Consider the following 114,366-nt stretch of genomic DNA (forward strand, 5'->3'; position numbering starts at 1 on the left):
CAGATGGCAGGCTATCAAGAAATGCTGAAGAAACATCATATTAGACAAAGTATGTCGAGAAAAGGGAATTGCTTGGATAATGGAGCAATGGAAAGTTTCTTTGGGCGGCTGAAGACGGAATGTTACTTTGATAAGCGATTTGAAACCTTCGAACAGCTTGAAAAGTGATTCATGAGTACATTCATTATTACAACAATGAGCGTATTCAAGTTAAATTAAAAGGACTCAGTCCTGTACAATACAGAGAACTCAGTCCTTAAATTAAACCGTCTAACTTTTTGGGGTCAGATCATAATGCGTCCTTTTACTTTTATTGCCAGCCTAACGCTTTATTCGCAATATTTTCTCGCAATAACTTGCTATGAGAAATAGCAAATAATCCTAAATTTCTGACCGCTAGTAGCGGTAATAAATCGCAAGAAAACAGTGAAATCAAACCGCTTGTTAGAGAAATAATCTCTGCTTGATCTTGCTTTCTCAATTGTTCAAATTGATTAAGCAATACGAACTCGCCTAAATCTTTACCTTGCGCAAAGGCTTTGGCTAATAGTTGTGTGAGGGTAAACAGATCTCGCATTCCAAGATTAAAGCCCTGTCCCGCAACCGGGTGCAACAACTGCGCGGCATTACCTACAATCGCCAAGCGATGATGAATATGCGACTGTGCTTTTTGCGAAGTGAGCGGGTAAACAAATCGCTTGCTGACTCGCAAAAATCGTCCTAATTTCCAACCGAATTGCTGCTGTAATTGTGAAAGAAATTCATCATCGGAAAGCTCCATCAAATCTTCAACTTGTTTCACGCACCACACTAATGACATTCGATTATCACTTAACGGCAATAATGCTAATGGACCTTGTGTCGTAAAACGTTCAAAAGCCTGTCCTTGATGCGGTTCGCTGATTTCGACATTCGCAATCAATGCAGATTGTTGATAATCCTTCAATAGCTCTGTTTCAACACCACACTGCTGAGCAATGTGGGATTGAATCCCATCTGCAGCAATTATCAGCTGTGTTCTAATATGTTCGCCGTTTTGTAACGTGAGCAAAACCTCAGTTTGTGAACGTTCGAAATGAGCAATTTGATTCGGGCAAAAGCAACGGATATTCGGCTGTCGCTCAATACAAGCGGTCAGATTTTTGCCTAATTTGGCAAGCTCAACCACTACGCCTAATTGTGCTAAATTCAGTTCGCTCGCTTTTAATGTCGTTTTACCGAAATGTCCGAGATCCGACACCTGAATCTGCTGGATTGGCGTTGCAATTTGCTGAATTTGTTCGGCAAGTTCCCCACCAACAAGCGGTCGAATTTGGGCAAATTTTTGCAAACTGCCTTGTGCTAATGCAATGCTACGTGCATCAAAACCGCCTTGTTGCGTATAATCATGCAACTGTTTTTCAACGATCGCAATCCGCATTTTATGCTGCGACAAGCTGCTTAACGCCAATGCCAACACAGAACCGGTCACCGCCCCACCGACAATAACCACATCAAATTGAAATTGCTCGACCATCCCCACCTCTTATTCGAACACACGCAACACATCAAGCGGATAGCTTTCACCGCTCAAATAATCTTCGATTGACTGGCTAACTAACGGATTACGTTCACATTGACCTTCTTGCTGAATAAAATACTTAAATTCCTCTAAACTCAACCAAAAGCCTTGAGTAATATCGCTATCTTGCGGCGAAATCGGCACAAAATCATCCAACTCAACTGCAAATACAAAACGTAAATAATCGGCTTGCGAACGAGGAGCGTGCCATTGATAAATTTTGATTAAACGTTGAATCTCAGCACGAATCCCTGTTTCTTCAAATAACTCTCTACTTGCCCCTTCCAACAATGTTTCATTTGCTTCTAAATGTCCTGCCGGTTGGTTTAAGGTACGCTTACCGTATTCAATTTCTTCCACAAATAAGAATTTACCTTTGCAATGCACCACACAGGCTAAGGTGATATTTGGTTTATGCATATTCACTCCTCGCTTTTCCGCTTAAATAACCTCAATTAACGACTTTGTATTGTCCGCATCAAGTAAACACCCAACCCTAAATAAAGGCACATCTGCCTGTTTTGCAATTTGTCGCACATTTTCGACCGCTTGCGGACGCACCGCAATCAACAAACCGCCGGAAGTTTGTGGATCACATAAAATTGCTTTTTGCTCATCGGTCATCGTAGAAATCAAATGTCCATAGCTATCAAAGTTACGGTTCGTTCCGCCCGGTACAGCACCTTGAGCAATATACTCTTTCACACCGTCAAGCGTATGGATTTCAGCAAAATTCACTTCGGCACGTACATTCGAACCTTGGCAGATTTCACTTAAATGCCCCAATAAGCCAAAGCCGGTTACATCCGTCATTGCCGTCACATCTGCTAATTGTGAAAATTGTGCGCCAATCAAATTGATCTGACACATCACATCACGCGCTAAATTCTGATGTTCCACTTTTAATAAACCTTTTTTCTCAGCAGTTGTCAGCACACCGATACCGAGTGGTTTAGTTAAAAACAGCTCGCAACCGACTTCTGCCGAAGCATTCTTTTTCACCTGTTCGGTACTCACCATACCGGTCACCGCTAGCCCGAAAATCGGCTCAGGCGAATCAATCGAATGACCGCCGGCTAAAGCAATACCGGCCTGCTGACAAGCAAAACGTCCGCCTTCCACAATTTTTTGTGCGACTTCTGCCGGTAATTTATTTATCGGGAAACCCAAAATCGCAATCGCCATAATCGGCTTACCGCCCATCGCAAACACATCACTCAACGCATTTGCTGCGGCAATACGTCCAAAATCAAACGGTTCGTCCACAATCGGCATAAAAAAGTCTGTGGTACTGATAATACCAACGCCATTACCGATGTCATACACAGCGGCATCATCGGCGGTCTCATTACCCACTAATAAATTCGGATCAACAAATTTTTCCAGCTGACTTTGTAAAATTGTCCCTAACACCTTAGGAGAAATTTTACAGCCTCAACCCGCACCGTGACTGTATTGCGTCAAACGAATCGGTTCTTCCGCCATGTTATACCTCGTAATCTATCTCAGGATGTCGCTATTGTACGCCAACAAGCGGTCAGATTTGAGCAATTTTTTGCAAAAATCTAAAAGAGAAGGCAGATATTCAGCCAAAGTGAATAATTGCCCTCTCCTGTTCCCGTGCCAATTTTTTGTAAATCTTCGATCTACATCGCAAAACTGCTCGAATATTTCTCCTCTTATTCCGCTAAGGTAATTAAATCAATAAAAAGGAGAAAATTATGACTAACCCCATAGAAATTTACCAAGCAAAAGACGGTTCAACTCAAGTTGAAGTTTATTTTGAAAATGAAACCGTTTGGCTTTCGCAAGCTCAAATGGCGAAGATTTTTGAAACAACTATCAATAACATAAATATTCACTTATAGAACATTTTTGAAGAAAGAGAACTTAATGAAAATCGAACTATTAAGGATTTCTTAATAGTTCGACAAGAAGGGAAAAGACAAGTTAAACGCCAAGTTAAACATTACAATTTAGATGCCATAATCTCTGTTGGCTATCGAATTAAGTCCCGAGCTGCTACTCAATTTCGCATTTGGGCGACCACTCGTTTAACAGATTATTTAACGAAAGACTACGCCATTAATCAAAAACGTTTGCGACAAAATGCCTATGAATTAGAACAAGCCTTAGCTTTAATTCAAAAAACAGCAAATTCTTCAGAACTAACAATCGAAAGCGGGCGAGGTTTGGTTGATATTGTCAGCCGTTATACTCATACGTTTTTATGGTTGCAACAATATAATGAGGGTTTGCTAATCGAACCCAAAGTTCAAGCCGGAGGGCAATTACCGACTATTCAACAAGCGAAGCTAGCATTAAGAGAATTAAAACGACAATTAATGGTTTGAGGTGAAGCGTCAAATTTATTCGGGCTTGAGCGTGATAACGGGCTATCCTCCATTTTAGGCAATCTTGAACAAACTGTATTCGGTGAACCAGCTTATCCGAGTACGAAGCAAAAGCGGCTCATTTACTCTATTTCATTGTAAAAAATCACCCGTTTGCAGATGGCAATAAACGAAGTGGTGCTTTCTTATTCGTCGATTTTCTGCATAGAAATCAACGTCTGTCTAAGCAAAATAATATCCCGATTATTAATGATACCGGACTTGCTGCTCTCACGTTATTAGTTGCCGAATCCGATCCGAAACAGAAAGAAACTTTAATTAGATTGATTATGCATATGTTGAAGAAAGAATAACAAGCGGCCAAATCTGCGCAATTTTTTGCAAAAATCCCCAAAAAAATGACCGCTTGCGCTATAATTCTCGGTCAATTTTAAAAGAGGGAAAAATAATGTTTGAACTGAATCCAATTAAAACTCAATTAGCCGATTTAACCGAGCGTACTAACGTACTTCGGGGGTATCTTTGACTTTGATGCCAAAGTCGAGCGTTTAGAAGAAGTCAATGCCGAATTAGAACAACCGGAAATTTGGAATACGCCGGAAAAAGCCCAAGCGTTAGGTAAAGAACGCTCGGCGTTAGAAATGGTGGTCAATACCATTCGTACGCTAGATCAAGGTGTGGAAGATGTTGAAGGCTTAATCGAATTAGCCGTAGAAGCGGAAGACGAGGATACATTTAACGAAGCACAAGCTGAAGCAAACGAATTAGAAGAAAAATTAGCGAAACTTGAATTCCAACGAATGTTTAGCGGTCAGCACGATGCGGCTGATTGTTATGTCGATTTACAAGCCGGCTCAGGCGGTACGGAAGCACAAGACTGGACGGAAATGTTACTGCGTATGTATTTACGTTGGGCGGAAAGCAAAGGCTTTAAAACCGAGTTAATCGAGGTGTCGGATGGTGATGTTGCCGGTTTAAAATCAGCTACCGTGAAAATCACCGGTGAATATGCGTTCGGTTGGCTACGTACTGAAACCGGTATTCACCGTTTGGTGCGTAAATCGCCATTTGATTCGAATAACCGCCGCCATACTTCATTTGCGGCTGCCTTCGTTTATCCGGAAATTGATGACGATATTGATATCGAGATCAATCCGGCGGATTTACGTATTGATGTATACCGTGCGTCCGGTGCGGGTGGTCAGCACGTCAATAAAACCGAATCGGCGGTGCGTATTACTCATATTCCATCCGGTATTGTGGTGCAATGTCAGAACGGTCGTTCGCAACACCAAAACAAAGATCAATGTATGAAGCAGCTGAAAGCGAAATTATACGAGATGGAAATGATGAAGAAGAATGCGGAAAAACAAGCGATGGAAGAAAGTAAATCGGATATCGGCTGGGGCAGCCAAATTCGTTCATACGTATTAGATGACTCTCGTATCAAAGATTTGCGTACCGGCGTTGAAAATCGCAATACCCAAGCGGTACTTGACGGTGACTTAGACAAATTTATTGAAGCCAGTCTTAAAGCAGGGCTTTAATTGCAAAGCGGTTAAATTTGTAAAAAATTTTGCAAATTTAACCGCTTGTTTGTTTTAGCGAGGAATCTCTATGTTCTTAGAAGCTCTTCAATTCAGTGTTAGCACGACTTTGCCGACCATTCTATTAATGTTTGCCGGTATATTGTTGCGCCGCAAAAAATATATTGATGATCATTTTTGTAATATGGCATCGAAAAGTCTGTTTAATTTTGCGATTCCTACCTTGCTCTTTTTGAATATGCAAAAAGGCGAATTAAATTATGCGGCAAATATTCCGCTAATTCTGACCGCGATTATCGGCACACTGACAATCTACCTTGTTGCCGAATGGTGGGTTGGGAAATATATTGCAGACAAACCGTTTCGTGCCGTTTTCACTCAAGGGACATTCCGTAGCAACATTGCAATTCTTGGTTTGGCATTGATTATGAATGCTTATGGCAACGAGGCGGTGGCCTCTGCTTCGATTTACGTGGCTGTCTCTGTGATTTTATTCAATACATTAGCAGTTATCACTCTGACTAAAGCATTTAGTGACGGCAAACCTAAGCTCTGCAAATTATTTATTTCCATTTTGAAAAATCCATTGATTATTGGTTTGGTACTTGGGCTTATCTTCAACGAACTCAAACTGGAATTACCTACCCCATTACTTAAAACCGGGCAAGCTATTGGCGGGCTCACCTTGCCACTTGCGCTCATTTGTACCGGCGCAAGTATTGATTTTAAACAGCTACGCAAATTTAAAAAGGGCGAAGACAGTACAACTAACCGTTTAGTTTTACTTTCTGCGAGCATTCGCTTATTCGTCGCCCCTGTTTTCCTATTCAGTTTAGGTAAATGGGTATTTGACTTATCACCAATGGAACTCGGTATCGTCTTTCTTAGCACTTCGGCACCGACTGCCGCCGCCACTTATGCGATGATTCGTAATTACGGCGGCGATGCTGTTTCTACGGCTAATTTAATCGGTATTACCACTGTTGGCTCAATGTTTACTTCTAGTTTTGGTTTGCTGATCTTACGCCAGCTTGGCTGGGTATAACTTGCAAAAAAATCATAAAAAATGACCGCTTGCATATCTAACAAGCGGCCATTTTTACTTAAAAAGTTGCAAATAAAGAATTAATCTTCGCCCCACACTTCTTTCGCAATTTCTTCCACGTGACGTACTTTCGCCCATTGCTGCGCTTCAGTCATCACATTGCCCTCTTCAGTTGAAGCGAAACCACATTGCGGACTTAAACAAAGTTGCTCAAGCGGTACATATTTCGCCGCTTCGGCAATACGTGCCTTAATCGCTTCTTTGTCTTCTAATTCCGGGAATTTTGAGCTCACTAAACCTAACACTACACGGCCTTTATTGTTCGCAAAATGTTTTAATGGTTCAAAACCACCTGAACGTTCATCATCATACTCTAAGAAGTAACCGTCATAATTGGTTTGACCGAATAAGCCGTCTGCGATTGGGTCATAAGCGCCTTCTAATAAATAAGACGATTTATAGTTACCACGGCAAACGTGAGTGGTAACAGTTAAATCTGCCGGTTTATCCGCTAAAATCGCTTGAATATTCGCAACCGCTTGCGCTTTATCCGCTTCAAAGGTCGGTTGTTGATAGTTGTTGCAGAGCGATCCCCAATACACGTCATCAATTTGTAAATAACGGCAACCTGCATCATAGAATGCCTTAATCGCCTCTTTATAAGCTTGCTGAACATCTTTAGCAAATTCTTCACGGGTTGCGTAGATACCGTGATCCCATTGTGCCGGATACATTAATTGGTTCGGACTTGGAATGGTGAATTTTGCTACTGCTCTGCCTGCGACAATCGCATTAAATTTTTTGAAATGTTCAAGGAATGGGTGGTTTGGATTCCAAGATACTTTACCGCAACAACGAGTGTTATAAGGACGCACTTCTACACCTTTAAATGCGTAAGCTTTTTCAGGCACATAACCTTCAATACCGTTTAAGTTCTCTAAGAAATCAATATGCCACCAAGAGCGATGGAATTCGCCGTCTGTTACCACTTGAATGCCCGCGTCTAACTGCTCTTGGACTAATTTTTTTACTTCTTCTTCAACAATTGCGTCACGCGCTTCAAGCGAAATTTTGCTGGCTTTGTAATCCGCATGTGCTTTTTTCCACGCATCCGTTCTTAAGTATGAACCTACTGTATCTGCATGAAAAGGCAAATTTTTTGCTATCATAATTAGGGTACTCCATTAATGTTGTGCTTTGCCATTATCCTAAGCGAACGACATATGTTACTCAAGGAAAATGACTCAAATTAATGTGAAAATTTTTCGATTTTTCATGAAATTAATTCATAATTAATTTCAACATTTACACACCATACTGCTTGCGATAAGCGCACATCGAAGTTAAATATGGCGCATATTGTTCAGATTTTTCAATAAATTGAATTAAATCATCAAAATCAACAATTGAAAAAACTTGGCAACCATAATCACGCTCCACCTCCTGAATCGCAGAAAGCTCGCCTTTGCCTTTTTCTTTACGATTTAAGGCAATCAATACACCGGCTAATTCCGCCTTGTTGGCATTGATGATTTCCATTGATTCACGAATTGCCGTGCCGGCGGTAATCACATCATCAACTAATAAAATTCTGCCTTTCAGTGGCGAACCGATAAGATTACCGCCCTCGCCGTGATCTTTCGCTTCTTTACGGTTAAAGCAGCAAGGTTTATCCACATTAAATTGATTTACTAACGCAACTGCAACCGTGGTTGCAATTGGGATACCTTTATAAGCGGGTCCGAAAAGTACATCAAAATTCAGACCGCTTGTTTGGATCGCTTGCGCGTAAAACTCACCGAGTTTGGCAAGATCTCTGCCAGTGTTGAATAAGCCCGCATTAAAAAAGTAAGGGCTTTTTCTACCTGATTTCAGAGTAAATTCACCGAATTTTAAAACATTACGGCCTAATGCAAATTCAATAAAATCGTGTTTATATTGTTCCATGTTGTTTCCTTATATAAAAAAACCACAGATAACACGGATTTTCACGGAAACTTCCGTTTATTTATGTTATCTGTGGCTACTCAAATTATTCCGGCGTGATCCAACTCACTGTCCACGAAGCAGTTCTTTCAGGAACTAAAACTTCTGCAAGATACGGCAGCACTTTTTTCATCTGACTTTCTAATTGCCAAGGCGGGTTAATTACAATCATACCGCTTGCGGTCATACCACGTTGATCCGAATCCGGACGCACTGCTAATTCAATTTGTAAAATTTTGCGGATACCGGTATCAGCTAAACCACGCATAATACGTTTAGTATGCTGACGTAATACAACTGGATACCAAATCGCATAAATACCTGTTACAAAACGTTTATAGCCTTCCTCAATCGCTTTCACTACCAACTCATAATCTTCTTTTAATTCATATGGCGGATCGATTAAGACAAAACCGCGACGTTCTTTCGGCGGTAATGCCGATTTTAATTGCTGAAACCCGTTTTCACGCTTAGCCACTACATTCTCTTTCTTAGCAAATTCTTGACGTAACAACGGAAAATCGTTCGGATGTAACTCAGTTAAAATTGCACGATCCTGCGGACGTAACTGGTTAACCGCCAATAACGGCGAACCAGCGTAGTAACGTAATTTATCGCCTTTATTAATTTTTTTCAGTTCGTTAATGTATAAAGCCACTTCTTCCGGTAAATCTGTACGCTCCCATAAACGGGCTACGCCCTCTAAGTACTCTCCGGTTTTCTCCGACTCTGCACTCAATAAACTATAACGCCCAACACCGGAATGAGTATCAAGATAAAGAAAGCCTTTATCTTTCTGTTTTAATGATTGTAAAATCAAAAGTTGAACAATATGTTTCACTACATCGGCGTGGTTACCTGCGTGGAAACTATGTCGATAACTAAGCATAATTCTCTCTTTATTTCAATAAGTTAATTCATCAATTTTAACACGGAATAACATAGAAACACAGAAATGTCATCGTAATTTTACATTACGTTGCGTAACATTTTATGTGAAAACAATATTTTCATGAACTATTGTTCAATAATTTTTTCACGCTTCCATTTCATCACGCTTAACACCAGAATAAACATAAGGCAGAATATGAATCTTACTATTCAAAACGGAAAATTAATTCACCAACGACAAGTTCCATCCCCTCATTTTAATCAAAGACCTAAAGAAAATGATATTTCACTCCTCGTGATTCATTATATTAGTCTACCACCGGAAGAATTCGGTAGTAATTTTATCGACCAATTTTTTCAAGGAAATCTAGATCCGACCATTCATCCTTATTTTGAAGAAATAAAAGATCTACGTGTTTCTGCACATTGTTTAATTAATCGCAAGGGGGGAATTACCCAATATGTGAATTTTAATGATATGGCATGGCATGCAGGATTATCCGAATTTAACGGACGAGATAAATGTAATGAATATTCAATAGGTATTGAATTAGAAGGGAGTAACAACCAGCCTTTTACAGAACAGCAGTATCAATCACTCGCAGGTCTAACCAAGGAAATTATAGCGGCGTATCCGGCCATCACACCTGAGCGTATTGTCGGTCATAATGACGTTTCCCCCGGCAGAAAAATCGACCCTGGTCAATATTTCAATTGGGAATATTATATAACATTAATAACTAGATAAAATTTATATAATATATTTTAATATAAATTTGAAATATTTTAATAATTATTTATTAATAATAGAATTTAAAATAAAAAAAGGGCTAGGTGATTAGCCTAGCCAATAAGATAATATAATGAATAAAATTTTCTTAGTTATTTAACGACTGTCCCCTCTGCAATTATGTGGTATTGCCGAAGTTACGAAATATATTTTATTCCAAATAAAATAAATTACAAGCTATTTTTAAACGAAAGATAAATTATTTTTCATCTTTCGTTTAAAAACTTATTTTCTTAAACAAAATGTATAACTGAACAATGTTCAGTTTAAAAACACTTTCTTACATTCCTATATTAAAAAATAAAAACATACACTAACTTAATATTCAGCATTAAAAGCAAAAAAGCTAGTTCCGAAGAACTAGCCAATATTAGGAATGAATAAAATTTTCTAAGCCATCTGATGATAGCCTGTTTCATGACAAGGGCTAACTTGCCTAAAACAGTTACATAATAACGTTAATTTACACTAAAGCAAAGTTATTTAAATAAAAACTTACTTAAAATTCTGCAGTAGCACTAAAAATCATCACTTCGCCGGTAATCGGGTGCGTAATGGTTAAACTTTCTGCATGTAAACACAATCTAGGCGCTAAACTTTTAGCTAACGGGTTAGCATAAAATTTATCACCGAGAATTGGATGTCCTAACGCAAGCGAATGCACTCTTAGCTGATGTGAACGACCGGTAATCGGGGTAAGCTTCACTCGAGTGGTATTATTCGGTAAATGTGCCAATACTTCATAATGCGTAATCGCCTTTTTGCCTCGTTCGTAGCAAATTTTCTGACGAGGGCGATTTTCCCAGTCACAAATCAGTGGAAAATTCATTTCGCCGGTATCACCGACTTTTTCGCCTAATTTGCCCCAAAGCAAAGCGATATAATGCTTTTTCGGCTCTCGTTCACGAAATTGACGCTTTAACTCTTTCTCCGCCGCTTTACTGAGAGCGAATAACAGAATGCCGCTGGTTGCCATATCCAAACGGTGTGCAGGTTCGGTAAAGCCGTATTTCTGCTGTATACGAGTCATTGCACTGTCATAATACTCCGGACGATTGCCCGGTACGGAAAGCAAACCGCTTGGTTTATTAATCACTAAAATATGATTATCACGATAAACCTCCGTTAAAAACGGTTCAAGCGGAGGATGATATTCAATTAATGCCATTTTTGTTACCATAAAAAACACGGAATGGACGAATATAAGAAACAAGCGGTGAATTTTGAAGCTTTTTCTGCAAATTCACGCTTGCCGTGTTTCCGTCTATTCCGTGATAAATACTCTATTCTTTATTACTTACAATGACACGTAAGCTGTCTAAACGCCAATTCGCTAATGCAATTTGATTAAGCGATTCGACACGTTGTTTTTCCAGTGCATCAATTTCATCAGCACGAATATTTTTATTCACCGCTTGTAACGAGGTCAAACGGTGCAATTCCGCACTTAAGGTACTATCCGCTTCTTGGCTGGCTTTTTCAATTAATTCCGGTAATTTGGCTGCAATTTTTTGCTCGCTGATACTAATTAATTTCTTAATATCCGCTTGCGCCATTTTCGCAATTTTATTTGCCATTTGTTTATTCACCGGTTTTAACTGCTTCTCAAGCCCTGCAAACGACACCTGAGCCGCCATATCGTTACCTTTATTATCTAATAAGATACGCACTGGTGTCGGCGGCAGGAAACGCGTTAAATTTAAGCCTTTCGGCGCTTGTGTTTCCACCATATAGATTGCTTCAAGCAATAAAGTACCTGCCGGTAAGTTTTTATTAATCAGTAACGAAATTGCCGATTTACCGATATCGCCGGAAGTAATCAAGTCAATACCGTTACGAATCATTGGGTGATCCCAAGTTAAAAACTCAACGTCTTCTCGCATTAGTGCAAGCTGACGATCAAAGGTCACTGTCGTACCGTCTTCTGCAATACCCGGAAAATCCGGCACAAGCATATGACCGGTCGGACTAATCACGATAGATTGCTCGCCTAAATCTTCCTGTTCTAAGCCGATAACATCAAATAAGCTCAACGCAAAATTAACTAAGTGCGGATTATTATCTTCTTTCGCAATCGCTTCAGCGAGTTCCTGTGCTGCTTCACCGCCATTTGAATTTAGCTCAAGCAAACGATCTCGACCTTGCTCTAATTCCACTTTCAACTGTTGCTGGCGCTTAAAGGTTTTTGCAAGAAACTCGTCCAATCCGACCGCTTGCGGGTTCTTCAGGAAAGTTTCCAACTCTTCACCAAATTCACGGAATAATGCAGCGCCCATCGGACAAGTTTCTTCAAACGCATTCAAACCTTGATGATACCAAGTCGCTAATACCATTTGCATTGAATTTTCAAAACATGGTACGTAAATCTGAATGTCATTTTTCTGACCGATGCGGTCTAAACGTCCGATACTTTGTTCCAATAAGTCCGGATTATCCGGTAAATTGAACAGCACTAAATTGCTCGCAAATTGGAAGTTACGTCCTTCCGAGCCGATATTTGAACTAATCAAGACCTGAGCGCCCTCTTCCATTTGTGCAAAATAAGCGGAAGCTCTGTCTCGTTCTACAATCGACATTTTTTCATGGAACACCGCTGAGCGAATAGCCTCACGTTCACGTAGAATTTGCTCAAGCGCAATTGCCGTATCCGCTTGCTTACAAATTACTAAGATTTTCTCGTCACGGTGATTTTTCAGGAAAGTAATCAACCATTCGATACGAGGGTCAAAATCCGCCCATTTTGCCGCTGGATTCATACGTTGGAATAAACGTTCCGGATAAAGCTGATCATCTTTGGTTACACCGCCCATCATACCCATCATTTTTAACGCATTGGTATATTGGCTCGGCATTTCCAAGGTAATTTGATGATAAACACGATGTGGGAAACCTTTCACGCCCTGACGCGTATTACGGAATAACACTCGGCTTGTACCGTGGCGGTCAATCAGTTCACGAATCAATTCTTGACGCACTTGCAAGCGGTCATTTTCTTTCGATTTTTCGCTATTGATCACTTTAAACATCGGTTCGGTATCTTGCTCACTGAGTAATTCTGCAATGCTATTTTGCTCGTCATCGCTCAACGGCTTGTCATTCAATAAGCTTGCTACTGCATCCGCTACCGGTTTGTAATCTTTTTGTTCGGCAACAAAGCGGTTGTAATCATAGAAACGATCCACATCCAATAATGCCAAACGGGCAAAGTGACTTTCTTGCCCTAATTGCTCCGGCGTTGCAGTTAGAAGTAATACAGCCGGGGTTTGTTTTGATAAACGCTCAACAAATTGATAGCCGACACTTAGATCGTTTTCCGACCATTCTAAGTGGTGTGCTTCATCCACGATGAGCATATCCCAATTGCTTGCCAATACTTGTTTAGCTCGATTCGGTGAACTTTCTAACCAGTTGATTGAAGCTATCACTAACGCTTCACTATCAAACGGATTTTCGCTGACATCATTGCCGTCTTCATCCGCTTTATCAAAATCGGTACAACGTTCTTCATCAAATAATGAGAATTTCAGGTTGAAACGACGTAACATTTCAACCAACCACTGATGTTGCAAGCTTTCCGGTACAAGCACTAATACACGTTCCACTCTGCCGGAGAAAAATTGTTGCTGTAAAATCATCCCCGCTTCAATGGTTTTACCTAAACCGACTTCATCTGCTAATAACACACGAGGCGCAACACGCTGTCCGACTTCTTTAGCGATATGTAATTGGTGCGGAATTAAGCTCGCACGAATACCTCGCATTCCTCGTAATGGCGATTGAAATTGAGCTTGTTGGTGCTGTAATGCTCGATAACGTAAAGCAAAACGGTCGGAACGGTCAATTTGTGCTGAAAATAAGCGGTCTTGCGGCTTGCTGAAGTTTACTTTATGGTCTAACTGCATTTCAGGCAATACCGCTTCTTCACCGGAATCCGCTCGCTTACCTAAATAGATAATAAAGCCTTGGTTTTCAACAACCTCTTCAACATCTAACTGCCATCCCTCTACACTATTGATACGATCGCCTTTTTGAAATTGCACACGTGTTAAAGGCGCAACTGAAAGCGCATAAATACGCTCTTCCTCAGCGGCAGGGAATTGAATAGTGACAGTACGATTATCACTTGCTGTAACGATACCTAAACCTAAATTATTTTCTGACTCGCTGATCCAGCGCTGACCTACTACGAACATTTTGGGGTTATTTCTCCTATCTATAAATTCCTATTTATTCTACCAAATTTAACGACTCAAAGCGGTCTGATTTATAAAGAATTTTACAAATTTTGGGCATAAAAAAACCGCTTGCAACTAGCAAACGGTTTCTTTAAAAACATACCGGATTAGTTTTTATCTAAGTCTAAATCCGCTTTATATTCAATACGGTTATGATCTTTAATTTGAATATCAAGCTCTTGATCGCCACGCTCAAATTTAAGATCCGCATCATCTCTTTCAATTTCAGCTTCTGTTACTCGGAAATCATGACGTTTTGCATGTGAAATCGCATTTTTAGCAATTACACGCACATCGTTACCACGTAAGCGATATTCCACTTCATATTCGCCATTACCTTGGCGATCCGCTTTTACTAATTTACCATTCGGGCGATAAATTTCACGGGGAATATCTGTGGCAAATGCCGTTGCAGTAAATAAGCCTAATGTCATTGCTAATAAAGTTGCTTTCGATAACATTTTCATAATTGTCCTTCCGTAATAAAGATGAAAAATTGTAATACTCCATTTTGGATGCACATAAGACGAATAAATAGCCGCTTAGTTCTTCAAGTTTTTATAAACTTTGGTAAAGTTTGAACGCTTGTCCATCCGACATACTAGCTAGATAATCGCAAATCACACGAGGGCGTTTTGCCACTTCAGCCTGTTGCCAACGTAAAGCGACATTTTGTGGCAATAAACGCTCCGGATCGGTACTTAGCATATCGTACAACGCCATTAAAATACGCTGACCTTTATACTCCACCCTTTGCGTTTTTACATCACAAATCACATATTGATACACAAAGCATTTTAAAATTTCTAACACACATTTCACATCATCCGGTAAATAAGCATTAAAACGTAATAATGGCTCATCAAAGCCCGCTTGCTCACGCCATTGGACGTTAGTCACAAAATAATTAACTAAAGCACCGATTACATCTTTCCGTTCATAACGATGTTGTGAAAATAATTTCTGGCTAAGGGTCGGTAAAATCGTTTGAATCCAACCGGAAGCACACTGTTCCAGCTGTTGCTGTGCCTGCTGCCACGATTGTGGCGTGACCATACCGCCGGCAATCGCATCTTCCAAATCGTGTACGCCGTATGCAATATCATCGGCAAGTTCCATAATGCTGCAATCCAGCGATTTATATTTAGTTTTATGCGGTTCAAGCGGATCCTTACTGAAACTTATCATACGCAATAATTTACGATCTTGCTCGCTTAACGGTGCTAACACCCAATCGAAAAAGGTTTGATCATCGCTAAATATGCCCTTACAGGTTTTGAATTGATGTAAGTTGATATAAGGTGACTCGGCAAATTGCGGACGAGCTTGCGGTTCGGTTTCTTCAAGCAGTGCAGGATATTTAATAATACCTAACAAGGTTCTGCGAGTGAGATTCATACCGTGTTGCGGCGTATAGGGTTCAAGTTGAGTCACAATCCGAAACGACTGGGCATTGCCTTCAAAACCGCCATATTCACGCATTTTATAATTGAGTGCCATTTCGCCGCCGTGTCCGAATGGTGGGTGTCCAATGTCATGTGCAAAACAAAGTGATTCAATCAAACTGCGAGACGGCAATAAAGCGGTCAAATTTTCGGCTAAATTTGCAAATTTTTGATCAGAAACGACCGTTTGAAAGGCTTGTTTCTCTCGTAATAATTTGGCACGGATACTACTACCGATCTGCGCGACTTCAAGCGAGTGAGTCAGACGTGTACGATAAAAATCATCTTCACCAACTGCGTGAATCTGTGTTTTAGCTTGTAGGCAACGAAAGGCTTCGGAATGCAAAATTCTCGCACGATCTCGCTGAAACGGTGAACGGTGGTCTTGTTCCCGTTTTTTATCCTCCAAAAAGCGTTCGGTCCAAACATTCGAAATCATCTTTCCCTCTTTTTCATATATAATAACTGACTTTACGAATTTGATTTTACACTAAAAATGGCACTGTTCTACTCTGAAAAAGCTGCAAAACAGCAAGCAAAAAAATCAGCGAAAATAACCGCTTATCCGCCGGTTAGTATTCAATCTTTGGACTACCAAGGTTTAGGCGTGGCGAAAATAGGCGGTAAAACTTGGTTTATCGAAAACGCCTTACCTAACGAACAAGTTGAAATCCAAGTGTTGGAAGAAAAACGTCAATACGGACGGGCGAAAGCGGTTAAAATTTTAAAGCAATCCGCCGAACGCCAACAGCCGAGTTGTACTCTCTACGGCAAATGTGGTGGCTGCCAAATGCAGCACATTCCGCTAGATTTACAGCGTGAATCAAAACAGCAGGCACTCTTTCAACGCTTACAAAAACTGCAATCACAGCCGATTAATTTTCAACCGATGATCGTCGGTAACGATAAGGGCTATCGTCGCCGAGCAAAACTCAGTATTGCGTTACAAAATAATCAGTTAGTGATTGGTTTTAAAATGCAAAATTCAAACCAAATCATACCGCTTGAACAGTGTGAAGTGTTGGTGGAATCGCTTTCTCAGCTTATCAAACCGCTACAAGTTCTATTTAGCACGTGGAAGAATAAAAAAACACTTGGACATATTGAACTGGTTCAAGCGAATAATACGATTGCGATGTTGGTACGTAACGTAGGACAATTCCATCCGCAAGATAGCCAAAATTTGCAACAATTTGCCGAAAAATATTCACTTTCATTGTTTGTTATGGCCGCTGAAAATGATATCGTTCAACTAAATGGCGAAGCACCGTACTACCAAATTCATGGTATAAAATTGGGCTTTTCGATTCGTGATTTTATTCAAGTGAATGGCAACCTAAATGAAAAAATGGTGGATAAAGCGCTGGAATGGCTCAATCTTTCTGCGCAAGATAGAGTATTGGATTTATTCTGTGGTATGGGCAACTTCACCTTGCCAATTGCCAAACACGCCGGCTTTGTTGTGGGTGTAGAAGGCGTTGAAACGATGGTTGAACAAGCCAAGCAGAATCAAGCTACAAGCGGTCTAAAAAACGTAGAATTTTACCAAACCAACCTAGGCGAACCTTTTGCCGATAAAGCGTGGGCAAGTGAGCCGTTTAACAAAGTTTTATTAGATCCGGCGCGTAACGGCGCATTTTTCTGCTTGGATCACTTAGCCGCATTGAATCCCGAAACGATTGTCTATGTTTCCTGCAACCCCGCCACATTAGTGCGAGATGCGGAAAAACTAATTCAAGCCGGTTATAAACTGCAAAAAGCGGCAATGATCGATATGTTCCCACATACCGGACATTTGGAATCTATCTCGTTATTTACTAAATAATGAACACATTATCACAGCATAAACCGAAATTAGGTTGATTTATACTTAGGATATTCTGTGATGATAATCTTGAAGAAATAGGAATTGTTTTGACAAGATATAGAAAAAAAGAAACCCCATAGAAAACCTACGGGGCAAATTCTTTTGTTCTAATTCTGGAGGTATGAATCACTGTTTTATAAAAGGAGACAAATAAAACAAGAACAAAAGCAAAACTAAAGGAAATTAGTTGGCTCCTCCTGCGGGACTCGAACCTGCGACATATGGATTAACAGTCCACCGTTCTACCGACTGAACTAAGGAGGAACATTTCGGTAAAAAATAATAGCGCTAAACCGTTTTAGCGTCAAACGCTATAACCTAACTTGTCAATTCTTTGCAATTCTTGAATTTTAGCGACCTATTCACAACAAATTTCACAATTTTTAAGTTTCGGTAGCTTCATTTCTCTTACCGAAAAATGTAAGCCATCAATCATCAATAATCTTCCAGCTAAACTTTTACCGATGTTCAGCAATAATTTTATTGCCTCCAATGCTTGTAAGCTCCCAACCACACCAACGATCGGCGCAATCACACCGGCTTCTACACAACTTAAAGTGCTGTCACCAAATAATTGACTTAAACAATTGTAACAAGGCTCATCTTCCGCATAAGTAAATACCGAAATTTGACCTTCAAAGCGAATTGCCGAGCCGGAAACAAGCGGTCGTTTTTGGGCAAAACATTGCAAATTAAGCTGATTTCGAACCGTAACGTTATCGGTGCAGTCCACAACTAAATCCACTCGCTCAATCAACTCGGCAAATTCGGCATCGCTACATTGTTTATTAATCGCCTCAAGCTGAATATGCGGATTGATTTGGCTTAAACGCGCTTTTGCCGACTCTACTTTCGGCTGACCGATATTGGCATCCGTATGCAAAATTTGACGCTGTAAATTGGATAATGAGACCTCATCAAAATCAACCAAGATCAAATGCCCGACACCGGCAGAAGCCAAATATTGCGCAGCACTACAGCCCAAACCGCCAAGCCCGACAATCAATACGCAGCTTACTTTTAACTTTTCTTGTCCGTCAAAATCAACTCTTTTTAAAATAATTTGACGGTTATAGCGCAACATTTCCTGATCGCTAAGTTCCATATTCACTCACTATCTCAATAAACTATTAAACGGCTGAATCGTCACTTTTTCACCGGCATTTACATTGCCTCGTTCTGTTTCTAATACAATAAAGCAATTACTTTCATAAAAAGCACTGAAAATATGCGAGCCTTGCGGGCCGACCGAACGCACTGCTACTTCGCCCTGTCCATTCACATAATAGAAACCACGTTGGAAATCTTGGCGACCCACCGCTTTCTTCAAATTCGTATCTACAATAGCGGTTAAATTTTGGGTAAGATTTGCAATACGCTCCGCATTCACACCGGCTAATTTGGCTAACGCCGGTTGCACTAATTGGTAAAAGGTGACTAAAGCGGAAACCGGATTACCCGGTAAACCGAAGAACCAAGCGTGTTGCAATTTACCGAAAGCGAACGATTTGCCCGGTTTCATCGCAATTTTCCAAAAGCAGATTTCGCCCAGTTTTTCTAACACATCTTTGGTGAAATCCGCTTCACCAACTGACACACCGCCGCTGGTAATTAATACGTCCGCTTGCTGTTGCGCTTGATTGAACATTTGTTCGAATATGGCCGGATCGTCCGCTAAAATGCCAAAATCTAAAATCTCACAATTTAACTTTTCTAACATTAAACGCACCGCAAAACGGTTCGTATCATAAATTTTGCCTTGTTCTAGCGGCTGACCGACCGAAGTTAATTCATCACCTGTGGAAAGAATCGCGACTTTTAAACGGCTAAATACCGACACTTGCGCAATACCTAACGAAGCTAATAACGGCAAAGTGGTTACGTTTAATAAACTGCCTTTCGCTAACACCAATGCGCCTTGTTTTACGTCTTCACCGATTCGGCGAATGTTTTGCCCAAGCTTCGGCGTTTTGCAAAATTTCACTAAAATTTGACCGCTTGCTAGGGTTTCTGCTTCCGTTTCTTCTTGCATCACCACCACATCACAATCTGCCGGCACCACCGCACCAGTCATAATGCGAACACATTCACCGGCTTTTACTTCTCCGGTAAACGGATTGCCAGCAAAAGATTTACCAGCAACGGTTAAACGTTCGAATTGTGCAAGATCCGCTAAACGAAACGCGTAGCCGTCCATTGCCGAATTATCGAAACTTGGTACATTAATCGGGGAAAAAATATCTTCTGCTAAAATACGATTCGCACACTCTGCCAGTGTTAATGTTTCTGTTTTTGATGCTGTCGGTAAGCGGTTTAGCATCTCTTGTAATGCTTCCGACAAAGTACGTAATGCCATAAAATCCTCAGTTATTTAACTCACTTGAATAAAGAAATCTCGCACACCGACTAATAAATTATTAATCGCAACTGACGCTAAAATTAAGCCCATTACACGGCTAATGATCGCCGCTCCCGCATTACCAATAAAGTGTTGAATGCGATTTGCCGCCAGTAAAAATAAGTAGGTAATCGCCAATACCGACAGCATAATACCTGCCGTAACCACTTGATCAGTAATACTAAAACGGTGGTTATCCGTAAGTAATACAATTGCCATCATCGCTCCCGGCGAAGCAATAGATGGCACTGCTAAAGGGTAAACCGCCAGCTCACTAATACGGGCTTTTATTTTCATTTCTTGTTCCGGTTTACTCTCACCAAAAATCATTGTTAACGCAAACAGTAATAATACTAAGCCACCGGCGGCTTGGAATGCCGATAGCGGAATCTGCATTGCTTCCAGCAACATCTGTCCGCCGACTAAGAAAAACATTAAAATACCAGCAGAAATCACCACCGCATTACGTGCAATTTTACGGCGATCTTCGATTGGTAAACCGATCGTTTTCGCCAAATACACTGGAATTGAACCGATAGGGTCAATTACCGCCCACAATACAACAAATTGCACGGCTAATGAATCAAACATAGCTTCCTCTATTTATGTTAGAATATCGGTAAAATTTTAACATAAACCAAGCATTTATAATGATTTTTTTCACCGATCTTATCTTAAAACGTGGACAATCCGTCCTTTTAGAAAATACCTCCGTCACCATTCATACCGGTCAAAAAGTTGGACTGGTCGGTAAAAACGGTTGTGGTAAATCTTCACTTTTCGCTTTAGTGAAAGGCGAATTACAACTGGAAGGCGGCGATGTTTCTCTGCCGAAAAACTGGGCGATTTCTTGGGTAAATCAAGAAACACCGGCGCTTGAAATTTCCGCATTGGATTATGTGATCCAAGGCGATCGCGAATATACCGGTTTAATGAGCCAACTAGAAAAAGCCAATCAAGAAAATAACGGCAATCAAATTGCTCTCATTCACACTCAACTGGATACAATTGACGCATGGACAATTCAAGCCCGAGCAGCAACGTTGTTAAACGGTTTGGGCTTCGCTAACGAACAACTTGCTTTACCGGTAAAATCATTCTCGGGCGGTTGGCGTATGCGTTTGAATTTAGCGCAAGCGCTGATCTGCCGTTCTGATTTGCTGTTACTTGATGAACCAACTAACCACTTGGATTTAGATGCGGTGATCTGGCTGGAAAAATGGCTGACCAATTATCGTGGTACGCTATTGCTAATTTCCCATGACCGAGATTTTCTTGATCCGATAATTGATCGCGTGATTCATATCGAAAATCAGCAATTGAATGATTACACCGGTAACTACACCTCGTTTGAAATTCAGCGTGCGACCAAAATCTCGCAACAAAATGCCGCTTACGCACAGCAACAGCGTAAAGTTGCTCATTTACAAAGCTTTATCGACCGTTTTAAAGCCAAAGCAACCAAAGCGAAGCAGGCACAAAGCCGTATCAAAGCATTGGAAAAAATGGAACTGATTGCGCCGGCTTATGCGGATAGCCCGTTTGAATTTGAATTCCGTCCGCCGCTTGCATTACCAAGCCCGTTATTAATGATGGAAAAAGCCAGCGCAGGTTACGGTGACAAGACCATTTTAGAATCGGTTAAACTGAATTTAGTGCCCGGCTCACGTATCGGTTTACTCGGTCGCAACGGCGCGGGTAAATCAACGCTAATTAAATTACTCGCCGGCGAATTAGCACCGCAAACCGGACATATTCAATTAGCCAAAGGTGTGCAATTAGGTTATTTCGCACAATATCAAATGGATACGTTACGCTTTGATGAAAGCCCGTTATGGCATTTGCAGAAAATTGCACCGGAACTAACCGAACAAGAAGTACGTAATTATTTAGGCGGTTTTGATTTTAAAGGCGATAAAGTGAAACAAAACGTCGGCTCGTTTTCCGGCGGGGAAAAAGCCCGTTTGGTGTTAGCGTTAATCGTATGGCAACGCCCAAATTTACTGTTGTTGGACGAACCGACCAACCATTTAGATCTGGAAATGCGTCAAGCGCTAACCGATGCGCTCACTTATTATGAAGGCTCACTAGTGGTGGTGTCACACGATCGCCATTTATTGCGTAGTACGGTGAATGAATTTTATCTGGTGCATGATAAAAAAGTGGAAGAATTCAAAGGCGATCTGAATGATTACCAAAAATGGCTAAACGAACAAAATGCGCTTGAAGCTGCAAAAAATTCAGGAAATTCGACCGCTTGTGCAGAGGAAAAAGCAGATAATAGCGCCGCAAATCGTAAGGAACAGAAGCGTTTAGAAGCAGAATTACGCCAACAAACCGCACCATTACGCAAAAAGATCACACAGTTAGAGAAAGATCTTGAAAAAGCGAGTGAAAAGCTAAATCAGCTCGAAGCACTACTGGCTTCAAGCGAGATCTATGAAGCGGAAAATAAAGCGCAACTTACCGAAGCACTCGCGAAGCAAATCGAAGCGAAAAAAGCCGTTGAAGAAATTGAAATGGAATGGCTGGACTGCCAAGAACAGCTTGAGGAATTGCTCAGCTAATTCTGCTTCCTTGGCGCATTGCTGAAATCCTAGCACGGCAAAGCCTTGCTAGGTTAAACAGAATTCAGTTTGTAGGGGCGGACCGAGGTGTCCGCCCGTGATATACAAATCTCATTGATTTTTTTGGGCGAACACATCGATTCGCCCCTACGTTTCATTTATCAACAATTTTATGCAACTGCCACATTATACCGGCTTTTTTAAAAATCCCACCGCTTGTTTTCTTTTCTGTGTTCTCCGTGTATTCCGTGGCGATTAAAACACTAAGCCACGAAATATCTATACCTTCTCACTCACTTTTTCTTCTGCTTTCGCAAAAATCGTGTTTTTAACCGAAGTTAATAATTGTTGGCGAATTGCAGAAAGTTTCGGTTTTTCGCCCGCTTGGAAAGCAACCGGACGACAAAATTCCATCGCTTTAATGCCTAATCTTGCAGTGAGCAAACCTACACCAATGCCCTGTGCGGCACGCAGTGAAAGTTTAGCAGTTAAATTCTGTGAGAAGAATTCCATACCAACATCGCTCACCACTTCAGTTGCACCGGCAAATACCATGTTAGTTAATACCATTTTGAATAATTTCAAACGGCTGAAATAACCTAATTGCATACCGTAGGTTTTGCTAATTTTATTGACCAATGCAATATTTCGCCAAGCGACCATCAACACATCCACAACGGCTAACGGGCTAACCGCCACAATCACCGCATTTTCAGTCGCACTTTTTGAAATCATTTTTTTCACTTGCTTATCAAGCGGTGTGAGCACCGTTTCACTAAATAGGTAAAGCACTTCTTTTGCATTGTAAGCCTCATTTAATTGGCTTTGCCAACGTTGTTGCGAATGTTGTACGCTTGGCACATTTTTTAAATTCGCCACAACCTCATTGCAAAAATTCACCGCTTTTTCACCGCTTGTCGTTGAAAGTTCTTCTAAAAGTAATTGTTCGCTTACTTGCTGTTGTTGCTGATGATGACGTAAAAAAACTAACTTCCGCCATTCGCCGATAATCGCAACCACACCGGTTAAACTGATTAAGGCGAACACAATGGCAAAAGCAAAATAAATCCATTGACGAGCTTGGAAGGTGTCAATCAACCATTGTACACTTTGTGCAATCACGGCAATGCTAAATACCCCCAACGCAAACAGTAATACTCTTACCCAAAAACGCGACGGCTTTAGGCTTTCTTCAACAATTAATTTCGCTTCAACCTCTTGATATTCCTCTTCAATTTGAACATCTTCCGAAGCCTCAAACTCCTGTTTCGCCACAAATTGCTGTTCTGTTGTGACTTCTTGCTCACTAAATATTTGTTTCTTCATTGTTTTCTCTTTTCAATTAACCACAGAATACACTCACAGCCTTTTCCGTGTATTCTGTGGTTTCCGTGGTTAAAACCCTATTGTTAAATCTCTTGATTTACCACTCGTTCAATATGCCCTTTTAGACCGTCATAGCCGTGCTCCGTTTTGAGTATTTGGAACAAATCTTTGGCTTCCGGATATTCCTTATCTAAATAATGTAGCCACTGTTTGATTCGTGCAACATGATAAAAGCCCGAGTCATGCTCATTTTCCATATTTACATATTGAAACAGTAATTGCAGCACCTCGTGCCATGACATTTTAGGCTGATTAAATTTCACCACTCGGCTAAGGTTCGGCGTGTTTAATGCGCCTCGCCCGATCATTAAACTCGAACAAGCGGTCGTATTTTGACAATTTTTTGCAGATTCAAAATCCCAAATTTCACCATTAGCAATCACAGGAATCGAAAGACGTTTTCGAATTTCGCCGATTGCCTGCCAATTAATGCGTTCCGCTCGATAACCATCTTGTTTGGTACGACCGTGTACGGTAATTTCATTTGCACTACCTTGTGCCACCGCATCGGCAATTTCAAAACATTGATCCGCTGAATCCCAACCTAAACGCACTTTTACCGAGACGATTTGATTTTGTGGAACAGCTTCTCGCATTGCTTTGGTTGCACGGTAAATCAAATCCGGATCTTTTAGCAATGATGCCCCGCCATTACTGCCGTTTACCGTTTTAGACGGACAACCGCAATTCAAATCCACCCCATGCGATCCCAACTCAATCGCCAACTGTGCATTTTCTGCCAACCATTGCGGATGTTGTCCTAATAACTGCACTCGCACAGGCGTACCAGAATCGGTTAAACCTCCCTGCAACAATTCAGGTGCAAGACGATAAAATGCTTTCTTCGGCAATTTTTGATCCACCACTCGCACAAATTCTGAAATGCACAGATCGTAATCATTTACTGCCGTCAGTAATTTGCGAACAAAGGGATCTAATACGCCTTGCATCGGCGCTAAAATAACTTTGGGTATCGTATTCATCATTCAATTTTTTGCTTATTCGATTCAAAAAGAAAGCGGTCAATTTTTGCAAAATTTTTACCAAAAATGACCGCTTGAAATGGTTAATGCTATTCGTAAAAATGGGAACGAATCCGCAGGTCTGGACGGGCAATCAGATAAATAATAAGCGCGGTAATTGCCCCTAAAGTATCGGCTAACATATCTTTTTGTGCGTCCCAAATGTCGCCTTGCGAGCCCAAAAACTCGATGCCTGCATTACCGCCTTCAACTACCGCATATTGCCATTCGATAATCTCATAACTTGCGGCAACCGCCATAATAAAGAATAACGAAAAGAATATTGCAACACCTAATCCGCATTTACGGCGACGTAATAACCATTCCGCCATCGGGAAACTATAAAAGCCGATAATGTAGTGTGCCACTCTATCAAAATGATTACGATCTTCGCCTAAAATCGGAGTGAGAAACTGATTCGCCCAGTCAAAAGGCACATTGGCAAAGGTATATTTGGCACCGATTAAGTGCATAATCATCCATAAGGACATTAAGATATAGGCTAAACCGCTAAATTGAAATTTAGAGTATGTAAAAATCAGTAGCCCAAATACCACAAAAATTGGTATCACTTCCGCATAGCAGACCGCCCGATCTGACGGAGTGATCCCTGACCATATCGCAATTGCAGTAATCACAATCACTAAAAACAGCGGAATAATATGTGAGCGCTGTTCCATTATTTCCATCCTTTTACTTTACAGATTAAATCGTAAGCGGCTTGAATTTGTTGAGCTTTCTCTTTCGCTAATTCCATCATCTCATCCGGTAGACCTTTTGCCGCCAGCTTATCCGGATGATGTTCGTTCATCAATTTACGGTAAGCACGTTTTACAGCAGTTTGATCATCATTTGCGGTAACACCTAAAACTTTATAAGCAGCATCAATGCTCGGCGCACTACTATTCGTTTGTCGATAGCCACCATATCCGCCTTGCGATTGCTGATAATCACCACCTTGCTGATATTGCTCTTGATAAAAGCCACCGTTTCTAAATTGCTGTGCAGCCATAACCATCGCAATCATACGCTCAAATTGGAAACGACTCATTCCCATAGTTTCGGCAATCGTAAATAGAATTTGCTGTTCATTGGCATCCAATTGTCCATCATGTAGGGCCGCCTGCATCTGAACTTCTACAAAAAAGCGTAATAAATCTGCACGCTGACCACAAGCTTCTCTGAATTCCTGAATAACTTGGCGTAACGGGAAATCAGCCTCTTTACCTAAGGTAAACGCTTGTTGTGCAAGTTGTTGGGCATTAGCATCTAATTTTAGGCGACTCATTAACTGACGAGCCAAATGAATATCATCTTCCGTTACACGCCCTTTTGCTTTCGCAATATGTCCTAATACGGCAAATGTCGTCTGAGTGAAAAGTGATTGACGTGTTAAGTTTTTGCCAAAAATGGTTGAGCGAACCGAACCTAATTCATAAAGCTTCTTATCCGCAAGATGACCGATAAAAGCCCCTAATAGTCCACCAAAAAAGCTATGAAAGATTTGATAGCCGAAGAAGAATCCAATAATTTTTCCGATAAATTGCATTTGTTGTCCTTGTTTAATTCCCAGACGAATATCGTTAAGCAGTTATTTTAGCTTAAAATACTTAAAATAGAATTAAATCTTTATCTTACAGAACTAATTATCTTTCGAGAGAATATTATTCATATACGGATAATTATTTCAGAGTGAAAAGTAATTATGGGGATTAAATCTAAAAAAACAAAGAGGAAGGGCTAAATAATAAGTTACAAAAACTTTCAGTTTTGTAAAAAAGAAATGAAATAAGACCGCTTGTCATCGCATGATGAATAAAGCCCTGAAAAATCAGGGCCTTATTTTTGTCTTTAGTAATTAGGCTACAAATCAGTATTCTAATACTGCACGACGGTTTTTAGCGTAGTCAGCTTCAGTGTGACCTAACACAGCTGGTTTTTCTTCACCGTAAGAAACAGTTGAAACTTGGTTAGCACCTTTAGTTGCTAAGTAGTTTTTAACTGCGTCTGCACGACGTTGACCTAACGCGATGTTGTACTCTGGAGTACCACGTTCGTCAGCGTGACCAGCAACTGTTACTTTACCGTTTGCTGATGTTAAGTATGCAGCATGTGCATCTAAAAGTTGTTGGTACTCACCTTCAACTGCATAGCTGTCGAAACCGAAGTATACAGTGTTGTAACGAGTTTGTAAGTCTTCAGCAGTCATACCGCCGAATTGACCTGCGTTTGCGTTAGCATTTGCGTTAGCGTTGTCTGATGAGCTGCTGCAAGCTGCTAATACGAATGCTGGTGCCGCAATCATCAATACTTTAGCTAGTTTTTTCATTTGTTGCTCCTAAAAAGAATTTTATTATTTAGTCAAATACGGTGACCAAGCAGGAAACTTAAATTGTCCACCTGCTCCCGGCAAGTTAGCTTTGAAACGGCCATCTGCGGACACCAATTGTAGCACTTTGCTCGTACCTTTGGTAGAGCTATAAATAACCATAATACCATTTGGCGAAATACTTGGACTCTCATCTAAGAAAGTTGAACTCAATACTTCCGTGCCACCCGAAGTGAGATCGCGTTTCACAACCTTATCACCAGCAATCATGATTAAATTCTTACCATCAGATGAAACTTTAGCGTTATAGCTACCGCTTCCACCCATTGGGCTCGCGCCGCCACCTGATGAACTCATTCTATACACTTGCGGAGAACCAGCACGGTCTGAAGTGAAGTAAATCGTACTTCCATCCGGAGACCAACTTGGTTCTGTATTATTACCTGCATTAGCAGTTAATTTTGATGGTTTACCACCATTTGCACTAACAACATAAATGTCTAACTCACCGTCTTGGTTCGATGCGAATGCAATACGAGAACCATCCGGAGAAAATGCCGGTGCACCGTTATGCCCACGTAATGCCGCTACAACACGACGAGAACCTGAACGTAAATCATGCACAACAACCTGTGCTTTTTTATTTTCAAACGTTACATAAGCTAAACGGCTACCGTCCGGAGACCATTCCGGCGACATTAACGGTTCTCTACTTTTCACAACAGTGAAGGCATTATAACCGTCATAATCTGAAACACGTAATTCGTAAGACGATACACCACGTTGTACAACGTACGCAATTTTTGTTCTGAAAGCACCACGAATTTGCGTAATTTTTTCAAATACCTGGTCACTTACCGTATGCGCACCTTGACGAATTTGTGCTGCCGGTACATTAAATGAACCTTGCGCTAAAACTGCTGCCGGATTACTTAATGTATCAACTAATTGATAAGCAACGTTATAACCACCACCGGTAGGTGTCACTTGCCCTACAACCACGCTATCAACACCAATATCCGTCCATTGTTGCGAATTAACTTCTGCAACTGAACCCGGTTGAGCCGGTAACTTCGCTTGTTCAATCGGTGTAAACTTACCGCTATTACGTAAATCGTCCGAAATGATTTGTCCTATATCCGCAGGTACACCACCATTCGCTTTAAATGGAACAACTGCAATAGGTTGCGCCATACTTACACCTTCATCAACAGAAATCACCACATCTGATTCAGCCGTTACTGCATTGCTAAAAAAGAGGGCGATGACAGTGATAACACTCGTAAAACGAGATTTTAATTTCATTGTTAACCTCTTGGTTGTTATAAAACTTTTAAACCAAACTTAATAATTGGAGATTTATATTTATTATAAATCTCTTCATTTGGAGCTCTCGGAACATTTCTTGCCGAGGTAATTGCAGCTACTGCCGCTCGACAAATATCATCCGGACCGGATAATACCTGATGGCTTGTGATATTACCTGCCGGATCAATCGAAATTTTCACTTGGCATTCTCGCCCACTAAAGCTTGGATCAACACGATAGGTTCGCGCCAATTTTTTCTTAATTAGCTGTTCATAACCTGTATCAGCTACGCCTTTTCCATCACTGATACCTTTCGAGTTACCATTACCTTGTGAACCCGCAGTATTTTTATTACCGCCTTTACTCGAACCACCACCAATATCTCCACCACTTAAGAAATCATCAAGGGCTTTATTATTTTTGGCTTGAGCTGCTTTGGCTGCTACATCCGCTTTAACCTTCGCTTCTGCGGCTGCTTTCGCTTTAGCTTCTTTTTCTGCTTTAGCCTTAGCTTCTTTCTCCGCTTTTAGTTTCGCTTCCTTTTCAGCTTTTTCTTTAGCTTCTTTCTCTGCTTTAACTTTGGCTTCTTTTTCCGCTTTTAGTTTCGCCTCTTTTTCCGCTTTTAATTTTGCTTCTTTCTCGGCCTGTTTTTGCTCTTCAAGTTTTTTCTGCTGTTCAGCTTTTTTCTGAGCTTCTTTTGCTTTCTTCTCTTCCTCAGCTGCTTTTGCTGCCGCTTCTAAGTTTCTAGCCTCTGCTTCAGCTCTTAAGCGAGCAGCCTCCGCTGCTTTTTTACGAGTAGCTTCTTCCGCTTGCTCTTTTTTAAGCTGCTCTTGCTGACGTTGCTGCTCAGCTTTTTGGCGCTGTTCCTCTTCACGTTGCTCTTCTTGTTTTTTGCGTTCTTCAATCATTGCAACACGTTGCTGCTCTTTTGCCTGTTCTTCAGCAATTTCTTGAGGCGTCGGTTCTTCTACTACTTCTTCATGTTTTGGTTTTTCTTGTTCCGCCACCTTCGGCTGTGCACTGCCTTTTTTGTCTGATTTTAAGAGTCCGTACTCGGCAGCAACCTGCCCAGTATCAACCATAACAGCTTCAAACTCTTCACCTGTACCACCGCTACCGCCGGCTGCTTCTTCTAGCGTAGTCTTGGTAAAAAATGAACCAAGTAGAAGCAATCCAATCAACAATGCATGTAATAGGACTGAAACTATAACCGCCAGTTCTAGTCTGTCGTCTTTAGATTTCACACGTTATCCTTATTACTATTTGCCTTGGGTCATTAACCCAGCATTTTTAATACCCGCATCTTTTAAAAGAACAATTCCTTTAATAACTTCTTCATAAGGAATATCTTTCTCTGCCGCCACAAGGAAAAGAGTATTCGGATCTTTCTGGAATGCTTCACCGGCATACGCAACAACTTCTTGCTCACCTAACGCTTCCTGTCCGCTACTCCCTTGTACAAAGTTACCGTCAATTTTTAATTTATATAGACCGACATCCGCAACTTGCAAAATGACGGGAGTTTTATCTTCATTAGATACCGATTGACTATGTTTATCTTCTGGTAAATTAACCTCAACGCTTTGGCTGATAACCGGTGCGGTTGCCATAAAGATAAGTAATAGTACAAGCAATACGTCCAAAAATGGCACAATATTGATTTCAGATTTAATGTCATTACGTTTACGACGGTAAGACATATTTTCCTCTTATACATTAGTGAATAAAAGATCTGACCATATTAAGCGGTCAGATCTCGTGAATTTTTTACTACTCGCTTATTTTTTAGAAAACGCTTGGCGATGTAAAATAGTAGTAAATTCATCAATAAAATTAGCATAATCTTGTTCTAGTTTATTTACACGTAAACTTAAACGATTGTATGCCATAACTGCTGGAATTGCAGCGAATAATCCGATTGCTGTTGCAATCAAAGCTTCCGCAATACCCGGAGCAACTGATTGTAAGGTTGCCTGTTTTACTGCACTTAAGCCCATAAATGAGTGCATAATCCCCCATACCGTACCGAATAAACCGATATAAGGACTGATTGAACCTACTGTTCCTAAAAATGGAATGTAGCTTTCTAAATTTTCAATTTCACGGTTTAACGCTAAGTTCATCGCTCGGCTAGAACCTTTCATGGTCGCTTCAGGCGCATCCGAGTTTACTTGCTGTAAACGCATATACTCTTTAAAACCAGCATAGAAAATTTGCTCTGAACCGGTCAAGCCATTACGACGATTTTCTAAACCTTCATGTAAGCGATGTAAATCTTCACCTGACCAGAATTTATTTTCAAACGCTAACGCATCTTTCTTTGCCGCTGTTAAAATACGGCTACGTTGAATAATGACAGCCCAAGATAAAATTGAGAACATGATTAAGATTAAAATAACAATCTTAACAACGATACTTGCCTGCATAAACAGCGAAACAAGGTTAAAATCAGTTTCCATTTAATAGAACTCCGAATAAGTAATTTGTTTAAAAAATTAGACCGCTTGTAGTGCCTGACGTATATCATCAGGGATCCCCACAGGCTTCATTTTTGTTAAATCAACACTTGCAACGGTGACTTTTGCTTCACTTAAACAAATATCATCACGCCATAATTGTTGTTGAAATACAATCGTTGCTTTTTTTAACTCAGTTACGACTGTTTCGACCCTGAGTAAATCATCTAAACGAGCAGGAATTTTATAATCAATTTCTAATTTTTTTACGACAAAAGCAAATGAGCCGGCCAATAATTGTTGCTGAGAGAAACCTACTTGGCGTAAATACTCTGTGCGTGCACGCTCAAAAAAACAGATGTAATTTGCATGGTAAACCACGCCTCCGGCATCCGTATCTTCATAATAAACTCTAATCGGGAAATTCATTTGCATTCCAATATTCGTCAAAATGAAAAACGCCCAAAAATTAGGCGTAAATTGCGTGCTATTTTAGAGAGAGAAAAATGGTTGTGCAATAGGGAAATGAAAATATTTTTTTATAAAAAAATTAATAAAAAAGCGTAAGAAATCTTACGCCTATCTTAATGAAATTAAATAACTCAATGAACTAATGACAATTAAATAGCCTGTTATAGGTAAAAAGACTAGACGCCAAATCGCACTTTGAATTTCAAAGCCAATTCCATGAATCCACAAAATGGCCATGCCATAGAAGGCTAATATCGCTAAATAAGGGATATGCCCACCAAAATGCTGGGCAAATAGATTAGCATTCAGCAATATCATTGCAAATAGCACACCGGCAAGAATAAAAGAAAGGGCCTTTAGCCAGCCCTTTCTTGTTAAATTATAGAGCGAATGAATCATTCACTATAATCCTATTCGTCAAATTTGCCTGTTTTCTCAATGCTAACAGTAATTACCGTTGCAAAAAGAATCGCAAGTAAAACGCCTAATACCCAAGTTACATAAAACATCTGTTTATCTCCTTAGTATGCACTTGCTTTGTTATCTTCTAAGTATTTAGCATCTAAGCGACCATACATTTTGATGTATGACCAAATAGTATAAGCTAATACTAAAGGCACAAAGATACACGCAACAACTAACATTACTGTTAATGTATATTGACTTGCTGTTGAATCCCAAACCGTTAAGCTCATTTCTGGGTGAGAAATTGACGGCATAATAAATGGGAACATAGATACAGCTGCAGTAACAATAACCCCAACAAGCATAATTGATGATGAGAAGAATGCTAAGCCGGAACGATTCACTTTAGAAGTAACAATCGTTAACAATGCACCTAATACCGCTAATGCAGGAACAACCCATAATACCGGCATCTCAGCAAAATTTCTGAACCATGCTGCACTTTCAACCGCTACAGTTTTATTAGTTAAGAATGATTGTGCATTGTGGTCTAAATCGCTTGTGATCACAAAGCCATCTTTAAACGATAACCAAACACCTGCTAATACAAACGCAACTAATACGACTGCCGCAGTAACTTGAGCGGTTGCTCTCGCACGGTTACGTAAATCACCGGTCGTTTTCATTTGTAACCATGTCGCACCTTGTGTAGTTAACATCATTAAGCTTACTACACCACATAATAATGCGAACGGATTTAATAAACCGAAGAATGAACCTGTATATACTACTTGGTTAAGGTTATTAAATTCGAATGGTGCGCCTTGTAATAAATTACCGAATGCGACACCGAAAATTAATGACGGAACAAAACCACCGACAAATAAACCCCAGTCCCAAGCATTACGCCATTTCTGGCTATCTACTTTAGCACGATATTCAAAACCTACCGGACGGAAAAATAACGCCGCTAGCACTAGAATCATCGCTAAATAGAAACCGGAGAATGATGTCGCATAAACCGTAGGCCATGCCGCAAAGATCGCACCACCGGCTGTTAATAACCATACTTGGTTACCATCCCAGTGAGGAGCAATAGTATTAATCATTACTCGACGTTCAACATTACTTTTACCAACCACCGGTAATAATGTTAATACGCCCATATCAAAACCGTCTGTAATCGCAAAGCCGATTAGCAATACGACAATCAGAATCCACCAAATAAAGCGGAGAATTTCATAATCGATCATTGTACACTCCTATTATTTTGTAGATTGTTCAAAATGATAACGACCAGTCTTTAATGCACTTGGACCAAGTCTGCTATATTTAAACATTAAATACATCTCAACCACGAGGAAGATAGTATATAAGCCGCAAAGTAAACCGATTGAGATCCAAAGATCTGTCGTCGTTAATGCAGAATTAGATACGCCTGTCGGTAATACTTCATAAATTGCCCAAGGTTGACGACCATACTCTGCTAAGAACCAACCGGACTCAATTGCAATCCATGGAAGAGGAATACTCCATAACATTGCTCTTAAGAATAAACGGTTTTTGCCAACGGTACCACGTACGTTTTGGAAGAATGCGAAACCAATTAATAGAAGCATCAAACCACCAGAAACCATCATTACTCGGAATGCCCAGAATGTTGGACCAACATTAGGAATGGTGCTCGCCGCAGCTTTTTGGATTTGCTCTTCAGTTGCATCAACTACATTCGGTGTATATTGTTTAAGTAATAAACCGAAACCTAAGTCTTTTTGTACTGCTTTGAATGCTTCTTTTTCTTCTGCAGTATAGTTACCCGCACGTAATTTTTCGAGTAACGCATATGCTTGAATACCGGTACGAACACGTTGTTCGTTGATTGCACGAATATCTTTTAAACCTTTAATTTCAGTATCAAAAGAACGTGTTGCAATAATACCTGCCATATATGGAATATGAATTGAGAATTCATTTTTCATTTCAGCAGTATTAGGAATTACAAATGCATTCCATGCCGCTGGGGCAGGTTGAGTTTCAAACTCACCTTCCATTGCCGCTAATTTAGTAGGTTGTGCTTTACCGATTTCGTAACCTGATTCATCACCCATAATTAATACGGCAAGAATCGCCATTAAACCAAAGCTTGCGCCTACTGAGAATGAACGTTTTGCAAAACCGAGATCCTGACCTTTTAAGATATAGTAAGCACTAATACCTAATACAAATACCGCACCACAAGTATAACCTGCTGTTACCGTATGTAAGAATTTAGATTGTGTCACAGGGTTTAATACGAGATCAGAGAAACTTACAAGTTCCATTCGCATTGTTTCGAAGTTAAATTCAGAACCAACCGGATTCTGCATCCAACCATTCGCAACAAGGATCCATAACGCTGAGAAGTTAGAACCGAACGCAACCGCATAAGTCGCAAGTAAATGTTTACCTTTTGATAAACGATCCCAACCGAAGAAGAATAAACCAATGAAAGTTGACTCTAAGAAGAACGCCATTAAGCCTTCAATTGCTAATGGAGCACCAAAGATATCGCCCACATAGTGAGAATAATATGACCAGTTCATACCAAACTGGAATTCCATCGTAATACCAGTTGTTACGCCAAGGGCAAAGTTAATACCGAATAACTTACCCCAGAATTTAGTCATATCTTTATAGACTTCTTTTCCTGTCGTTACATAAAGTGTTTCCATTACAACGAGAACGAAAGAAAGACCTAATGTTAACGGCACAAATAAGAAGTGATAGAGTGCAGTTAAAGCAAACTGCAAGCGCGAGAGTTCAACAACGTCTAACATCTCAGACCTCTTATAAAGTATAATAAAATTTATTTATAGATTATTCTGAATACGAATAATCACCCCAACAAAATTTTGACCTAAAACAACCATATAACCACAAATAGGTATATGCTTTTTTAAAATCTACATTCCATTCTACCTTGAATTTAATAAATTAAAAATAGTCGATTTGTTACATCGATCACATTTCTAGCCAAAACTTTGAAACAATGTTAAAAGTTAGATTATTTTCACTCATATTTTTATAACTTTTCCTTAGCATCCCTACCTTTTATGGAGTATGTCTTTCTACACTTTTATGATTAGTTTTGATATTGGTCAAATAAAATGATCGAAAAGATCCAAAAAATTTGCTATTTAATAATGACTTTTATTTCTTGTTTGTTATAATCGAAAAAATCCGAACTATGCGCCAAACGATAGTTTTTAACTATAATTGAAAAAGGTAAAACCATAATGTTAAAAAAAGTTCTTATTTCAACTTTCGCTAGCTTCATACTGGCATTCACAGCACAAACAGCGATGGCAGAGGTGAAAACTTCTTCACTTTCTATGGCAAGACCTTCTGTCAATCAAAGATTGCCAACACAATGCCAAAGAATGTTTAGTGTTGCAGATAAACTTGTTTCCGATGCGGAAAAACAACCCGGTACACATACCCAAGTTGCTAAAATGAAAAGTAAGTTATCTTCTACAAGACAACAAATCCTAAAAATGGAAACTGAAATGCAACAAAAAAGTTGTAATAAAGGTTTAACTGCTTTAAACACACTGAAACAAAAACATTAATCGTTTAGCCCTGAATTATTTACCCGAGCATTGATTACTAAAAAGATGCTCGGTTTTTTATTGCTTTTAATTTGTAAAAAAATCAGAAAATTTGACCGCTTGTAAGGCGTAAAAAAACTCTGGGAAAATTTCCCAGAGTTTTTTTATGTCAGCTGGAGGGATGAATTACATCATTCCGCCCATACCGCCCATGCCGCCCATTGCAGCTGCCGGATCTAACTTTTCATCTTTCGGCAAATCGGTGATCATACATTCTGTAGTAATCATTAAACCTGCGATAGACGCTGCGAATTGTAATGCTGAACGAGTTACTTTAGTCGGATCTAAAATACCCATTTCAAGCATATCGCCGTATTGTTCCGTACCGGCATTGTAACCGTAGTTACCGTTACCGTCTTTCACATTACGAGCAACAACTGACGCTTCTTCGCCTGCGTTAGTAACGATTTGGCGAAGTGGCGCTTCCATCGCACGAAGCGCAAGTTTAATACCGACATTTTGCTCTTCGTTATCTCCTGTTAAGGTTGCAGCCACTTTAGAAGCAGCACGCACTAATGCAACACCACCTCCCGGTACGATACCTTCTTCAACTGCCGCACGAGTTGCGTGTAACGCATCATCAACACGATCTTTTTTCTCTTTCATCGCAACTTCGGTTGCCGCACCTACTTTAATTACCGCAACACCGCCGGCTAATTTTGCAACACGCTCTTGAAGTTTCTCTTTATCGTAATCTGATGTTGAATCTTCAATTTGTTGGCGAATTTGTGCTACACGTGCTTTGATTTGTGCTTCATCACCGATACCGTCAATAATGGTTGTATTATCTTTGGTGATCACAACACGTTTTGCCTGACCTAATTCTTCAAGTGTCGCTTTCTCAAGTTCCATACCGATTTCTTCTGAAATCACAGTACCTGCGGTTAAGATTGCAATATCTTGTAACATTGCTTTACGACGATCGCCAAAGCCCGGTGCTTTTACTGCAGCCACTTTCACGATACCACGCATTGTATTTACAACTAATGTTGCTAACGCTTCACCTTCAATATCTTCCGCAACAATTAATAACGGTTTACCTGCTTTTGCGACTGCTTCTAATACCGGTAAGATTTCACGAATGTTGCTGATTTTTTTATCAACTAAAATGATATATGGGTTTTCTAATTCAACCGTACCTGCTTCCGGTTTGTTGATAAAGTATGGAGAAAGGTAACCACGGTCAAATTGCATACCTTCTACCACATCTAACGCATCATCTAAACCTGTGCCGTCTTCAACAGTGATAACGCCTTCTTTACCCACTTTTTCCATTGCTTGTGCAATTAATTTGCCCACGGTTTCATCAGAGTTGGCCGAAATAGTACCTACTTGCTCAATCTCTTTTGAAGTTTCGCACGGTTTAGAAATGGCTTTTAGTTCTTCCACTACAGCAACAACTGCTTTATCGATACCACGTTTTAAATCCATCGGATTCATACCTGCCGCTACTGCTTTTAAGCCTTCGTTTACGATTGCTTGCGCAAGAACAGTCGCGGTTGTCGTACCGTCACCGGCTGCATCATTTGCTTTTGACGCCACTTCTTTTACCATTTGTGCGCCCATATTTTCGAATTTATCTTCTAATTCGATCTCACGTGCTACTGACACACCGTCTTTAGTGATTGTCGGCGCACCGTATGCTTTATCTAACACAACGTTACGGCCTTTAGGACCTAAAGTTACTTTTACCGCATCTGCTAAAATATTCACGCCTTTAAGCATTTTAATGCGTGCGTCATTACCGAATTTAACGTCTTTTGCTGCCATTTTTTCTTCCTATAAATTATTTATTCAATTTGCAAAAAATTAGTGAAAACTGACCGCTTATCACTACTCTACGATTGCTAAAATATCGTTTTCAGAAAGAATTAACACTTCTTCACCGTCAATTTTTTCTGATTTCACACCATAACCTTCGTTGAAGATAACAACATCACCAACTTTTACCGCTAATGCTTGTACAGAACCATTATCTAACAAACGACCTGTACCAACTGCAATTACTTTACCGCGAGTAGATTTTGTTGCCGCTGAGCCGGTTAAAACGATACCGCCTGCCGAACGTGTTTCTACTTCTTCACGTTTTAAAATTACTTTATCGTGTAATGGACGAAGAGCCATTGTCTGTTTCCTTCTATTAATCTGTAAAAATTTCACACGCAGAATTGCGTGCAGCGATAACTAACATTGGGACAAATTCTCCGCTTTCAAGTTACTTTTACAAAATTTTATGCAAAAATAACTACTTTCGGCTGATTTTTAAGCAAAAAAAGAGCCTCTCGAATGAAATGCTCTTTTTCATTAGCTTTCTAATTTTAAGCGTTGAACTAAACGGTTATTTGCCAGCGGAAATTCGCTCTCATCCAAATCCGCCTGAGCGACCCAAAATCCTTCTTGCCCTTCACGCCCAAACGGTTCACCAACCCATTCTTCCACTAAATAGAAGAAAAACTCAATCACTTTGGTCGGATAATCAAAACGGAACGATTCATAAGGGAAAGCACTTAATACGTGAATCCCAATTTCTTCTTCCAACTCACGTTTTAATGCCTCTTCCGGCGTTTCTCCCATATCCACTTTACCGCCGGGAAATTCCAACGCTTGCGCAAAATCTTGCCCTTCGAGCCTTTGGGTTAAATAAATCTGTCCAAATTCATTGCGGATAATGCCTGCAGCGACTTGGATTGTGGGCTTATTCATGTATTTTCCTTGAGAACTTGTTGTAATTGTTGTTGGATATTTTTTATCACAGATTGCCAAGTAAGACTAGCCTCTTGGCGAAAAAGTTTCACACTGTCATACCATGGGCTATCTTGTCGTGCCAACAACCAGCGAAAATCAGGGTGATAACTCAGCATAATCCACGTCGGTTTGCCCATTGCAGCAGCCAAATGGGCGACAGACGTATCAACGCTGATCACAAGATCCATTTGGGCGATTAGCGCCGCAGTATCAGAGAAATCGTCAATATCTCGCTGCCAAATATGCAAATTTTCGAATAAATCAGACCGCTTATTATCCGCTTCGTTTAGCTCTTTTTGCAAACAATGGAAATCAGCATCTAACGCAAATAACTGTGAAAACAGCTCAAAAGGCAAACTGCGAGAAGCGTTTCGATTATGTTTTGTCGATCCTGACCAAACCACACCGATTTTCAAGCGTTTTAGCGTACTACAAGCGGTTATTTTTGTATGCCATTTTGCAAGAAACTCCGGTTGCGCTTGTAAGTAACCGCTTGAATAAGGAATATTTTCAAGCGTGCTACCAAGCACTAAAGGCGCACTTAACATCGGTAAGTGGTATGCCAGCCCCGTAATTTGTCCGCCGTTTTGCATTGTTTCAATACCGTATTGCGCCAAATTATAATTGAGTAAATTTTCAATGCCACTATGATTAAGTACCACCACATTTAAGCCTTGACGTTTCATTTCCAAGGCATAACGCACAAACTGAATGTTATCGCCAAATCCCTGCTCCACGTGAAACAGGATTTTAGCATCACCGATATTTTCTCCTCGCCATTGCGGAATATTAATTTCCAGCGGTTCAAAAGCAGGCAAACCGGTTTGCCAACGCCATTCGTAAGCTTGCCAGCCTTGCGGATAATCACCTAACAAGTTATGTAACATCGCTTTATTACACCAAGCAATAGCATAATTTGGCGCAAGTTCGACTGCTTTATTCGCATCTTTTAACGCTAATTGGTAAAGTCCCAAGTTTTGTAAGACCGTGCAACGATTGTGATATAGCACCGCTTTATCCGACAATAAACGGATAATCTCATCGTATTTTCTTAAAATCACCAGCCATTCAAATGGTGTCGCAGCACTGTCCTGCTCTTCTACCAATAAAGCGAGATATTGTTCAAACGTCATTTCAGCCATATTGTTGTTCCAATTGCTGTTGTACTCTAATGATCACCGGTTGCCAGTCAAAATCAAAGCCCTGACGGAATAGACGTACACTCTGATACCACGGACTATCCTCTCTTGCCAATAACCAACGAAAATCGGGATGATAGCTGATTAAAATCCAAGTCGGTTTGCCCATCGCCGCCGCTAAATGTGCCACTGAAGTATCTACACTAATCACTAAATCAAGTTGAGCAATCAATGCCGCCGTATCGGAAAAATCCGTTAAATCATCTTGCCAAAAATGCAAATTTTTGAGCTTTTCCGACCGCTTGTAATCGGCCTCATTCACTACTTTTTGCAAGCAATGAAATTCCGCATCAAATTCAAATAACGGTAAGAACTGTTCAAATTGCAAACTTCGTATCGCATTGCGGTGATGTTTAGGCGAGCCTGCCCATACCACGCCAATTTTAAGTCTTTTAGCGGAATCGCAAGCACTTATTTTCTGTTGCCATTTTATAAAGTGATCGGTTTCGGGCAATAGATAACCTTCCGTATAAGGAATATTATCCAATCTTGTACCGAAATAATGCGGTAGGCTCATCATTGAAACATAATATTTCAGTCCGCCAATCGCCTCACCATTTTTTGATGTGGCAATTCCATATTGCGCTAAATTGGCATTCAGCAAATTTTCTAACGGCTGATGATTGACCACCACAATATTCAAGCCTCGTTTTTTCGCTTCTAAGGCATAACGCACAAATTGAATATTATCGCCAAAGCCTTGTTCTGCATAAACTAGAAGCTTGGCTTGACCAATATCCTCACCTTGCCAACGAGGAATCGGCCACCCTGTGTCTTGAAAGGTTTCCACATCGGTTTTCCAGCGCCATTCATAAGCTTTCCAACCTTCTTCATAACGCCCTAAAGTATTTAAAATAAACGCTTTATTACACCATGCCATAGCAAAATCCGGTGCAAGCTCAAGTGTTTTCTCCGCATCTTTGAGTGCTAAATCATAAAAGCCTAAGTGCTTTAATACATCGGAACGATTGTGGTAAGCGAGAATGGACTGAGGGAAATCTCCTAAAAAATCATCGTACAACTTTAACACGGCAAGTAATTCTAAAGGATTGCTCGCCTGTTGCTGTTGTTGATAAATATAAGAGAAACGTTCTTGTTCAGAACCTTGCTGAATAGAAATTAAGTCTGAATTCATAAAAAAGACAAAGAAAAAAGCGGTCATTTTTTCAGAAAATTTTGCAAAAATTTAGAAAAAACGACCGCTTATATTAATTATGCATATCTTGCTTTACTGCCGTGACAATGTTTGTATTTTTTGCCAGAACCGCAAGGGCAAGGATCATTTCGACCGATATTCAAATTCGCTAATTGCTCATCTGTCAGCGATTCTGCAGCAGCACCTACTTGAGCATTTTGCATTTGTTCTTCGGTCGCCGCTTGATAATGCGCAGCTTCCGCTTCAGCTATTGCGTCTTGCTGGCGTTGAGCCTCTTCAATCTCTTCTTGACTACGCACTTGAATACGGCTTAACACGCTAATCACATTAGATTTCAACAAATCGAGCATATTAGTAAACATTTCAAATGATTCTTTTTTATACTCTTGTTTCGGATCTTTTTGTGCATAGCCACGTAAGTGAATACCTTTGCGTAAGTAGTCCATTGCCGAAAGATGCTCTTTCCAAAGCTCATCTAAGTTTTGTAACATTACTCCTTTTTCGAAGTTACGCATCACTTCCGAGCCAACTTTCTCTTCTTTCGTTTGGTACTCTTGTTTCGCAATATCAATAATGCGCTCACGCAATGTCTCTTCGTGTAAGTCATTTTCTTGCTCTAACCAATGTTGGATAGGCAATTCCATACCGAATTGACGTTTTAACGCTTCTTCTAAGCCGGCAACATCCCACATTTCTTCAATGGATTGCGGTGGAATATATTGGCTAATCACATTATTGAACACGTCTTCACGAACAGTGTTGATCATTGCTGAAATATCATCGGTTTCAAGCAAGTAATTACGTTGTTCGTAAATCGCTTTACGTTGTTCGTTCGCAACATCATCGTACTGTAATAAGTTTTTACGACCGTCGAAGTTATGCGCTTCCACTTTCGCTTGTGCCGATGCGATCACTTTAGTCAGTAATTTTGACTCCATCGCCTCACCATCTTCGGAGAAGGCTTTACGCATCATATTTAATTTACCTTCATTCAGGTAAATACGCATTAGCGCATCGTCTAAAGACAGATAGAAACGCGATGAACCTGGGTCACCCTGACGACCGGAACGACCACGTAACTGGTTATCGATACGGCGAGATTCGTGACGTTCAGTACCGATAATATGTAAACCGCCCGCTTTCATTACGATGTCATAGCGCTCTTTCCAAGCCGCTTTAATCGCTTCGATTTGCTCTTCGGTCGGATTTTCTAACTTCGCCACTTCCGCTTTCCAGTTACCGCCTAACACGATATCCGTACCACGACCCGCCATATTGGTTGCAATGGTCACTGCACCCGGTGCCCCAGCTTCCGCCACGATTTCCGCTTCTTGGGCATGGAATTTTGCATTTAATACGTTATGAGCAATACCGGCTTTGGTTAATTCTGCCGACAAAAGTTCTGATTTTTCAACAGATGCCGTACCGACTAACACCGGTTGTTGGCGAGCCATACAGTCTTTAATATCATTGATAATTGCCGCAAATTTCTCCGGTTCGCTCTTAAACATTAAGTCGGTACGGTCATCACGAATAACCGGTTTATTGGTTGGAATAACTACCGTATCCAAACCGTAAATTTGTTGGAATTCAAATGCTTCCGTATCCGCCGTACCGGTCATACCGGCTAATTTTTCGTATAAACGGAAATAGTTTTGGTAAGTGATAGACGCAACAGTTTGGTTTTCACCTTGGATATTGACTTTTTCTTTTGCTTCAATCGCCTGGTGCAAACCATCAGACCAACGGCGTCCCGCCATTGTACGACCGGTGTGTTCGTCAATAATCACAACTTCACCATCTTTTACGATGTAATCTACATCTAATTCAAATAATTTATGCGCACGTAATGCTGCATAAACATGATGTAATAAAGAGATACGAGCCGGATGATAAAGTGTTTCGCCTTCTTGCATTAAGCCCATTTCGGTCAAAATGCCTTCTACTTTCACCATACCACGCTCAGTTAAATACGCCTGTTTATTTTTCAGATCTAAGGTGAAATCACCTTCACCGGTATATTCTTCAGTGTCTTCTTTATCTTGCTGAATCAAATGCGGAATAATCGTATCAATCGCTTGATAGATTTGGGTCGCATCTTCCGCCGGACCTGAAATAATTAACGGCGTACGTGCTTCATCAATTAAGATTGAGTCCACTTCATCCACTAACGCATAGTGTAATTCACGTTGGAAACGGTCTTCTTTTGCGTGCGCAAGGTTATCACGTAAGTAGTCGAAACCTAACTCACTATTAGTTGAGTAGGTAATATCCGCTTTATACGCTTCACGTTTTACTTCATTCGGAAGACCCGGCACATTCACTGCAACGGTTAAACCTAAAAATTCAAATAACGGGCGATTTGTTTCCGCATCACGGCGTGCAAGATAATCGTTCACGGTTACAACGTGTACGCCTTTACCGGTTAACGCATTTAAGTAACAAGGTAGTGTTGCGGTTAACGTTTTACCTTCACCGGTACGCATCTCTGCGATATTACGGTTAGTTAATACCATACCGCCGATTAATTGCACATCAAAATGACGCATTCCCATCACACGGCGGCTTGCCTCACGCACAGTTGCAAACGCTTCGTGCAATAAGCTGTCAAGGCTTGCACCATCAGCTAAACGTTGTTTAAATTCCGCGGTTTTAGCTTGTAATTCCGCATCAGTTAATTTTTCAAATGCCGGTTCAAGTTTATTAATTTGCGCAACACGTTTTCTTAAACGTTTTAACGTGCGATCGTTGCTTGAACCGAAAATTGAAGTGATAATTTTTGAAATCATTGTGTTGTCCTAATCTAATTATATTGATACGAAAAGTGGCATAGCTTTACGGAAGCAATCTTTGACTCCGTCCACTTATGATGAATTAATTTTATAGATTAGACGATTGGGCCGGCTCGAATAGGATGGTTATCATCACCATCAAAGCGGTAAGATTTGGTAAAAAATTCACAAAAAACAACCGCTTGTGTCGGAATGTCCACAAGCTCTTGTTTAAGATCTGCGATAAATAAAGACTGTGACTCTTGTTCGTCAGAACAAGCAACACAAGGAGAAAAATACTGATTGATAACCGTTTCTTGCTCGCTTTCACTTTTTACCATTACATGAATTTCAGGTAACGCAAAAATCGCAACCAGCCCAAAAACTAATTGCGACCAAAAAGGCGTCTTGTGAAAATGCTTAAATAAACTCATCAACATTTGTTTTAAATACTAAAAATTATATTAATTATACGATAAATTCCAGTAGAATGGGCAGTTAATTGGGTCAAATAACGTAAAATCAAGGGGGTAATAGTCCGGAAAGATGAAAAATTCAGCAATAAAAAATATCACTGAAATTTTGCAGAACTCAAGCCTTAGTCGGATTGTCCAACGAGCCAATCAATTAAATGATTTGCATCAAAAAGTACAAAAATTATTACCAGAACAGTACCATGGGCTTTACCGTATTGTGAATTTAGTTGATAATCAACTTGTATTCGAAGTGCAAAATGCGACTGTACGACAAGGCTTACAGTTACAAAGTTCACATTTATTACAATTAATTCACTCTGATTTTCCAAATGTAACTGAGCTTCAGTTTAAAGTGAATCCGAGTTTTAGACACATTTAAATAGAAGGAAACTGGAATGAAAAAAATTGCGTTAGTTGCATTCAGTGCAGTATTAGGAGCTTGTTCACTCTTACCACAACAATCCGTTACGGGCACATTCCAAGGTGAATTACCTTGTGCAGATTGTGAGAAAATTCAAGCAGAGCTTATCTTAGACGCTAACAATAGCTACCAATACAATACCGTTTACGTAAAAGCCGGCAAAGAATATCCATTCAAAGATAAAGGTACCTATACTTGGGAACAAGGTAAACGTGACGTAATTCGTTTAGAAAAAGATTCCGGCTCATTAGCTTTTAAAGTCAGCAAAACACAAGTTGAAGTATGTGATGCCAATGGCAATCCGGCTAAAACCGCAAATCATCCCTACACCTTACACAAGGTGAAATAATTTGATGCAAATTAATTCTAAACGCCCGCTCACCAAGCGGGCTTTTATTTTGGGTTAAATTTAAGGCAATAATATAAAAAAATCCCCACAACGTTAGTTATGGGGATTGAACCTAAATAAGGAAAAAAGTAATTATTACTTACTTTAACTTAACCAAGGAAATATCTATGAAAACAGTAAGGAATCTTTCGCATTAGTAATGGCGGTGAGAGGGGGATTCGAACCCCCGATACACTTTCGCATATACACGCTTTCCAGGCGTGCTCCTTCAACCACTCGGACATCTCACCGATTCACTAAAATGCACAAAAAGTACATATGAAAGATGTTAGGAACTATACCGATTTTTCGAACTCCAATCAAGTATTTTCTTTATGAAATGAAATAATTACCAATTCCTCATTATACTTATTGTCCGACTCCTAAACAGTTCGGCGATTTAGGCACTACCCCGTTAGCATTCGCCCATTCTTGCGGCGTAAAAAGATGTAATGCTAATGCGTGAACACCATTTTCCAACTCATACGCTAAACAACTATAAACCGCTCGATGACGAGCCACAACCCGTTGTGCCGCAAAATGTTCCGACACTAACGTTACTTTAAAATGAGACTCCGCCCCACGTCCTGAGTTATGCATATAGCTTTCATTTTCAATCTGTAAGAATTGTGGTGAAAATTGTTCCGTTAATTTTTGCTGAATCGTTCGTTCAACCGACATTTTTATTCCTTATGAATTGATAATTAGTATTTGATAATGGATAATTAAAAAACTTATTTGTAGGTAAATTGCCTAATAAATGCTTTTACCTCATTATCTATTATCAAATACTAATCATCAATTAAAAGGATTTCTTATGACATTATCTAAAAAAGCATTACTTATCGTCACTACACTTGCAGCAGCAGTACTTACCGGCTGCCAATCTCAATCAAGCGTATTAAATTTCACCACGCCTAGCCCAACGGCGACCTTTAACACGAATAACCAAACTGCTGCGGTGAGTGTGATGACACAAGATTTACGTACTTCTCGTGAAGTGGCAAGCTATACCAAAAACGGCCAAGTAACTCGTTTAACTTCAAGCCCGGAAGTTGGATTAATGTTCCAACAAGCCATGCAACAAGACTTAAATGCAAAAGGTTTCCAATTGGTACAAGGTGCGGCAAATGCAAATGTTATCGTGAACATTCGAAAATTCTTTGCTACGGTAGAACAAGGCAACTTATTGTATAAAGTGAATGCAGAGGTGGGGGTCGAAGTAGCTGTACAAGGTGCAAAAGGTAACTTTAGCAAAAACTTTAATGCAACACGTGGCTATGAAGGTGCGGCACTAACTACAGATAACGATGACATCAAAAAAGTGCTAGGCCAAGCGTATGATGATGTGATCAAAGCGATCTACAACGATAACGAAATTGCTAACGCAATTCACCAATTTAAATAATTGATTTTATTCAAATAGCAAGCGGTCGAATTTAGCAAATTTTTTGAAGTTCTGTAGCAACTACACAAAACCTAAAAAGTAATTTCAATCGCTGTAAGATTTCTGATGTCCTTAATCCTAAAATCAAGGTTAAGGGCATTTTTTATTTATTACACAAAATATTCAATTGCAGGCACAGGTGAAACTAATCCACTTTGCCTTATAAAAGGTAAAGCAACTGTTCCCGAAAAGATCCACGTTTACCACACCTTTAGCTTCTATAACCAAATTGACTTCCGTCCATTTATCGAATCTGCCAATAAATCTCAAATACTAAACGCTCCTCCATCGTTTGATGGATTTTTCCTTTCAGCTCTTTCAACAGTTGCAATTCTTGTCTGGCAATTTCATCTTGCACATCGTCCAATTCATTACGGGCTTTGCGAAGCTGTTTGCGGAGTTTTACAATATCTTCTTGTAACTGAATTTGCTGTTCAATATCATCTGCCAGCACCAATTCTTTTTCTTTGTTACGCATTGCCTCTTTGAATTCGCTAATTAACTCTTCAGCTACTTGCATTTGATCTTTTGCCCAAGCGTTAATCCGCACACTCTCGGCTTTTAACAACGCATCATTTTCCGACTTAATACGAGCTTTTTCCTTGTCAATCTGCTCTTTCACTAAATCTGCAAAAACAAGCGGTGATTTTTTAATAGCATTTTGCAAATCGGCTGAAAGAGAAAAGAGTTTTTGTGCAAATTCTTTATCTAGCACATTACCTTGCTCATCGCACACGGTAAAAACTAACGACTCTTGATTTTCCGCATTTGATTCCACGCTAATTTTATCTAAGCGTAACCAGCCAGATTTGCCTTGATACTGTTCCAACAAACTGATTTTTTCTGGAAAATTCGCATAATCAAAAACCAATGTGGCATTTGGCGTATAAGCATTGAGCGCTTCATTGATACACCATTGTCCAAGTGGTTGATTTAAGCGATATTCATAGCCTTGCAAAGTCGTTGTGCGTGTTTTGCGTGGTAATAAATATCGTCCGAGTGGCACGCCACCAAGCGGTGCTTTTTCGAGTAAAAAATACCAATCTGTTTGATTAAACTGCGCCTGACCGTTTAAAGCAAATTGCGTTACGCCCCAAAACCACTGTTCCATTGCGTTTAAACGGTCTTCAGTCATCACTTTCAGACGTTCTAGTACCGATTGGTCAAAGCTCGTCACCAACGCATTTTTAGTTTCTTGCACCCGTCCTTCAATTTCCTCGGCAAATTGTGCTTGTAACAGATCAAATGCTGTCTGGATTTCGTTCTCCGTCCGACAAGTGGCATAAATATTCGCAATTTGATTTTCAATATCTACGCCAGACTCAATCCGTCCCAACACTTCATCAGATGCGCCTAACACCCCTTGGAATAGCTTAAATTTTTCCGTGAGCAGTTCTAAGACACGTTGATCAGCAAGATTGCGTTTGTTTAGGAAATTGATCACCACCACATCAAATTTTTGCCCATAACGGTGGCAACGTCCGATCCGTTGCTCCACGCGTTGCGGATTCCAAGGTAAATCATAGTTAATCAACAGCGAGCAAAATTGCAGGTTTACCCCTTCGCTAGCCGCTTCGGTGGCAATCATAATTTGAGCCTTTTCTTTGAAATGCTCAATCAATGCCGAACGTTTATCCACTTCTACCGAGCCTGTGATTTTCGCCGTACCTTGATAGCGAGCAAGCCAATCTTGATAAATTGCCACGGAGTTTGGATCATTATTCGTGCCACTAAACAGCACCACATTATCGGCATAGCCATTTTGGGTTAAAAAATCAAACAGATATTTTTGTGTGCGGACGGATTCAGTGAAAATAATCGCTTTTTAGCTTGCCCCCAATTTGTCCATCTCGGCAAAACCCGTTTGAAGCGCGGTCAATAAAGCGAGAATTTTGCTATCTTGTTGCAAGCCTTCTGCCAAACGAATAAAGCCTTCAATTTCGGTGATTTCCGCCTGTAACGCGGATTGATTTAATTCATCGTCAGCAAACGTTTCTGTTTCTTCTGCTTCATCGGCTTCAATATCTTCTTCGGTCAATTCTTCGCCATCAAATAATGCTTCAATTTCGCTTAATGGCTCATCTTGATTTTGCCCTGATTGTTGTAAATGTTGAAGTCTTGTCAAAATCGCCTTTAACGTACCCAGCACTGCTTGCGGACTAGAAGCTAATAGTTTCCGCAAAATCAAAGCCGTTAAATGTTTATGCCGTTTGGGTAAGGCATAACTGCTTTCTTTGCGTAAAAATTCAGAGATTTTTTCATAGAGAGCAAACTCGGCTATTGTTGGCATAAATTCTTGGGTAATGGTCTTACGTTCAGTATAACGCACATATTCCAACACGTTTTTGCGTAGCGTACGTTTGACAAAACTCGCCATTCTCGCTTTAAGTTCAGCGATATTGCCTCGGCGAACAAATTCTTTTTGGAAAAATTTACGATCACCAAAAATATGCTCATCGAGCAAAGTGGATAACCCATACAACTCCATCAGGCTATTTTGCAAAGGCGTTGCGGTTAGTAGTAATTTTTTCCTACCGCCAAAGGCTTTCCGCATCGCTTGCCCCATTTTATTATCAGCTTTGTGAGTATTACGCATTTTGTGAGCTTCATCAATCACCACAAAATCCCAATCAAACTGTTTGAAAGTGGCTTGTTCCTTTGTGGCAAATTGGTGCGAAACAATCAGCACTCTGTTGCCGATTTGTTCCTTGCAAAAATTAAACAATTTTCCACCGCTTGTCTTTTTCATCGCTTGATTAACAACGGTTTTATCCACCACCATCGTTGGCAAACCAAACTTCTCCGCCAGCTCATTCGCCCACTGTTTACGCAAAATCGCAGGACAGACAATCAGCAAATTGCGTTTGCGTTCTGCCCATTTTTGACAAAGCACCAAACCGGCTTCAATGGTTTTACCCAAGCCCACTTCATCGGCAAGCATTACGCCCTCTTGCAACGGATTTTTTAACGCAAACAATGCCGCATCAATTTGATGTGGGTTTAAATCCACTTTGGCATCAAACAACGATTGAGACAAACGGTTGTCGTCCGTGCGGCGGCAAGTGATTTCATTGGCAAAATAACGGGCGTGATAAGGGGTCATATTCATCATTGCATTTTCTCGAACATCTGCTGTAAATAGTGATTTTCCATAAACAAAATATGTCGCTCGGCAAGTTCTTCTGCCGTTAAGGTCATATTCACCCAATCTTGCAATTTCGTAATCGACAGAATAAAGCTATTGAGCACCAAATTCGGATCAGCAATTTTCGCTTCTAATTCTTTCACTTCTTGGTAAAGTCCAAATTTTGGATCGTGCAAATCCATCTGACGAACACCTTTCGGATCAACAAAATTCAGCCATTGCTTACCGTTTTGGTGATCTACCACCCACAGCAGAAAATCAGGATAGAAATTGCCTGCCAAAGCAAAGCCCAAACCTTTATCTTTTCGGTCGGCATTTCGTATTAAGTAGAGCGATTTACCATCTAGCCATTTTGCCAATTCACCTGATTTTTCCGCTTGCATTAAATCATCAATGAACCGCATTTCACTTTCTACGGCAAGGGGAAGCGGTGAAATTTTTATCGGCAAACCAGTGGATTTATCAAAGGAAAATAATGGATAAAACAAGTGGCTGTTAAAACAAATCGCCTTAAATTCAGAGAGTGGTGATTGCCAATTCATCGCCTGTTCAATTTTTTCTCTCGAATCAGATCCGCTAATTCTTCGATTTTTTTGACCGCTTGTTCACGCTCATAAGGTACATTTTCATCTTCGCCAAACAGCATTTTGTATTCATCAAAGAACGAACCGTTTTCTTCGGTAACTATCGCGGTTTCCATAAATTGCTGCTCATAGGCGGTTTTCAAACGACGATAAAATTGGTCGGTATATTCTTTTAATAGCTGAAACAAAATATCCTGCTGATTTTTTACATCAGCAAATGAACGAATTTCCATCGCTGAATCTGGCACATAGAGCAAATACCAATCATCTCGACTTTCCACAAATTTACGCAACCCATCACGACTAACACGTAAATTCGACCAAGTGCGTTCCATTTTGTATTGCTGTAAATCTAAATAGAGTTTGTCCCAATCGAATAAAGCAAAAATCTCTCGCTTAAATTTATTGCTTTGACGTTCGTCATTCACACTTTGACGAACCGCTTTGGAACTCAACGCTTCCAATCTCGGATACAGATCCAACACCGCTAAAATCGGCTTGATTTTTCCTTGGGCAAATACAGGCAATTCATAAAGTTGCACCATTTCTTGGCGTTTAAAACCCATTTTTTGATTGTCTTTATAGCCATCTTTTAAACGCAAAGTTTTCAACGCCACATTGGTCGGCAATTTTTTCTGCACGGGGAAATCCAACTGCAACACTTCATCTGGCGATTGAATGCCTTCATCTTCCAAGTATTCACGGAATTTCGCCATATAATCAGCTTTAATCCCGAAAATATTGAGCGTTTCTAATTTATCCAGCCCCAAGCCTTTTGGCATTTGCTTGACTGGCGTTCTGCGTAGCGAAAAATCACGCCCTTTCAAACGCACGCCACGCCCGAAAAGCTGGATAATTTGTGAGCCTTCGCCCTTGCCCATATTCAGCAAGCCCATTGTCGAAACTCGCCAACTTGACCAACCTTCGGTAAATTTGCGAGAACCAATCAGCAAATTGAGCGTTGAACGGTCTTGATTGATGGAGCCAAACAAGCTGTCTGAAAATTCGTCTTGTTGCACTGAAACATTGTCTAATTCCACCGCACTTTTGAGTAGTTCGCTGCTGTCGCCCACGTTAATCAAGGCAAAATAATCACTATTGCCGACTTTTAATGCCACTTCGCCTGAGGCTTTTTTAAGGTTATGCAAATAGAGATGAGCCGCACTTTCAGTGTTAAATAAGGTTTTCAGAATATCAGCGTAAAGGGCATTTAAATCACCTTTAAAACTTGCCAATGGCAAAAAGCGATGGCGGAAAATGGCGTTACCTTTACTGTCCAAAAGCAACGGTTTATCACATAGCAAATCATTAAGCCACGCTAAAATTTGCGGACGATTTTTGCCATCTAAGAAATAGGCTAACTGCTCCACCACCGTCCAAATATCGCTGTTTTCGGCATTTACCGTATTACCGACAAACACCCATAGCGGTTTATGCAGATTGTAAGCGATCAATTTTTTCTGATTTTTTGCAAAAAGATGTAACTGCTGATAAAACGACAGCAAACTTGCCACAAAATACTTGCGGTCATTATCGGCAACGCCATAATCTTCCGCTTTCATATTTAAAATAGAAAACTCTTTACCATAACCATCGGCATAGAAGAATTTATAGGAATAGTCAAACAGCACACACTTGGCGTAGGTTTCAAACACCGCTTTTTGCTTGGCTTCTTGTTTATCCGCAAAACTGGTCGGAATTTTTTGTTGCTCGGCTTTTTTGGTAATACCGTTTGCTTTACCGATTTTTTTCTGAATATCAAACAGACAATCTTTCGCTGTTTTGCCATCTTTCACGGCTTGTCCAAAGGTGGCGGAATACTCAAACGCAAAGCCATCGCCAATCAATTTTTGGCGGCGAGCCAGCCACTGATCGCCCGATGAACCGCGATGTCCTTCGTCCACCAAGACCAATTTGTTTAACTCCAAAAAGCGATCAACCGCTACCGTCAGTTCTCCCTCTTTATCCGCCAGTTTGTTGATGTCTATAATCTGAATATCGTTAAACAAACCTGTATCTTCGAACCGTTTATTTTTATCAAACAGATTGGCAGGCAAATTTGAAGCGGTAAATTCCGCCAAGTGCTGCTGCGAAAGCCCCTCATTTGGGGTAATCACAAATACGATCAAATCGCTATTTTTTTGATAATGCTGATATTGCAAAATATTGACGTGCATTAACAAGGTTTTACCGCTACCAGTGGCATTCCAAAACGCCAATTTATTTAAATCGCTTAATTCATACAAATCAAAATCAGGAAAATTGCTATCATTCTCTTTCAGTAAAACAAGCTGTTCATTTAATTGATTTAATAATTCATTCGGGCGATTAAAATAAAAATCCAAATAAATTTCGGTAAACAATAGTGAAAGATATTGGAAGTATTTTAGTTTTAAAATATGCCCTTCATCTTTATTACGATTTTCAGTGATTTGTTGCCAATGTTTGACGATATTTAAATCATAACGGCGTAAATCATTTACTGAAATAAAATCGGTTTGAAATAATTGCCCACCTGTCAGTTCGTGGAAAAATTTTGTCTGCCCATCATTATCAATGCCTTCAAAGCGGCCATCACCTAAGCGTTGTTTAAAATTTTCAAAGTTGTCTTGATGAAATAGCGACAATAAATAGCGGTTTAAAATTAAATTATCATGGAAAGTGCGTTTCATTTTTATCATTCCCCAAACATTCTGCTCAAAAATTCCGCTTCAATCGACCGCACCTTAAGCGTTTTCACACTCTCATCGCTGTCGGCAAAGACGGTTGGCACATTGTGATCGCCATTGATATAGACCACCTTAAAGGTTTCCGAGCTATATTCAGCTTTATCTTCCAGTCCGTAAGCATTTTTTCGGATAAAATCATTCAACGCTTCGTAGCCGACTTTCTCGCAATCACGCCAAATAATTAAAGCATTGTCGCCGTTTGCTAACTGACCTTTGACGGTAACCCAACCACGTTTTTCACGCTGATCATCAATTTCGTCCACCCTCAACCCAATCAAATAGTTAAAGGTTTCCACCAAATCAATGGTTTTCGCCTCATACGCTCCCGCAGACGTGGTGGCAATGTTGAGCTGATAATCAAACGGTTTGGCGAAATGTTGCGTATTGAGCAACGAACCTCGGCTTTCCACGTCAAGCATATAATTCAGCAAATAGTCATTTTGAACCGTCTCTGATAAGCCCATATCCGCCAAATCTTGCGCAGGTTTACGCAATGCCAAATTGTTGAGCGTGTCTTCGTAGCTTTCCAGTTTTAACACTTTGACAATTTGCGATACGCCACCAAACGCCCCATTCTCCACTTGCGGTTTGCCGTCTTTCCATTCTTTGGCGAAAATCACTTTTTGTACTCGTGGTTTTAGCACGCTATCAAAATACTCGCCCTGCTCCACCAAGATATATTTGCGATTACCGCCATCTTCACGGTTTAGGTTAATCACAGCGTGGGCGGTTGTGCCAGAGCCTGCGAAGTAGTCTAGGATTAAAGAGCTTTTCGGTCTGGCGGTAATAGATAAAAAATATTTACTCGCTTGAATTGGTTTTGGATTGTCAAATTCAAAATTCATATGCTTAAATAATTCATCATCACTACTCCCCATATAATAAAGTGATGATACATTTTCTGTTAGATTTTCCTTTAAAAGATATTTTCTTCTTGGTTGAGTGGTTTCATCTTCTCCAAATAATATTAAATCTTTTTCTAATAGTTTTTTCATGGTTTCAGGCGGGTTACGCCAGCCACGAGCAGGTACAGGACAAGGATTTTGAGTAATAGGGTGTATCAATGGGATAAAGTATTCATCGGGGGCTTTTTTCTTATTTGGCCAAGCCATAGAAACCGATTGAAAAATATCGCCATTTTCATCAATTTGATTATAAGCCTTTTCTCCACCTGATAATTTATCTTTATTTTCTTTTAACCATTCCTTATACTCTTTTCTTGCTTTTTCGGTAATTCCATGTTTTTTAATTAGTTTTTCTACTTTATCAAGCATGGCTTCTGCATTTGCTTTATTTCTAACAAAAGCCTCTTCTTCGTTTAGATAATTGGTGTTTTTTACTGCAAAATGAATATATTCGTGTTGAGCAGATAAACCTTTGGCATCGCCTTTTGGATTTCGTTTATCCCAAACCAGTTTACCCATATCGCCATCGGAAAATTCCTGCTGAATTAAGTATTCCAAAGATAAATGTTCGTGTTCGTCCATATGGCAAGCAAGCAAACCTTCTTGACTTAAAAGCGGTTTACCTAACATTAAACGATTTTCAAACATAGCAATCCAAGTTGATTTTTCAAAACTATCTTTATATAAAAAATCGCCTTTTTCACGGTCATCTTCCGTATTATACGGCGGATCAATATAAATACATTTCACCTGTTCTTTATATCTTTCCTGCAATAAATTCAGGGCTTGGAAGTTATCGGAATGGATTAGCAAGCCGTTAGTTTTGTCGTCCAAATGCTCAATTTCACCCAATACTTCGGCTTGGAATTTCGGTTCAAATAAAGAGGTATCCACCACCAAGTGCGGGTAATTTTTGCAAATTTCTGCCACATTTAGACCGCTTGTCTCCACGTTAACTAGAGCTTGCCATTGGGCGGTTTGTTTTGGATTATTTAATGCCGTCTGCACTTGTTCTTCATTTAAGTGATCGAGCGTGATCAAATAATGGCAACCTGCGACAAATTTCTTTTTCAGCCACAATTTCTTTTGGAAATCTTCTAATTGGGCTAAAAAGGCGATGATTTCTTTTGCTACTGTTTTTAGAGTTTTGATGGTTTGTAAGTTTTGCTCAATATGCGAAAAATCGGTGCTGTCTTGAATATTATCCAAGTTCATCACTTCATTTTTAATATAAAAATCCAACTCTTGATTTAAAAACTTGCCGAGATTTTTGTGAATAAAATAATCGGCGGTATTTTTAGTAGTGTAGTCGGTAAGGTATTTTTCTAACAACGTACGATTTTTATTTTTCTCTGTTGGCATTGGGTCAAAAATACCTTTAAATTCGTCAGAAATCGCAATATTTTGGATTTTTTCCACCGCTTGCGTGATGTAATCCGCTTGCTTTTCTTTTTTATTTACCGCTTTGTATTCAAAACGAATCGTGAGTAAATCGCCATTCTCTTCAATCGGCAGAATATCCATTTGAATTTCATCGCCATTTTCGTCTAATTCAGTGTTGATTTTCGGCTCAATTAAGGCAAATACTCGGGTTTGATCGTTATCTTTGCGATTATCTTTTGCCGTATCAGCTTCCACTAGGCGGAATTGCACTTTTTTGCCATTTTCCAATGCAAAAGCGTAATTACTAAAATTTTCGCTCGATTTGGTGTAATACTGGTCCTTATTCGCCCAGTGCAAAATCACTTCTTCGCCTGCGTAGGGAATGGCGTAGGTGTCGCCTTTGTAACGGCGTTGGCTAATAAAATCGCCTTGGTCGTAATAGCGTGAAAAGAAAGTGTAGAGATGGTTGTAAACGCTGTTTGCTTGTTCAAAATTGCCGTTCAATGCAGCATTGATTTTGGCTGGTAACGTTTTTTGTAGAAATTCGTTAATTTGCGTTTGGCGAGAATTGAGGATACGGTAAATACCGAAATCTAAATCAGGTTGATTGATTTGAAAAATGTCTTGCAATTTAGTAATAAGTTGTGCAAGGCTGTGCTGTGCTGTGCTGTGCTGTGCTGTGCTGTCATTATGATGATCCTTTGAAAATAAATGTCAAACAAATTCTACTAAAATCAACACCGCTTATAAATAAAAAATCCTTGTAATGAGTAGAAATTACAAGGATTTTAGTTAAGTGAACTTTGTGAAACTGCTACATAATGCCAAATTTTTGGCAAAATCCGACCGCTTATTTCTTTATGTTAGCACGATTCTCTCACAATGAGCGGACAATCAATCGGCTGAACTTTATTGGTTTTTCGCCCTTCGATTAAGTGCAGTGCCGCTTGTTCCCCCATCTGGTAATGAGGTAATTGTACCGTGGTGAGCGATGGTAAAAACAGATGAGCCACTCCGACCATATTGTCATAGCCGACAACCGCAACATCTTGCGGAATACGTAATCCACGCGCGAGTAATAGCTGATAAGCAAGCATCGCAATCCGATCATTTCCACACACAATCACATCATAGTCAAAATGTTCGGAATCTGATGCCAAAATATCTTTAAGTCGATCCGCACCTTCTAAATAGTCATCGCTTTCATTCATAAAAAATTCGGTCGGTACATTTGCATTTTTTTGTGAAAACCAGACCGCTTGAAAGCCCTTTTGTCGCTCTTTCGCTGCAATCGCATTATGCGGAATATATAAACAAAGCGGCTTTTTATAACCTTTCTCTAGCAATAAACGCGTCACATCGGCTTGCCCTTGAAAATCATTGGGAATATAGCTCGCTACTTGCAAATCATCCGTTACACAGTTTGCCAGTACAATCGGTAATGATGCCAAACGTTTCGGAATCTTAATTTTTTTTAGCCCGTGACGGGTAATGATAATGGCTGTCGGACGATGAGAAAGCAATAACTCAACGGCTTTTTCAACATCTTGCTCATCATCTTCAAAGGTATTGATCACAAACGAATTCCAACCGTACTGACGTACGGTTTTTTCAATCGCAAGTAAAATCTCGACCGAAAACGGCGTTGTTGCGGTGCTAAACGATAAAACACCTATTGTATTTTCACTCACACCACGAATTTTCTGCGCAGCAATATTCGGAACATAATTTAATTGCTCAATCGCATTTTGTACTGCTTTGCGTGTTTTTTCAGAAAGTTGTTCGGGGTTATTAATCGCTCTAGAAACCGTCATTAGCGATACGCCCGCCAACCTTGCCACATCTTTTAGGGAAGCCATAAAAATATTAATAGTAAACAAAAAAGAGAAATAGATAATTAAAATGCATTTATCAGTCACTATGCACTTTACCCCGTATCTTTTAGCGAATCAATTCTCCCTAAAGAATTATTCAAAAATAGCTGTGATCTTGCTCACAAATTTAAAATGTTAACGTTAAAAATTGTGATTTAAATCACAATTTCAAATATTCTCCTCTTGCAAAACAAAATGATAACGTTAACATTTTTGCATATCAAATCAACAATAGAAGGTGTTTTATTATGCAAGCACAATCACAAAATAAAGCTTATTACTGGGGAAACCGTAACTATTTCGTATTCAGCGGTTACTTCTTTACCTATTTCTTTATTATGGCGACCTGCTATCCATTCTTAGGAATTTGGCTAGGTGATATAAACGGATTAACCGGTGAAGAACGAGGTATCGTATTCGCTGCAATGTCATTCTTTGCTCTCTGTTTCCAACCGATTTTCGGCTATGTGACCGACAAACTCGGCGTCAAAAAACATATGCTTTGGGCAGTTGCGATTGCCCTTCTCTTCTATGCGCCATTCTTTATTTATATCTTCGCTCCAATGCTTAAAACTAATATTTGGATGGGCGCTATCGTTGGCGGTATTTATATGGGATTTGTATTCTCCGGTGGTGCCGGCGCATCCGAAGCTTATGTAGAACGTGTCAGCCGTCAAAGTAACTTTGAATACGGACGTGCACGTATGTTCGGTATGATGGGCTGGGGGATCTGTGCTTCGATTGCAGGTATTTTATATAGTAAAGATCCGGATTCCGTTTTCTGGCTCGGCTCAGCCGGTGCGGTCGTGTTACTCGTGTTAGTGGCACTTGCAAAACCGGAGCAAAATTCGACTGCTTCCGTAATGGCACAACTTGGGGCAAACACAAACCCAGTAAGTCTTAAACAAGCATTCAAACTCTTTAAACTTCCTCGCTTCTGGGCATTACTTGCTTATGTTGTCGGTGTAGCTTGTACCTATGATATTTTCGACCAACAATTCGGTAACTTCTTTAATACGTTCTTCAATTCTAAAGAAGAAGGGATTGAGGTATTTGGTTATGTCACCACTATGGGCGAATTTTTAAATGCAGCAATCATGTTCTTTGTACCACTGGTTATCAACCGTATGGGGGCTAAAAATGCCCTATTGGTTGCCGGTTTTATTATGACAATTCGTATTATCGGTTCTTCATACGCAACGGAAGCATGGCACGTTGTGGTACTCAAAATGCTACATATGTTTGAAGTACCGTTCTATCTAGTTGGCTTATTCAAATATATCAGTAACGTGTTTGAAGTTCACTTCTCTGCCACTATCTATATGGTCGCCTGCCAATTCATCAAACAAGTCGGAAATATGCTTGCTTCTTCTGCCGTTGGAGGTTGGTATGACAAATTCGGTTATCAAGATACTTACTTTATTTTAGGCTGTGTGGCATTAGGCTTTACCCTTCTCTCCATTTTCACCTTAACCGGCAAAATGAATATGCAAGAACGCTATCAATTACACAAACGCAATACCAGAGGCGCTTAACAAGCGGTTACAAAAAGCAGAGCTTTTTGAACATTGGTTTTGCCAACGGCAGTGAATAAATGTCTCTCAAATTTTGCAAATAAGGAATTTAATATGAACAACATCATTCGATTATCCAGCAACCAAAACGATCTGATCATTAATGCTTCAGATAATCCTCAAATTCTCTATTGGGGAGAAAAATTAGCGCAATTTGAGCCGACCAATGCTTGGCTCAGCTATTCAGGTGTAACAAACGGTGGTTTAGATATTGACGTGCCGGTTTCACTTGTGGCGGAAAACGGACGTGGCTATTTTGAATCGTCTTCCGTTGAAGGTCATCGCAATGGTTTAGACTCAATGCCGGTGTTCAAATTAAGTAAAATTGAACAACAAAATGACTACTTGATTATCCACCAAACGGATGAAATTGCCGGTTTAGAATTTAGTAGCGAATTTGTATTAGACAAAGCGACTTCCGTATTAAAAACACGGAATAAATTACGTAATTTAAAAGCCGTTCCTTATAACGTAAACCGCCTTGCCGTGACACTTCCATTGCCTGAATTTGCCGATGAAGTCTGTACGTTCTACGGTCGCTGGGTAAGAGAATTCCAACCGAATCGCCAAGGCCTCAAACATGGCGGTTTTATTCAGGAAAATCGTGTAGGTCGAACTTCTCACGAATATCCGCCAATTTTGATTGTCGGTAAAGAAGGCTATAAAGAACAAAAAGGCGATGTGTGGGGCTTCCATTTGGCTTGGAGCGGAAACCACCGTATTCGTGCCGATATTGATATTCGAGGCAGACGTAGCGTGCAATTGGAAGCTTTGTACTTTCCGGGGGAAATCACACTAGCACAAGATGAAGAGATTGCGACCCCTTGGGTTTATGCAACCGCCTCTAACCAAGGCTTAAACGGTATGAGCCAGCAATTCCACCAATACGTACGTGAAAATATTCTGCATTTCCCTCAAGGTAAAACTCGTCCGGTACACCTCAATATTTGGGAAGGCGTTTACTTCGACCACAAACCGGAACATATTATCGCCATGGCAAAAGCTGCCGCAGAAATGGGCGTAGAACGTTTTATTATTGATGACGGTTGGTTTATTGGACGTGATGATGATTTCGGCGGTTTAGGCGATTGGTATTTAGACGAACGCAAATATCCAAACGGTTTAACACCAGTGGTCAAAGCGGTAAAAGCTCTCGGTATGCAATTCGGGATTTGGGTTGAGTTAGAAATGATCAACAAACCAACCAAACTTTACCAACAACACCCCGATTGGTTATTAGCGGTCGAAGGTTACGATCAGCCTGCCGAACGCAATCAATTTATACTAGACCTTTGCAATCCGGAAGTGTTTGACTATTTAGTAGAACGAATGGATTGGTTGCTCGGTAATCACGATATTGATTACGTAAAATGGGATATGAACCGTCGTATCGTACAAGGCGCTCACCAAGGCAAAGCCGCGGTAACCAAACAAACCGAAGCCTTCTATCGCTTGTGCGATGTGCTTTGTGAAAAATATCCGAATGTTGAATTTGAAGCTTGCTCTTCCGGCGGCGGTCGTATCGATTACGAGGTGTTAAAACGCTCACAACGTTTTTGGACTTCCGATGATAACGATGCACTCGAACGCCAAACAATCCAACGTGGTTTTAGTTACTTCTATCCGCCTGAAATTATGGGCGCACATATCGGCGGCTTCCATTGCCACACCACATACCGCAAATTAGATGCAAATTTCCGCGGTTTAACCGCCTTATTCGGTCATATGGGCGTGGAGTTAGATCCAGTGAAAGAAGGCGAAGAAGAACGCAAAAATTTTGCCAAATATATCGCGTTACATAAATCCTTGCGAGAGATATTACATAGCGGCACAGCATTCCGTCTAGACCGCCAAGATCCGGCTTGTTTAGTTAACGGTGTTGTGGCTCAAGATAGCTCACAAGCGGTGATTTTAATCAGCCAACTTGCAATGCTCGATTACTTACGTCAAGAATCGCTACGTCTGCCATATCTCAAACAAGGCAATTATCAAGTAGAAATTCTGGATTTACCTCGTAACTTTGCCGAAGGAAAGTTTGGTCATTTGATGAAAAAATTACCGGAATGGATGGTAAAAGCATTAAACGGTGAAAAAGTTGTCATTAACAGTGAATGGCTGGCAAAAGTCGGTTTAGGCTTACCGATTATTGACCCAGCTTCCGCAATGCTATTGAAATTTACCCGTATCGCTTAAACATCATAAACAAGCGGTTAAATTTCCTAAGTTTTTTGCAAAATTTTCCAGTATTATGTAGCTGTTGCACAAAATTATTGATAAATGAAACGTAGGGGCGAACCGATGTGTTCGCCCAAGAAAAATCAATAAGGAATATTGTCTATCAAGGGCGGACACATCGATCCACTCCTACAAACTGATTTGTGCATTTGCTACATAATACCGAAATTTTCAGGAAATTTAACCGCTTGTATTATCTCTCTAGCCAGCCTAGGCTAAATGAGAAGCTTCAATTAAACGTTGCGTGTAAGCATGTTTTGGTTGCTCAAAAATTTGTTGAGCGCTGCCGCTTTCCACCACTTCACCTTTACTCATCACGATTACTTTGTCACTTAACGCTCGTACGACCGCAAGATCATGGCTGATAAATAGGTAACTTAAACCATATTTTTGTTGTAAACGATTAAGCAATTCAACCACGGTTAACTGTGTAGAACGATCCAGTGCGGAAGTCGGTTCATCTAATAACACGAATTTAGGTTCTAAAATAATCGCGCGGGCAATTGCGATGCGTTGCCGCTGTCCCCCTGAGAATTCATGAGGGTAACGATTGATCATCGCGGGGCTTAAATTCACCTCTTCTAACATTTTTTGCACTTTTTCTCTGCGTTCCGCTTTCGTCATCTGCGGATAATGAACCGCTAACCCTTCTCCGATAATTTCACCTACCGTTAAGCGTGGAGAAAGAGAATTAAATGGATCTTGGAACACCATTTGCATATTTCGTTTTAAAGATTGGCGATCACTTTTTGATAAGGCAGAAATCACTTGACCGTCAAATTCAACTTTGCCCTGATAATCCAGAATTTGCATGATCGCTCGCCCTAATGTAGATTTTCCCGAGCCGGATTCTCCGACAATGCCAAGCGTTTCTCCCACATTTAGCTGGAACGAAATATCTTTTACCGCATTAAACACTTTCTTCGTTTTTCCCCAGAAAGAGCGCTGTAACACATAATCGACTTCGATATTTTTTGCATTAATCAACAATTTAGCCGGTTCACTTTGCGTGTTTTTGAAATGACTCGGAATAGGCGTTAAAAGCTCCATCGTATAAGGATGCTTTGGTTGTGCAAAAACATCGGCGGTTTTACCACGTTCCACAATTTCACCGGATTTCATTACACAAACATCATCACTGTATTTTTGCACTAAACGCAAATCGTGCGAAATGAGGATAATCGCCATGCCCATTTCGGCTTGTAATTCCAGCATTAAATCCAAAATTTCCGCCTGTGTCGTGACATCCAATGCAGTAGTCGGCTCATCAGCAATCAATAAATCCGGTTTATTAATAATTGCCATCGCAATCATAATGCGTTGTAACTGCCCACCGGAAAACTCGTGCGGATAACACTTTAATTTCTTTTCCGCATTTGGAATTTTTACTTTCTGTAATGCCGCCAAGGTCAACGCTTCCGCCTTTTGTTTGATCATATTCGGCGTATGTGTCATCACCGCTTCTGCAACTTGTTCACCAATCGGCATATAGGGATTTAAAGAAGTCATTGGCTCTTGGAAAATCATCCCGATACGATCGCCTCGTATTGCTTGCATTTCGGCTTCCGTAAGCGTCAAAATATCCTTATCTTCAAATATAATTTGAGAATGTTTGCCATATTGCACAATATTTTTCGGCAATAATTGCATAATTGACATCGAGGTGACCGATTTACCGGAACCAGACTCACCGACAATGGCAAGAGTCTGCCCTTTTTCCAGCGAAAAAGACACGGAACGCACCGTATGTGAAAAACGATCTTCCGCTTTTAAATATACGTCTAAATTTTTAACTTCTAATAATTTCATCCTTCACTCCTGTTTTTATTTATCTTTTGGATCTAATGCGTCACGCAGACCATCGCCAATAAAATTGAAACAAAATAACGTTAAGCAAAGGAAAAAAGCCGGAAATCCGAGCAACCAAGGAGAAGTTTCCATCTGAGCGGCTCCATCGCTTAGCAATGAGCCCCAACTACTCATTGGTTCTTGAGTACCCAGCCCTAAGAAACTTAAAAATGATTCGAATAAAATCAGTGAAGGCACTTCCAGCGAAGCGTACACCACCACTAAGCCAAGTACATTCGGAATAATGTGACGCCAAATAATCTGACGGCGAGAAACACCGCACACAATTGCCGCTTCAATAAATTCTTTATTTTTAAGCGCTAATGTTTGCCCTCGTACGATACGAGCTAGCCCTAGCCAAGCAATCATACCGATTGCCACAAAAATTAAGAAAATATTTTGCCCAAATAAAGTCACCAATAAAATGACGAAGAACATAAACGGAAATGAGCTTAAAATTTCAAGAAAACGCATCATTACGCTATCTACTTTGCCGCCTACATAGCCTGAAATAGCGCCGTAAATAGTACCGATAATTACAGCCACCAAAGCGCCGGCAATGCCGACCATCAACGATATTCTGCCGCCCATAGCGACACGCACCATCAGATCTCGCCCTGAAGCGTCTGTGCCAAAATAATGCAAGGATTTAACATCCGGTGCGGTACTCATCATATTCCAATCGGTATCTTCGTAACTAAACGGCATTAGCATTGGTACAAAAGTGATAAATAGCACGATTAACAGCAACATAAATAAGCTAGCAACTGCTGCCTTATTACGAAAAAAACGGCGACGAGCATCTTGCCATAAGCTGCGCCCTTCCAATACCATTGCTGTATTAACTGAAGCGAGATTTTCCGAAAAGTTTTGGTTTTTATCTATTTGCATATTTCCTTCCTAGCTATCACGAATTTTCGGGTCAATCACCGCATATAAAATATCTACGATCGCATTAAATAAAATGGTTAAAGTGCCAACCAATATGGTTAAGCTCAACACTAAAGAATAGTCTCGATTTAAAGCTCCATTTACAAATAGCTGACCTAATCCCGGCAAGCCGAAGACACTTTCAATCACCATTGAACCGGTAATAATGCCGATAAAGGCGGGCGCAAGATAAGTAATGACAGGAATTAATGCGGGTTTTAAGGCGTGTTTAAAAATGATTTTCCACATTGGCACGCCTTTGGCTTTTGCCGTGCGAATATAATTTGAATGGAGAATTTCTATCATTGAACCACGAGTAATACGGGCAAGTCCGGCAACATAGCCAATGGTAAGCGAAAGTACCGGTAGCACCATATAATAGAGTTGACCGCCGTTCCAGCCACCTGCCGGAAGCCATTGTAAGTGAATCGCAAAAAATAAAACCAGCAGCGGCGCAAATACGAAACTCGGCATAATTACCCCGGTCATGGCAAATCCCATCACGATGTAATCCCATTTACTATTTTGCTTTAATGCCGCCACAATACCGGCAGTTAAGCCGATAATCACCGCAAAAATAAATGCGACTACGCCTAATTTAATCGAAACGGGAAATGCTGAAGCAATTAAATCATTAACCGACTGATCTTTATATTTAAAAGAGGGACCAAAATCGCCATGGGCAAGATTATCCATATAGATAAAATATTGTCTATAAAGCGGTTCATTCAGGTGATATTTCGCTTCAATATTAGCCATCACTTCAGGCGGGTAAGCTTTTTCAGAAGTAAACGGACTTCCCGGAGCAAGCCGCATAAGAAAGAATGAGAAGGTAATTAGAATGAAAAGTGTTGGAATGGCTTCCAATATGCGCCTAATAATAAATTTCAGCATTAGCAATCCTCCCTTTTAATTAAGAATAGCTAATTAGTAACTGAAATAGTACATTTTGTAAATACGGATGAAGCATAAATAAACAACAAGCGGTCAAATTTTCCGAAAAAATTGCAAAAACATTTTGCAAAATCTTGGTGAAATTCGACCGCTTGTCTAAATTTAATTTAATCAAGCTTAGCGATACCTAAATGCGCATAAGTTCGGCTGGTGGCAATACGCCCTCTCGGCGTTCGCTGTAAAAAACCTTGCTGAATTAAATAAGGCTCCAGTACGTCTTCAATCGTATCTCGCTCTTCACCTATCGCTGCAGCTAAATTATCTAAGCCGACCGGGCCTCCGTCAAAGCGCTCGACAATCGCTTGTAGTAATTTGATGTCCATAAAGTCAAAGCCTTCGGAATCTACATCAAGCATCGCCAACGCTTGTTTGGCGATATCGGAAGTAATCACACCATTATTACGCACATCGGCATAATCTCGCACACGGCGTAATAAACGGTTGGCAATTCGAGGTGTACCACGTGAACGGCGAGCCACTTCATAAGCGCCGTCCGGTGATAAATTTAAGTTTAAGTAATCAGCACTACGTTTTACGATTGAGGTTAAATCATCCACCGAGTAAAACTCTAAACGCTGTACAATTCCAAAACGGTCGCGTAACGGAGATGTTAGCGAGCCGGCACGGGTGGTTGCCCCCACTAAGGTAAACGGCGGTAAATCCAGCTTAATCGAACGCGCTGCCGGCCCTTCGCCAATCATAATATCTAACTGATAATCTTCCATTGCCGGATAAAGCACTTCTTCAATTGCCGGCGATAAGCGGTGGATCTCATCAATAAATAATACGTCATAAGGTTCTAAATTGGTCAACATTGCCGCCAAATCGCCCGCTTTCTCTAGCACCGGCCCGGAAGTTGTGCGGATATTCACCCCCATTTCATTGGCAACGATATTGGCTAAGGTGGTTTTACCCAACCCCGGCGGACCAAAAATCAACAAATGATCTAACGCCTCATCACGCAATTTTGCCGCTTTAATAAAGATCTCCATCTGCTCTCGTACAGACGGCTGACCGACATAATCCGCCAATAATTTAGGGCGAATCGCACGATCGATGACTTCTTCCTCACGCCTCGGCGAGGCACTAATTATTCTATCTGCTTCAATCATTTAAGGTATTTTTACTTTTTAAAGAGAGGCTTTTAAAGCCTCACGAATTAATTGTTCGCTGGTTGCGCCCACTTTATTCACTTTCTTAATCATCTTCTCGGCATCAGCAAGTTTATAGCCTAACGCCACTAAAGCATCACGGGCTTCATCTGCAGGAGCATGCGAATGTGTTGCAACAATCGTTTCAACCGAATGTTCTTCAAAGAAATCACTTTGCGCCACACCTTTGAATTTGCCTTTGAGCTCTACTAATAGACGCTCGGCTGTCTTACGCCCAATGCCAGGAATTTTGGTTAACTTGGCTAATTCTTCATGCTCTACCGCATTCGCAAATTGTGAAACCGACATTGCTGATAAAATTGCAAGTGCTAATTTAGGTCCAACACCGTTGGTTTTAATCAATTCACGAAATAAAGTTCTATCTTGCTTTTGTGCAAAGCCAAATAATAAATGCGCATCTTCACGTACCACTAAATGCGTAAAGATTGCGGCTTCTTCACCTACTTGTGGCAAGCTGTAAAAGCTCGTCATCGGCAATAGCACTTCATATCCAACACCCTGCACGTCAATTACCATTTCAGGCGGTTGTTTTTCAATAATTTTTCCCTGTAATCTTCCGATCATTGATTTTATTCCAAACTAAAAAATTTGCCTTAGCATAACAGAAAACTGTATAGAATAACAGGCTAACAAGCGGTCTATTTTGGCTAATTTTTTGCAAAAAAATAGCCCGCTAATCAGCGAGCCATTTTTAATCAAATTAAATTACGCTTTTTTTCTTACCACTAATTGGCTTAATACCACCAATGTCAGTGAGAAAATAATCATAATCGTTGCTAATGCATTTACTTCCGGCGTCACACCGGTTTTCACCAGCGAGAAGATTTTTAACGGTAATACTTCATAGCTTGGGCTGGTAACGAATGATGAAACCACTACGTCATCTAACGAAATAGTAAAGCTTAATAACCAACCGGAAATAATAGACGGTAATGCAAGCGGTAAAATAATTTTACGCAAAATCGTTACTTCACTTGCGCCTAAATCCTTCGCAGCTTCCAACATCTTACCGTCAAAATCACTTAAACGAGATGAAATAGTAATCACCACATAAGGCAAACAGAAAGTAATATGCGCAATTAATAACGAAATAAAACCAAGCTGCACACCTAAAATCATAAATAGCACTAATAATGAAACTGCCATTACGATATCCGGTGACATCATGACGATAAACAGCAAACCGCCGACCATTTGCTTACCACGGAATTTATAGCGGTATAGCGCAATAGAAGTTAACGCACCTAAAATAGTTGAAAACGTTGCGGCAAAAAATGCAATCGTCAATGAATTCATAGTTGCGTGAACCAACGTATCATTTGCAAATAAACGCTCATACCAGTTCCAACTGAATCCTTTCCATTGTAATCCGTAACGGTCTGCATTAAATGAGTTTACTACCAAAATAATAATCGGAATATAAAGGTAGGCAAACACCACGAACATAAAAAAGTTTCTTAATGTCTTTTTCATTATTCAAGCTCCACCTTTTTATTTAATAATTTATTTGCACGATAATAAACATATAGCATTAATGCCATTAACACGGTAAGTGCAATACTTACTGCCGAACCTAATGCGAACTGATTGGTATTTAAGAATAAGCTCTTAATAATGTTACCGATTAATGGTGTTTTACCGCCACCTAATAAGTCGGCAACATAGAACATTCCCATTGCAGGTAATAATACTAATAAACAACCTGCTACAATCCCCGGCATTGTCAGCGGAATCGTTACACGCACAAAACGTTGGAACGCATTCGCACCTAAATCTTTTGCCGCTTCTAATAAACGACCGTCAATTTTCTCAATTGAAGAATAAAGCGGTAAAATCATAAACGGTAACAAGATATACACTAAACCGATAATAATCGCCAATTCAGAGTTTAATAAACGAAGCGGTTCGTCAATTAAACCGATTGCCAATAATATTTCGTTTAATACGCCCTTCACGCCTAAGAAAATTTTAATACCGTAGATACGGATCAGCGAGTTTGTCCAGAATGGCAATACAACTAAAAACAATAGAATTGGACGCAACTTCGCTGGCATCTTCGCGATAATAAACGCAAACGGATAACCGATAATTAAACAGAAAAATGTTGCAATCGCAGACATTTTAAATGAGTTCCACAATACCGTTGCATAAGTATCATTGAACAACTGTTTATATGCATCCAGACTAAATACGAAATCAACAAAGTATGCACTTTGGCGATTTTCAGTAAGAAAACTGATTAACAGAACCAATAAGTTCGGTACAAGTACAAAAAGTAACAACCAACCGAAGATAACTGAAACTGTTCCAGCTTGGAATTTGTTACTAGCAATCTTCATTATTGAGTACAACCTCCCAGCCTTCGTGCCATGTTAATGCCACTTTCTGACCGACTTCGTGATCGATATTTGGATCATCTTCATTGAAGAATTCGCTTACTAATACGTTCATGCCGTTGTGATCTAACTGTACGCTTGACTCTAGCGTCATACCTTTATAGTTACGATCAATAATATGACCGATAATCGCTTTTGAGCTTTCGTCTTCGTCTAATTCTTCAATAACGATATCTTCCGGACGTAAAAGCACTTTTAATTGTTGATTTGGCATCACATCCATATCTTCAACTTTAATATTACAAATACGACCTTCTACATTTGCTTTAACATTGCGAGCGTCAACACGCTCAATTACGGTTGCGTCAAATACGTTGATTTCACCGATAAAACGAGCCACGAATAAATTGCTCGGCTCTTCGTAGATTTCACGAGGCGTACCGTCCTGCGCAATCTTACCGCCATTCATTACGATAATACGATCAGACATCGTTAATGCTTCTTCTTGATCGTGTGTAACGAAAATAAAGGTAATGCCTAATTGGCGTTGTAATGCTTTTAGCTCGTTCTGCATTTCTTTACGCAGTTTATAGTCAAGTGCAGAAAGCGATTCATCCAACAATAAAACTTTCGGCTTATTCACTACCGCACGCGCGATGGCAATACGTTGTTGCTGACCGCCTGAAAGCTGAGCTGGTTTTTGCTCCGCACGGTCTTCCAAACGTACCATACGTAATGCTTCCATTACACGCGGTTTGATTTGGTCATTTGGCACTTTTTGCATACGTAAACCGAAAGCAACGTTTTCAAAAATCGTCATATGCGGGAATAACGCATAGCTTTGGAAAACCGTATTTACAGGGCGTTGTTCAGCAGGAACGTTAGACACATCTTGACCATCAAGAATGATCGAACCTTCAGTCAAGTCTTCAAAGCCCGCTATTAAACGTAATGCTGTTGTCTTACCACAACCTGAAGGACCTAAAATAGTCAAAAATTCACCATCATTAATGGTTAAATTTAAATCTTTAAGAATCGTTTTGCTACCGTAGCTTTTCGTAACATTGCGTAGTTCGATGATTGGTTTTTGTTCTAACTTTTCCATCTACTTTTGTATTCCCCCTAGGGCATAAAATTAAAATGCAAAATCTGAATTATTTTCAGGGCGAGTGTGCGTAACTATACGCTAAAAACTAACTGTTAATGATATAGCGAACAGCTCAATTTTAAAAGCAAAAATTTGATTTTTAAGGAATTTATTTTGGACAAAAAACGCTTAACAAGCGGTCAAATTTCAAAATTTTTTTGCAAACGGTTGCTTCAGAAAATTTCGCTAAATATTGTGGTTTCAATTTATCAGTTCACGGGGTTAACTACTGCACAAAACACCACCTTATTGCCAATAATTTTCTTGCCGCACCATTAGCTACTCGTCTGCAGATTTAATAAAATTTTAAAGAAATTCGACCGCTTGTTGTCTTTCGGCTAGAATATTGCGGTTTAAAAAATGGCTGAAAATAAAGTAGATAAAAGTAGATAAAATGAAATTAAATGATCAACAACAACAAGCGGTGGAATATGTAACAGGTGCTTGCCTTGTGTTAGCCGGTGCAGGCTCGGGCAAAACGCGTGTCATTATTAATAAAATCGCCTATCTGATTGCTCACTGCGGTTACTCGCCAAAAAAAATCGCGGCGGTAACCTTTACCAACAAAGCGGCACGAGAAATGCGTGAGCGTGTTGCCCATTCCATTGGTAAAGAAAACAGCAAAGGGCTAACCATTTCAACCTTCCACACCCTCGGTTTTGAAATTTTAAAACGTGAGTACAAATTACTGGGTTTCAAATCAGGTATGACGTTGTTTGACGAACATGACCAACTTGCTTTACTCAAACATTTATTACCGGAAAATGTCGCAGAAGATAAAGATTTACTTAAAGCGTTAATTTCTACCATTTCCAACTGGAAAAACGATCTCCTTTCGCCCGAAATGGTATTAACGCGCGTGCGAGATGAGCGTGAACGTGTGTTTTCACATTTTTATCAGCTCTACCAAAATCAGTTAAAAGCCTACAATGCACTTGATTTTGATGATTTGATTATGCAGCCAGTATTACTGTTCCACCAATTTCCAGAGGCAAAAGCCCGTTGGCAGCAGAAAGTCCGTTATTTACTGGTGGATGAATACCAAGATACCAATACTAGCCAATACGAGTTGATCAAATTATTAGTAGGTAATGAAGCAAATTTCACTGTTGTAGGTGATGATGACCAATCGATCTATTCGTGGCGTGGCGCAAAACCGGAAAATATGCAACGTTTACGTGAAGATTTTGATTTGAAAGTAATTAAACTGGAACAAAATTACCGTTCCAGCCAACGCATTTTGCACTGCGCCAATATTTTGATTGATAACAACGATCATATTTTCCAAAAACGCTTATTTTCGAATTTAGGCGAAGGCGAAAAATTAAATGTTATCGAAGCCAAAAATGAAGAGCACGAAGCGGAACGTATTGTCGGGGAATTGATTGCCCATCGTTTTTCCAACAAAACTAAATACAAAGATTATGCGATTTTATATCGTGGTAATCATCAATCTCGCTTGTTGGAAAAATCGCTGATGCAAAACCGTATCCCCTACAAAATTTCCGGCGGAATGTCATTTTTCGCCCGTGCCGAAATTAAAGATATGATGGCTTACTTGCGTTTAGTGGTTAATCAAGACGATGATGCGGCGTTTTTACGTATCGTTAATACGCCAAAACGAGAAATTGGTGCGGTAACGCTGGAAAAATTGGGTTTACTTGCCAATGAGAAACAGGTAAGTTTGTTTGAAGCGATTTTTGATTTTGAACTGATTCAACGTCTGACACCCAAGCCCTATCAAGCACTGCAGGATTTTGCCCGTTGGATTGTCGAAATTGCCGACCAAGCGGAACGTTCTGATCCGATTGAAGCGGTAAAAGATTTATTGGCAAAAATTCAATACGAAGCCTATTTGTATGAAGCAGCTACTTCGCCGAAAGCGGCGGAAATGCAAAGCCGTAACGTGCAAACATTATTTGAATGGGTGCAAGGTATGCTGGAAGGCGATGAAATCGAAGAGCCGATGACGCTGGTGCAAGTAGTAAACCGCCTGACGTTGCGCGATATGTTAGAACGTGGTGAAGACGATGATGAAGCGGATCAAGTGCAACTAATGACGCTACACGCTTCAAAAGGCTTGGAATTTCCGAACGTTTTCTTAGTCGGTATGGAAGAAGGTATTCTGCCGCATCAAACTAGTCTGGATGAGGATAATGTCGAGGAAGAACGCCGTCTTGCCTATGTAGGCATTACTCGAGCCCAACAAACGCTAACGTTTTCACTCTGTAAAGAACGTCGCCAGTACGGTGAAATTATCAAACCAGAACCAAGCCGCTTCTTACTTGAATTACCACAAGATGATTTAGTTTGGGAAAGTGAAAAACCGAAAATGACTGAGGAACAAAAAGTCGAAAAAACCTCAGCCAATATCGCCAACCTAATGGCGATGCTAAAGGCAAATAAAAAGTAAGGTTTACTCAAAGCTAATAAAAACGGAGCATTTTAAATTTATAAAATGCTCCGTTTTTACTTTATTTATTTTTTACTCTTGCACAGCCAAACTTTTGCTCTATTTCTATTAGTACTTCTACCGGATCTAACTCTAACCCTTTGCAATAAGCTATAAACTCAAAAATATCTAATCTACGATCGCCCGTTTCTACTTTTCCAATAAATGAGTAAAGAACGCCCATTTTTTCGCCTAATGTTCGTTGAGTTAATCCAAGCTCTTGACAGCATTTTAGGAATAATTCCCTAAGCCATAAATGCTCTTCAGAATGAATTGATAATCTTAAATTTCCCATGTACCCATTTTTTGCAAAAACTGCACCGTTTTTCTGTACTGTATATATTACGTTTTCTTATACTACCCCATATAACCTCTGATAATTCCGCCTAATTTGAGAGCGAATCATACATTCTGACTCTGCTCTTAATTTCGCTAATTGCGTCAATATTGCTTTTAATTGCTGTGAAATACTCGCATTTTCTAAACTTTCGTGTTGCCATGGGCCATCGGTTTCAATCAGTAAGCGATCAAGCGGTAATTTTTTTGCAATTTTTTGCGTTTTCGGATTCCATAAAATATCCGGTGTAACACTGGCGAAATAAGGGGTACGAAGAAAACGTTCAAGTGAATCATCATCGGTTTTAAACCAATGGAAATGAGCATGTTGAATTTGGTATTTTTCCAGCAAATCCAGCATTATCGCCACATCATCATGTATGATATGCAAATTTAACGGTAAATTTAACTGCTTGCTTAATGCAATAAATTGTTCCAATAAGGCAAGATAGGGCCGATAATCCAGCTTAGGATTCTGTCGTTTTAGATAATGCGGTAATCCCACTTCACCGATAGCGGTCAAATTTGCTCGATTTTTTACGATCCAATCAAATAACGCTTGTTGCTGTTTATCATCAATTAATACCTGTTCAGGATGAAATCCTGCCGCAATTTGGATGTTCGGAAACTTTTGTTTTAATGCTAATAACGTTTCCGCACTCATCAAATCGGTACTGACCGCCAATACGACTTGCAGCAAAGGATCACTAACTATCTGTTCTATTTGGTTTGCTTCAAGTTGGTCTAAATGAATATGGCTATCGAACATTCCGCCGCCCCCTTTTCCACTACTTATAAATAATAAAAAAGCGGTGTAATTTTACAAAATTTTTGCCGAATCGCACCGCTTGTTTTTTCCTTTTGAACTTTGGTAAAATTTCCCTGTCTTGATTGTGGTTATTGATTTAAGAGGAACACCAATGAAACGTAACATTTTGACGACTTTTTTACTTTCCGCCCTTGCGGTGCCGGCGTTTTCTGCTCCGCCAAGTGGCAAAAATCCGTTGGCGGATCTGCCTTTTGCCAATCAAATCAGCAATAATGGTGCTGCAAGCGGTCAGTTTGATCTTAATTTTAACGGCAAAAACTACCGTGAATTGACCGCTGATTTCAACGGGCAAACCATCAAATTCCGTGCCTTTGAGAAGATCGTTTATGTGAAAAATCCAGTTGAGGCAGAATACCAAACCCTCAATTTCTATGTGCCAGAGGCTTATTTCAATCAAGGCGAAATCAACGGCTACACCGCGGAAACCGCTCCGATTTTCCTGCCAAATGCGGTCGGGGGCTATATGCCTGCGATGGCCGCCGTGCCACAAGTGGGACGAGACGGCAAGCCGAATGCGATTATCCACGCCCTCGCCAAAGGTTATGTGGTCGCCAGTGTGGGGGCTAGGGGGCGAACGCTCGGCACGGACGGCAACTACACCGGCAAAGCTCCCGCGGTGATTGTCGATCTGAAATCGGCGGTGCGTTATCTGCACGCCAATGATGCGTTGATGGCAGGCGATGCCAACAAAATTATCTCAAACGGCACTAGCGCGGGTGGGGCGGTCTCGGCGTTATTGGGGGCGAGCGGCGATCACGCCGACTATGCAGACGAACTCAACGCCCTTGGGGCGGCGGACGCCAGCGATGCGATTTTTGCTGTGTCGTCCTACTGCCCCATCGCCAACCTTGAAAATGCCGATACCGCCTACGAGTGGGAATTTAACGGCTTGAACGAGTATCGCCGTATGGATATGAGCCAGCTCAACGCACGCACCTTCAACGAGCGTTCCCCGGCAATGCCGATGTTGGAAGGTTCGCTCACCGCCGAGCAAATCCGCCTTTCCGACCAGCTCAAACAGGCGTTCCCTGCCTATCTCAACAGCCTCAATCTGAAAGATGAACAAGGCAACGCCCTCACCCTTGACGCCAACGGCGACGGCTCTTTTAAAACCTATATGGCGAGCCTGATCGCCCAATCCGCCAATCAAGCGGTAAAAAATGGCACGGATCTGACCGCTTACCCTTGGCTCAAATTCAAAGATGGCAAGGTGGATCAAGTCGATTGGCAGGGCTATATCCATTCAGCAAAACGAATGAAATCGCCCCCTGCGTTTGATGCCCTTGATTTGAGCGCTGGCGAGAACAATCTCTTTGGCGATAAAACCACCAACAACAAGCACTTCACCCCGTTCTCAATGCAGAACAGCCAAGTGGCAAACGCCCAAATGGCAGAGGCAAAGATCATCAAAATGCTCAACCCGATGAGCTACCTCAACAACCCGAAAATGGCGCAACATTGGCGGATTCGCGTAGGATCAGCCGACCGCGACACCTCGCACGCCATTTCAGCGATCTTAGCGACCAAGCTCAAAATGCAGGGGAAAAATGTCGATTACGCCATTCCGTGGGGCGTACCACATTCCGGCGATTACGATTTAGACGAATTGTTTGAATGGACAGACGCTATCGTGAAAGGAAAAAAATAATCCTAGCCCCTCGTATGATGTACGAGGGGTTTTTTTAATAAAAGATGGCGATCAAAATGGCGATCAGCACGCCTAAGCCGACATAGTGGTTGTTGAGGAAGGCTTTGAAACAATCTTCTCGGCGGCGATCTTTGACCAGTTTGCACTGATAGATAAAGAGGGTGGCAGTGAGGGCGAGGGTGCAAAAGTAGCCGAGATGATAACCGCTTGTAATGCCTAAAATCACTAATAAAATCAAGGCGATAAGTTGTAGCAAGGCGATGATTTTGTTGTCGTATTGGGCGAACAAGATAGCGGTGGATTTGACCCCGACCCGCAGATCGTCATCACGATCAACCATCACATATTGGGTATCGTAGGCGACCGTCCACGCGAGATTGGCGAAGAAAAGTAGCCACGCCTCTGTGGGTAAACTTTGCGAAATCGCGCCGAATGCCATTGGGCTCAACCAGCCGAACGCCATGCCGAGTACCACTTGTGGCAGGTGGGTAAAGCGTTTCATAAAAGGGTAAACTACCGCCAAGCCAACGGCGATAAAGGATAAGCCGATGGTGTAGGCGTTGAGTTGTAGCACCAGCACAAAGGCGATCAAAATCAGCACCGCAAACAGGGCTTTCGCCTCGTTGGGGGTGGCTCGCCCCGTGGCAAGCGGTCGGTTTGCGGTGCGTTTTACGTTGCCGTCAATGTGGCGATCGGCGTAGTCGTTAATCACGCAACCTGCCGAACGCATAACAATCACGCCCAGCACAAACACGATGAGAATCGGCAACGGTGGTAAGCCTTTCGCCGCCACAAACAACGCCCAGAGGGTCGGGTGCAGTAGCAGTAGCGTGCCGATCGGCTTGTCCAGTCGCATTAGTTGGGCGTAGGCGAGCAGTTTCGGCTTGGAAAAATGGCGTTGAAAAAAAGTGGTCATCAATTATGCACAAATATGTAAATTCACGTTAGACGTGGCTAAATGTTGTTGTAATTCTAACGGCAAAGGGCTATCCGTAAATAGATCATCGACCTCTCGAATGTCGCCTAAACGTACAATCGCACGGCGGCTAAATTTGGAATGATCGGTCACTAAACAGACGCGTCTGGCACTTTCCATTAACGCTCGTTTGACTTGCACCTCGTGATAATCGTAGTCAAGCATTGAGCCGTCTTGGTCGATGGCACTAATGCCAAGAATGCTGAAATCAAGGCGGAACTGACTGATAAAATTGACAGTCGCCTCGCCGATAATCCCCCCGTCCGTGCGTAAATTTCCACCAGCGATGGTGCGTTGCTTGAAGTGGTTAAGGGCGATTAGCCCCACAAATCACGGTCGAAGTCGATCAAAATCGTATTGAAACGGGCAACACAATCGAAAAATTCGGCGATGTAGTCGTACGATTCTATTTGGGTGGTAAACGGATTCCAATTCACGCCCAACGAAGTCACAAATTCTTGGCTAAATGTGTGCCAGTCGATCTCTGGGTAAGCTGAAAAATGGGCGTTATAATTGCCTACCGCTCCGTTAATTTTGCCAAGAATTTCAAGCTGTTGCAGTTGTTGATATTGGCGTTTTAAGCGATACGCCACGTTCGCCATTTCTTTGCCGAGCGTAGCCGAGTTTGCCGGCTGACCGTGAGTGCGAGAGAGTAACACCTACTCGACAAAGACGATTTCAAACCCGTGGTGGTCGAAATTGCGGAGAGGAAGCGATAAGCTAAACAAACGGTAGAAGGGTAAATGTTTTGCAAGGACAGCCATAAAAAACGATCCTCAAGAGGATCGTTTTTTATGGCAAGGGGTTAGAGGCTGACTCTCAATGCTTCGGCTTTGTCGGTTTTTTCCCACGGGAAATATTCACGTCCGAAGTGACCGTAAGCCGCCGTTTCACGGTAGATTGGGCGGATTAAATCTAACATTTGGATCAAGCCGTAAGGACGGAGGTCGAAATGTTCACGCACCAAACGCACCAACACTTCATTGCTCACTTTGCCGGTGCCGAAAGTTTCCACCATAATGGAGGTTGGATCGGCGACCCCGATGGCGTACGAGAGCTGGATTTCACAACGATCCGCCAAGCCTGCCGCCACGATATTTTTCGCCACATAGCGCGCCGCATAAGCCGCCGAGCGATCTACTTTGGACGGATCTTTACCCGAGAACGCCCCTCCGCCGTGACGAGCCGCACCACCGTAGGTATCCACGATGATTTTACGCCCCGTCAAACCGCAGTCGCCCATTGGCCCACCGATCACAAAACGCCCCGTTGGGTTGATGAAGTATTTGGTGTTTTGGCTCAACCATTCGCTTGGTAAAATCGGCTTGATGATCTCTTCCATCACACCCTCAAACACGGTTTTTTGATCCACGTGTTCGGCGTGCTGGGTGGAAAGCACTACCGCATCAATGCCCTTGATTTTGTTATCTTCATAGATGAAAGTGAGCTGGCTTTTCGCATCAGGGCGTAGCCAGTCGAGTTTGCCCGATTTACGCACTTTCGCTTGCTGTTCCATTAGGCGGTGAGCGTAGGTGATCGGTGCTGGCATTAGCACGTCCGTTTCGTTGGTCGCATAGCCGAACATAATCCCTTGGTCGCCCGCCCCTTGCTCTAACGGATCCGCACGGTCAACACCTTGGTTAATATCCGGCGATTGTTTACCAATCGCATTTAATACCGCACAAGAATGCGCATCAAAGCCCATATCAGAATGGGTATAGCCGATGTCGCAGATCACTTGACGGGTTAAGTTTTCGATATCCACCCATGCAGACGTAGTGATTTCACCGCCAACTAACGCCATACCGGTTTTTACATAAGTTTCACAAGCCACACGTGCTTTCGGGTCTTGTTTTAAAATTTCATCTAACACCGCATCCGAGATTTGGTCTGCAATTTTATCCGGATGTCCTTCTGATACTGATTCTGAAGTAAATAAATTAATCGCCATTGTAATTATCCTTTGGTCATACCTTTATATAGGCAGGAGCTTTGCTCCCTCACTAAAATTTACAAGCGGTCAAAAATCACAAAATATTTGCAAAATCCGACCGCTTATATTAAATTCTTTTGGAAGTTTTTCCATCTAGACGTCTATAATATATTTTTTAAACATCTAAGGCAAACTATTTTTCAACTTTACTTCTAAATGATTTTATAAGGCAAAATATGGCAACCACAATTTTAGACGGCGGTATGAGCCGTGAGTTAATGCGTTTAAACGCACCTTTTAAACAGCCGGAATGGTCGGCTTTATCCCTTTATGAAAAACCGTCTGCCGTGCAACAAGTCCACGAAGATTTTATCGCAAACGGCGCAGAAGTGATTACGACCAACAGCTATGCGGTTGTGCCATTCCATATTGGCGAACAACGCTTTAGTGCAGACGGTAAAATGCTTGCCGATTTAGCCGGTCGTTTGGCAAAACAAGCGGTTAAAAATAGCGGAAAATCTGCAAAAATTGCCGGTTCATTGCCGCCGATGTTCGGCTCTTACCGTGCTGACTTGATTCAAGCGGATCGTTTTGCGGAAATTGCTCAACCGATTATTGACGGGCTTTCACCTTATGTTGATATTTGGTTATGCGAAACGCAAAGTGCGATTATTGAACCGACTTCAATTAAGCCGTTATTGCCAAAAGATGAGCGCCCGCTTTGGGTTTCGTTTACCTTAACTGATGATGAGCCGACACCGGAGCCTCAGCTACGTTCCGGCGAGCCAGTAGCTCTTGCGATTGAAAAAATGGTGGAATTAGGCGTTGATGCGATTTTATTTAACTGCTGCCAGCCGGAAGTGATTGAGCAAGCACTAGCAATAACCCAATCTATTCTAAAAGAAAAAAATGCGACACATATCCAAACCGGTGCATATGCAAATGCGTTTGCGCCACAACCGAAAGATGCAACCGCCAATGATAGTTTAGACGAAGTACGTAAAGATTTAGACCCTCAAGCCTATCTTGCGTGGGCGCAAAAATGGACAGCACAAGGCGCAACCATTGTCGGTGGCTGTTGCGGTATTGGGATCGAATACATCAACACACTAGCGAAACATTTAAAATAACAGGATAAGCGGTCAAAATTGGCAATTTTTTTGCAAAAAATCCGCAAAATTTAACCGCTTGTATCAAACACAACATCAAAATAAGGGCAATTATGTCAAACAAAAAAATTGGGTTACTTTCTTTAACCGCACTGGTTCTCAGTTCGATGATTGGTTCCGGGATTTTCAGCCTACCGAAAAATATGGCGGCAGTCGCCGGCGGTGAGGCGTTAATTCTCGGCTGGATCATTACCGGTATCGGAATTATTTTCCTTGGGCTTTCTTTCTTCTTTATTTCTCGTTTGCGTCCGGATTTAGACGACGGTATTTATACTTATGCACGTGAAGGCTTTGGCGATTTAGTCGGTTTTCTCTCCGCTTGGGGTTACTGGTTGTGTGCAACGATCGGGATTGTCGGCTATTTAGTGGTGGCATTTGAAGGGATTGGTTCATTTACCGATACGGAATCCAATATTATTTTCGGACAAGGTAACACGCTTACTTCTTTTATTGGCGCTTCAATTATCGTGTGGTTAGTTCACGCTTTGGTAGCTAGTGGTGTTAAAGAAGCGGCAACAGTAAACTTGATTGCAACTTTTGTTAAAGTGTTCCCGCTCGTGCTATTTATCGGTTTAGCGATTTGGTATTTCAGAGGCGAAACCTTTAACCAAGATCTGCAAGGCGCAACATTGAATAATAGTGTGTCGGAGCAGGTTAAAAACACGATGTTAATTACCCTTTGGGTATTTACCGGTGTGGAAGGTGCGTCGGTATTGTCCGCACATGCGAAAAAGAAAAGTGATGTCGGTTTAGCCACTGTTTTCGGTATTTTAATTGCCTTAGTTTTATACATTGCGATTACCGTGCTTTCACTGGGTACTTTACCGCGTGAAACCATTGCAGCGATGTCTAATCCGTCAATGGCAGGTTTATTAGAAACGATGATCGGTTCAAGCGGTAAGATTTTAATTACTTTTTGCTTAATTGTGTCGGTGCTTGCTTCTTATGTAAGCTGGACAATGTATTCAGCAGAAGTGCCTTATCGTGGTGCTAAAAACGGCGCATTCCCGAAAATTTTAGATAAATTGAATGCGAATGAAGTGCCGATTAACTCACTTTGGTTTACCGGTTTTGTGGTGCAATTCTGTTTGTTCCTTGTGTTATTAACCGGTAAAAGTTACAACGCTTTATTACTTATTTCTACTTCAATGATCCTTGTACCTTATTTTCTAATCGGTGCATATTTATTGAAACTGTCATTCCAACAAAATTCAGCGTGGTATATAAAACTGACCGGTTTTATCGCATCAATTTACGGTTTATGGATTGTCTATGCGGCGGGTCTAGACTACTTATTATTATCAGTATTACTTTATACGCCCGGCATTGGCTTATTCCTTTACTCACGCTATCAACATCAAGGAAAAACATTAAATCTCTCGACTTTTGAGAAAATTTTATTAGTGCTTATCGGCTTCTTGTTTATTTGGGCGGTTTATAACAGTTTCACAAACGTTGATTGGGGCTAAAAAGATAACATCCTCTAATGTTTCAATATTAGGGGATTTTTTATTTTTATGATAAATTATGCAATTTGTGTGAATAACAATTATAAGGACATTGCATGTCAAAAGGCAAAATCGGTCTCTTTTCTTTAACCGCATTAGTACTTAGCTCGATGATCGGTTCCGGTATTTTTAGCCTTCCGCAAAATATGGCGGAAGTTGCCGGTGCGCAAGCGCTATTGATCGGCTGGTTAATTACCGGTATCGGTATCATTTTTTTAGGCTTATCTTTCTTCTTCCTTTCTCGTATTAAACATGAGTTAGAAGGTGGCATTTACACCTACGCTCGCGAAGGGTTTGGCGATTTTGTCGGTGGCGTATCGGCTTGGGGTTACTGGCTCTGTACTGCGATAGGCAGCGTAGGCTACTTAGTCGTCGCTTTTGAAGGACTTGGGACTTTTGTTGACAGTGAAAATCATACCATTTTTGGACAAGGCAATACTGTTGCTTCCATTTTAGGTGCTTCGGCAATTGTTTGGTTAGTCCATCATCTGATTGCACGAGGCATCCGAGAAGCTGCATTTGTGAATTTAGTTGCGACAATTGTTAAAACTTTACCGCTATTCTTATTTATCGGCTTAGCGATTTGGTTCTTTTCACCTGACCAATTTGTACAAGATTTCAACGGCAGTAAATTGGGCGAAAACACCTTAGAACAAGTAAAAGGTACGATGCTGATCACCCTTTGGGTGTTTGTCGGGGTGGAAGGTGCTTCGGTACTTTCCGCACACGCGAAAAAGAAAAGTGATATCGGCTTAGCTACCATTCTAGGTATTTTGATTACCTTGGTTCTCTATGTGTCAATTACGGTATTATCGCTTGGTATCTTACCTCGTGAAGTAATTGCCGAAATGCCGAACCCGTCTATGGCAGGTTTAATGGAACAAATGATGGGTGCTGGCGGTAAGATCATTATCACTTTCTGCTTGATTGTGTCGGTATTAGCTTCTTATATGAGCTGGACGATGTTTTCATCGGAAATTCCTTACCAAGCGGCAAAAACCAAAGTATTCTCGAAATTATTAAACCGTACTAATATTAACGGTACACCGATTGCCAGCTTATGGTTAACCAATATTACGATTCAAATTAGTCTGTTACTTGTTTTGTTTACCGGCAAAGGCTACAGTATGCTAATTCAGCTTTCGACCACCATGATTTTGGTGCCTTATTTTTTAGTCGGCGCTTATTTATTCAAAGTGGCAATGAAACAAAACGAAGCATGGTATATCAAACTGACCGGTGCGATGGCGTCAATTTACGGTTTATGGATTGTCTATGCTGCGGGGTTAGACTACTTATTATTATCAGTTGTGTTATATATGCCGGGCGTTCTTTTATTTTTCCACGCACGTTATAAAAATACCGGTAAATTACAGCTGACTAAGTCGGAACTGTTATTGCTCGCTATTATTTTACTGCTATTTGTTGGAGCGATTTACACGCTTATCACTCAATAATTCAGGAACAGACATGAAAACAGACTTTGCAGGAAAAGCGGTCGCTTTTCTTCGAATTTTTGCAAAAAAAATCGTTGAAATTTCACGTCAATTACAGGAATTCTTTCATAACGGATCATTTGGGGTTGCCGTTTATCCATTTTTTATGCACCCACTCATTCGTGGTAGTGGTCGTTTTGTCGTTATTTTATTAGCCGCTCTGCTTTCATTTATGGGCGTGTTCTACCTGTTTGCCGAGTTTGTAGTTAACCTCTTTAGCGAATCATCACTCATCAGTTATATTCGACATACAGTGTTAGAGTTACTGATTCCTTTCGGTACGATTATTGACGGAAAAACCAATACCTTTTCACCGTTATCGCAAGTAATGAATGCGATTTTTAGCTTGCAGGGATTAGCTTTTGTAATTGCATATCTTACCGTGATCGTGCAGCTATCTCGTCGTAAATATTGGTTATTAGCGCTTATTTTTGCGGCTTTCTTTAGTATTGGAATGAGTTTAATACCTTCATCACAAGCTAAAATCACTGCCGGAGGGTTACAAAATTTAGGGGCAAGTCTAACCTATTTATTCGGAAATTTGGCAATTCTTATAGCAGGTATTGATATTGTAAAACCCCAACTGTTATGGTTACGCAGATTTGCCCTACAAGCCGGTACAATCGGAATACTATGTATTTTGATAACGATTTTCCTCCCGAATATCCTTACCCCAATACTTGAACGAGTGGCCATCTATGCGATTATGATTTGGGAAATCCTCGCCGGTATTGCAATGTTAAAACGCAAATAAAAAAGAGAAAAAGATTATGGCAAACACAAAATTCATCGAACGTTACCGCAATTTAATTACGATTCCGACTATTTCCAGTTTAGAAGCGGCGGAAGATCAATCTAATAAGCGACTTATCGAATTACTAGCAACTTGGCTTGCCGATTTTGGCTTTAAAACAGAGATTATCCGAGTAGAAGGCAGCCGTAATAAATATAATTTATTAGCCACTTACGGTGAGGGCGAAGGCGGTTTATTATTAGCCGGACATACCGATACCGTGCCGTTTGACGAAGGGAAATGGACATTTAACCCGTTTGTCTTAACCGAACAAAACGGCAAATTCTACGGCTTAGGCACGGCTGATATGAAAGGCTTTTTTGCGTTTATTGTCGATGTAGTCAGCCAAATTGATTTAAGTAAATTGACTAAACCGTTACGCATCTTAGCCACAGCCGATGAAGAAACCACTATGCTTGGAGCCAGAACCTTCGCTCAACATACGCATATTTGCCCTGATTGTGCGATTATCGGCGAACCGACCTCTTTAAAACCGATTCGAGCGCATAAAGGTCACGTTGGCGAAGCGGTGAGAATTACCGGCAAAAGCGGTCATTCAAGCGATCCGGATCGTGGCATTAATGCAATTGAATTAATGCATCAAGCGACCGGTTATCTGATGAATATGCGTAATCAGCTACGTGAAAAATATCATAATGATCTGTTTAAAGTGCCATATCCGACGATGAACTTCGGCAATATTCACGGTGGCGATGCGATTAACCGTATTTGTGCCTGCTGTGAATTACAATTCGACATGCGCCCGTTACCAAACCTACCGGTGGAAGATTTATATGCAATGGTCAATGAAAATCTGAAACCAATGTTGGAACAATACGGCGATCTAATTGAAATTCGCCATTTACATGACGGCATTCCCGGCTATGAATGTGAACATTCAGCACAAGTAGTACAAGTGGTTGAAAAACTGTTAGGCGAAAAATGCGATGCGGTAAACTATTGTACCGAAGCGCCATTTATCCAACAGCTTTGCCCTACCTTGGTTTTAGGCCCGGGTTCGATTGAGCAAGCTCACCAACCTGATGAATTTTTAGAAACCAAATTTATCGAACCGACCCGAGAGTTACTTAGCAAACTGATTCATCATTTCTGCTTATGAAGCATAAAGAGAATGACCGCTATCCAATTTGGTAAGCGGTCATTTTTGATTAAAATTTTGCATATTTATTCAAATATATCTATGCACTCCCTATGCAGACATATCAATGCAAAATTTGAGAGCTTCCTTGCCTCCTCCCAAGAATAGGGCAAACAACTATTACGTAGAGAGATGACTAAATAGCCGTTTGCTCACATTCTTATTAGAAGTTGATTCCAAAACCTGCAAATAATACTACCGGATCAAGTTTTAATTTCACTTCGTGTTTTGCACCTAACGCATCAAATTTTGCAGTCGTTTTAATACGTGTGTACCATGCAGCCGCATTAAAAGAAAGTTTATCGGTTAATTTCACATCCACACCAAGGTTTGCAACCGGCGCAAATGAGTGTTTTTTCACTTCTAAATTGGTTACTGCTGCATGAGTTGATTTTGCATTAAAGAAACGTGTGTAATTTAAACCCGCCCCAACATACGGACGCACAGTCGAATCTGCATTAAAAAAATAGTATTGTGCATATAAACTTGGCGGTAATTGTTTAACAATCGCTACACGACCTAAACCTAAATTTAAAGCCGGCACGTTTGCATTAATTTTATGCGAGAACGGAGTTGCACCTAATAATTCTATCGCCACGTTATCCGTAAACATATAAGTTGCGGTTAAACCTAATTGTTGGTTATTTTTCACTTTTAAATCTACTTGAATCGGCGTTTTAGTCGTTGATTCTGAATTTGCATTTACTCTTACCACACCGGCACGAACAACAACATCACCCGCTTGATGCGCCACTGCTGAACCAGCTAATAACGTCCCACTTAACATCACTGCCAACGCTACTTTTTTCATTTTGACCTCTAATTTGTTGTGATTGAAAATAAAAAGGTAACCAATCTGTTACCTTGATAACATTTTAAGAACAGTTCCGATAAATTTTATTGACGAAAATCAAAAAAAACACAAAGTAATACCTATAACTGGGTATTTATTCCTTTTTTGTGATCTTTTTCACATTTTAACTTGAAATAAATTCGACTAGCTCCATTTATTAAAGCGTTGAAGCAAGTATAAATCTTGCTCGATATAGATTAATGAAATTTAGGAGTAAAAATATGAATTTCGAAAAATTTACTACCAAACTGCAAGAAGCCCTTGCAGAAGCACAATCGTTAGCTATCGGAAAAGACAATAACTATATTGAACCGGCACATTTACTTTATGCGTTAGTAAAACAGCAAGACGGTTCCATCGCCCCATTATTCACCGCACTCAATGTGCAACCGCAACGAATATTGAGTGAATTAGAGACGATTTTAAACCGTTTACCGACCGTATCCGGCGGTACAACTCAACCGTCAAAACAGCTGATTCACCTGTTAAATCAATGTGATAAATTGGCACAACAATTCGGCGACAGCTTTATTTCCTCGGAATTATTCGTGCTTGCCGCACTAGATGATAATGGTGATTTAGGTAAATTATTAAAACAATTTGGCTTAACTAAAGAGAAAGTAAACAACGCAATCAGCCAAATTCGAGGAGGAGAAACCGTGAATAATCAAAACGCAGAAGAAACCAGACAAGCACTTCAAAAATATACGATTGATCTGACCGAGCGTGCCAAAGCCGGGAAATTAGATCCAGTCATCGGGCGTGATGAAGAAATCCGCCGTGCGGTACAAGTTTTACAACGTCGTACTAAAAATAACCCTGTATTAATCGGTGAACCGGGCGTTGGTAAAACTGCGATCGTAGAAGGCTTGGCACAGCGTATTGTAAACGGTGAAGTGCCGGAAGGTTTAAAAAATAAACGTGTGCTTTCTCTTGATATGGGCGCATTGATTGCTGGTGCAAAATATCGTGGTGAATTTGAAGAACGTTTAAAAGCGGTACTGAATGAATTAGCTAAAGAAGAAGGTCAGGTTATCTTATTTATTGATGAAATTCATACTATGGTCGGTGCGGGTAAAACAGACGGCGCAATGGATGCAGGTAACTTGCTCAAACCGTCTCTTGCTCGTGGCGAATTGCATTGCGTTGGCGCAACTACGCTAGATGAATACCGTCAATATATCGAAAAAGATGCGGCGCTTGAACGTCGTTTTCAAAAAGTGTTAGTTGATGAGCCGACAGTGGAAGATACGATTGCGATTTTACGTGGTTTAAAAGAACGTTACGAAATCCACCACCACGTACAAATTACCGATCCGGCAATCGTGGCAGCGGCAACGCTTTCACATCGCTATATTTCTGATCGTCAGTTACCGGATAAAGCGATCGATTTAATTGATGAAGCGGCGTCCAGTTTACGTATGGAAATTGACTCTAAACCTGAGCCGTTAGACAAACTTGAACGCCGTATCATTCAGCTTAAATTGGAACGCCAAGCGTTACAAAAAGAGGAAGATGAAGCAAGCCGTCAACGTCTTGCAAAATTAGATGAAGAATTGACCGCTCGTGAGCGTGAATATTCTGAATTGGAAGAAGTGTGGAAAGCGGAAAAATCTGCTCTTCTCGGCACGCAACATATCAAAACTGAGTTAGAAAATGCCCGTATTGAAATGGATCAAGCTCGCCGTGAAAGTAACTTCGAGAAAATGTCCGAATTGCAATACGGCAAAATCCCAGCATTGGAAAAACAACTTGCAGAAGCGGTAAAACGTGAGGAAGAAGGCGGAGAGAATCAGCTACTTCGTACCAAAGTTACCGATGAAGAAATTGCAGAAGTACTTTCTAAAGCGACTGGTATTCCGGTTTCCAAAATGATGGAAGGCGAGAAAGAAAAACTGTTGCGTATGGAAGAAGTGTTACACAGCCGTGTCATCGGGCAAAATGAAGCGGTGGAAGCGGTGGCAAATGCGATTCGCCGTAGTCGTGCCGGATTGTCGGATCCGAATCGCCCGATCGGTTCGTTCTTATTCCTTGGTCCGACCGGGGTCGGTAAAACCGAACTTTGCAAAACTCTAGCAAATTTCTTGTTTGATGATCCTGATGCGATGGTACGTATCGACATGTCAGAATTTATGGAAAAACACAGCGTTTCTCGTTTAGTCGGCGCCCCTCCGGGCTATGTCGGTTATGAAGAGGGTGGTTACTTAACCGAAGCGGTTCGTCGCCGTCCATATTCGGTCGTACTACTTGATGAAGTGGAAAAAGCACACCCTGATGTGTTTAATATCTTGCTTCAAGTGTTGGATGATGGTCGTTTAACCGATGGTCAAGGTCGTACGGTAGATTTCCGCAATACGGTAGTGATTATGACATCAAACTTAGGTTCGCATTTAATCCAAGAAAATGCTTATAAAGGATATGATGTTGTTAAAACGATGGTGATGGAAGTTGTCGGTCAGCATTTCCGTCCAGAGTTTATTAACCGTATTGATGAAACCGTTATGTTCCATTCATTAGGTCAAGAACATATTCGTGCGATTGCTCGTATTCAATTACAACGTTTAATCGCTCGCCTTGCGGAACGCGGTTACGAAGTAACGGTTACTGATGCGGCATTAGACCATATCGGCAAAGCCGGTTTTGACCCATTATTCGGCGCAAGACCGCTCAAACGTGCAATTCAGCAAGAGCTTGAAAATCCACTTGCACAACAGATCTTAAGCGGCAAATTATTACCGAACAGCCCTGTTGTGGTGGACTATCAAAATGACCAATTAAGCATTAGTAACAACTAATCTTCCATAAACAAGCGGTCGAATTTGCAGAAAATTTTGCAAATTCGACCGCTTATCTATTTATACCACTAAACTCTACTCTTCTTCCGTAAATTTCGCCGCTTTATAAGTCGGGTTCATTAAGTTTTCAACTGAAAGAATATCATCTAATTGCGCTTCAGTGAGTAAAGCGCGTTCTAATACCACTTCGCGTACGCCTCTGCCGGTTGTTGCACAGATTTTACCGACAACATCACCGTTATGGTGACCGATAAACGGATTGAGGTAAGTCACAATACCGATTGAGTTAAACACGAAGTTTTCACAGATTTCTTTATTTACCGTGATACCATCAATACATTTATCACGTAAATTCACACAAGCGTTGGCAAGAATCTCGATAGATTCAAACATGGCTTGACCGATTACCGGTTCCATTACGTTTAATTGTAACTGTCCCGCTTCTGCAGCAAAGGTAATTGTTGTATCGTTACCAATCACTTTAAAGCACACTTGGTTAACTACTTCCGGCACAACTGGGTTTACTTTCGCCGGCATAATTGAAGAACCTGCTTGTAATTCCGGTAAATTGATTTCATTTAAACCGGCACGTGGACCTGATGAAAGTAAACGTAAGTCGTTACATACTTTTGAAAGTTTCACTGCAGTACGTTTTAATGCACCGTGAACCATCACATAAGCACCACAGTCTGAAGTCGCTTCAATTAAGTTGTCCGATAATACACAAGGTAAACCTGCTACTTCTGCTAAATATTTAACCGCTAATTCAGGATAACCTTCCGGTGTATTTAAACCGGTACCGATTGCTGTAGCACCTAAATTCACTTCTAACAATAATTTAGCGGTACGTTTTAAATTACGTACTTCTTCTTCCAATAATACTGCAAAGGCTTTAAATTCTTGACCAACTGTCATCGGCACGGCGTCTTGTAATTGGGTACGCCCCATTTTTAGCACATCTTTAAATTCTTCCGCTTTCGCTTCGAAGCCTTTTTGTAGGTAACGTACTTTTTTAATTAAATGTAAGATACTGTTATAGACCGCAATACGGAAACCAGTTGGATAAGCATCATTAGTTGATTGGCTCGCGTTCACGTGATCCATTGGATTAATCACGTTATATTCGCCTTTTTTATGTCCGAGTAATTCTAACGCTAAATTCGCCACTACTTCATTGGTATTCATATTTACCGATGTACCTGCTCCGCCTTGATATACATCAGAAGGGAACTGATCCATACAGCGGCCTTTTACTAAGATCTCATCACAAGCTTCTATAATTGCTCTCGCGACTTTTTTCGGAATAGCTCCAAGCTCACCATTTGCTAATGCGGTTGCTTTTTTTACCATCACCATACCGCGCACAAATTCCGGTACATCTGAAATGGTATTTTTTGAAATATTAAAATTCTCAACAGCTCTTAGTGTGTGGATTCCCCAATAAGCATCGGCAGGCACTTCTCTTTCACCTAATAAATCCACTTCAACACGTACGTTATTCATATACTCACCTCAAAAATAAAAAATAATAGGTATTAAATCCGGTGGAGATCATAACGATTTAGCATAAAAAGAAATGTGATCTAAGTCACATTTCATCTAATAGAGTGTAGGATATAAATTAAGGTTTCGGATTAGAAATTCTAATGATTAAAAATGAGGAAGTAGTAACATGCCGGTAACACAATCAGCCAAAACAAAGTGGAAACAATCACTGCCGCATGAAACTGCCAATGTTTAGTTTTATGGCGAATATATTTCATTGCGAGAAAAGTCCCGATAAATCCTCCGGAGAAACAGAGAAAAAATAAATTGGACTCGGGAATACGCCACGCTTTGTTAACCGATTTTTGCTTATCGGCATACATCAGATAAAAGCTGAGTAAATTAATAACGATAAAATAAATTGAGAGAAAGATAAGCATTGTAAAAATTTCCGAAAAAAAGACCGCTTGTAGTATAGCCCACAAGCGGTCCGATTTTTTAGTTTTTTTAAAAATTACTTCTTATTTGCTATATATAAACCGATAAGAACAATAAAAACACCGATAATTTCTTTTACAGAAAGATTTTCATTAAAAATAAAGTAAGCATATATCGCAGAAATAATCGGCTGAGTTAATACTAACAACGATGCGTAACTCGCCTGAATCTTTCCTAAACAATAGCTCAGCCCTCCTTGTCCTAAAATCTGGGATAATAATGCTAAACCGATTAAGGGGTAAAAATCGCTAAATGTATAGGGAATATAAATGCCTTCTAATAATAAAGACACGGGTAAAAGTACAATTAGACATCCTATACTTGCATAACTCATTAAATGAATTGTAGAAATTTTACTTCTAAGTTTATATACAGTAACAATAAACAACCCATAAAATATAGATGTTAATATTGCTAGTCCATCACCCTTGAAATTTTCAGGCGTCGGATTAATTTTTCCACTCATCAATACAAAAATACCGACCAAAATAATTCCACCACCTATTAAAAAATCTTTTGATACTTTCTCTTTATAAATAAAATATAAAACAGGCACGACTGTAAATGGAACTAAATTTGCTAACAAGTTTGCATTTGCTACCGTTGTATATGAAAAAGAAATATTCCATAAAATGAGGTCTAGTGCTAAAAAAGCCCCCGCAAAAATAGCAATAATTTTTTCTGATAAGCACATTTTATATTCATTACTACTATATTGAGATAACATAAAAAATATAGGTAGTGAAAATAATACTCTGTACATTCCTGTTGTTATTGGTGGAAATTGGCTTAACTTAACAAAAATACCACCTAACGCTAAGCAACAAATTGATAATAATACAAATAATATATAACGATTCATTTTATCCTCTTATAATTTGTTTTCTGATTTAAGTAATACAGTATGATTTGCCGGAATATCTTCTGTTATCATACAATTAGACCCAATAAATACGTTATCACCAATATTTATTGGCCCAAATAGTCTGGCAAATGAACCTATTTGTACATTATTACCTAATTTAGGGTGCCTAACTTCCTTAGGATTATTTGATATTCCTCTTGCTCCCAATATCACTCCCCCTAAAATATAGTTGTCATCTCCAATTTCTGCCGTTTCGCCAATAACAGTTCCAATACCATGATCAAGAATAAATCTAGCACCTATTTTAGCAAAAGGATTAATTTCAGCCCCAGACAAAATTTTACCTTTTGCAGATAACATTAATGCATATTGATACTTTTTTTCTTGAAAAGTAAAATCTTCAAAATCTGTTAATAAAAAAATTGCATGTGCAATTCTGTAATATAATATTGCCTTATAAGATGTATATCCGTATAAAATATTTTTTGGTTCACCTTTAGATGCTGGGTCCTTTCTAGAAAAAGCTAATAAATCATCCAGAATTTTTTTTATCAAAAAATTTCGATCTAACACATTAAATAAATCACGTATAAAAATACTATCTACAGTCTCATATAAAATATGATTAACAATTAATTCTATTTCATCTTTTAGGTTACACATAAACACCTCCGAATTATCTTAAATGAGGTAAATAGCTCTTACCACTATCAGGAGCAACTGTTACAATATTATAACTTTTAGGAAATTGCCGAGAGAGTTTTAACGATGCTAAAATATTTGCCCCTGAAGATAAACCGACAAAAATCCCCTGATTCATAGCTAATATAGATATTAATTCTAATACCTCATCATATCGAACAGAAATCATTCCGTTTAGAATAGATTTATTAAAAAATACAGATTCAATTCCTACACTAATTGCTTCTATTTTATGAGAAATCGTTTTATTATTTAGATAATCGCAACCATCCGGCTGAACCCCATATATAGCGATTTGAGAATTAAATTCTTTTAAACGCTTGCTGATTCCCCCTATTGTGCCACCACTTCCTATACCTGCGACAAAACAATGAATATTACCATTTAATTGAGAAATTATTTCTTTGCCAGTCCCTAAATAATGAGCTCTAGGGTTAGAAAAATTATGAAATTGATCTAAATGGTAAAAACTCTTATCCTCTTCAAGTAATTTATTTGCCAAACGGATATGTGATCCAACACCTGTTTTATGATCAGAAAGTATAATCTTTGCACCATACTGCTTTAATACATTAATTTTCTCTTGGCTGAAGTTATCCGGTATAACTAAAGTTAAATCATACCCTCTCATAGATGAAATAAAGGCTAACCCCATCCCCGTATTTCCACCTGTGGCTTCTAATAAAGCCATCCCTGGTTTTAGCTTTCCTTTATTCTCCGCATCAATAATCATTTGGTAAGCAACTCTAGACTTAATACTTCCAGCTGGGTTAAACTCTTCCAACTTCACATAAACATTTGCATATTTATCGCCAAAAATATTTTTTATTTTGACTAACGGTGTATTTCCCATATATTCTTCTAAGTTATACATATTTTTTCCTTTAAGATGTTGTTGATACTTGTTTACTATACTGAATAAATTCAACTTATGACCTATACAATCAGTACATATAAAAAATAACTGTATAGGAAATTTTTCTATACAATTTCAAATGGACTAACGCATGAAGAAAAAAACAAGAGTTCAAGAGGTTTGTGAATGGGTAGTAGATAAAATTGAACGAAATATTTATTTACCTAGGCAAAAAATTCCTTCGATTCGCCAATTAGCTCAAAAATTAGATGTATCTACGTTTTCTGTTGCTCAAGGGTATGATTTATTAGTATCAATGGGACATATCAAATCGATAAGCGGCTCAGGATTTTTTGTTTGTGAAAAGCAATGTTCTTTGCCTGAGATAAATTTAGCCCCTACTTTGATTAATAATGTTAATGATACCGGCTGGCTAATGAGCCATCTCTTTAGCGAGCTTCCCAAAAATAAAGCCTCAGGAAGTGGATTATTGCCGGATGAATGGCTCATTGATGCTGGGATTATTTCAAATGCAATCAGAAAATCCGCTAAAGAAGCTCATAGTTTTATTTATTCATATGGGCATATTCAAGGTTACCAACCCTTACGAGAATTATTTTCCACACAATTAGATAATATAGGTATAAACATAAACCCGAATACGGTCATTACAATGCCCGGCGTTTCTTCTGCTATACAGACAGTATTAAGAGAAGTTGTGAGAGAAGGCGATTATGTTATCGTTGATGATCCTAGCTGGTTTTGGTTATTAGGCTGTCTACATCAATTAAATATTAAAGTAGTAAGTGTACAAAGAGATAGCAATGGACCAAATATAGAACAGTTAGAAAGCCTCTTCCAGAACTATAAGCCCAAATTATATATTACAAATAGTATTCTAAATAACCCTACATCTTATAATATCTCACCATCCATAATGTACAAAGTATTAGGTTTACTACATAAATATGATGCCTACTTATTAGAGGATGATGTTTACAGCCACCTAGAGGATTCCAGAAAAACATTACGTTATGCCTCTTTAGATCAATTAGAACGTGTTTTTTATGTTACGGGAGTATCTAAAATACTTGGTGCAAATTGGAGAGTCGGTTTTTTATGTGTCCCACAAAATTTTCTGCAGCCCATACTCAAACAAAAAATGCTATCTAATATGACAAGTACAGAATTAACCGAAAGAGCGATCCATAAAATTTGGCTTCACCCTCAATATAAAAAACATATTGAGGAAATGAAGATCAAACTAACTAAAAAACATGAGTATCTAAAAAAAGAATTAGAAGCGATTGGTATTGAGTATCCAAAAGAAGGCAATATTGGAATATTTTTATGGATTAATACATATCTAGATACAACAAAGATGGCATTAGAGGCAAGTAAAGAGGAATTTTTATTAGCTCCGGGATATTTATTTTCTCAACATTCTGATTTTTCTACCTACTTACGCTTAAATGTAACCCGAACCGATAAAGAATTTATTGATTGGTTGCACACTTATAAGTTAAATCATAAAGCTAGGGAATAAGTGTACTAGATAAAATGTGCAAAAAACCGCTTGTAGTATAGCCACAAGCGGTTTGATTTTTTAGTTTTTTTGCAGATTAGATGATTTCAACTTGTTCTGAGCCATCACCTAAGTTTTCAATTTTACCAATTACCCAAGCGTTTTCACCCGCTTGTTTTAATACAGCTAATGCAGTTTCCACATCTTTTTCCGGTAATGCAATTACCATACCTACACCACAGTTAAAGGTACGATACATTTCATAACGACTGATATTACCTTTTTCTTGTAACCATTTAAATGCTGCCGGCCATTCCCATGACTTTTCATCGATCACTGCTTTTACGGTTGCCGGTAACACACGAGGAATATTTTCCCAGAAGCCGCCGCCGGTTAAGTGAGCGATCGCATGCACATCCGCTTGTTTAATCAATTGAAGCACTGATTTTACATAGATTTTTGTTGGTGCGAGTAAATGCTCGCTTAATAATTTACCGTCTAAAGTATCTGTTGCTGGATTTGTACCGCTAACTTCAATCACTTTACGGATTAATGAATAACCGTTTGAGTGTGGGCCGCTTGAGCCTAATGCGATTAACACATCACCGGCTTTAACAGCAGAACCGTCAATAATCTCAGATTTTTCTACAACACCGACACAAAAACCGGCTAAATCGTAGTCACCTTCGTGGTACATACCCGGCATTTCTGCGGTTTCACCACCGACTAATGCACAACCCGAAATTTCACAGCCATCTGCGATACCTTTAATTACGTCTGCTGCAACATCAACTTCTAATTTACCGGTTGCATAATAATCTAAGAAGAACAAAGGTTCTGCACCTTGTACCACTAAATCATTTACACACATTGCCACTAAGTCTTGACCAATAGTATCGTGTTTGTTCAAATCAATCGCTAAACGTAACTTAGTCCCTACACCATCAGTACCTGATACTAAAATTGGTTCTTTATATTTAGTCGGTAATGCACATAATGCACCGAAACCTCCTAAACCACCCATCACTTCCGGACGGCGAGTGCGTTTAACATCCGCTTTGATACGTTCAACCAATTCATTGCCTGCGTGAATATCAACGCCTGCGTCTTTATAGCTAAGTTGTGTGTTGCTCACGATTAACCTCAACAGAAAATAAAAAATTTGCTCTATTGTACCACAAGGCAAACGTTTGCGTTAATCAATTAACATAAAACTTACATCGATAAGACAAACTTTAACCTGTTTTACCTAAATCCCTTGCACTCTTCCTTACAATAGTCTTTTCTTAGACCTGAAATCAGATAAAATAAACGCCTATCATTTAAACAAATGAACAAGTAAAAAAATGATATTTTCAATATTATAAATAAGAAGAATTATTTTAAATTGTTATTGTCAGACATACACCCTTATTTAATTAGCAAACACCTATGAAAAAAATAATCTCATTACTGACTTTAATTTTTATCGGATTACTTTCCTCCTGCTCATCATCAACCGTTAATGCAATGAATCATTCACAAATAAAAGAAGCGGGGCTAACGCTTGATATTGCCCGCCGTTTCTATCCAGTTGAAACCATAAAACAATTTATCGATACAATTCATCATGCCGGAGGCACATTCTTACACTTACACTTTTCTGACCATGAAAATTATGCTTTAGAAAGTACTTATTTAGATCAATTGGAAGCAAATGCGATAGTTAAAGACGGTACTTATTATAATCCTACAACCAATAAGCCTTTTTTAACGTATAAACAGATTAACGATATTATTTATTATGCGAAAAGCAAAAATATCGAATTAGTACCAGAAGTCGATACGCCGAATCATATGACGGCAATATTTCGACTACTTGAGGCTAAACACAGTAAGGATTACGTCAAAAGGCTAAAATCCAAAATGAATGATGAAGAAATTGATATCACAAATCTTGAATCCATTGAAGTCATTAAAACACTTATTGCCGAAGTGATTTATATTTTTGGCCATGCCAGCGAACATTTTCATATTGGTGGTGATGAATTCGGTTATAGCGTAGAAACTAATCATGAATTTATTACTTACGTAAATACACTCAATCAATTTATTAACAACAAAGGCAAAATTACTCGAATTTGGAATGACGGTTTAATTAAGAATAATTTAAATCAATTAAATAAAAATGTAGAGATCACTTATTGGAGTTATGATGGCGACGCTCAAGAAAGCCAAGATATTGCAGAACGCCGTAAAATTCGAGTAAACTTGCCGGAATTACTCGAAAACGGTTTTAAAGTATTAAATTATAACTCGTATTATCTTTATTTTGTGCCGAAAGGTAATGCCAATATTACACATGACAGTAAACATGCAACCGAAGATGTATTAAAGAATTGGAAACTCGGTTTATGGGATGGGCAGAATAAAGAAAATATAGTTGAAAATACCAAGAATATTATCGGTTCTTCGCTTTCTATCTGGGGTGAACATTCCGGCTCGTTAAGTAGTGCGGTGATCGAGGAATCCACCCAAGAGCTTTTAAAAGCCGTGATTCAAAAAACCAATGATCCGAAATCGCATTAGAAAACGATTGAAAATTCTGCTATTATAGCTTCTCGACAAGCGGTCTCTTTTTGCAAAAAAATTGCAAATTCAGACCGCTTATTCTTTCGTGGTTCGAAAACCTCCCACGCCAAAGACACTCTTTGAAATCAAAACTAAGGATACAAAATGAATTCAACTCCAAAAGCCGTCGTGATTTTTTCCGGCGGGCAAGACTCCACTACTTGCCTTTTCCAAGCCATTCAAGAATTTAGCGTGGAAAATGTTGAAGTGGTTACCTTTCAATATGGTCAGCGCCATGCGATTGAACTGGAAAAAGCCACATGGATAGCTAAAGATCTCGGCGTGAAACAAACGCTGATTGATATTTCCGTGATCAAAGCCATCACTTCCAACGCAATGATGGAAGAACGCGAAATTAAGCAAGAAGGTAATACGCCAAATACCTTTGTTGATGGTCGTAACGCACTGTTTTTACTCTACACCGCTATTTATGCTAAAGGACAAGGTATCCAAACCATTTTTACCGGTGTATGTGAAACCGACTTTAGCGGTTATCCTGATTGTCGAGATGTGTTTGTGAAGTCGATGAATGTGACCCTCAATCTTGCGATGGACTATAACTTCAATATTCGCACACCGCTGATGTACCTTACTAAAAAACAGACATGGGAATTAGCCGATAAACTCGGTGCGTTCGACTATATCAGACAACATACCCATACTTGCTATTTAGGTGTGGAAGGCGGTTGTCACACTTGCCCAAGCTGCGTGTTACGTGAAAAAGGGCTTAATGAGTATTTATCAGAAAAAACAAGCGGTCAAAAAAATGTTTAAAATTGCAAAAGAATTTAGTTTCGATATGGCGCATATGCTCGATGGACACGACGGCAAATGCCAAAACTTACACGGACACACTTATAAACTTCAGGTGGAAGTTAACGGTGACTTAATTGCAGAGGGAACGAAACGAGGCATGGTGATGGATTATTCCGATTTAAAATCGGTGGTAAAACGTGAAATATTAGACCCCATGGATCACGCCTATATCTACGATTTAAACAGCGATAGAGAAAGCCAAGTTGCCAAACTGTTAATCGATTTAAACTCTAAAGTTTACGGAATTCCAAGCCGCACGACAGCGGAAGAAATGGCAAAATATATGTTTGAAAAACTGGAAAAAGTCAATTTACCGGTCAGTTTAATTCGCCTTTGGGAAACGCCAACATCATATTGTGAATATTCACGATAATTGCAGGAAAAAAACTTGATTTATCATGACTGCGATTATTTATCCCAATATTGAATATCCGATTGTCGAAATCCTTGAAAGCCTGCAAGGTGAAGGCTTCAACACTGGCTTACCTTGCATTTTCGTGCGTTTAGGCAAATGTAATCTTGCTTGCCCGTGGTGTGATACCAACTATAACGAATACGAAAAATGGGGCGTGGTGAAAATTCTTGAACGAGTAAAATCTTATTCCGCCAAGAATATTATCATTACCGGTGGCGAGCCGACGATGTATGCCAATTTAAGCGTATTGCTTGATGTGTTTAAAGCGGAAGGTTATTGGTTAGCGATTGAAACGAATGGCTTAAAAACCGTCCCAAAACAAATTGATTATATCGCTACCAGTCCGAAACTGATGTATCAAGAAAAATACTTGAGAGAATGTATTTCGTTTGCCAACGAAGTCCGTATCGTAATGGATAAAGGCGATGTACAAGGTTTTTGTGAACAAATCGAAACACAAATTCGTGCCGAACATTATTATCTTTCGCCCTGTGAAATAAACGGAAAAATGAATTTGCTGGAAACCATTACCCAACTCGGTATTTTGAATCAACGTGCCAATAAACCCAAATGGCAATTGAGTTTACAAACACATAAATTGGTCGGCATTGAATAGTACCAATATGATAAAGGCATCAAAGCTCTCTCCGATGCCTTTTGCTTTAATCAGTATAAGAAATAATAAACTTATTCTGCTGATTTTTTATTGAATAAAGTGATTGCAATAAAACCGAACGCTAAGAAGCTAGAAGCAATAAGTGCATAGAAGCCACCGTCCCAGCCATATAAGTCCGCCAATTTACCCATTACCCAACCGGCACTTGCCGAACCTAATAGGTAACCGAATAAACCGGTTAACCCCGTTGCCGTACCTGTTGCACCTAAATTATGTGAAACATTCCACCAGCTCCACCAACTACCACGTTCCGATTTAGAGAACCAATTGGTCATCGTTTTAGCACCTGGCGAATATCCCATGCCTTAGAATCAACCGTTTAACGCAGCTAATACAATCATCATTGGAATAGATGCTAAAACACCCGGAACTAAACCGAAAATTAAACTAACAATTGCCGAACCGAGTAAACCAATGGTAATAAAATATTTTGGGTTTGAACGAGCCGATACGTTCCCCATCACAAATTTACTGATACCGTAAGCTAAAGATAATGCAACCCCAACCGTACCTAACTCTGCTTTAGAAAAACCATACTCCTAAATGAGGTACGGCATCGCAAGCGAGAAGTTTTTACGAATAAGATAATAAGCTGCATAACCGATAAACACGCTGGCAAATATTTACCAACGTAATTTTTTATACTCCGCATCAATCTCACCTGATTTTCTCGGTGCAGGCGGAGATGCCTTTAAGAACGAAAACATATAGGACTCCTTATTCATAAAATTGCAAAAACAACATAAACACACACAAAAGAAAATAAAAAATATCAAAATGTTTGATAACGAGCATTATATGTAAACTAAATCACTTCACAAGCTTACGAACTTAAACTAGATCAAACTTTTTACATAACAATACACATCCATCTTCCTATTGAACAAAAAGCCCTCAGATATCGCTACCTGAGGGCTTGTAAATTTTTATGAAAAATCAACCGCTTATTGATTATGTGCCTTATTAATCAAGAATTGGCTTAACAGTGAAACCGGTCTGCCAGTTGCACCTTTCGCCGCACCAGACTTCCAAGCTGTACCGGCAATATCTAAATGCGCCCAAGTATATTTTTTGGTGAAGTTTGATAAGAATTGCCCTGCGGTAATCGCTCCGCCTAAACGTCCGCCAATATTAGCAAGATCGGCAAAATTCGATTTAAGCTGCTCTTGATATTCTTCACCTAACGGTAGACGCCACGCTTTATCATCCGCTTGATCCGCCGCATTTAATAGATCGTTCGCCAATACATTACTGGTCGACATTAACCCACTGTTGTGCGCACCAAGCGCAATCATACAAGCACCTGTTAAGGTTGCAACATCAATCACTAATTCCGGTTCAAAACGTTCTACATAAGTTAACGTATCGCATAACACTAAGCGACCTTCCGCATCGGTATTTAATACCTCAACGGTTAAACCATTCATCGTCGTCAGAATATCGCTCGGTCGATACGCATTACCATCCGGCATATTTTCACAACCTGCTAAAACACCAATGACATTCAGTGGTAATTTCATTTCCGCTAACGCTTTCATCGTACCGTAAACCGAAGCAGCTCCGCCCATATCATACTTCATTTCATCCATTGAATCGGATGGTTTAATCGAAATACCGCCCGAGTCAAAAGTCAACCCTTTACCCACTAATACAATAGGTTTTGCATCCGGATTCGGGTGATTACGATATTCGATTACGGATAAATAAGCAGGATTTTGCGAACCACGAGAAACAGCTAAATAAGCATTCATTGATAATGAATCCATTTCAGCTTCATCAAGGATGCTGGTTTGAATACAATCATAATCTGCTGCCAAGCCTTTCGCTAATCCTGCTAAATAAGCCGGATTACATACATTTGGCGGGCAATTTGCTACATTTTTAGCACAAGCTACACCGGTTGAAACCGCTTTACCATGTTCTAGTGCTCTTTCCGCATCAGATAAATCTTTACGATTAGCCACATTGAAAATCACACGACGCAATTCTCGACGAACCTCAGGCTTAATGCTTTTGAAATCATTATAAGCATATAAACTTTCCTGAATGGCTTCTACGGCAAAACGTACATTCCAATAGGTTGAACGACCTTTCACATGCAGCTCGGTTAAGAAACAAACCGCTTCCATAGACCCCGTTTCATTAATGGTTTGTACCATTTTTTGGATAATTTGCTTATATTGACGTTCATTTAACTCTCGCTCTTTTCCGCAACCAACAAGCAATACGCGATCTGCGAGAACATTCGGTACGTTATGTAACAAAAGCGTTTGGCCTGCTTTACCCTCTAAATCGCCGCGTCTTAGTAAAGCACTAATATAACCTTCACTTAATTTATCTAATTGGTCTGCCGCCGCAGAAAGACGACGAGGCTCATATACGCCAACCACTAAACACGCAGTACGTTGTTTTTCTACGCTACCATTTTTTACGCTAAATTCCATCACTACCTCTTTATCTCAAATCGGTTAAGGCCAAAAGTAACGCTGAGTTACTCATATCACAAGTAACCTACCTATTTATTGTATAAATTACAAGTAGAAAATCGCAGAAATGCGAACTTCATCGAAAAATCACCTTATTTTGAAGAAAATAATAGTTTTTCTCAAAATACCATAAAGGATTCATAGGGTTAGTTATCTTAAATTTTTATAAAATACACCGAATAAAACTTATTTATGCGCACTTTTAAGCCCTTTGTCTTTTCAAGCTGTTGTTTTATACTAAGCAATCTATTATTTATGATGAATTTATCGGCAAAAAAATTGTCATAACAACCCCATAAAATCATAAATGGAACTCACGATGAAAAAATTAATGAATAAAACTTTTCTTACCGGTCTCGTATGCCTATTTGTCAATGCGCCAGTATTAGCAGACGACAATGCGTTATTTAATCGCTACGAGCAAGCAAAACTCCGTATTGCTTATGAAGGACAAGCGGGGGAATTATTACAACAATTAGCGCAACGCTTAAAAGTCGGCTTTATTACTTATGAGTTAGATACAACTCGTTTCGTATCGATTCCAAACAATGGTGAAGTAACGATTAAATCTCTTACTCAACAATTGGAATCACAATTACCGAACGCTGATATTCGTTTTGAAAAAATTGGCTCTCGTTTATTTTTAGTCGCATCGAATAAAGGTGGTGAACCACTAGTTGCTCAAAAACAAAGCACTGAACAATTTATTGGTGAAGCGATTTTCTCTTCTGATGAAGAATCAGCACCAGTTACTGTTACTACTTCGGCTACAACGCAAACTAATAATACTTCGACACAGACCAGTGAAAGCGCACAGAAATTGCAAAGTATTATTGATATAGTGACGAATAAAGAGGCGATTGCAAAATCAAAAAATAAAACGCCTCAATATCAAGTTGCCAGTAAAGAAAAGTTAGGTTTACAAAATATCCGAGTTACGCCTTTAGGGACTTTCTTAGTGTTTGCTGATAACGTTAATGTAAAAGCTTTACGTGTCACTGGCAAATTTGAAGATATCGCACAACATGATAATTTAATTGCTATCGTGCATAAAGAACGAGCGTCACCGGCAGAAATCGAAGTTACTGATAAGAATGGTAAGAAATTACTCTTAAAAAAATCAGTAGTAAAATATAAATGACCTAAAGCCCCAAACTTCGGGGCTTATTAATTTACCGACAAAGAAAATCCTTTCGTGATTTTTTAATGCAAAAAAGGTATGATTAACGACTTTTATAAGCGGTCTATTTTCACTCATTTTTTGCAAATATATCCCCTGTTCGGCAAACATTCGTCTGTGCACTTTTTTGTGCTAATGACAATGAGCGGAAACATATCATTTACCTTATTTCTAGTTAAACCGTATTAACGGTTAAATTATCTCAATGAGAGTACTATCGTGATTTTAAGTCGATATTTAACGAAAGAGATCTTCAAAAGCCAATTGGCGATCTTATTTATTTTGTTATTAATGTTTTTTAGTCAGCAGCTGATTACCGTGCTGAATTCTGCCGTCAGCGGGAAAGTACCAACCGACTTAGTACTGAGTTTATTAGGGTTAGGAATGCCCGCCTTAGCTCAATTTATGTTACCGCTTTCACTATTTGTTGCGTTACTGCTGACCTTAGGACGCTTTTATACTGAAAGTGAAATTACCGTCATGCGAGCGTGCGGTATCGGACAAAGTTTATTAACCCGAGTAGCGCTTTTTCTGTCTATTTTTACTACGGCTCTTGCAGTATATAACGTGTTTTGGCTCACGCCTTGGGCTATCAATAAGCAAAGTGAAATGTTAGCAGAGGCGAAATCAAATCCACGTTTTTCAGCATTGTCAGCAGGTCAATTTATGACCGCAGGTGGTTACGTTTTATTTATTGAAAATATTAATAACGAACAAAATAAATTAAACGATATTTATGTGTTCCAACCGGATCAACAGAAGAAAAATCGCCCTTCCGTAGTAGTTGCGGAATCAGGTCAGTTACAAGGTTTACCAAATGGAGATCAAATTCTTACCCTTGAAAACAGTACCCGCTATGAAGGTACGGCAAATACCGCAGATTTTAGAATTTCCCATTTTGACAATTACCAAGCTTATCTCGGCTACCAAGATGTGGATTCAAATGAAAAATTAGTACAACGAGCGGATTTCAACCAATTAATGACCGATCCGTCAAACGAAGCTAAAGCAGAATTGCAATGGCGCTTTGCGCTGATTTTTGCCGTACCGCTCATGGCATTATTAGCCGTACCAATGAGTAGCGTAAACCCTCGTCAAGGTCGTTTTGCGAAAGTCATTCCGGCAGTATTGCTGTATCTGATCTATTTCTTGCTACAAAGCTCACTCAAATCTTCCGGTGCTTCGGGCAAATTAGATGCGACATTATTAATGCCGTTAGTATCAATTGCATTCTTTATACTTGCAATGGCGATGAACTTCTGGGATACAAAATGGATGTCGGCAATTCGTTATTCTTTCAGTCGTAATAAGGCGGTGGCGTAAATGAATTTATTTGGTATGAATATTCTCGAGCGCTATATCGGCAAAACCATTATTACGATGATTTTTGCCGTGCTATTCATGTCGAGCGGTTTGGTGTTTATCATCAAATTAGTCGAGGAATTTAAAGATGTCGGTAAAGGCTCTTATGATGCTTTAACCGCCACTTATTATTCGCTTTTAATGTTACCAAGTGACATTAAAGAATTTATCCCAGTAGTTGTCTTAATCGGTGGCTTATTAGGCTTGGGAAACCTTGCCAGCCGCAGTGAATTGGTGGTTATGCAATCTTCTGGATTTTCTCGTTTTAGAATCGGCTTGGCGGTAATGAAAACCGCAATTCCACTCATCGTTTTTACGATGCTAGTGAGCGAATGGGGCATTCCACAAACTGAACAGTACGCCCGAAATATGCGTTCCATCGCACAAAGCGGTGGTTCAATGCTATCGACTAAAGGCGGTTTTTGGGCAAAAGACGGTAATGATTTTATTTATATTCGCCATATTGAAAACGAGCGAAAATTAAATAATGTATCGATTTACCACTTTGAAAACAAATCGTTAAAATCGGTAACTCAAGCGGATAATGCCATTTTCAACGGTGAAAATTGGACGCTTCAGCGCGTACAAACCTCGTCGCTTGCCGACAACAGCATTCAACAAGCGAAAGAAATTAATAAAGACTGGCAAACAACAATCACGCCAAGTAAATTAGGTATCGTGTCGCTCAAACCGGAATCACTGTCTATTTCAGGTTTATCCGATTATGTCGGTTTCTTGAAAGAAACCGGACAAGATTCCAAACGCTTCCAAATTGCATTTTGGCGTAAAGTGTATCAGCCAATTTCAATGGCAGTGATGATGTTACTTGCAATCTCGTTTGTTTTCGGCCCACTGCGTAGTAGTGCAATGGGAACCAAATTATTTATCGGTATTATCGCCGGCTTCGTGTTCTATGTATCCAACATCGTGTTTGGCAATATGACTCTCGTCTTCTCATGGATACCGGTCGCTATCGGTGCATTAATCCCAAGTTTAATCTGTTTAAGTATCGTTTGGTGGCTACTGACTAAAAAACGTGATTAATCCATAACACAAGCGGTTAAATTTCTGCAAAATTTTGTTTCTATATATGGATAAATGAACCGATAGCATAGAACAGAAAATTTTATCCACATTGATGTGATCCATAGTGAGATAAATAATACAGTCTAAGTGAGATAAATGGGACTTAACGAAACTTTAGCCCACTTGTTGGGACAGGAAAAATGAAAAGGTGTTACAAAATATGAAAAAGAAAGGCGGCAGATAAAATAATAAAGACAGCTCCATTTTTAGAACAGCGGAGCTGTTTTTTTAACCGAATAAATCGGGCTGCTGATGTTTAGCAACACGTTTACGAACCCGATTAATCACCTTACGAATACCTGATTCGGTCATATTATATTTTTTCACCAAGAAGAACCAATTATTACCCGTAAATTCATTGTAGATATCTAGGTCACGTTGAGCAATTTTATAATGAAAATCTTTCGGAAATGAAATCACCATACCGGCATAATGTTCAGCCAGAAAATCAGCAACGTTTACAGCAATCTGCTCGCAAATATCCGAATCTAAGTTATAATTTTTACACAGCGCACTCACTTGGTCTTCAATATCCCGTAAGAGCTCATGTCGTGCCAGTTCCATTTGTGTGCGCATTATATGCCTCCCAATTCACGTTGCTGCCATTTCTTCAGTGTCTCTAAAACCCTTATAGCCTGGACGTTGTCAAGCTGGGTAACAAAAGGAATCGGCTGTCCGTCTTTATTCTTTGCAATCTTTGCAATGTAAGCATTTAATGAAGCTTCACTGCTATTTTTAATTATACCCTGATAATGCATTTCAAGCCATTTTGACCGAATTTTTTTAACGATATTACTGCTTTCAGAGGTAAAACTTTGCGGAGGCTTGTGGTTTGCATATTTAAAACGCCCGCTGGTAACTTGAAAACCTCGTTTTTTCATGGCTTCAAGCACTTTATTTAACTCAGCCAAATTCATCTGCGTACAGCTATCTTTGTCCACTATATTAATCAGGAAAATACGATATACTTCTTTATCCATTTGTAACTTGCTTTTGCCAATATGAATGAGCTGAATTAGCTGTTTTCTTCTTGCTTCCTGTTCCATTTTTGTCTTCTCCGTAATATGACTAAGCCTTCTCTGACGAGAAGGCTGGATAATATGTTGGGATTTTTAGGTATGACTACAGATTTAACACTTTACTATAATAGTTAAAAGCCTCTCTAAACTTTTCTTTGCTATTGATATAATCTCGTGCCGAAATCGGCAAAAGTGGCAGTTTATTCAAAAACTTCCAGTATTCCTCGTGCGTAGGCAAAGTATCAAAAAACACTTGCTTTTCAGCTTTTAAAGCTAATAAATCTGCAGTTTTCACTGCTGTTTCGGCTTCGGGGCTGATGTTGATTTTAAATTTGGTGCGAATAACCACCTCAAATGCATGCTCTATCGCTTTGTAGTCAGGTAATAGACTTTTTAACGGAGTGGTAACGTCTCCCAAATAAGCTTCTTGCGCATCATGCATTAACACCGCAAATACTGCCTCGTCCTCCATTTTCATAAAAGTTTTGGCAATCGTCGCCGCGAAAACACTGTGGTCTAATACTGAATAGTGCACATCTAATTTCCCACCGAAGCGTGGAATCATGGATAAATGGTGAATAATATCGTCAATGTGAATATCGCTGTTTTGCGGATTGGCAAAATCTATTAAGCGATTACCGTGTGTAATAAATATGTTCATTTTTATTCCTTATCACGTTCAACACTTACAATATATCCAAGCCATAGCAACTCACTTATTGCGTCGTAAAACATCTTGCTAATCCCAAACATGGATGTAGGAGATTTGATGTAGCCCTTATCTTGCCAATCCATCAAAATTCGGCGTTCTTTGTTGTTAACTGATCTTGGGTCTATGTTCTTGTCATTTATTGCGCAATATTGTAAATATGGCATTAAACGTAGTTCATCTTGTGTGAGCTCGTATCCCAACAGCTCTTGGGATTTTTGTTTAATCTCTTCAGATAATATTCCTCTCATATTTTATTTCCCCTGTAACATTAAAAATTCACTCTGTTTGATTTCAGTTAAATATTCAGGAATTAACGGAAACTCATCACCACCATAACCTTCGGATTTAACCGGTATAGACGCAATAAAGTGATTACTTGTTATGCCGCATGCAGATAAATAGGCCATACGCTGCCCAAGTACCAAACAATTCAGTTTTAAATTTCTAAGCATAAAATCATTAAAGCTCGGGTATTTTTGCAATATCCCTCTGATTTCCTGAATCTTAGCATTAAATGCTTTACCAGCTTTAGTTCGCTTGTTCCCAGTAATGCAAACTTTGCCATTATTAAGCTTTTCAACTTTGTAAGTATTGTCCGTTTTGAGTTTCTCAAATTCCGAGTTGTCCGCATTACACATAATGCCAAAAATACGGTTTTCATCACCATGCCAATATTCATAAAACGGGATGGTATCAAAGATGGCGTTTAATTCTTCATTCCGCTTTTTACGCTTATGACGCCATTGTGCATATAATGATTTAATTGGTTCAACGTCAATCAAACATTTAAAATAACGAAATTCTGGTCTCATATTTCCTCCTAAATTTCTTCAACTTCAAAAATGTCAGAACTAACCTCATCTGCGAAAAAAATCTACTAATTTGATTCCGACATATTGACCATAAGCGAATCCTTCCTCTTCATTCCACAGATACTTATCCATGCTTTCAGCATCAGATAATCTCCAGCTATTTTGACTTGCGTGATATAACGAGCTTGCTGCGATTGGTAGTATAAATTCAAGATGTTCTTTAATTGAGCTGTTTATATTAGGACTCCCGGACCAGAACGTTGACATTTCGATGATTTTGTCTTTCACATTCGGAAAATCGAAATCAATTTCAAATACTGCGGAAATCTGAATACTTTCAAAAATACCGTTGCTTACTTTAAATTCTTTCTTGCCTGTAAATTCCATACTTACTCCTTAATTCTCAATCAATTCAACATCTTCAAATTTTAAAACATAGCCTCCTTGTCTTTCCGATTTACCTTGACTCTCCATCTTTTTGTTATATTCCATCTGTTTTTCAGTTAATACACAGTATCTGGCTGGATCGTATTCATAAACTCGATTGATAATACCGATAGCCTCGTCATAATGCGCGGGCAGGTGCACATTTGCCCCTATCGGGAAAGGTGGTTTGATGTCATTATCCTTAACCCATTGCAGCTCTTTTTCTTTTAGTCTATCTCTAACAAAAAAGCTAAAATGCTGAATTTTATCCCAGTCGTCAGAAGTAAACTCCCAATCATAATCCCTGATTAAAATGTTCATTAAAACTTGTGGGCCATCATATAAATAGAACTCCTCAATTAATGCTTCATAGATACCATCTTGAAATTCTTCTGCAACTAAAGCATCTTCATGATAAGAATCCGGATAATATTGTTTAATAAAATCATGTACGGTTTGCTCGGCAAAACCTTCATCTTGATAAGTGGGTCTTGGTGGGTTAAATGTCACTTTCATTTTATTCTCCTTAATTCCCCGCTAATTTCATTCTTGCTACCGGTAAGATATTCTGTGCATTACCAACAAAGATACTTGCACCAACAAATCGCTCTTGATGTATATATTTCAGGGCTTGTTGCAGTTGGACAATCGCTTCGTTAAGCTGTAACTTAATCGTTTCTTTTTCGCCTTTGGTCATCTCATACCCCCGCAATATCAAGCGAAATTGGTTTATATTGGTCGGTATTGCCAACACGCTCATATAACCTTACATATGCTTTAGAGTTGACTATTTGCACACTTTCGCTAATGGCTTTCATCGCATTTAACCAGCGCGGGTCAGTAATCTCCACGCGGCGTAAGCCAAGAATGCGTGAAGTGTTTAAGTTACCTTCTTTATCTACATTGAATGCACGCTCAATCAACGCTTTTAATTCAGGACGAGAGCCTTCAGACCACTCATTTAAACATTCGTCAATTAGCACTTTGGCGGCTTGAATACGCTCGTCAAATTGCAGGTGGTCATTAATGGCACGCTGGATTTTATACTTACCATCGTAAGAAAATAGCGTCACATTGCCCTTAGCCCCGCCCAGTTTGGCATCGTATTTTTCCGCAGATAGCTCAATAAACGCCTGAATATCATTAAAAATACCGGTCTTAAATCTATCTAACTCGCCACGTAATGCTTTACCTTTCGCAATCCATTCTTGTACCAAAGCATCACGCTCTTTATCAATTTCTTTGACTAATTCATCGGCGGTCAGGCTGCCTTTTGCATCCTGCCAGTAGATTTTGCCGTCAATCGTTACTTTGCTCATTTGTTACTCCTTAATGTATGAATTGTGTTGGTTGATAACGCGGAAAAGAAAATATTACCCGGCAACCACATAACCGACGTTGTGCCGTAGATATCATCTGATTATTGGCATTATTGCTATGCATATAAATAATGGCTTTATGGTTATCCAACCATTTTTGCGTAATTAGGTTATATTGCACTTCTAAGGTCGGCATAGCGCCGTTAAAACGAAGCCCGATAACGGTTAAGCCATATCTGGCGCATGCCATTACCGCCTTATGTGCCGAATCTAATTGTGCAAGCAGAGACATATTGGCTAAATTTAAAGCCACTTGGCGTTTTTGATTATTATTTTTCATCATCACACTCCTTTAACCACATCTGCCGTCACTAACGGTGCGCCAAGTTCAGCGGCTAAGTTCATTGCGGCAGTCAGCAGATTACCGACCGCAAGCGGATATAACAGGCTGGTCTGGGTTTTATTACGGTTATTCATCATCACTAGACGAGTACGCACCGCTTCCAGCGCATCACGGTCAAAAATATCGCTAACCTTGCGGTTAACCGCTTTCAAGCGCCATTCCACATACGGTTCCAAGCAACTATCTAATGGGGCAAGCTCAACCACTTCACAACGTTGCACTACCTCACGCACCTCAAAATTACGTTCGGATAACTTTAATTTCAGTTCAGGCTGACCGACTAACACAATAGAAAGCAGTTTTTTAAAGCCGTCTTCAAGTTCAAAAAAGCGTTTTAAGTGTTTCAGCGTTGGTACTGGCAGGCTGTGCGCTTCTTCGATAATCAAAATGTGCTGATTGCCGGCCCGTGCGCTGTCCTTCAACACTCGATGCAACTGGCGAAAACGGGCTTCCGGCGAGCGTTTTACATTTTCTAGTGGAGCAATGGTATTAATAATTGCTTCGGCAATATGGGAAGCTTTCAGCGTTTTGCCCTTAAGGTCATTGTCTTCCATCGCGATAATGTAGGGTTCAATCGCTATAACCGGCAGGTTCTCGCTGTGAATACGGTCAATTAAATCACGGCGCAGTGTCGATTTACCGGCGCCGGATTCACCGACGACCGCAACAAAACCGCCGAATTTAGCCGTCTGAAACAGTGCTTCACGCACATAACGCACGTCCGGTGAACTGAAAACTTCATCGGCAGACCGCACTTCATCAGTAAACGGATTAGAAAAAAGTGAAAAATGTTGTTTTGTGGCTGGAAATAAAGCCTGTTTTGCGAGTAACATAGTATCGTCCTCTATTAATGTTGGTGGTTCTTCATTAGTGGTTGACACCTCCGTCACTGTTGGCGCAGTGGCGGAGACTTGTTTGAGCAGCTCGGAAAGTGCGGTCGAAATTCCCAGATTTTTCAGCACTTCCTCAAGCCGGAATTTAAATTGCTCCGTATCCGTTTTAATCAATAAGCCGTGATTAACCAGATTGGCAATCACTGCAGGCGATACGGATAACCAGCCTGCCAGCTTGCGTTGAGAGATATTATTCTCTTCCAATACCTGTTTTAGCTTTAGCATTGTTATGCTCCTTTAACTTCATTCATTTAAGCGGCGATTAACCGTAAATGTGATTTTGTGGTAGGTTCCGGCGCCACAAACTCCGCTTTAAAATCATCAAATCCAAGACTTAATAAACGTTCAGCTTCCTCACTTGGCACACCTTGCGGATATCTGCCGCTTACCCATTGATAACAATCCGCCGTCCATAAATCGCCCCATTGCGCTTTGCCACTTTTGGCAAATTCCACAACCGACATCGGCAGCAACTCTACGCGGCGGGCGTTGATAGTCAGTTCGTGTTCTTGACCTCTTTTCGGGATAAACATCACATCAGGACGTTCATCAATGGTTTTAAATGGATCAATACGACCATCAAATAACGGTTTGCTGGCTTTCTTCGCTGCTTTCACGCCGTTATCATCCGTTGCACTGTATGCCAAGCGTTCCACCGTTTCACGGTTGCGTTCAAGCTCAGTTTTAGCGTGTGATTTAAAGGCTTCACCAATCACAGCCGCATTCACATCCAACCCAAATTTATCCTTTTCAATCGGTTCAACCACAAACCAGTAAGGTTTCAAGCTCATCTCGTTATGTTCATCAAACACCTGTTCAAAGCATTCCACCTGTATGCAGTTCGGACGATATGGGTTTTTGCCCAGCCGTAGTTTGTCGCCCACATTCAGGTTTGGTACATGGCTCACATCATAAGTCAGCCCTTCAAACTTCACTTGCAACTGACCGTCCACTGTACGTTCCACCAATTTCGACACCATCAACTCTCGGCATAAGGCAAGTGGTGGGGCAAGTACCAACTGTTCAGCAGTAATATGTAACCACGCTTTATAGCGTGACATCTTATGTCGTGAATGAATTTTACTCGCGTTGAAATCTCGCATCCATTCATGAGCACGTTCGTTTAGTTCATCAATATTGGCTACCGATTTAAACCGTAAGCGGCTCTCAAATTGACGTTCAACAATATCATTCGCCTTTTCTACTTGGCCTTTCGCTCGTGGATTGCCAGGCTCGTTGATTTGTAGCTTAACCCCTAGCTGATAGCACAAATGTTTCATCATATCTGACTTATTTGCCGAGCCAGGGTCAAGCATTACCAGCTTTGGCACACCGCAAAATGGTTCGTCATTGCGTGGTTTACGTTGCATGGCATTGATAAAGGTATTACACAAGTTTTCTGAGGTTTCACCGCCGTAAACATATTCCACATAAATCGTACCACTGGTATGATCGGTCACCACATAACGCCACACACGATCACTTTCTATCTTTGCTACATTCTCAGGTTTATTTTTATAAAACCGCTTTTCTTCCATTACCTGCAAACCATTTTCATTTTCTGCGTGTGTACGTTTTAAGTAATACAATACACATAAAGAAGGGTCGATTTGCCAAACGTGATTGGGGTGCAGGCTACGCATCTGAATAGCAGGTGTTGGTTTTAATAATTGGTCAGGGTGCAATTTCGCATTCACTAACGCCCGATTGACCGCACTTTCCGAATAAGGTCGCACTTCACCTGTTGTCTTATCCACAAATTCCGCTTTAATCTCACCATTCGCTCGTAACATTTTTAATACCTCCTGTAATGGCAACATTTCTTTCTTATATTGATTACGCCGATTTTCTAACCAGGCCGCCGAAATCGTTTTTAACTCAGCAAGCGTTAGCTGCGTGGAGTTTTTATCCGATCGCACTTTGCGACCAGTCTGCGGTAAATAAGGCTTTAATTGCCGAATTAACGTCGAGCGCGCTAATTTTGTTGTTTCCACCCATTTCTGATAAATCGGCTCAATTTTTTCACCGCTGGCTTTGGCGCACTTGATTTCCAGGGCGATACTCATCAACACTTCGGGTAAAATCGCCATATGTGATCCTCAAGCCTGTTTCTGTGCAATAATCGCATCTAACGCATCGCCTAAACTCTCATCGCCTTTCCCTGACCAATCCACCGAAGCCGATGGCACATCATTTAGCCCATAGGTATCTTTCAGTTCAATCAAAGCCAGCTCAATTTCTGCCACAACACCACTCATAAATTGCGTATGGTCCATGCCGCTTTCTTCACTATGTTCAAGCAAGGCATCAAAAGCAGGGCGAACCTGTCCGCGTAAAATAGCTTCCGCACCGTAGGCAATTTGCGACACTTCTTTGCGTAAGTCGCCACCTTTGCGGTCAGGGCTTCGGGTTTCGATATCTTTTTTCTTTTTCGCCAATTCCATATCTAATTCATTAATTTTATTATCTTTATTAGCTAACACTTTGCCCATGGCTTCTTTTTCGGCTTTCGCATTGCGTAATGCCTTGCGAAGTTCCTGTACGCTCATGCGATCAACTTCATCAAGAGTTAAGTTGGCAATGGTGCCACCTTCGGCAAGTTCTTTTAAGTCATCGTCATCTTGAGCCATCAATTCGAGCAATTTGGATTTACCTAACTGCACTAGTTTCGGGGTGGTATCTTGTAAGCCATCACCACAAAATTTAATGGTTGCTTGCATAAAGCGTGAGGCAGTTGAGCGGGTAATACCAAATTCAGTTTGAACGGTTTCCGTAAATTCACCATGGGCTAAATGTTCTTTTAAAATAATTAACACCCGCCCGAATTCCAGCATTTGTCCGGTCATAGCTTGCTGACAATGTTTGCCACGATCAACAAACAGCTTTTTATCAAATACCTCGCCGTTACCCCATTTCTGCATTATTGCCATACTGTGGCGCACATAATTCTCGGTCGAAAGTGCGGTGGAATTTTCAGTTAATTCGGTCATTTTCTGATTCCTTTTAATTTTGTGTTTTTTATTCAAATGTTGCGATGTCGCAACATTTGCTTGTTTCTTAAGCAAATGTGCCAGCTCGCACACGTTGATCGATTTCGGTCATACGCTGCTGCATTTTTTCCCATTCTTGACGATATGCCTCGGCTACCTGTAATACACGCACACTCAACGTAAATCGCCCTGTTGGTAGTTTTTCCGCAAAGCCTTCATCAACCAAAATTGCCAGTGCACGGGTGATATTAACCGGCGTATCATTGAGTCGTTCGGCGATTTCGCTGTTACTTAACCCATTAATAGAATGCCCTTTGAGGGCGTAAATAACATTTAATACGCGACGGGTCGCTTTGTTATTAGTGCCTTTTAATTCAGTCATATTCACACCTCATTAATTAATCTTGGTTTGTAAACTTTTAACTTGATTAACTGGAATATTGTGTTTATCGGCGATTTGTTGTGTATTTTGTTCACGAAACTTATTCAAAATCGCCTGATTTTTAATGTCTTTGCGTTCGCGTCGTCTATATTCACGCGCTAAATACCAAGTACAGAATTTAATCAGTAATCTTTTCATGACTGTCTCCTATGCAGCTACTTTAAGTCCAAGCTTTACAGCAATTTCGTGGCTTTTTCCGTAACTGGCTTTAATAGTGCCGTTAAGCACGCGTGATACATGTGTAACGTTATAACCATGGCATTTAGCCCAATGGGAAAACGTCTCACCTCGTGCACGAAATTCCGCTTTTATTTCATCGGCGGTTTTTGCAGGTTTCTGCATTTTTGTTCCTCCTGTGTTAAAATTGGATTAAAAATTTAATCAATTACAATAATGCTTATTTTGCTCAATTGAGCAATTTAAGTCAAGGAGAAATTTCACCAAATGGGCATAAATTTAAGACTTAGATCAATTATTGAACAATTAAACCTTAATTTAACAAAATTTTCTGAACAATCAGGCATACCATATCGTTCACTGCATAACTATTTAAGAAATGAAAGGGAGCCTAACTCTGAAAGCTATATGAAGCTTGCACAAATGGGCATAAATATAAATTGGTTACTGACTGGGGAAGGAGATATGTTTGTTGAGGGTGTTTCTAAATTACCAAATGCTGAGGCAGATACCCTGACAACAGAAGAAGCAAGCCTAATAGACGATTTCCGGAACATGAATAATCAGGGCAAGGTAGCAGTTAAAACCACCGCTCGGGCAATGGCGCAGCAAGAGCTGTTTAAAAATAGTAAAGTAGGCTAATCAATGGAGAACACCATGCAACCCCTAACCGACCAAGAACAATTGTTAATTGATGTGGCATCCGAGGCGTTACTGCTGGATATTTTCGCCCGAGCGCTTGCCTTTTCCACGCTCCCTGTCGAAACCCGTCGCGAAAAAATGCAGCAAATCCGCGACATGCCTTTTGCTGAAAGATGCGAGTATTTAACCGACCTATTAAAAGACGTCTATTCTATGGGGTTTGATACGGCAAGAATGGGAAAATGTAATTAAAAATATTGATTAAGCAATAACGAAGTGTTGATGATAATTGTGAGCTCTTAGAACCGCAAAGCAATAAGTCAATAAGGAGAAAATATACTATGTTAAAGGAAACTATTGAAACAGCTAAATTAATAAAAAACGCTTTTGATACGGTCGGTAAACTTAATGATGATATTACCAAATTAAAAGAATTGGGAGAATCAAATGTAAAAACAGTAGAGCTCACCCAAATTGCAATTAATTTACAACAACTTATTATCTCACTACAAAAAGATTTATGGGCATTACAAATAGAGAACAAAGAGCTTGAAGAGCAAATTAATAAAGCTCACGAATTTGAAGTAGAAAAAAGCCAATATGTGCCATTTCAGTTTCCTACTGGAGCTTTTGTATATCGTAGTAGCGAAGGTATAACTAATGAAAATAGTGAAACTGCATTTCATTATCTATGTGCAAATTGTTACAGCCAGCAGAAGAAATCTATACTTCAACCTGCAGGGATCACAAATGGACACCACTCAATGAAATGTAACAATTGTCCATCAGTTATATTATATAAACCGGTTAAATCAAGCTATTGGTCTATTTAATGATTAATTATATTTATTAAAAAGGAGAAAACCATGACAGATCTAGAAGAAATTATTATT

103 protein-coding genes, 2 tRNA genes and 7 pseudogenes are annotated in these 114,366 nt (G+C 40.0%); 32 read left to right on the forward strand and 80 right to left on the reverse strand.

Features of this window, described 5'->3' with window-relative positions; all coding sequences use genetic code 11:
• Positions 1-260 (forward strand): annotated as a pseudogene (locus tag C228_RS14340) (transposase); the annotation flags it as partial.
• A gap of 50 nt (positions 261-310) precedes the next feature.
• Here C228_RS14340 and ubiH read toward each other — a convergent pair.
• Genes ubiH through selD form a run of 3 tightly spaced genes read right to left on the reverse strand, consistent with a single transcriptional unit; the run spans position 311 to position 3,046 of the window.
• Positions 311-1,516 carry a 2-octaprenyl-6-methoxyphenyl hydroxylase gene (gene ubiH / locus C228_RS0107400; protein WP_018652024.1) on the reverse strand — a complete coding sequence of 402 codons (1,206 nt, stop codon included), beginning with the start codon at positions 1,514-1,516 and terminating at the stop codon, positions 311-313.
• Positions 1,517-1,525: 9 nt separating this feature from the next.
• The gene (locus C228_RS0107405; RefSeq protein WP_018652025.1) at positions 1,526-1,981 is read right to left on the reverse strand and encodes an NUDIX hydrolase; all 456 of its coding nucleotides are present in this window, start codon (positions 1,979-1,981) and stop codon (positions 1,526-1,528) included.
• A gap of 21 nt (positions 1,982-2,002) precedes the next feature.
• Positions 2,003-3,046 carry a selenide, water dikinase SelD gene (gene selD / locus C228_RS0107410; RefSeq protein ID WP_081618474.1) on the reverse strand — a complete coding sequence of 348 codons (1,044 nt, stop codon included), beginning with the start codon at positions 3,044-3,046 and terminating at the stop codon, positions 2,003-2,005.
• A 236-nt stretch (positions 3,047-3,282) separates the two neighbouring features.
• Between selD and C228_RS14825 the strand changes: the two are divergent.
• The 3 genes and pseudogenes from C228_RS14825 to C228_RS0107430 all read left to right on the forward strand — a co-directional run bounded on the left by C228_RS14825 (position 3,283) and on the right by C228_RS0107430 (position 6,507).
• Positions 3,283-4,268, forward strand: a pseudogene (locus C228_RS14825) (virulence RhuM family protein/type II toxin-antitoxin system death-on-curing family toxin).
• A 95-nt stretch (positions 4,269-4,363) separates the two neighbouring features.
• Positions 4,364-5,462 (forward strand): peptide chain release factor 2 gene (gene prfB, locus C228_RS0107425; protein ID WP_100068066.1). Its coding sequence is split into 2 segments (ribosomal slippage): positions 4,364-4,438 and positions 4,440-5,462, totalling 1,098 coding nucleotides; the frame shifts between segments, so codons are not numbered across the junction.
• 70 nt (positions 5,463-5,532) lie between these two features.
• A complete protein-coding gene (locus tag C228_RS0107430; RefSeq protein WP_018652029.1) occupies positions 5,533-6,507 on the forward strand; it encodes an AEC family transporter in 975 nt (324 codons plus the stop codon).
• Between the two features lie 80 nt (positions 6,508-6,587).
• Here the strand turns inward: C228_RS0107430 and C228_RS0107435 are convergent, their stop codons facing one another.
• The 3 genes from C228_RS0107435 to C228_RS0107445 form a co-directional block, all read right to left on the reverse strand.
• Positions 6,588-7,676: a 5-methyltetrahydropteroyltriglutamate--homocysteine S-methyltransferase gene (locus tag C228_RS0107435; RefSeq protein WP_018652030.1), complete on the reverse strand. Its 1,089-nt coding sequence runs from the start codon at positions 7,674-7,676 to the stop codon at positions 6,588-6,590.
• Between the two features lie 136 nt (positions 7,677-7,812).
• Complete coding sequence (gene pyrE / locus C228_RS0107440; RefSeq protein ID WP_018652031.1) at positions 7,813-8,454, reverse strand: orotate phosphoribosyltransferase; 642 nt, start codon at positions 8,452-8,454, stop codon at positions 7,813-7,815.
• 85 nt (positions 8,455-8,539) lie between these two features.
• On the reverse strand, positions 8,540-9,382 hold the full coding sequence (locus C228_RS0107445; protein ID WP_018652032.1) for a 23S rRNA (adenine(2030)-N(6))-methyltransferase RlmJ: 843 nt from the start codon (positions 9,380-9,382) through the stop codon (positions 8,540-8,542).
• A 198-nt stretch (positions 9,383-9,580) separates the two neighbouring features.
• Between C228_RS0107445 and ampD the strand changes: the two genes are divergently transcribed.
• On the forward strand, positions 9,581-10,132 hold the full coding sequence (gene ampD / locus C228_RS0107450) for a 1,6-anhydro-N-acetylmuramyl-L-alanine amidase AmpD (RefSeq protein WP_018652033.1): 552 nt from the start codon (positions 9,581-9,583) through the stop codon (positions 10,130-10,132).
• A 541-nt stretch (positions 10,133-10,673) separates the two neighbouring features.
• On the opposite strand, the gene rluA is transcribed toward ampD, so the two are convergent.
• From rluA to C228_RS0107470, 4 genes are all read right to left on the reverse strand, one after another.
• Positions 10,674-11,342 (reverse strand): bifunctional tRNA pseudouridine(32) synthase/23S rRNA pseudouridine(746) synthase RluA, encoded by a 669-nt coding sequence (gene rluA, locus C228_RS0107455; protein ID WP_018652034.1) that lies wholly within the window; start codon positions 11,340-11,342, stop codon positions 10,674-10,676.
• A 115-nt stretch (positions 11,343-11,457) separates the two neighbouring features.
• Positions 11,458-14,367 carry an RNA polymerase-associated protein RapA gene (rapA, locus tag C228_RS0107460; protein WP_018652035.1) on the reverse strand — a complete coding sequence of 970 codons (2,910 nt, stop codon included), beginning with the start codon at positions 14,365-14,367 and terminating at the stop codon, positions 11,458-11,460.
• A gap of 149 nt (positions 14,368-14,516) precedes the next feature.
• On the reverse strand, positions 14,517-14,876 hold the full coding sequence (locus C228_RS0107465; protein ID WP_018652036.1) for a hypothetical protein: 360 nt from the start codon (positions 14,874-14,876) through the stop codon (positions 14,517-14,519).
• Positions 14,877-14,967: 91 nt separating this feature from the next.
• Positions 14,968-16,293, reverse strand: coding sequence for an anti-phage deoxyguanosine triphosphatase (locus C228_RS0107470; protein ID WP_018652037.1), 1,326 nt, complete (start codon positions 16,291-16,293; stop codon positions 14,968-14,970).
• Between the two features lie 57 nt (positions 16,294-16,350).
• Between C228_RS0107470 and rlmD the strand changes: the two genes are divergently transcribed.
• Positions 16,351-17,679, forward strand: coding sequence for a 23S rRNA (uracil(1939)-C(5))-methyltransferase RlmD (gene rlmD / locus C228_RS0107475; protein WP_018652038.1), 1,329 nt, complete (start codon positions 16,351-16,353; stop codon positions 17,677-17,679).
• Between the two features lie 230 nt (positions 17,680-17,909).
• Here rlmD and C228_RS0107480 read toward each other — a convergent pair.
• The 4 genes from C228_RS0107480 to C228_RS0107495 all read right to left on the reverse strand — a co-directional run bounded on the left by C228_RS0107480 (position 17,910) and on the right by C228_RS0107495 (position 20,710).
• A tRNA-Asn gene (locus C228_RS0107480) sits at positions 17,910-17,985 on the reverse strand.
• A gap of 94 nt (positions 17,986-18,079) precedes the next feature.
• A complete protein-coding gene (moeB, locus tag C228_RS0107485; RefSeq protein ID WP_018652039.1) occupies positions 18,080-18,826 on the reverse strand; it encodes a molybdopterin-synthase adenylyltransferase MoeB in 747 nt (248 codons plus the stop codon).
• A 9-nt stretch (positions 18,827-18,835) separates the two neighbouring features.
• The gene (gene moeA, locus C228_RS0107490) at positions 18,836-20,077 is read right to left on the reverse strand and encodes a molybdopterin molybdotransferase MoeA (protein ID WP_018652040.1); all 1,242 of its coding nucleotides are present in this window, start codon (positions 20,075-20,077) and stop codon (positions 18,836-18,838) included.
• Positions 20,078-20,092: 15 nt separating this feature from the next.
• The gene (locus C228_RS0107495; protein ID WP_018652041.1) at positions 20,093-20,710 is read right to left on the reverse strand and encodes a MarC family protein; all 618 of its coding nucleotides are present in this window, start codon (positions 20,708-20,710) and stop codon (positions 20,093-20,095) included.
• Positions 20,711-20,769: 59 nt separating this feature from the next.
• Here C228_RS0107495 and C228_RS0107500 point away from each other — a divergent pair, with 59 nt between their 5' ends.
• Positions 20,770-22,686: an ABC transporter ATP-binding protein gene (locus C228_RS0107500; RefSeq protein ID WP_018652042.1), complete on the forward strand. Its 1,917-nt coding sequence runs from the start codon at positions 20,770-20,772 to the stop codon at positions 22,684-22,686.
• Positions 22,687-22,965: 279 nt separating this feature from the next.
• On the opposite strand, the gene C228_RS0107505 is transcribed toward C228_RS0107500, so the two are convergent.
• From C228_RS0107505 to C228_RS0107570, 14 genes are all read right to left on the reverse strand, one after another.
• Positions 22,966-24,012 carry a YcjF family protein gene (locus C228_RS0107505; protein ID WP_018652043.1) on the reverse strand — a complete coding sequence of 349 codons (1,047 nt, stop codon included), beginning with the start codon at positions 24,010-24,012 and terminating at the stop codon, positions 22,966-22,968.
• An 83-nt stretch (positions 24,013-24,095) separates the two neighbouring features.
• Complete coding sequence (gene dusC, locus C228_RS0107510) at positions 24,096-25,058, reverse strand: tRNA dihydrouridine(16) synthase DusC (RefSeq protein WP_018652044.1); 963 nt, start codon at positions 25,056-25,058, stop codon at positions 24,096-24,098.
• Positions 25,059-25,144: 86 nt separating this feature from the next.
• Positions 25,145-25,774, reverse strand: coding sequence for a DUF2238 domain-containing protein (locus C228_RS0107515; RefSeq protein WP_018652045.1), 630 nt, complete (start codon positions 25,772-25,774; stop codon positions 25,145-25,147).
• On the reverse strand, positions 25,774-26,643 hold the full coding sequence (gene djlA / locus C228_RS0107520) for a co-chaperone DjlA (protein ID WP_018652046.1): 870 nt from the start codon (positions 26,641-26,643) through the stop codon (positions 25,774-25,776). Before djlA ends, C228_RS0107515 begins: the two co-directional genes overlap by 1 nt.
• Before the next feature lie 321 nt (positions 26,644-26,964).
• Positions 26,965-27,423 (reverse strand): peptidoglycan-associated lipoprotein Pal, encoded by a 459-nt coding sequence (gene pal, locus C228_RS0107525; RefSeq protein ID WP_005596217.1) that lies wholly within the window; start codon positions 27,421-27,423, stop codon positions 26,965-26,967.
• 24 nt (positions 27,424-27,447) lie between these two features.
• Positions 27,448-28,728 carry a Tol-Pal system beta propeller repeat protein TolB gene (tolB, locus tag C228_RS0107530; RefSeq protein ID WP_018652047.1) on the reverse strand — a complete coding sequence of 427 codons (1,281 nt, stop codon included), beginning with the start codon at positions 28,726-28,728 and terminating at the stop codon, positions 27,448-27,450.
• A gap of 17 nt (positions 28,729-28,745) precedes the next feature.
• Complete coding sequence (tolA, locus tag C228_RS0107535) at positions 28,746-29,975, reverse strand: cell envelope integrity protein TolA (protein WP_018652048.1); 1,230 nt, start codon at positions 29,973-29,975, stop codon at positions 28,746-28,748.
• Between the two features lie 15 nt (positions 29,976-29,990).
• Positions 29,991-30,431: a colicin uptake protein TolR gene (tolR, locus tag C228_RS0107540; RefSeq protein WP_018652049.1), complete on the reverse strand. Its 441-nt coding sequence runs from the start codon at positions 30,429-30,431 to the stop codon at positions 29,991-29,993.
• Between the two features lie 78 nt (positions 30,432-30,509).
• Positions 30,510-31,190, reverse strand: a complete 681-nt coding sequence (gene tolQ, locus C228_RS0107545) for a protein TolQ (protein WP_018652050.1) — start codon at positions 31,188-31,190, stop codon at positions 30,510-30,512.
• Between the two features lie 36 nt (positions 31,191-31,226).
• The gene (ybgC, locus tag C228_RS0107550; protein WP_018652051.1) at positions 31,227-31,616 is read right to left on the reverse strand and encodes a tol-pal system-associated acyl-CoA thioesterase; all 390 of its coding nucleotides are present in this window, start codon (positions 31,614-31,616) and stop codon (positions 31,227-31,229) included.
• Positions 31,617-31,766: 150 nt separating this feature from the next.
• Positions 31,767-32,057 (reverse strand): cyd operon protein YbgE, encoded by a 291-nt coding sequence (gene ybgE / locus C228_RS0107555; RefSeq protein WP_018652052.1) that lies wholly within the window; start codon positions 32,055-32,057, stop codon positions 31,767-31,769.
• A gap of 11 nt (positions 32,058-32,068) precedes the next feature.
• Positions 32,069-32,167, reverse strand: coding sequence for a CydX/CbdX family cytochrome bd oxidase small subunit (locus C228_RS14140; protein WP_005619000.1), 99 nt, complete (start codon positions 32,165-32,167; stop codon positions 32,069-32,071).
• A 12-nt stretch (positions 32,168-32,179) separates the two neighbouring features.
• On the reverse strand, positions 32,180-33,316 hold the full coding sequence (cydB, locus tag C228_RS0107565) for a cytochrome d ubiquinol oxidase subunit II (protein ID WP_018652053.1): 1,137 nt from the start codon (positions 33,314-33,316) through the stop codon (positions 32,180-32,182).
• 12 nt (positions 33,317-33,328) lie between these two features.
• Positions 33,329-34,879: a cytochrome ubiquinol oxidase subunit I gene (locus C228_RS0107570; RefSeq protein WP_018652054.1), complete on the reverse strand. Its 1,551-nt coding sequence runs from the start codon at positions 34,877-34,879 to the stop codon at positions 33,329-33,331.
• Positions 34,880-35,338: 459 nt separating this feature from the next.
• Here C228_RS0107570 and C228_RS0107575 point away from each other — a divergent pair, with 459 nt between their 5' ends.
• Positions 35,339-35,671 carry a DUF5339 domain-containing protein gene (locus tag C228_RS0107575; RefSeq protein ID WP_018652055.1) on the forward strand — a complete coding sequence of 111 codons (333 nt, stop codon included), beginning with the start codon at positions 35,339-35,341 and terminating at the stop codon, positions 35,669-35,671.
• 165 nt (positions 35,672-35,836) lie between these two features.
• Here the strand turns inward: C228_RS0107575 and groL are convergent, their stop codons facing one another.
• The 7 genes from groL to secM form a co-directional block, all read right to left on the reverse strand.
• Complete coding sequence (gene groL, locus C228_RS0107580) at positions 35,837-37,480, reverse strand: chaperonin GroEL (RefSeq protein ID WP_018652056.1); 1,644 nt, start codon at positions 37,478-37,480, stop codon at positions 35,837-35,839.
• 63 nt (positions 37,481-37,543) lie between these two features.
• On the reverse strand, positions 37,544-37,834 hold the full coding sequence (locus C228_RS0107585) for a co-chaperone GroES (RefSeq protein ID WP_018652057.1): 291 nt from the start codon (positions 37,832-37,834) through the stop codon (positions 37,544-37,546).
• 180 nt (positions 37,835-38,014) lie between these two features.
• Entirely contained in the window at positions 38,015-38,413 is a 399-nt protein-coding gene (gene mutT / locus C228_RS0107590) for an 8-oxo-dGTP diphosphatase MutT (protein ID WP_018652058.1), read from the reverse strand.
• Positions 38,410-39,597, reverse strand: coding sequence for a tetratricopeptide repeat protein (locus C228_RS0107595; protein ID WP_018652059.1), 1,188 nt, complete (start codon positions 39,595-39,597; stop codon positions 38,410-38,412). Before C228_RS0107595 ends, mutT begins: the two co-directional genes overlap by 4 nt.
• The gene (locus C228_RS0107600) at positions 39,590-40,816 is read right to left on the reverse strand and encodes a glycosyltransferase family 9 protein (protein WP_018652060.1); all 1,227 of its coding nucleotides are present in this window, start codon (positions 40,814-40,816) and stop codon (positions 39,590-39,592) included. The genes C228_RS0107595 and C228_RS0107600 overlap by 8 nt, the downstream gene beginning before the upstream one ends.
• Before the next feature lie 50 nt (positions 40,817-40,866).
• The gene (gene secA, locus C228_RS0107605; protein WP_018652061.1) at positions 40,867-43,599 is read right to left on the reverse strand and encodes a preprotein translocase subunit SecA; all 2,733 of its coding nucleotides are present in this window, start codon (positions 43,597-43,599) and stop codon (positions 40,867-40,869) included.
• 98 nt (positions 43,600-43,697) lie between these two features.
• A complete protein-coding gene (gene secM / locus C228_RS0107610; RefSeq protein ID WP_018652062.1) occupies positions 43,698-44,015 on the reverse strand; it encodes a secA translation cis-regulator SecM in 318 nt (105 codons plus the stop codon).
• Between the two features lie 112 nt (positions 44,016-44,127).
• Here secM and C228_RS0107615 point away from each other — a divergent pair, with 112 nt between their 5' ends.
• Both C228_RS0107615 and C228_RS0107620 read left to right on the forward strand, forming a co-directional pair.
• A complete protein-coding gene (locus tag C228_RS0107615) occupies positions 44,128-44,436 on the forward strand; it encodes a DciA family protein (RefSeq protein WP_018652063.1) in 309 nt (102 codons plus the stop codon).
• Positions 44,437-44,452: 16 nt separating this feature from the next.
• A complete protein-coding gene (locus tag C228_RS0107620) occupies positions 44,453-44,827 on the forward strand; it encodes a copper resistance protein NlpE (protein ID WP_018652064.1) in 375 nt (124 codons plus the stop codon).
• A gap of 200 nt (positions 44,828-45,027) precedes the next feature.
• Here the strand turns inward: C228_RS0107620 and C228_RS0107625 are convergent.
• Together C228_RS0107625 and C228_RS0107630 are read right to left on the reverse strand one after the other, a co-directional pair.
• Positions 45,028-45,117: transfer RNA gene (locus C228_RS0107625), tRNA-Ser, on the reverse strand.
• Between the two features lie 118 nt (positions 45,118-45,235).
• Entirely contained in the window at positions 45,236-45,547 is a 312-nt protein-coding gene (locus C228_RS0107630) for a BolA family protein (RefSeq protein ID WP_018652065.1), read from the reverse strand.
• A 136-nt stretch (positions 45,548-45,683) separates the two neighbouring features.
• On the opposite strand from C228_RS0107630, the gene C228_RS0107635 reads away from it, so the two are divergent.
• Positions 45,684-46,274: a YajG family lipoprotein gene (locus tag C228_RS0107635; protein WP_018652066.1), complete on the forward strand. Its 591-nt coding sequence runs from the start codon at positions 45,684-45,686 to the stop codon at positions 46,272-46,274.
• 283 nt (positions 46,275-46,557) lie between these two features.
• Here the strand turns inward: C228_RS0107635 and C228_RS13455 are convergent.
• From C228_RS13455 to C228_RS0107655, 4 genes and pseudogenes are all read right to left on the reverse strand, one after another.
• A pseudogene (locus C228_RS13455) lies at positions 46,558-49,425 on the reverse strand (SNF2-related protein).
• Positions 49,422-52,714, reverse strand: a pseudogene (locus C228_RS13460) (DEAD/DEAH box helicase family protein). Before C228_RS13460 ends, C228_RS13455 begins: the two co-directional pseudogenes overlap by 4 nt.
• Positions 52,715-52,719: 5 nt before the next feature.
• The gene (locus C228_RS0107650; RefSeq protein ID WP_018652069.1) at positions 52,720-55,689 is read right to left on the reverse strand and encodes a site-specific DNA-methyltransferase; all 2,970 of its coding nucleotides are present in this window, start codon (positions 55,687-55,689) and stop codon (positions 52,720-52,722) included.
• Positions 55,690-55,922: 233 nt separating this feature from the next.
• Positions 55,923-56,918, reverse strand: coding sequence for a LacI family DNA-binding transcriptional regulator (locus C228_RS0107655; protein ID WP_026313237.1), 996 nt, complete (start codon positions 56,916-56,918; stop codon positions 55,923-55,925).
• Between the two features lie 263 nt (positions 56,919-57,181).
• On the opposite strand from C228_RS0107655, the gene C228_RS0107660 reads away from it, so the two are divergent.
• On the forward strand, positions 57,182-58,468 hold the full coding sequence (locus C228_RS0107660; RefSeq protein WP_018652071.1) for an MFS transporter: 1,287 nt from the start codon (positions 57,182-57,184) through the stop codon (positions 58,466-58,468).
• A 93-nt stretch (positions 58,469-58,561) separates the two neighbouring features.
• On the forward strand, positions 58,562-60,700 hold the full coding sequence (locus C228_RS0107665) for an alpha-galactosidase (protein ID WP_018652072.1): 2,139 nt from the start codon (positions 58,562-58,564) through the stop codon (positions 60,698-60,700).
• A 252-nt stretch (positions 60,701-60,952) separates the two neighbouring features.
• Here C228_RS0107665 and C228_RS0107670 read toward each other — a convergent pair whose 3' ends face one another.
• The 8 genes from C228_RS0107670 to potA form a co-directional block, all read right to left on the reverse strand.
• Positions 60,953-62,551, reverse strand: a complete 1,599-nt coding sequence (locus C228_RS0107670; protein ID WP_018652073.1) for an ABC transporter ATP-binding protein — start codon at positions 62,549-62,551, stop codon at positions 60,953-60,955.
• Positions 62,552-62,566: 15 nt separating this feature from the next.
• A complete protein-coding gene (gene oppC / locus C228_RS0107675; RefSeq protein WP_018652074.1) occupies positions 62,567-63,481 on the reverse strand; it encodes an oligopeptide ABC transporter permease OppC in 915 nt (304 codons plus the stop codon).
• Positions 63,482-63,490: 9 nt separating this feature from the next.
• Complete coding sequence (oppB, locus tag C228_RS0107680; protein ID WP_018652075.1) at positions 63,491-64,414, reverse strand: oligopeptide ABC transporter permease OppB; 924 nt, start codon at positions 64,412-64,414, stop codon at positions 63,491-63,493.
• Between the two features lie 167 nt (positions 64,415-64,581).
• Positions 64,582-65,586, reverse strand: a complete 1,005-nt coding sequence (ruvB, locus tag C228_RS0107685; RefSeq protein ID WP_018652076.1) for a Holliday junction branch migration DNA helicase RuvB — start codon at positions 65,584-65,586, stop codon at positions 64,582-64,584.
• Positions 65,587-65,604: 18 nt separating this feature from the next.
• A complete protein-coding gene (gene ruvA / locus C228_RS0107690; protein WP_018652077.1) occupies positions 65,605-66,210 on the reverse strand; it encodes a Holliday junction branch migration protein RuvA in 606 nt (201 codons plus the stop codon).
• Between the two features lie 141 nt (positions 66,211-66,351).
• Complete coding sequence (potC, locus tag C228_RS0107695) at positions 66,352-67,119, reverse strand: spermidine/putrescine ABC transporter permease PotC (RefSeq protein WP_014991849.1); 768 nt, start codon at positions 67,117-67,119, stop codon at positions 66,352-66,354.
• The gene (gene potB / locus C228_RS0107700) at positions 67,119-67,985 is read right to left on the reverse strand and encodes a spermidine/putrescine ABC transporter permease PotB (protein ID WP_018652078.1); all 867 of its coding nucleotides are present in this window, start codon (positions 67,983-67,985) and stop codon (positions 67,119-67,121) included. The genes potC and potB overlap by 1 nt, the downstream gene beginning before the upstream one ends.
• Positions 67,972-69,087, reverse strand: a complete 1,116-nt coding sequence (potA, locus tag C228_RS0107705; RefSeq protein ID WP_018652079.1) for a spermidine/putrescine ABC transporter ATP-binding protein PotA — start codon at positions 69,085-69,087, stop codon at positions 67,972-67,974. The genes potB and potA overlap by 14 nt, the downstream gene beginning before the upstream one ends.
• A 436-nt stretch (positions 69,088-69,523) precedes the next feature.
• Here potA and rep point away from each other — a divergent pair, with 436 nt between their 5' ends.
• Positions 69,524-71,542 (forward strand): DNA helicase Rep, encoded by a 2,019-nt coding sequence (gene rep, locus C228_RS0107715; RefSeq protein ID WP_018652081.1) that lies wholly within the window; start codon positions 69,524-69,526, stop codon positions 71,540-71,542.
• A 61-nt stretch (positions 71,543-71,603) separates the two neighbouring features.
• On the opposite strand, the gene C228_RS0107720 is transcribed toward rep, so the two are convergent.
• A complete protein-coding gene (locus tag C228_RS0107720; RefSeq protein WP_026313239.1) occupies positions 71,604-71,876 on the reverse strand; it encodes a helix-turn-helix domain-containing protein in 273 nt (90 codons plus the stop codon).
• 57 nt (positions 71,877-71,933) lie between these two features.
• Positions 71,934-72,686, reverse strand: coding sequence for a TatD family hydrolase (locus tag C228_RS0107725; RefSeq protein WP_018652083.1), 753 nt, complete (start codon positions 72,684-72,686; stop codon positions 71,934-71,936).
• A 151-nt stretch (positions 72,687-72,837) separates the two neighbouring features.
• On the opposite strand from C228_RS0107725, the gene C228_RS0107730 reads away from it, so the two are divergent.
• Complete coding sequence (locus tag C228_RS0107730) at positions 72,838-74,394, forward strand: subtype B tannase (protein WP_018652084.1); 1,557 nt, start codon at positions 72,838-72,840, stop codon at positions 74,392-74,394.
• 34 nt (positions 74,395-74,428) lie between these two features.
• Here C228_RS0107730 and ubiA read toward each other — a convergent pair whose 3' ends face one another.
• From ubiA to metK, 4 genes and pseudogenes are all read right to left on the reverse strand, one after another.
• The gene (ubiA, locus tag C228_RS0107735; RefSeq protein WP_018652085.1) at positions 74,429-75,310 is read right to left on the reverse strand and encodes a 4-hydroxybenzoate octaprenyltransferase; all 882 of its coding nucleotides are present in this window, start codon (positions 75,308-75,310) and stop codon (positions 74,429-74,431) included.
• 3 nt (positions 75,311-75,313) lie between these two features.
• A pseudogene (locus C228_RS14650) lies at positions 75,314-75,661 on the reverse strand (glycerol-3-phosphate regulon repressor); the annotation flags it as partial.
• Positions 75,650-76,026 (reverse strand): annotated as a pseudogene (locus C228_RS14655) (lyase family protein); the annotation flags it as partial. The pseudogenes C228_RS14655 and C228_RS14650, both read right to left, overlap by 12 nt.
• A gap of 149 nt (positions 76,027-76,175) precedes the next feature.
• Positions 76,176-77,321, reverse strand: a complete 1,146-nt coding sequence (gene metK / locus C228_RS0107750) for a methionine adenosyltransferase (protein WP_018652088.1) — start codon at positions 77,319-77,321, stop codon at positions 76,176-76,178.
• Between the two features lie 218 nt (positions 77,322-77,539).
• Here metK and C228_RS0107755 point away from each other — a divergent pair, with 218 nt between their 5' ends.
• The 5 genes from C228_RS0107755 to argE all read left to right on the forward strand — a co-directional run bounded on the left by C228_RS0107755 (position 77,540) and on the right by argE (position 83,389).
• Positions 77,540-78,433, forward strand: a complete 894-nt coding sequence (locus C228_RS0107755; RefSeq protein WP_018652089.1) for a homocysteine S-methyltransferase family protein — start codon at positions 77,540-77,542, stop codon at positions 78,431-78,433.
• A gap of 92 nt (positions 78,434-78,525) precedes the next feature.
• The gene (locus C228_RS0107760; RefSeq protein WP_018652090.1) at positions 78,526-79,941 is read left to right on the forward strand and encodes a basic amino acid/polyamine antiporter; all 1,416 of its coding nucleotides are present in this window, start codon (positions 78,526-78,528) and stop codon (positions 79,939-79,941) included.
• Positions 79,942-80,036: 95 nt separating this feature from the next.
• Positions 80,037-81,437 carry a basic amino acid/polyamine antiporter gene (locus tag C228_RS0107765; RefSeq protein ID WP_018652091.1) on the forward strand — a complete coding sequence of 467 codons (1,401 nt, stop codon included), beginning with the start codon at positions 80,037-80,039 and terminating at the stop codon, positions 81,435-81,437.
• A gap of 13 nt (positions 81,438-81,450) precedes the next feature.
• A complete protein-coding gene (locus C228_RS0107770) occupies positions 81,451-82,230 on the forward strand; it encodes a hypothetical protein (RefSeq protein ID WP_018652092.1) in 780 nt (259 codons plus the stop codon).
• Between the two features lie 16 nt (positions 82,231-82,246).
• Positions 82,247-83,389, forward strand: a complete 1,143-nt coding sequence (argE, locus tag C228_RS0107775; protein ID WP_018652093.1) for an acetylornithine deacetylase — start codon at positions 82,247-82,249, stop codon at positions 83,387-83,389.
• 202 nt (positions 83,390-83,591) lie between these two features.
• On the opposite strand, the gene C228_RS0107780 is transcribed toward argE, so the two are convergent.
• The gene (locus C228_RS0107780; RefSeq protein ID WP_018652094.1) at positions 83,592-84,239 is read right to left on the reverse strand and encodes an OmpW/AlkL family protein; all 648 of its coding nucleotides are present in this window, start codon (positions 84,237-84,239) and stop codon (positions 83,592-83,594) included.
• A 263-nt stretch (positions 84,240-84,502) separates the two neighbouring features.
• On the opposite strand from C228_RS0107780, the gene clpB reads away from it, so the two are divergent.
• The gene (gene clpB / locus C228_RS0107785; protein ID WP_018652095.1) at positions 84,503-87,076 is read left to right on the forward strand and encodes an ATP-dependent chaperone ClpB; all 2,574 of its coding nucleotides are present in this window, start codon (positions 84,503-84,505) and stop codon (positions 87,074-87,076) included.
• Between the two features lie 75 nt (positions 87,077-87,151).
• Here clpB and aspA read toward each other — a convergent pair whose 3' ends face one another.
• The 5 genes from aspA to C228_RS0107810 all read right to left on the reverse strand — a co-directional run bounded on the left by aspA (position 87,152) and on the right by C228_RS0107810 (position 91,500).
• Positions 87,152-88,579, reverse strand: coding sequence for an aspartate ammonia-lyase (aspA, locus tag C228_RS0107790; protein ID WP_018652096.1), 1,428 nt, complete (start codon positions 88,577-88,579; stop codon positions 87,152-87,154).
• A gap of 140 nt (positions 88,580-88,719) precedes the next feature.
• Positions 88,720-89,001 carry a DUF1294 domain-containing protein gene (locus C228_RS0107795; RefSeq protein ID WP_018652097.1) on the reverse strand — a complete coding sequence of 94 codons (282 nt, stop codon included), beginning with the start codon at positions 88,999-89,001 and terminating at the stop codon, positions 88,720-88,722.
• 74 nt (positions 89,002-89,075) lie between these two features.
• Positions 89,076-89,921 carry a DMT family transporter gene (locus C228_RS0107800; RefSeq protein WP_018652098.1) on the reverse strand — a complete coding sequence of 282 codons (846 nt, stop codon included), beginning with the start codon at positions 89,919-89,921 and terminating at the stop codon, positions 89,076-89,078.
• Positions 89,922-89,930: 9 nt separating this feature from the next.
• The gene (locus tag C228_RS13465) at positions 89,931-90,587 is read right to left on the reverse strand and encodes a serine O-acetyltransferase (protein WP_018652099.1); all 657 of its coding nucleotides are present in this window, start codon (positions 90,585-90,587) and stop codon (positions 89,931-89,933) included.
• 13 nt (positions 90,588-90,600) lie between these two features.
• Positions 90,601-91,500, reverse strand: coding sequence for a PLP-dependent cysteine synthase family protein (locus tag C228_RS0107810; RefSeq protein WP_018652100.1), 900 nt, complete (start codon positions 91,498-91,500; stop codon positions 90,601-90,603).
• Between the two features lie 133 nt (positions 91,501-91,633).
• Between C228_RS0107810 and C228_RS0107815 the strand changes: the two genes are divergently transcribed.
• Positions 91,634-93,028, forward strand: a complete 1,395-nt coding sequence (locus tag C228_RS0107815) for an aminotransferase-like domain-containing protein (protein WP_018652101.1) — start codon at positions 91,634-91,636, stop codon at positions 93,026-93,028.
• Between the two features lie 76 nt (positions 93,029-93,104).
• Here C228_RS0107815 and purM read toward each other — a convergent pair whose 3' ends face one another.
• Positions 93,105-94,142, reverse strand: a complete 1,038-nt coding sequence (gene purM, locus C228_RS0107820; RefSeq protein ID WP_018652102.1) for a phosphoribosylformylglycinamidine cyclo-ligase — start codon at positions 94,140-94,142, stop codon at positions 93,105-93,107.
• 296 nt (positions 94,143-94,438) lie between these two features.
• Between purM and C228_RS0107825 the strand changes: the two genes are divergently transcribed.
• The 4 genes from C228_RS0107825 to C228_RS0107840 all read left to right on the forward strand — a co-directional run bounded on the left by C228_RS0107825 (position 94,439) and on the right by C228_RS0107840 (position 97,464).
• Positions 94,439-95,575, forward strand: a complete 1,137-nt coding sequence (locus C228_RS0107825; RefSeq protein ID WP_018652103.1) for a family 20 glycosylhydrolase — start codon at positions 94,439-94,441, stop codon at positions 95,573-95,575.
• Between the two features lie 147 nt (positions 95,576-95,722).
• Positions 95,723-96,391, forward strand: a complete 669-nt coding sequence (gene queC / locus C228_RS0107830; RefSeq protein WP_018652104.1) for a 7-cyano-7-deazaguanine synthase QueC — start codon at positions 95,723-95,725, stop codon at positions 96,389-96,391.
• Positions 96,384-96,806, forward strand: a complete 423-nt coding sequence (gene queD / locus C228_RS0107835) for a 6-carboxytetrahydropterin synthase QueD (protein WP_026313241.1) — start codon at positions 96,384-96,386, stop codon at positions 96,804-96,806. Before queC ends, queD begins: the two co-directional genes overlap by 8 nt.
• Positions 96,807-96,831: 25 nt before the next feature.
• Entirely contained in the window at positions 96,832-97,464 is a 633-nt protein-coding gene (locus C228_RS0107840) for a 7-carboxy-7-deazaguanine synthase QueE (protein WP_018652106.1), read from the forward strand.
• 71 nt (positions 97,465-97,535) lie between these two features.
• Here C228_RS0107840 and C228_RS13470 read toward each other — a convergent pair.
• Together C228_RS13470 and pepA are read right to left on the reverse strand one after the other, a co-directional pair.
• Positions 97,536-98,231: pseudogene (locus C228_RS13470) on the reverse strand (MFS transporter).
• Positions 98,232-98,468: 237 nt separating this feature from the next.
• Complete coding sequence (gene pepA / locus C228_RS0107860; protein WP_018652109.1) at positions 98,469-99,968, reverse strand: leucyl aminopeptidase; 1,500 nt, start codon at positions 99,966-99,968, stop codon at positions 98,469-98,471.
• Positions 99,969-100,329: 361 nt separating this feature from the next.
• On the opposite strand from pepA, the gene C228_RS0107865 reads away from it, so the two are divergent.
• From C228_RS0107865 to lptG, 3 genes are all read left to right on the forward strand, one after another.
• Positions 100,330-101,151, forward strand: coding sequence for a hypothetical protein (locus tag C228_RS0107865; protein WP_018652110.1), 822 nt, complete (start codon positions 100,330-100,332; stop codon positions 101,149-101,151).
• A gap of 258 nt (positions 101,152-101,409) precedes the next feature.
• Complete coding sequence (lptF, locus tag C228_RS0107875) at positions 101,410-102,513, forward strand: LPS export ABC transporter permease LptF (protein WP_018652111.1); 1,104 nt, start codon at positions 101,410-101,412, stop codon at positions 102,511-102,513.
• A complete protein-coding gene (lptG, locus tag C228_RS0107880; RefSeq protein ID WP_018652112.1) occupies positions 102,514-103,596 on the forward strand; it encodes an LPS export ABC transporter permease LptG in 1,083 nt (360 codons plus the stop codon).
• Between the two features lie 270 nt (positions 103,597-103,866).
• On the opposite strand, the gene C228_RS0107885 is transcribed toward lptG, so the two are convergent.
• From C228_RS0107885 to C228_RS0107960, 16 genes are all read right to left on the reverse strand, one after another.
• Complete coding sequence (locus C228_RS0107885; protein WP_018651589.1) at positions 103,867-104,214, reverse strand: Mor transcription activator family protein; 348 nt, start codon at positions 104,212-104,214, stop codon at positions 103,867-103,869.
• Complete coding sequence (locus C228_RS0107890) at positions 104,214-104,684, reverse strand: gp16 family protein (RefSeq protein ID WP_018651588.1); 471 nt, start codon at positions 104,682-104,684, stop codon at positions 104,214-104,216. The genes C228_RS0107885 and C228_RS0107890 overlap by 1 nt, the downstream gene beginning before the upstream one ends.
• Before the next feature lie 76 nt (positions 104,685-104,760).
• Positions 104,761-105,318, reverse strand: coding sequence for a hypothetical protein (locus C228_RS0107895; protein WP_018651587.1), 558 nt, complete (start codon positions 105,316-105,318; stop codon positions 104,761-104,763).
• Positions 105,319-105,320: 2 nt separating this feature from the next.
• Positions 105,321-105,617 (reverse strand): hypothetical protein, encoded by a 297-nt coding sequence (locus C228_RS0107900; RefSeq protein ID WP_018651586.1) that lies wholly within the window; start codon positions 105,615-105,617, stop codon positions 105,321-105,323.
• 3 nt (positions 105,618-105,620) lie between these two features.
• Entirely contained in the window at positions 105,621-106,181 is a 561-nt protein-coding gene (locus tag C228_RS0107905; RefSeq protein ID WP_018651585.1) for a DUF5420 family protein, read from the reverse strand.
• 45 nt (positions 106,182-106,226) lie between these two features.
• Positions 106,227-106,568, reverse strand: coding sequence for a hypothetical protein (locus C228_RS13475; protein ID WP_018651584.1), 342 nt, complete (start codon positions 106,566-106,568; stop codon positions 106,227-106,229).
• Positions 106,569-106,577: 9 nt separating this feature from the next.
• The gene (locus tag C228_RS0107915) at positions 106,578-107,123 is read right to left on the reverse strand and encodes a hypothetical protein (protein WP_018651583.1); all 546 of its coding nucleotides are present in this window, start codon (positions 107,121-107,123) and stop codon (positions 106,578-106,580) included.
• A gap of 10 nt (positions 107,124-107,133) precedes the next feature.
• Positions 107,134-107,304 (reverse strand): hypothetical protein, encoded by a 171-nt coding sequence (locus C228_RS14465; protein WP_018651582.1) that lies wholly within the window; start codon positions 107,302-107,304, stop codon positions 107,134-107,136.
• A gap of 1 nt (position 107,305) precedes the next feature.
• A complete protein-coding gene (locus C228_RS0107925; protein WP_018651581.1) occupies positions 107,306-107,926 on the reverse strand; it encodes a DUF3164 family protein in 621 nt (206 codons plus the stop codon).
• Between the two features lie 10 nt (positions 107,927-107,936).
• On the reverse strand, positions 107,937-108,269 hold the full coding sequence (locus C228_RS0107930) for a hypothetical protein (protein WP_018651580.1): 333 nt from the start codon (positions 108,267-108,269) through the stop codon (positions 107,937-107,939).
• Positions 108,269-109,447, reverse strand: a complete 1,179-nt coding sequence (locus C228_RS0107935; protein ID WP_018651579.1) for an ExeA family protein — start codon at positions 109,445-109,447, stop codon at positions 108,269-108,271. Before C228_RS0107935 ends, C228_RS0107930 begins: the two co-directional genes overlap by 1 nt.
• Before the next feature lie 26 nt (positions 109,448-109,473).
• Complete coding sequence (locus C228_RS0107940; RefSeq protein WP_018651578.1) at positions 109,474-111,312, reverse strand: DDE-type integrase/transposase/recombinase; 1,839 nt, start codon at positions 111,310-111,312, stop codon at positions 109,474-109,476.
• A gap of 9 nt (positions 111,313-111,321) precedes the next feature.
• Complete coding sequence (locus C228_RS0107945) at positions 111,322-112,212, reverse strand: DUF3102 domain-containing protein (protein ID WP_018651577.1); 891 nt, start codon at positions 112,210-112,212, stop codon at positions 111,322-111,324.
• A 67-nt stretch (positions 112,213-112,279) separates the two neighbouring features.
• On the reverse strand, positions 112,280-112,594 hold the full coding sequence (locus C228_RS0107950; protein ID WP_018651576.1) for an IclR family transcriptional regulator: 315 nt from the start codon (positions 112,592-112,594) through the stop codon (positions 112,280-112,282).
• Positions 112,595-112,606: 12 nt separating this feature from the next.
• Entirely contained in the window at positions 112,607-112,792 is a 186-nt protein-coding gene (locus C228_RS0107955) for a hypothetical protein (RefSeq protein ID WP_018651575.1), read from the reverse strand.
• A 9-nt stretch (positions 112,793-112,801) separates the two neighbouring features.
• Positions 112,802-112,996 (reverse strand): DNA-binding protein, encoded by a 195-nt coding sequence (locus C228_RS0107960; protein ID WP_018651574.1) that lies wholly within the window; start codon positions 112,994-112,996, stop codon positions 112,802-112,804.
• A gap of 102 nt (positions 112,997-113,098) precedes the next feature.
• On the opposite strand from C228_RS0107960, the gene C228_RS0107965 reads away from it, so the two are divergent.
• The 3 genes from C228_RS0107965 (at position 113,099) to C228_RS13480 (ending at position 114,306) form a co-directional block, all read left to right on the forward strand.
• Positions 113,099-113,473, forward strand: a complete 375-nt coding sequence (locus C228_RS0107965; RefSeq protein WP_018651573.1) for a helix-turn-helix domain-containing protein — start codon at positions 113,099-113,101, stop codon at positions 113,471-113,473.
• 3 nt (positions 113,474-113,476) lie between these two features.
• Positions 113,477-113,725, forward strand: a complete 249-nt coding sequence (locus C228_RS0107970) for a hypothetical protein (protein WP_155877779.1) — start codon at positions 113,477-113,479, stop codon at positions 113,723-113,725.
• A gap of 89 nt (positions 113,726-113,814) precedes the next feature.
• Positions 113,815-114,306 (forward strand): hypothetical protein, encoded by a 492-nt coding sequence (locus C228_RS13480; protein WP_018651571.1) that lies wholly within the window; start codon positions 113,815-113,817, stop codon positions 114,304-114,306.
• Positions 114,307-114,366 lie beyond the last annotated feature (60 nt).

The sequence above is a fragment of the Actinobacillus capsulatus DSM 19761 genome, from assembly GCF_000374285.1.
GTDB classification, from domain to species: domain Bacteria; phylum Pseudomonadota; class Gammaproteobacteria; order Enterobacterales; family Pasteurellaceae; genus Actinobacillus; species Actinobacillus capsulatus.

What these genes read in the sequence shown, in the direction of transcription:
- ampD (WP_018652033.1), top strand. Translation starts at nt 9,581, where the DNA reads ATGAATCTTACTATTCAAAACGGAAAATTAATTCACCAACGACAAGTT.
- C228_RS0107665 (WP_018652072.1), top strand. Translation starts at nt 58,562, where the DNA reads ATGAACAACATCATTCGATTATCCAGCAACCAAAACGATCTGATCATT.
- C228_RS0107935 (WP_018651579.1), bottom strand. Translation starts at nt 109,447, where the DNA reads ATGCTAAAGCTAAAACAGGTATTGGAAGAGAATAATATCTCTCAACGC.
- C228_RS0107575 (WP_018652055.1), top strand. Translation starts at nt 35,339, where the DNA reads ATGTTAAAAAAAGTTCTTATTTCAACTTTCGCTAGCTTCATACTGGCA.
- secM (WP_018652062.1), bottom strand. Translation starts at nt 44,015, where the DNA reads ATGAGTTTATTTAAGCATTTTCACAAGACGCCTTTTTGGTCGCAATTA.
- C228_RS0107620 (WP_018652064.1), top strand. Translation starts at nt 44,453, where the DNA reads ATGAAAAAAATTGCGTTAGTTGCATTCAGTGCAGTATTAGGAGCTTGT.
- C228_RS0107960 (WP_018651574.1), bottom strand. Translation starts at nt 112,996, where the DNA reads ATGCAGAAACCTGCAAAAACCGCCGATGAAATAAAAGCGGAATTTCGT.
- C228_RS0107930 (WP_018651580.1), bottom strand. Translation starts at nt 108,269, where the DNA reads ATGATGAAAAATAATAATCAAAAACGCCAAGTGGCTTTAAATTTAGCC.
- tolQ (WP_018652050.1), bottom strand. Translation starts at nt 31,190, where the DNA reads ATGGAAACTGATTTTAACCTTGTTTCGCTGTTTATGCAGGCAAGTATC.
- secA (WP_018652061.1), bottom strand. Translation starts at nt 43,599, where the DNA reads ATGATTTCAAAAATTATCACTTCAATTTTCGGTTCAAGCAACGATCGC.
- C228_RS0107970 (WP_155877779.1), top strand. Translation starts at nt 113,477, where the DNA reads ATGGAGAACACCATGCAACCCCTAACCGACCAAGAACAATTGTTAATT.
- ybgE (WP_018652052.1), bottom strand. Translation starts at nt 32,057, where the DNA reads ATGATTCATTCGCTCTATAATTTAACAAGAAAGGGCTGGCTAAAGGCC.
- C228_RS0107900 (WP_018651586.1), bottom strand. Translation starts at nt 105,617, where the DNA reads ATGAGAGGAATATTATCTGAAGAGATTAAACAAAAATCCCAAGAGCTG.
- lptG (WP_018652112.1), top strand. Translation starts at nt 102,514, where the DNA reads ATGAATTTATTTGGTATGAATATTCTCGAGCGCTATATCGGCAAAACC.
- C228_RS0107670 (WP_018652073.1), bottom strand. Translation starts at nt 62,551, where the DNA reads ATGAAATTATTAGAAGTTAAAAATTTAGACGTATATTTAAAAGCGGAA.
- moeB (WP_018652039.1), bottom strand. Translation starts at nt 18,826, where the DNA reads ATGGAACTTAGCGATCAGGAAATGTTGCGCTATAACCGTCAAATTATT.
- C228_RS0107430 (WP_018652029.1), top strand. Translation starts at nt 5,533, where the DNA reads ATGTTCTTAGAAGCTCTTCAATTCAGTGTTAGCACGACTTTGCCGACC.
- potA (WP_018652079.1), bottom strand. Translation starts at nt 69,087, where the DNA reads ATGGAAAAGTTAGAACAAAAACCAATCATCGAACTACGCAATGTTACG.
- clpB (WP_018652095.1), top strand. Translation starts at nt 84,503, where the DNA reads ATGAATTTCGAAAAATTTACTACCAAACTGCAAGAAGCCCTTGCAGAA.
- C228_RS0107795 (WP_018652097.1), bottom strand. Translation starts at nt 89,001, where the DNA reads ATGCTTATCTTTCTCTCAATTTATTTTATCGTTATTAATTTACTCAGC.
- metK (WP_018652088.1), bottom strand. Translation starts at nt 77,321, where the DNA reads ATGGCGATTAATTTATTTACTTCAGAATCAGTATCAGAAGGACATCCG.
- cydB (WP_018652053.1), bottom strand. Translation starts at nt 33,316, where the DNA reads ATGATCGATTATGAAATTCTCCGCTTTATTTGGTGGATTCTGATTGTC.
- C228_RS0107865 (WP_018652110.1), top strand. Translation starts at nt 100,330, where the DNA reads ATGAAAAAATTAATGAATAAAACTTTTCTTACCGGTCTCGTATGCCTA.
- C228_RS0107885 (WP_018651589.1), bottom strand. Translation starts at nt 104,214, where the DNA reads ATGCGCACACAAATGGAACTGGCACGACATGAGCTCTTACGGGATATT.
- C228_RS0107615 (WP_018652063.1), top strand. Translation starts at nt 44,128, where the DNA reads ATGAAAAATTCAGCAATAAAAAATATCACTGAAATTTTGCAGAACTCA.
- C228_RS13480 (WP_018651571.1), top strand. Translation starts at nt 113,815, where the DNA reads ATGTTAAAGGAAACTATTGAAACAGCTAAATTAATAAAAAACGCTTTT.
- dusC (WP_018652044.1), bottom strand. Translation starts at nt 25,058, where the DNA reads ATGATGAATACGATACCCAAAGTTATTTTAGCGCCGATGCAAGGCGTA.
- C228_RS0107470 (WP_018652037.1), bottom strand. Translation starts at nt 16,293, where the DNA reads ATGATTTCGAATGTTTGGACCGAACGCTTTTTGGAGGATAAAAAACGG.
- C228_RS0107890 (WP_018651588.1), bottom strand. Translation starts at nt 104,684, where the DNA reads ATGGAACAGGAAGCAAGAAGAAAACAGCTAATTCAGCTCATTCATATT.
- C228_RS0107760 (WP_018652090.1), top strand. Translation starts at nt 78,526, where the DNA reads ATGTCAAACAAAAAAATTGGGTTACTTTCTTTAACCGCACTGGTTCTC.
- C228_RS0107915 (WP_018651583.1), bottom strand. Translation starts at nt 107,123, where the DNA reads ATGAAAGTGACATTTAACCCACCAAGACCCACTTATCAAGATGAAGGT.
- queD (WP_026313241.1), top strand. Translation starts at nt 96,384, where the DNA reads ATGTTTAAAATTGCAAAAGAATTTAGTTTCGATATGGCGCATATGCTC.
- C228_RS0107660 (WP_018652071.1), top strand. Translation starts at nt 57,182, where the DNA reads ATGCAAGCACAATCACAAAATAAAGCTTATTACTGGGGAAACCGTAAC.
- C228_RS0107895 (WP_018651587.1), bottom strand. Translation starts at nt 105,318, where the DNA reads ATGAACATATTTATTACACACGGTAATCGCTTAATAGATTTTGCCAAT.
- C228_RS0107800 (WP_018652098.1), bottom strand. Translation starts at nt 89,921, where the DNA reads ATGAATCGTTATATATTATTTGTATTATTATCAATTTGTTGCTTAGCG.
- potB (WP_018652078.1), bottom strand. Translation starts at nt 67,985, where the DNA reads ATGAAGATTGCTAGTAACAAATTCCAAGCTGGAACAGTTTCAGTTATC.
- ybgC (WP_018652051.1), bottom strand. Translation starts at nt 31,616, where the DNA reads ATGAATTTCCCGATTAGAGTTTATTATGAAGATACGGATGCCGGAGGC.
- C228_RS0107945 (WP_018651577.1), bottom strand. Translation starts at nt 112,212, where the DNA reads ATGACCGAATTAACTGAAAATTCCACCGCACTTTCGACCGAGAATTAT.
- C228_RS0107585 (WP_018652057.1), bottom strand. Translation starts at nt 37,834, where the DNA reads ATGGCTCTTCGTCCATTACACGATAAAGTAATTTTAAAACGTGAAGAA.
- oppB (WP_018652075.1), bottom strand. Translation starts at nt 64,414, where the DNA reads ATGCTGAAATTTATTATTAGGCGCATATTGGAAGCCATTCCAACACTT.
- C228_RS0107815 (WP_018652101.1), top strand. Translation starts at nt 91,634, where the DNA reads ATGAAGAAAAAAACAAGAGTTCAAGAGGTTTGTGAATGGGTAGTAGAT.
- C228_RS0107635 (WP_018652066.1), top strand. Translation starts at nt 45,684, where the DNA reads ATGACATTATCTAAAAAAGCATTACTTATCGTCACTACACTTGCAGCA.
- C228_RS0107505 (WP_018652043.1), bottom strand. Translation starts at nt 24,012, where the DNA reads ATGAAGAAACAAATATTTAGTGAGCAAGAAGTCACAACAGAACAGCAA.
- C228_RS0107465 (WP_018652036.1), bottom strand. Translation starts at nt 14,876, where the DNA reads ATGAAAATGTTATCGAAAGCAACTTTATTAGCAATGACATTAGGCTTA.
- oppC (WP_018652074.1), bottom strand. Translation starts at nt 63,481, where the DNA reads ATGCAAATAGATAAAAACCAAAACTTTTCGGAAAATCTCGCTTCAGTT.
- rapA (WP_018652035.1), bottom strand. Translation starts at nt 14,367, where the DNA reads ATGTTCGTAGTAGGTCAGCGCTGGATCAGCGAGTCAGAAAATAATTTA.
- C228_RS13465 (WP_018652099.1), bottom strand. Translation starts at nt 90,587, where the DNA reads ATGTGTAACCTAAAAGATGAAATAGAATTAATTGTTAATCATATTTTA.
- C228_RS13475 (WP_018651584.1), bottom strand. Translation starts at nt 106,568, where the DNA reads ATGGAATTTACAGGCAAGAAAGAATTTAAAGTAAGCAACGGTATTTTT.
- C228_RS0107435 (WP_018652030.1), bottom strand. Translation starts at nt 7,676, where the DNA reads ATGATAGCAAAAAATTTGCCTTTTCATGCAGATACAGTAGGTTCATAC.
- rep (WP_018652081.1), top strand. Translation starts at nt 69,524, where the DNA reads ATGAAATTAAATGATCAACAACAACAAGCGGTGGAATATGTAACAGGT.
- C228_RS0107725 (WP_018652083.1), bottom strand. Translation starts at nt 72,686, where the DNA reads ATGTTCGATAGCCATATTCATTTAGACCAACTTGAAGCAAACCAAATA.
- moeA (WP_018652040.1), bottom strand. Translation starts at nt 20,077, where the DNA reads ATGGCATTACGTACTTTGTCGGAAGCATTACAAGAGATGCTAAACCGC.
- C228_RS0107955 (WP_018651575.1), bottom strand. Translation starts at nt 112,792, where the DNA reads ATGAAAAGATTACTGATTAAATTCTGTACTTGGTATTTAGCGCGTGAA.
- C228_RS0107445 (WP_018652032.1), bottom strand. Translation starts at nt 9,382, where the DNA reads ATGCTTAGTTATCGACATAGTTTCCACGCAGGTAACCACGCCGATGTA.
- C228_RS0107495 (WP_018652041.1), bottom strand. Translation starts at nt 20,710, where the DNA reads ATGTTTGATTCATTAGCCGTGCAATTTGTTGTATTGTGGGCGGTAATT.
- ubiA (WP_018652085.1), bottom strand. Translation starts at nt 75,310, where the DNA reads ATGACCACTTTTTTTCAACGCCATTTTTCCAAGCCGAAACTGCTCGCC.
- ruvB (WP_018652076.1), bottom strand. Translation starts at nt 65,586, where the DNA reads ATGATTGAAGCAGATAGAATAATTAGTGCCTCGCCGAGGCGTGAGGAA.
- C228_RS14140 (WP_005619000.1), bottom strand. Translation starts at nt 32,167, where the DNA reads ATGTTTTATGTAACTTGGGTATTAGGCGTTTTACTTGCGATTCTTTTT.
- C228_RS14465 (WP_018651582.1), bottom strand. Translation starts at nt 107,304, where the DNA reads ATGACCAAAGGCGAAAAAGAAACGATTAAGTTACAGCTTAACGAAGCG.
- C228_RS0107905 (WP_018651585.1), bottom strand. Translation starts at nt 106,181, where the DNA reads ATGAGACCAGAATTTCGTTATTTTAAATGTTTGATTGACGTTGAACCA.
- pyrE (WP_018652031.1), bottom strand. Translation starts at nt 8,454, where the DNA reads ATGGAACAATATAAACACGATTTTATTGAATTTGCATTAGGCCGTAAT.
- C228_RS0107940 (WP_018651578.1), bottom strand. Translation starts at nt 111,312, where the DNA reads ATGGCGATTTTACCCGAAGTGTTGATGAGTATCGCCCTGGAAATCAAG.
- groL (WP_018652056.1), bottom strand. Translation starts at nt 37,480, where the DNA reads ATGGCAGCAAAAGACGTTAAATTCGGTAATGACGCACGCATTAAAATG.
- ruvA (WP_018652077.1), bottom strand. Translation starts at nt 66,210, where the DNA reads ATGATCGGAAGATTACAGGGAAAAATTATTGAAAAACAACCGCCTGAA.
- C228_RS0107965 (WP_018651573.1), top strand. Translation starts at nt 113,099, where the DNA reads ATGGGCATAAATTTAAGACTTAGATCAATTATTGAACAATTAAACCTT.
- pepA (WP_018652109.1), bottom strand. Translation starts at nt 99,968, where the DNA reads ATGGAATTTAGCGTAAAAAATGGTAGCGTAGAAAAACAACGTACTGCG.
- djlA (WP_018652046.1), bottom strand. Translation starts at nt 26,643, where the DNA reads ATGCAATTTATCGGAAAAATTATTGGATTCTTCTTCGGCTATCAAATC.
- tolB (WP_018652047.1), bottom strand. Translation starts at nt 28,728, where the DNA reads ATGAAATTAAAATCTCGTTTTACGAGTGTTATCACTGTCATCGCCCTC.
- C228_RS0107780 (WP_018652094.1), bottom strand. Translation starts at nt 84,239, where the DNA reads ATGAAAAAAGTAGCGTTGGCAGTGATGTTAAGTGGGACGTTATTAGCT.
- queC (WP_018652104.1), top strand. Translation starts at nt 95,723, where the DNA reads ATGAATTCAACTCCAAAAGCCGTCGTGATTTTTTCCGGCGGGCAAGAC.
- C228_RS0107925 (WP_018651581.1), bottom strand. Translation starts at nt 107,926, where the DNA reads ATGAGCAAAGTAACGATTGACGGCAAAATCTACTGGCAGGATGCAAAA.
- C228_RS0107810 (WP_018652100.1), bottom strand. Translation starts at nt 91,500, where the DNA reads ATGTATAACTTAGAAGAATATATGGGAAATACACCGTTAGTCAAAATA.
- aspA (WP_018652096.1), bottom strand. Translation starts at nt 88,579, where the DNA reads ATGAATAACGTACGTGTTGAAGTGGATTTATTAGGTGAAAGAGAAGTG.
- C228_RS0107720 (WP_026313239.1), bottom strand. Translation starts at nt 71,876, where the DNA reads ATGGGAAATTTAAGATTATCAATTCATTCTGAAGAGCATTTATGGCTT.
- C228_RS0107405 (WP_018652025.1), bottom strand. Translation starts at nt 1,981, where the DNA reads ATGCATAAACCAAATATCACCTTAGCCTGTGTGGTGCATTGCAAAGGT.
- ubiH (WP_018652024.1), bottom strand. Translation starts at nt 1,516, where the DNA reads ATGGTCGAGCAATTTCAATTTGATGTGGTTATTGTCGGTGGGGCGGTG.
- C228_RS0107765 (WP_018652091.1), top strand. Translation starts at nt 80,037, where the DNA reads ATGTCAAAAGGCAAAATCGGTCTCTTTTCTTTAACCGCATTAGTACTT.
- rlmD (WP_018652038.1), top strand. Translation starts at nt 16,351, where the DNA reads ATGGCACTGTTCTACTCTGAAAAAGCTGCAAAACAGCAAGCAAAAAAA.
- C228_RS0107770 (WP_018652092.1), top strand. Translation starts at nt 81,451, where the DNA reads ATGAAAACAGACTTTGCAGGAAAAGCGGTCGCTTTTCTTCGAATTTTT.
- C228_RS0107500 (WP_018652042.1), top strand. Translation starts at nt 20,770, where the DNA reads ATGATTTTTTTCACCGATCTTATCTTAAAACGTGGACAATCCGTCCTT.
- C228_RS0107840 (WP_018652106.1), top strand. Translation starts at nt 96,832, where the DNA reads ATGACTGCGATTATTTATCCCAATATTGAATATCCGATTGTCGAAATC.
- rluA (WP_018652034.1), bottom strand. Translation starts at nt 11,342, where the DNA reads ATGGCATTAATTGAATATCATCCTCCGCTTGAACCGTTTTTAACGGAG.
- C228_RS0107515 (WP_018652045.1), bottom strand. Translation starts at nt 25,774, where the DNA reads ATGGAACAGCGCTCACATATTATTCCGCTGTTTTTAGTGATTGTGATT.
- C228_RS0107570 (WP_018652054.1), bottom strand. Translation starts at nt 34,879, where the DNA reads ATGTTAGACGTTGTTGAACTCTCGCGCTTGCAGTTTGCTTTAACTGCA.
- mutT (WP_018652058.1), bottom strand. Translation starts at nt 38,413, where the DNA reads ATGAATAAGCCCACAATCCAAGTCGCTGCAGGCATTATCCGCAATGAA.
- C228_RS0107950 (WP_018651576.1), bottom strand. Translation starts at nt 112,594, where the DNA reads ATGACTGAATTAAAAGGCACTAATAACAAAGCGACCCGTCGCGTATTA.
- C228_RS0107630 (WP_018652065.1), bottom strand. Translation starts at nt 45,547, where the DNA reads ATGTCGGTTGAACGAACGATTCAGCAAAAATTAACGGAACAATTTTCA.
- C228_RS0107600 (WP_018652060.1), bottom strand. Translation starts at nt 40,816, where the DNA reads ATGACCGCTTTTTTCTTTGTCTTTTTTATGAATTCAGACTTAATTTCT.
- potC (WP_014991849.1), bottom strand. Translation starts at nt 67,119, where the DNA reads ATGAAAAAGACATTAAGAAACTTTTTTATGTTCGTGGTGTTTGCCTAC.
- argE (WP_018652093.1), top strand. Translation starts at nt 82,247, where the DNA reads ATGGCAAACACAAAATTCATCGAACGTTACCGCAATTTAATTACGATT.
- pal (WP_005596217.1), bottom strand. Translation starts at nt 27,423, where the DNA reads ATGAAAAAACTAGCTAAAGTATTGATGATTGCGGCACCAGCATTCGTA.
- tolR (WP_018652049.1), bottom strand. Translation starts at nt 30,431, where the DNA reads ATGTCTTACCGTCGTAAACGTAATGACATTAAATCTGAAATCAATATT.
- C228_RS0107730 (WP_018652084.1), top strand. Translation starts at nt 72,838, where the DNA reads ATGAAACGTAACATTTTGACGACTTTTTTACTTTCCGCCCTTGCGGTG.
- C228_RS0107755 (WP_018652089.1), top strand. Translation starts at nt 77,540, where the DNA reads ATGGCAACCACAATTTTAGACGGCGGTATGAGCCGTGAGTTAATGCGT.
- C228_RS0107655 (WP_026313237.1), bottom strand. Translation starts at nt 56,918, where the DNA reads ATGGCTTCCCTAAAAGATGTGGCAAGGTTGGCGGGCGTATCGCTAATG.
- C228_RS0107825 (WP_018652103.1), top strand. Translation starts at nt 94,439, where the DNA reads ATGAAAAAAATAATCTCATTACTGACTTTAATTTTTATCGGATTACTT.
- C228_RS0107595 (WP_018652059.1), bottom strand. Translation starts at nt 39,597, where the DNA reads ATGGCTGAAATGACGTTTGAACAATATCTCGCTTTATTGGTAGAAGAG.